Below are 115343 nucleotides of genomic sequence, written 5' to 3' on the forward strand. Positions count from 1 at the left end.
ATGTGCGGACGGGATAAGTGCTGAAAGCATCTAAGCATGAAGCCCCCCTCAAGATGAGATTTCCTTTTAGCATTAGCTAAGTAAGATCCCTGAAAGATGATCAGGTTGATAGGTCAGAGGTGGAAGCGCGGTGACGTGTGGAGCTGACTGATACTAATCGATCGAGGACTTAACCAAATTTGAAAAGCGAAGGCAACTGTTCAACTTCGACAGGCGTTGGAGAGCCGGCCATGCAAATCCCGATTTTGGATTTGTTTGGACGGATTGAAACGGCCGAGAAGTTAGGAGCCGTAGCTAGACAACGATACTCAATTTACTTTACTTCTTACAAACATTATCTAGTTTTGAGGGAACAAAGATTTTTGCGAAAGCAAAAGATCTCTCTTTAATTAAATAGTCTGGTGACGATGGCGAGAAGGTCACACCCGTTCCCATGCCGAACACGGAAGTTAAGCTTCTCAGCGCCGATGGTAGTTGGGGGATTCCCCCTGTGAGAGTAGGACGTCGCCGGGCAAACTAAAAGACAACCGTTACTGGTTGTCTTTTTTATGTTTGAGGTATATATAACTTCAGCTCATTATTGCCGCTTTGTGCATATCCCTTATGAGCTTTTAACCTGCCCCTCCGTATTCTGTCTTAAACCGGCATTGTTAAGGACAGTTTTGCTGTATGCGTCCCACACCTGAATTTAAAAAACAATCTTCTTTAGCATCCTTAATAATCTGTCCTAAGCTAGTAAGTAGCTTCCCTTAGTTTCTTAAAAAAATCCAACCTACCTCATTAAACAAATCATCTCCAAAGATGGATAAACCCTCAAGTAAATGTTACTGTGAGCCCTATTTTGATCAACCTCAATTTATGACCTTTTTGACCACTTAACTAGGACGGAGTACAAACCAATGGGTCTTTTACAATCCTCCAACAGATCTTACAAAAAACCCAACCACCTAGCGTTGTATTATTCAACTAATCCCACTCAGAAAAGACATTCAAGCATCATCCTTAAGTTTTAATCCTTTCCAAATAGGTTAAAGATAAGGATAGTGACAAATGAATCAATTGTTCAAGAATCCTTTACAAATCAATCAGTTTTTGTGAAGATTAGGGCACTGCAAATTTATGGGGAGGAACTAGAATGCTACAAAATGGTTTAGTAATGGTTGCTATCATTCTTGTTATCAACATTGTATATGTTTCGTTTTTTACAATTAGAATGATACTAACGTTAAAAGGTCAGAGATATATGGCAGCTGCAATTAGTACTGTTGAGGTTGTGATTTATGTCGTGGGACTTGGTTTAGTTCTTGATAATCTAGATCAAATTCAGAACTTAATTGCCTATGCACTTGGTTATGGAATTGGTGTTATTGTTGGAATGAAAATTGAAGATAAACTAGCACTAGGGTATATCACAGTCAATGTCATAACAAAAGAATATGACCGCGATCTACCTAAGGTTCTACGTAACCAAGGTTATGGGGTAACTAGCTGGGCTGCAAATGGACTTGAAGGCGAACGCATGGCATTGCAAATTCTTACACCGCGCAAATTCGAACTAAAATTGTACCAGCAAATAAAAGAGCAAGATCCAAAGGCTTTTATTATTGCTTATGAACCAAAGTCCATTCATGGTGGTTTCTGGGTGAAAAATGTAAGGAAAGGAAAGCTGTTTAGAAATGAAAAAAGCTAAAGGTAAAAAACAATTTGAAGTGATGGGTTTCGAAAGCATCAGTGATTGTCTAGATCGAATGAGCAAGGAAGGTTATATGCCGGTCCGCCGAACAGAGAAGCCTATTTTTAAAGAAGTCATCGTTAATGGTGAAGTGGATTACGAACCAGCTGGTCGACAAATTGTATTTGACGCGGTGCCAGTGGAAAAGGAATAGAAAAACTGGCATGATATTAAAATGGTTTGATAAACTAGAATATAGAAAAAACCGACTAAAAGACGGTCTAAAACACGAACATTAATAATAAAACCAAATTAAATGTTCGATAATCGGTTGACAAGAGCTAAAATTAGTTGTTAATATGTAGGTGGCTAATAAATCAAATACTTTATTTTTTCCTTCGTATAATAATGGGGATATGGCCCATGAGTTTCTACCCAATGACCGTAAATTATTGGACTATGAGGGAAAGTAGTTCCTTAAATGGTTAGGGAAAAGAAACGTACTAAGAATGGGTACTGTTTCTTTGTCATTCTGAGACCCGGACGACTACTTTCTCTTCATTAATAGAGAAATAGTTTGTCCGGGTCTTTCTTTTATAAAGGCTCTATTCTCAAACTTAATTTAAACATATGAAATGACTACGATTGCGTTAAAAATCGACTTTCGCATCTTAACAACAATCGTTACGAAAATAGGCTTATAAAAAATCTTGGGTTTATAAAGTTTAAATCGACTCTTTTCCACAATAGGAATAAAACAAAAAGAATCTATATAAAAAATGAACAGGGGATGGAACGATGAGACCTGTGGTTGGTGTAATTATGGGAAGCAAATCGGATTGGGAAACGATGAAACATACCTGTGAAGTACTTGAACAACTAGAAATTCCTTATTTAAAAAAAGTAGTATCCGCTCATCGGACTCCAGATTTGATGTTTGAGTTCGCTGAAAATGCGCGTAAAGAAGGCTTAAAGGTTATTATTGCTGGCGCTGGCGGGGCAGCTCACCTTCCTGGAATGGTAGCTGCTAAAACAACTTTACCTGTGATCGGTGTACCCGTAAAATCACGAGCTTTAAACGGATTAGATTCGTTATTATCCATTGTTCAAATGCCTGGAGGCGTTCCAGTTGCAACCGTTGCGATCGGAGAAGCTGGTGCGAAAAACGCAGGTTTACTTGCTGGCCAAATTTTATCAGCTTTTGATGAAGAACTTAGTGAAAGGCTGGGAAAGCTAAGGGAAGAAACGAAACAGGCTGTATTGGAAAGTAGTGATGACCTTGGCTAAAATAAACAGTATTTTACCAGGTCAGACCATTGGAATCATTGGTGGAGGTCAACTCGGGAAAATGATGACATTAGCAGCAAAGGCGATGGGCTTTTCTGTCGTTGTGCTTGATCCTGTGCCGAATTGTCCTTGTGGGCAAGTGACCGACGAGCAAATTGTTGGGGCCTATGATGACCTTCAAGCAATAAAACTCCTTGCTGAAAAAAGTGATGTTATCACCTATGAGTTTGAAAATATTGATGCGCCAACACTTGAGTGGTTAACCAAGAATGCTTATGTACCCCAAGGGACTCAAATTTTAAAAATAACTCAAGATCGAATCCAAGAAAAAACAGCAATTGAAGCAGCTGGTGTTGAAGTGGCACCATATAAGATTATTAAGAATGCAGAGGACCTTTCTTCAAGTCTTAACCAGATTGGAATGCCTGCCGTACTTAAAACAGCCCGGGGAGGGTACGACGGGAAGGGCCAGGTAGTGATTAAACATTCTGAAGAGAAAAGTGAAGCAAGGAAACTTCTCGATCACGGTCATTGTGTTTTAGAAAAATGGATTCCATTTCAAAAAGAAATTTCTGTGATTATTACAAGAAACTCAAATGGAGATACGGCTGTTTTTCCAGTAGCAGAAAACGAGCATCAAAACAATATCCTTCACCAGACCATCGTTCCGGCTAGAATTAGTCAACAGGTTGAACAAAAAGCAAATGAAGTAGCAATCCAGCTTGCAGAGGCTTTTAATCTAGTGGGGACACTGGCTGTTGAAATGTTTGTTACGAATGAGGATAAAATCTATATTAACGAGCTTGCCCCAAGGCCGCATAATTCAGGTCACTATTCCATCGAAGCTTGTGAAACTTCGCAGTTTGAGCAGCATATTCGTGCTGTAGCCAATTGGCCGCTCGCACGAACGGATTTGCTTAAGCCAGTGTTGATGGTGAATGTTTTAGGACAGCACCAAGAAATGCTACTCGAAAAAATTCCACAACTAAAGGATTGGAAAATTCACCTTTATGGGAAACATGAAGCAAAGCATAATCGCAAGATGGGGCATGTGACGCTCCTTCGTAACACAGTGGACGAAGCCATTGAAGAAGCAAAAGCGAGTGGCATTTGGACTCAAGCTGAAGCCAAGGTAGGAAGTTAAGAAAATAGCTGCAAATAGAACGGGGGACATATGAATGATTGATCGTTATACAAGACCAGAAATGGGTGCGATTTGGACAGAAGAAAATCGGTTTAAAGCATGGCTTGAGGTAGAAATCCTTGCGTGTGAGGCATGGTCTGAGCTTGGGGATATTCCAAAGGAAGATGTTCAAAAAATTAGAGAAAATGCTTCTTTTGATGTAGAGCGAATCAAAGAGATTGAAGAAGAAACAAGGCATGATGTGGTTGCTTTTACAAGAGCTGTGTCAGAAACATTGGGAGCGGAGCGGAAATGGGTTCATTACGGCCTAACCTCAACAGATGTGGTTGATACGGCATTATCTTACTTGTTAAAACAAGCGAACGGCATTTTATTAAAAGACATTGAAAACTTTGTTGCTATTCTCAAAGAAAAGGCACAAGAACATAAATACACAGTAATGATGGGCCGAACACATGGAGTTCATGCTGAGCCAACTACTTTTGGTTTGAAGCTAGCTCTTTGGTACGAAGAAATGAAACGGAATTTAGAACGCTTTAAGCAAGCAGCAGATGGAGTCGAATTTGGGAAAATCTCTGGTGCGGTTGGAACGTATGCCAATATCAATCCATTTGTTGAACAATATGTCTGTGAAAAGCTTGGCTTAAAGGCAGCACCTATTTCTACCCAAACTCTACAGCGTGATCGCCATGCCCACTATATGTCTACGCTAGCTTTGGTTGCTACAAGCATTGAAAAATTTGCGGTAGAAGTGCGTGGTTTGCAAAAGAGTGAAACACGAGAAGTGGAAGAGTTCTTTGCAAAAGGGCAAAAAGGTTCATCGGCCATGCCGCATAAACGGAACCCAATTGGATCAGAAAACATGACCGGTATGGCACGTGTTATTCGTGGTTACATGATGACCGCTTACGAAAATGTTCCATTATGGCATGAACGTGATATTTCACATTCATCTGCAGAACGGGTGATTTTACCTGATGCAACGATTGCGCTGAATTATATGTTAAACCGCTTCGGAAATATTATTAAGAACTTAACGGTTTATCCAGAGAACATGAAGCGCAATATGGATCGCACTCTTGGTCTTATTTATTCACAACGAGTTTTGCTAGCCTTAATTGAAAAAGGCATGTCTCGTGAGGAAGCTTATGATACAGTGCAGCCACGAGCAATGGAAGCATGGGAAAAACAAGTACCTTTCCGGAGCCTGGTTGAAAGTGATGAGAAAATTATCACGTTATTAAATACAGAGGAACTCGATGATTGCTTTGATTATAACTATCATTTAAAGCATGTTGATACAATCTTTGAACGCCTAGGACTTTAAAAAACAGAATCTGTAATAACGATAACAGGTTAAGTGTCACTCCAACAGCAGGAGCTGAACTCAGTTGGTTCTTTGTTGGAGTGACACCCAACATGCATGAAACACCGAATATTTTAAATCTTCTCTTTGAGGGAGCGGGAAAAATGGAGAAAAAAGATCTGTTATATGAGGGAAAAGCGAAGCGTGTTTATTTAACGGAAGATGAAAACATCGTTTGGATTCAATATAAAGATTCAGCAACGGCTTATAACGGGGAGAAAAAAGCGGAGATACTCGGCAAAGGTCGGTTGAATAACGAGATTACCAGTTTACTATTTTCAATGCTTCAGGAAAAAGGGGTTCCGTCGCATTTCATTAGAAAAGTTTCAGATACAGAACAGCTCGTCAAACGGGTCAACATCATTCCTCTTGAAGTGATTGTCCGTAACTATGCAGCTGGAAGTTTTTCTAAGCGTCTTGGCTTAGAGGAAGGTCAAAAGCTCAAATTTCCATTAGTGGAGTTTTGTTTAAAGAATGATGATCTTGGAGATCCACTTGTAACAGACGACCAAATTGATGTGCTTAATATTGCGACATCTGAAGAGATAGCAATCCTTAAAGAAAAGGCTCGAAAAATTAACTCCGTGTTAACAGACTTTTTTCAACAAGTGGGTGTTCGCCTGATTGATTTTAAACTTGAGTTTGGAAAAGAGGCAGACGGCTCCATTTTATTAGCGGATGAGGTTTCTCCAGATACTTGTCGCCTATGGGATATCGAAACAAACGAAAAGCTCGATAAAGATGTTTTTCGACGTGATTTAGGGAACTTAACAAATGCATATGAAACCATTTTAGGACGATTGGGAGGTCCAACACATGTATAAAGTGAAGGTGTATGTAACATTAAGAGAAAGCGTACTAGATCCACAAGGAACAGCGGTGAAAAAATCATTAGATACAATGGGCTATCCTAATGTTCAGGATGTTCGTATTGGAAAATATATGGAATTAACTCTTGAGAAAACCGAGCGAAAGATTGAAGAAGTGGTAGAGGAAATGTGCGAACGATTGCTTTCAAACCCAGTTATTGAAGATTACCGCTATGAGATTGAGGAGAGTGTTGTACTGTGAGGTTCGCGGTTATTGTTTTTCCTGGATCCAATTGCGATGTTGATATGTATCATGCGGCTAAAGATGAGCTTGGCGAAGAAGCGGAATACGTCTGGCATGATTCTACAAGTCTAGAAGACTTTGATGCTGTACTTCTTCCTGGAGGATTCTCATTTGGAGACTACTTACGTACAGGAGCAATAGCTCGCTTTAGCCCGATTATGAACGAAGTAGTGAAAGCCGCAGAAGCAGGGAAACCGGTTTTGGGCGTCTGCAATGGGTTTCAAGTGTTGCTTGAAGCTGGCTTGTTACCGGGTGCGATGCGCCGGAACGAAAGCTTAAAATTTATTTGTCGCCCTGTGCAATTAAAGGTCAAGAACAATGAAACGATGTTCACGTCTTCTTATCAAAAAGATGAAGTAATCCAAATCCCAATTGCTCATGGAGAAGGAAATTACTATTGTGATGAGCAAACGTTAGCGAATTTAAAAGCAAACAACCAAATTGTATTCACATACGATGGAACAAACCCAAATGGCAGTATTGAGGATATTGCGGGAATCATTAATGCCCAAGGAAATGTTCTAGGGATGATGCCGCATCCAGAGCGAGCAGTGGACCCACTTCTTGGTGGCGCTGACGGATTAAAACTGTTTAAATCAATCGTTAAACAATGGAGGGAAACCCATGCAGTTAAAGCTTGAGCCAAGTCCAGAACAAATTAAATCAGAAAAAATTTATCAAGAGATGGGCATCACTGATGACGAGTTCAAGCGCATCGAAGAGATTCTTGGGCGTTTACCCAATTATACGGAAACCGGTCTGTTTTCGGTTATGTGGTCAGAACACTGTAGTTATAAAAACTCAAAACCTGTTCTAAAAAAATTCCCGGTAACAGGAGAGCATGTGTTACAAGGTCCTGGAGAAGGTGCAGGGATTGTCGATATCGGCGACCAACAAGCTGTTGTCTTTAAAATTGAAAGTCATAACCACCCGTCAGCGATCGAACCTTATCAAGGGGCTGCAACAGGTGTAGGTGGTATTATCCGTGATGTGTTTTCAATGGGAGCAAGACCAATTGCTTTGTTGAACTCGTTAAGATTCGGCGAGTTAAAATCAGCTCGTGGAAAGTATTTGTTTGAAGAAGTTGTTGCTGGGATTGCTGGGTATGGGAACTGCATTGGAATCCCAACCGTTGGTGGCGAGATTCAGTTTGATCCTTGCTATGAAGGAAATCCGCTTGTCAATGCGATGTGTGTTGGTGTCATTGATCATAAAGACATTAAAAAAGGTCAGGCACATGGTGTTGGCAACACGGTGATGTATGTTGGCGCAAAAACGGGCCGTGATGGAATCCACGGGGCAACATTTGCGTCAGAGGAGTTAACAGAGCAGTCTGAGGAAAATCGCCCAGCTGTACAAGTGGGTGATCCATTTATGGAGAAGCTTTTAATTGAAGCATCTTTAGAAGTCATTCAATCGGATGCTTTAGTTGGGATTCAAGATATGGGGGCGGCTGGTCTTGCAAGTTCGTCAGCAGAAATGGCCAGCAAAGCAGGATCTGGGATCGAGATGAACCTTGACCTTGTGCCACAGCGTGAAACAGGAATGACCGCTTACGAAATGATGTTATCCGAATCACAAGAGCGCATGTTGCTGGTTATTCAAAAAGGCAGAGAAGAAGAGATTGCTAGTTTGTTTGAAAAGTACAATCTTGAGGCGGTAGCGGTCGGTCATGTAACAGATGACAAAATGCTTCGCTTGGTTCATCATGGCGAAGTGGTCGCGGAAGTTCCAGCGGATGCCCTTGCAGAAGATGCACCTGTTTATCATAAGCCATCAAGGGTGCCTGAATACTACGAGCAGTTTCAAGCGATGGAAAATAAAGTTCCTGTGGTAGAGAACGTTGAAGAAACGCTTATAGATTTATTGAAACAACCGACGATTGCCAGCAAAGAGTGGGTTTATGACCAGTATGATTATATGGTTCGTACCAATACCGTTGTGGCACCTGGTTCGGATGCAGCACTTGTTCGAATTCGCGGAACGGAAAAGGCATTAGCGATGACAACAGACTGCAATTCTCGCTACATCTATTTGGACCCTGAAACAGGTGGAAAAATTGCAGTAGCGGAAGCAGCGCGAAACATTGTTTGTTCTGGTGCAGAGCCATTAGCGATTACCGACGGCTTAAACTTTGGAAACCCAGAAAACCCAGAGATTTTCTGGCAGCTTGAAAAAGCAGCGGATGGGATCAGTGAAGCTTGCCGCCAGTTTAATTCACCAGTAATCAGTGGAAATGTCTCGTTATATAACGAAACAAATGGGACGGCTATATATCCAACACCGGTAATTGGTATGGTTGGTCTCGTACAAAACTTGAAAGATGCAACAACGCAAAACTTCAAGCAAGCTGGTAATCTTATCTATCTTTTAGGAGAAACAGAAGTGGAGTTTGGCGGAAGCGAATTACAAAAGTTCATTCATGGAGAGATTTTCGGAAAAGCTCCAGCAATTGATTTAGACAAAGAGAAAAGTTATCAAGACCAAGTGTTAACTGCAATTCGTGCCGGTGTGGTTGCTTCTGCGCATGATGTGGCTGAAGGTGGTATTTCAGTTGCGCTTGCAGAGTCTGTTATGGGTGCGGAAGGTCTAGGTGCAGAGGTTTCTCTTGAAGGTGATAAGGTAACAGCTTTATTTAGTGAATCACAATCTAGATTTATTCTTTCTGTAAAACCAGAGCAGCAAGAACAGTTTGAGAGATTGACAGATGCAGTGTTGATTGGAAAAGTGACGGACACACCAGTTTTGACGATTAAAGTGAATGGGGAACAGGCTGTTCAACTTGAGGTTGAGAAAATGAAAGAGGCCTGGAAAGGAGCTATTCCATGCTTGCTGAACTAAAAGGGTTAAACGAAGAGTGTGGACTGTTTGGGATTTGGGGCCATGAAAATGCAGCACAAATTACGTATTACGGACTACACAGTCTTCAACATCGCGGTCAAGAAGGAACGGGAATTGTCGTCAATGATGGTGGAAGCCTAAGGGTCTCTAAAGGTGAGGGATTAGTAACCGAGGTGTTTAACTCTAAAGTCATTCAAGAGTTACCGGGAACGAGTGCAATAGGTCATGTGCGTTACGCTACTGCCGGCGGTGGCGGGTATGAAAATGTTCAGCCACTTTTGTTCCGTTCCCAAAGTAGTAGTTTGGCTCTTGCTCATAATGGAAATCTAGTCAATGCAACTCCCCTTAAGCATCAGTTAGAGTCACAGGGTAGTATTTTTCAAACAAGTTCAGATACCGAAGTGTTAGCTCATTTGATTAAAAGAAGCGGTTTTCCACTATTAAAAGATCAAGTGAAAAATTCTTTGTCGATGCTAAAAGGCGCTTATGCTTTTCTGATTATGACGGAAACGGAAATGATGGTGGCGCTAGATCCCAATGGGTTAAGACCATTATCGCTTGGAATGTTGGGTGATTCTTATGTGGTTGCATCTGAAACATGTGCATTCGATATTGTCGGGGCAGAATATATTCGGGACGTAATGCCAGGGGAACTGTTGGTCATTAACGATGAGGGAATCCAATCAGAGATGTTTACACTAAGCACGAACATGTCCCTTTGTGCGATGGAATATGTGTATTTTTCCAGACCAGACAGCAATGTCAATGGCATTAATGTTCATACAGCCCGCAAAAACCTTGGGAAACAACTAGCTTTGGAAGCACCAATTGAGGCTGATGTTATAACGGGAGTGCCAGACTCAAGTATTTCGGCAGCGATAGGCTATGCAGAGGAAACAGGAATTCCTTATGAAATGGGTTTGATTAAAAACCGTTATGTCGGTCGGACGTTTATTCAACCTTCGCAGTCGTTACGGGAACAAGGGGTGAAGATGAAGCTTTCACCTGTTCGTGGAGTCGTCGAAGGGAAGCGAGTCGTGATGGTGGATGATTCGATTGTGCGTGGGACAACAAGTCGGAGAATCGTTTCCATGTTAAAAGATGCGGGGGCTACTGAAGTTCATGTTGTCATCAGTTCGCCAGCGATAAAAAACCCATGTTTTTACGGAATTGATACTTCCTCTCGCGAAGAATTGATCGCGGCGGATAAAAGTGTCGAGGAAATAAGAGACATCATCGGAGCGGATTCATTAACCTTTTTGAGTGTGGAAGGATTATTGTCCGCAATTGGCAGCAAGCATGAAGGGGAAACCCGTGGCCATTGTCTTGCTTGTTTTACAGGGAAATATCCTACTGAAATTTATCCTCAGGAACAGCCTGTCGGTGCAAAAATATAGTAGATTGGCTTTTACAAGGATTAGAGTTTAAGAGACAAGACAAAGAGGCGGAGGTATGGAGATGGCGAATGCCTATAAGCAAGCCGGAGTGGATATCGAAGCTGGCTATCAAGCCGTTGAGAAAATGAAAAAGCATGTCCAGCGTACGGTAAGACCGGGTGTCATTGGTGGCCTAGGCGGTTTTGGAGGCATGTTTGATTTATCAACTTTAGGCCTAAAAGAGCCTGTGCTTATTTCAGGAACGGATGGGGTTGGAACAAAACTTATCCTCAGCATGTTGATGGAAAAGCATGATAGTATTGGCATTGACGCTGTGGCCATGTGTGTGAACGATATTGTTGTTCAAGGAGCGGAACCAATTTATTTCCTTGATTATATTGCTTGCGGCAAGTCGGAACCGGAACGGATTGAAGCGATTGTAAAAGGAATTGCTGACGGCTGTGAGCAGGCGGGGTGTGCACTTGTCGGTGGTGAAACGGCAGAGATGCCTGGTATGTATGAGGAACACGAATATGATTTAGCGGGTTTTGCGGTTGGAGCATGTGAAAAGTCAGCTCTAATTACAGGCGAAACCATTAAAGCTGGAGATGTCTTGATTGGGCTTGCTTCGAGTGGAATTCACAGCAACGGGTATTCGCTCGTTCGAAAAGTACTTTTAGAAGAAGCGGGTTTAAAGCTGGATCAATATGTTGCTGATTTAGACAATACACTCGGAGATGAATTGCTTAAGCCAACAAAGATTTATGTTAAACCACTGCTTTCAGCGCTGAAGAAATTTCAGTTGAAAGGTATGGCCCATATCACTGGCGGAGGATTTATTGAAAATATTCCAAGAATGCTTCCAGATGGACTAGGTGCTATTATTGAAGAAGGCAGCTGGAGAATTCCTCCTATTTTTACGGTGTTAGAATCACTTGGTAAGCTAGATCGCCAGGAAATGTATAACATTTTCAACATGGGAATTGGAATGGTGGTGGCTATTTCACCAGAGGAAGCACCCGAAGTTCTGGCCCACTTTACTAGCTGTGGGGAAGAAGCTTCCGTCATTGGGAAGGTGAACACCGAACCAGGGGTGAGCATTCGTTTGAGTGGAGGATCACGATGAAAAAAATCGCCATTTTTGCTTCAGGAAATGGAAGTAATTTTCAAGCAATGGTTGAGAGTGTAAAGAACGGAACACTCCCAGTTGAAATTGGCTTGCTTGTTTGTGACCGCCCAGATGCTTATGCGATTAAACGTGCAAATCGTGAGGGAGTTCCTACTTATCATTTTAGTCCAAAAGACTTTAGTGGAAAACGAGAATATGAGACCCGCCTCCTTGCAATTTTACAAGAGTTTGGAATTGAATTTATCGTATTAGCGGGGTATATGCGTCTAATAGGTTCGACGCTTTTAGAAGCGTATGAGGGGAAGATTGTGAATATTCACCCTTCCTTGCTACCAGCATTTCCTGGCAAGGATGCAATTGGGCAGGCATTGGCCGCTGGGGTTGACTGTACAGGAGTAACCGTCCATTTTGTCGATGCGGGGATGGATACGGGGAAAGTGATTGCCCAGCAGGCCATTGATATTCTCCCAGGGGATACGAGTGAAACATTGCAAGAAAAGATTCAAATGGTTGAACATGTATTATATCCAGCTGTCGTAAAAAAGCTATTGAGCGAAAAGAAGGAGACCATACAATGACAAAAAAACGCGCACTAATATCAGTATCAGACAAAAATGGAATTGTTGAGTTTGCTCGAGAGCTGGTTGAGCTAGGGTTTGAAATTGTCTCGACAGGTGGGACAAAGAATGCTCTTGCGTCTGCAGGAGTGCCGGTGATCGGAATTAGCGAAGTAACAAACTTTCCGGAAATTTTAGAAGGACGCGTCAAAACACTTCATCCGAATATTCATGGAGGACTCCTCGCAAAGGTTGGCGAAGAAGGACACCGTCAGCAGTTGGAAGAGCATGGGATTACTCCAATTGAATTGGTTTGTGTCAATTTGTACCCGTTCCAACAGACAATTGCAAAACCAGATGTAACGGTAGAAGATGCAATTGAAAATATTGATATCGGTGGTCCAGCGATGCTGCGTGCTTCTGCTAAGAACCATGAGTACATTACGGTGGTTGTTGATCCAGTAGATTATCAAACGGTTCTTGATGAATATAAGCAAAATGGACGTACAGAGGCAGCTACACGCCGAAAGTTAGCCGCAAAAGTATTCCGCCACACAGCTGCTTATGACAGTATGATTGCGGAGTATATGACCAATCTTGCTGGTGAAGAAAATCCAGAAAAATTAACGGTTACATATGAGTTAAAGCAAAGTTTGCGTTACGGTGAAAACCCTCACCAAAAAGCAGCGTTTTACCGTAAGCCACTTGGATCCGCGTTTTCTGTTGCAAATGCCGAGCAGCTTCATGGAAAAGAGCTTTCTTACAACAATATCAATGATGCAGATGCGGCATTACAAATTGTAAAAGAGTTTTCTGAACCGGCTGCAGTAGCGGTTAAGCATATGAATCCTTGCGGTGTTGGGACCGGGAAGAATGTATATGATGCATTCACGAAAGCGTTCGAAGCAGATCCTGTTTCGATTTTCGGTGGAATTATCGCTTTCAACCGCGAAGTGGATGCGGAAACAGCTCGTAAGCTTTATGAAATTTTCTTAGAAATTATTATTGCTCCGTCCTTTACGGAAGAAGCAATGGATATTTTAACAGGCAAGAAAAACCTTCGTCTGTTAACTGTTCCTTTTAATCAAGATGGAAAAGCTGAAATGAAGCTCACTACAATTGAAGGTGGTTTGCTTGCACAAGAATTCGATCAGTATGGTTTTGATCAAGCAACAATTTCAGTTCCAACAAAGCGTGAACCAACAGAGGAAGAGTGGGAAGCACTTAAGCTTGGCTGGAGCATTGTAAAGCATGTGAAGTCGAATGCCATTGTTGTTTCAGGAAAAGACAAAACATTAGGAATTGGTGCTGGACAAATGAATCGTGTTGGCGCTGCGAAAATTGCCTTAGAACAGGCTGGCTCTCAAGCGGAAGGAGCAGCGTTAGCGTCAGATGCTTTCTTCCCAATGGATGATACAGTCGAAGTGGCAGCAAAAGCAGGAATCTCCGCTATCATTCAACCAGGTGGGTCAATCCGTGACCAGGATTCAATTAAAAAAGCGGATGAATATGGAATTGCGATGGTGTTTACAGGGGTTAGACATTTTAAACACTAAGGTAAGCATCGAGTTCTCGCTTCCTTTTAATTCCAATTGTAGAGTGATAGATGGTTTCTGTAGAGAAAACGTGCAAATTTGTAGAGTAAACCAGCGTTTTTATAGAGAAAATCCATAAATTCGTAGAGTAAACTATAAAAAACTTTGGGGGTGGACCATGAAGGTTCTTGTCGTTGGTCGTGGTGGCCGGGAGCATGCTATTTGCTATAAAGTGAGTGAAAGTGTCCTCGTTGATACCGTTTTTGTGGCTCCGGGGAATCCAGGAATGGAAGATTGTGCAGTTTGCGTGAATATATCTGAGAACAATCAGGAAGAATTGATTCAATTTGCGAAAAAAGAAGAAGTACAATTAGCGATTATCGGACCTGAGGTTCCACTTCTCGAAGGTTTAGCAGATCGTTTTCAAGAAGCAGGAATTAAGGTGTTCGGTCCCAATCAAGCTGCTGCGGAAATTGAAGGAAGCAAATCATTCGCGAAGGATTTAATGAAAAAGTATGAGATTCCAACTGGTGAGTTTGACGTGTTTCATGACTTTGAAGCTGCAAAAAAATATATTGAAACAAAAGGTGCACCGATTGTAATCAAGGCAGACGGACTTGCAGCTGGCAAAGGCGTGACGGTAGCGATGACGTATGAGGAAGCAATCGAGGCACTTGAAGCGATGCTTCTGGATGCTAAATTTGGCGAAGCTTCTTCAAGAGTGGTCATTGAAGAGTTTTTGGCAGGCGAAGAGTTTTCCTTGATGGCATTTGTGAATGGAGAAACCGTAATCCCACTTGAAATTGCCCAAGATCATAAACGTGCATTTGATGGCGATCAAGGACCAAATACAGGCGGAATGGGGGCTTATTCTCCGGTTCCTTTTATTGACGACGAGATGGTTACACATGCAGTCGAAACCGTAGTAAAACCAGCCGCTAAAGCACTTGTTAAAGAAGGCCGTTCTTTCACAGGAGTTCTTTATGCGGGTTTAATCCAAACGACTCAAGGCCCTAAGGTGATAGAATTTAACGCACGTTTCGGCGACCCAGAAACGCAAGTTGTATTACCACGATTGAAAAGTGATCTTGTTCAAGCTATTTTACAGCTACTGAATGGCGAAGAGCCTGTGCTTGAATGGGAGAAGGATGCTGTCCTTGGAGTCGTTCTTGCCTCGAAAGGCTATCCTGACGAGTATGAAAAAGGAAAGCCATTAACAGGGATTGAAAACTTGTCTGATGAAATGCATGTCTATCATGCAGGAACCGCAAAGAATAGTGACGGTAATTTAGTCACGAATGGTGGCCGAGTCTTGTTGGTGGCAGCAAAGGCAGAAACGCTTGAGCAAGCTCAAGAGCATGTTTACAAAGAACTTAGCAAACTCGGAAAAGAACATACTTTTTACCGAAACGATATTGGAAGCAGAGCGATCTCAACGGTAGTTCATTAAAATAAATGGTAATCAGTAGATACTTTTTTGATACTTAAGGGTCGTGTAAAGATTACTCCTGAACGGGTTCCACTTCCTATCATAAAAATTAAAATTGTAAGTCAAAATGAGTGTCAATTTGCATATGAAATTGACACTCATTTTTTAGTTGTGTAAAGCCATTTTGGTAGAAATAACATTAAAAATATTTGCAGGGAAAAATGATCCTTGATTGATAGCCAATTTAACTAAAAAATTTAAAAATAAGCGGAAGTTTTCCGGTTAGCCTGCAGAATAGAGCTCTCTGTTCGGGAAATATAAGCGGGTATTTTCCGCTTAAATAAAGAAAAATTACCTATTTTTACGTTTCTTGAGACAATAGTCGGAATCTATCCGTCTATTTAAGCAGTTTTGAATGCTCTTATCGGAGTAAGGGGAATTCTCCGCTTATCTATTAAACTTTCCGGACTCATCCCTCTTTTTTGAGTAGGGGCAGAATATTGAGGGGCGTTAGTAACGGGAACCAAAAAAATGGCGCAGTATAGTGAACTGAGCCATTTTTTTAATTAGGTTCTTTTCTCAAACTTTGTGCTTTTCACATTTATGAAAAAAGACCTTGCAAATTAAATTTAAACATACGAAATGGGGGCTTTCTTTTGTATCAATAGGGAGAACTTTACTACATAGTGGAATACTCTGTTGTCAAAGTAACACCAGCTAGGTTTATTTGCTATATTCGTTATCACTCTCTAAATTGGAGTTTGAATGATGAGTGTCGTGCGATTGGTTATGATCACCACTTATGCGTTCTTGTCCCTCTTGGTAAAGAGCAGTCAGTGGACAATAGCGAACGATTCCTTCAGCAATTTTCATCGCACTTAGAACGGCAACGACTAGATAGGAGCTTGTATTCCAAGGTCTTTTGACCATTTTAGCGGTTGCCCAACTAAGAAAAGTAAACCCACAAGTAATTCGAATCATGGCGTTCAGTATGCCAATATTCTGCTTCACGTCCATTTTTTGGCCTCCTATAAAAATATTACCAATTTTGCATTTCTTTACTGCGTTAAATTGTAAAATATGTTACGATTAAACTAACAATGAAAGGGCTTTCTTTTTTTCAGAAAGAAGCCTCTTTTAGAATATTTTAAAGAAATTAGGGCCAACCGAGGGCCAATAAAATAGAGATGGAGAGGGATACCGTATGGAACAGCGTTACCGATGGAAGAACAAACAGTTACGGGACCATGTAGCCGTTTTGGACGGCACCCTTTCACCGACAATATTATTGAAAAATGCTACTTATTTAAATCAAGCTTTTCGTAAGTGGATGACAGCTAATATTTGGATCTATAAAGATCGAATCGTCTATGTCGGTGATATGTTACCTAGCTGTACAGATCAATGTGAAATAATCGATTGTAGCGAAGGCTATATCGTACCAGGTTATATTGAGCCGCACGCTCATCCTTTCAAATTATATAATCCCCAAACCTTAGCGACGTATGCATCTCAGCACGGGACAACGACAATGATTAATGACAATATGGTGTTAGCATTGCAGTTGGATAAAAAGAAAGCCTTTTCATTTATCCGAGAAATGCAAAAACACCCTGTGACCACGTATTGGTGGTGTCGTTATGATAGCCAATCTGAGATTCATGACGAAGAAGTCATTTTCTCAAACAGCAATATTAAATCATGGCTTGAACAGGATTTTGTGGTACAAGGTGGCGAATTGACAGGTTGGCCGAAACTTCTTGATGGAGATGACATGATGCTCCACTGGATGCAGGAAACAAAAAGGCTTAATAAGAAAATTGAAGGTCATTTCCCAGGGGCTTCTGAAAAGACCTTAGCGAAAATGATGTTATTCGGGACAGACTGTGACCATGAAGCGATGACGGGGGAAGAAGTCAAACGTCGGCTGATGCAAGGGTATATGGTCTCACTTAGACATTCGTCTATCCGCCCAGATCTTCCACGTTTGTTAGATGAAATTCATGAGATGGACATTGCCGCTTATGATCGGATGATGCTTAACTCTGATGGGTCATCTTGTGCATGTTATGAGAATGGCGTTACAGATAAGCTAATTAAAATTGCGATTGAACACGGGGTTCCAGTTATTGATGCCTACAATATGGCGACCATTAATATTGCCCGTTATTACAATTTTGAAGATTTACACGGAACGATAGCAACTGGAAGGATTGCGAATCTTAATTTCCTTAAGGAGACAGATGAACCTACACCAGTTTCAGTGTTAGCCAAAGGTCAGTGGGTAAAGCGCAATGGCGAACAAATTAAAGATTCTATACCTGAATTGAACTGGGCAAAATTTGGTTTATCTCCACTAGAAATGGATTGGTCACTTGATAGTGACGATATGCAATTTTCAATGCCTTTTGGAATTCAAATGGAAAACTCGGTTATTACGAAGCCTTATTCCATTGCGATTGATGTTTCAGAGGATGAGCTGCCAAAAGAACATGACGAGTGCTTTTTTATGCTACTAGACCGTAATGGCAAGTGGCGCATTAATACGATAATCAAAGGGTTTGCCAAGCAACTAGATGGATTAGCTAGTACATTCTCGAGTACAGGCGACATCATTTTGATTGGAAAAAATAAAAACGATATGCAGTCTGCGTTTAATCGTATGAAAGAAATTGGCGGTGGGATTGTCATTTACGAAAACGGTCAGTCTGTTTATGAACTCCCACTTACCCTTACAGGCACGATGTCAGATCAGCCGATTGAAGAATTAATCACACTTGAGAGTAACTTATATCACTATTTGAAGGATAAAGGCTATCCGTTTATTGATCCGATTTATTCATTGATGTTCTTTTCCGCTACGCATCTTCCGTATATTCGTGTCACACAACATGGAATTTACGATGTTATGAACAAAACGGTACTCTTTCCGACGATAATGCGTTAAAATATAAAAGTAAAAGTTTGTGCAGCGGGAACTGTTTATTAGGGGTGTTTAGTGTGCTTAAGAAATGGCTTGTAACATCTGTTGCCGCGATTATGATGGTAACAGGATGCAGTCAGGATAAAGAACCTGTAGAAGAACAACCGGAGAAACAAGTTGACGAAGAGATTGTTAAGGATACGGAGCTTTCTTTTCAATATCCGTTATCGGGATTGAAAACGGAGGAAGAACCAGGTGATCGAGCTGTAGCCGTTGTTGTCAATAACCACCCAAAAGCGAGACCACAATCCGGACTGACTCAATCCGACATCGTTTATGAAGTCCTTGCTGAAGGAAATGTAACAAGATTTCTCGCAATTTTTGAAAGTGAGCACCCAGAAAAAATTGGACCGGTGCGGAGCGCACGTGACTATTTTATTGAAATAGCTAAAGGATATGATAGCTTATTTATTGCCCATGGTTATAGTCCTGAGGCAAAGGATATGCTGAGGAACGGAACAATTGACCATCTAAATGGCATTCAATACGATGGTTCATTATTTAAGCGCGTTGATTTCCGTCAAGCGCCACATAACTCCTATATTTCTTATGAGAATATCGAAAAAGGAGCGAAAAAGAGCGGTTATCTTTTAAATAAGGCACCAGAAGCATTAACTTTCTATAAGGAAGAGCAACTGGATCAGATCACTGGAGAGGAAACGATCGAAGCGAGCGTTTCTTATGGCAACTCAACGTTTGATATTCGATATGAGTATGACTCTGACGCAGAGAAGTATCACCGGTTCTCTGTTGGAGAAGATACAGTGGACTTAGATTCCGGAGAATCAATATTACTCGATAATGTATTCATTGTTGAAATGGATCATAAAGTGGCGGACAATCAAGGTCGCAAAGAGATTGACTTGATTTCGGGGGGACGTGGTTACCTTCTCCAAAAAGGGGTTAGGACCGAAGTCGAATGGAAAAATATAGATGGAAGAATTCTCCCGTTTGTAAATGGAGAAAGAGTAAAACTAGTTCCGGGAAAGACATGGATTAACATTGTTCCGAATATCGGTCAAGTCACATTTTAATTCAAGTTATGATTCTGAAAGGAATTATTGATTAAGGAGTAGGATGCATGCAAATTGATAAATTAAGAGGGAAAGAACTTGATCAGCTTTTTAAAGCGGTCTTATCCCTAAAAGATATGGAAGAATGTTACCGCTTTTTTGATGATCTTTGTACTGTAAACGAAATTCAATCACTAGCGCAGCGACTTGAAGTTGCTCGTATGTTACGTGAAAAAAACACGTATCACAAGATTGAGACTGAAACAGGAGCAAGTACAGCTACAATCTCACGTGTAAAACGTTGTTTAAATTACGGCAATGATGCGTATGAAATGGCACTTGAGCGCATTAAGGGGAACGAAGCAGAAGTAAGTCAGGAAACAAATGAATAGTACTTTTAGCGAATTAAAACTGGGGCGATGCTTCCAGTTTTTTGTTTTTTAAAGATCCCTTTAAATGTTCAGATAGTTTTTAATAGGCTGACCCTGGATGACTTTTTTAAAAGACGGAATTCCCCTTGAAGAGAAGAAAAATAGGATTACGGTTTGTTCAAAACCTTTGTTTTCAAAAAACGGTGTTGAGTTGCAATCTTTCCTTTGCTTTCCTTTTTGATTGAAACAAACAAATGCTATAATGGTTTAATGGAATTAGAGTGAATGGAGGAAACACTGGGATGTATGATATTCGCCAATGGCGGCATGTGTTTAAGCTTGACCCAAATAAAGAAATTTCAGACCGTGATTTAGAAAGAATCTGCGAATCGGGAACCGATGCAATAATTGTTGGTGGCAGTGACGGAGTGACCCTTGAAGGGGTGTTAGATTTGATGTCTCGTGTTCGTCGCTATACGGTTCCCTGCATCCTTGAGGTGTCTGAGGCTGAAGCAATCACCCCAGGTTTTGATTTGTATTTCATCCCAACTGTTTTAAATAGCAGTGATACAAAGTGGGTGACAGGGCTTCATCATGACGCCGTGAAGGAATATGGAGATATTATGGACTGGGATGAAATTTTAATTGAAGGCTATTGCATTTTAAATGGCGATTGTAAAGCTGCTAAGCTAACAAATGCGAAAACGAATTTAACCGTAGATGATGTAAGAGCCTATGCCATGATGGCAGAAAAAATGTTTCAGTTACCGATTTTCTATTTGGAATATAGTGGAATATATGGAGACCCTAAAGTAGTCGCAGAGGTCAAAAAGACACTAGAAAAAACGGTCCTCTTTTACGGGGGAGGCATTTATACAAGTGAGCAAGCAACTGAAATGGGAGAAGTCGCAGATGTCATTGTCGTCGGTAATGCATTATATGAAGATTTAGATGAGGCATTAAAGACAGTAAATGTTGTAAAGGCGAAATTGTAATCAGACTTCATAAAAGTAGCTTGTCTGAATTGATAAAGGACGGTAAAATAAGAACAAATGTTTGTATGGTGGTGAGCGGTAATAATGCAATTTTTAACAGATCGATTACTAAATGGATTAAATCCACAGCAGCAACTTGCAGTAAAAACTACCGATGGTCCGCTCTTACTTATGGCTGGTGCCGGGAGCGGAAAAACAAGGGTATTGACCCATCGAATTGGGTATTTAATGGTAGAAAAGCGTGTGAACCCATATAATATCCTCGCGATTACTTTTACTAATAAGGCGGCAAGGGAAATGCGCGACCGGATTCATGGCATAATGGGGGGCGCAGCAGATGAAATCTGGATTTCAACTTTCCACTCAATGTGTGTGCGAATTCTGCGACGCGACATTGACCGCTTAGGCTATAATCGGAACTTTACGATTCTTGATTCTGGGGATCAACAATCGGTTATCAAAAGAATTTTAAAAGAAAAGAACATCGATCCAAAGAAATTTGATCCGCGTGCGATACTTGGCGCGATTTCTTCGGCTAAGAATGAATTGATTGAGCCTGAAGAGTTTGCCAAAAACGCTGGGGACTATTATGCCAATGTCGTTGCTGATGTTTATAAAGAATATCAAAAACAGCTTCGTAAAAACCAAGCTCTAGATTTTGATGATCTTATAATGAAGACGATTGTGTTGTTTCAACAAGTACCAGAAGTGCTTGAATACTATCAACGTAAGTTCCAGTACATTCACGTGGATGAGTATCAGGATACAAACAGAGCACAGTACATGCTAGTAAAATTTTTAGCGGCTCGTTTTCAAAACTTGTGTGTTGTAGGGGATTCCGATCAGTCCATTTATCGCTGGCGTGGAGCGGATATTGCCAATATCCTTTCGTTTGAGAAGGATTATCCTCGTGCACAAGTCATTTTATTAGAACAAAACTATCGCTCGACAAAAAGAATTCTTTTGGCAGCCAATAAGGTTATTGAAAACAACCTTAACCGTAAAGCAAAAAACCTTTGGACCGAGAATGCGGAAGGTAATAAAATTGTTTATTTTCGGGCAGAGAGTGAGCAATCTGAGGCTCAGTTTGTTATTGGAAAGATACAAGAACTTGTTCAAGCTAGAAATCGCAAGCTTTCGGATATTGCGATTTTATATCGGACGAACGCGCAATCGCGTGTAATTGAGGAATCATTCTTAAAATCCAATCTTGAGTACACGATTGTCGGCGGTACAAAGTTCTATGATCGCAAAGAAATTAAAGATATCCTTGCTTATTTACGTTTGATTTCAAATCCAGACGATGACATTAGCTTGCAGCGCATCATTAATGTACCAAAGCGCGCGATTGGCTCTACTTCCATAGATAAAATAGCCAACTTTGCGCAGATACATGACATGTCGATGTATCAAGCGCTTGAAAGTGTTGAATTAATTGGGTTAAGCCCAAAAGCAACAAAGGCAGCAGCAGGTTTCCGTGATTTGATTGGGAATTATACGAATATGCAGGAATACCTTTCTGTGACTGAGTTAGTAGAAGAAATTCTTGATAAATCTGGCTATAGAGAGATGTTAAAAGCAGAGAAATCACTAGAGTCAGAAAGTCGCTTAGAAAACCTAGATGAATTTTTAACCGTAACAAATGCATTTGAGGAAAATAGTGAAGATAAAAGTTTAACAGGCTTTTTAACAGATTTAGCATTAGTCGCTGATATCGATAAGTTGGATGATGATAGTCAAAAGAGCAGTGATGCTGTTACATTGATGACTCTCCACTCTGCTAAGGGATTGGAGTTCCCGGTTGTGTTTTTAATTGGGGTGGAAGAAGGAGTTTTCCCACATAGCCGCTCGTTAATGGAAGAGGCTGAGATGGAGGAAGAGCGTCGTCTTGCTTATGTTGGGATTACGCGTGCTGAGGAGGAATTGTATATTACCAATGCACAAATGCGTACCCTTTTCGGACGAACTAATATGAACCCGGAATCACGCTTTATCAAAGAAATCCCAGGTGACTTGATTGAACAGGTTGTTCCAGGGAACCGTCAAAGCGCATCATCCGGAAGAATTGCTTCTCGGCCAGGAGCATCAGCTAGAGGAGCATTTGGTGGAACTTCTTCCGGACAAGCATTTGGAGGCAACAGACCGTCAAGAAGTGCAGTGACAAGACCAACCACAGCAACTGGTGGAGACCAAGCGGATTGGAAAGTTGGCGATAAAGCTCAACACGGAAAATGGGGAACGGGAACGGTCGTCAGTGTGAAAGGTTCTGGCGAAGGAACTGAGCTCGATATTGCGTTTCCAAGCCCAACCGGTGTAAAACGTTTGTTGGCGAAATTTGCTCCAATTACAAAAGTATAAATATGTGATTTTCGATACATGAAAGGGCTGAATGTATGGACTTTCAAACAGCAAAAACAAGAGCAGCTGAACTGCATAAGCTTCTCAACCAATATGGATATGAGTACTATGTCCTTGATCAACCAAGTGTACCGGATGCCGAATATGACCGGCTGTTGCATGAATTGATTGACATCGAAGCAGAGTTTACTGAACTCAAAACCGCGGATTCCCCGACACAACGGATTGGAGGAGACATATTAGAGATGTTCAACAAGGTTGAGCACTCCTCGCAAATGCTCAGCCTTGGAAATGCTTTTAATGAACAAGATTTACGTGACTTCGATCGTCGAGTTCGTCAAGCGGTTGGAGATGACGTATCCTATGTTTGCGAGTTGAAAATTGATGGTTTAGCTGTTTCCTTACGCTATGAAAATGGTTTGTTTTCCCTTGGAGCAACCCGTGGAGACGGCACCGTGGGGGAAGATATTACTTCAAACTTACGAACCATCCGCTCGATTCCGCTTCGCATCCAAGAACCATTAACGATGGAAGTGCGTGGAGAAGCGTACATGCCAAAGAGGTCATTTGAGGCATTAAATCAAGCGAAAGCTGAAAAAGGGGAAGAGCCGTTTGCGAACCCGCGGAATGCTGCAGCTGGTTCCTTGCGTCAGCTTGATCCTAAAATTGCTGCATCCAGAAATTTAGATGTCTTTTTATATGCGGTTGCCGATCCTGGCGAAACAGGTGTCACTTCACATAGTGAGGCTTTGGATTACCTAGATACATTAGGATTCAAAACAAATCCAGAACGACGCAAGGCTGCGGATATCGAAGAAGTGATTCAATTTATTGATGGGTGGGTAGAAAAGCGTCCATCTCTTCCGTATGAGATCGATGGAATTGTAATTAAAGTTGACTCCCTTGAACAACAGCGGAAGTTAGGCACAACTGCAAAGAGCCCGCGGTGGGCGATTGCATATAAGTTTCCTGCTGAAGAAGTGGTCACCACTCTTAAAAGCATTGAACTAAATGTCGGGCGTACGGGGGTTATCACGCCAACAGCCATTCTTGAACCAGTTCAAGTTGCTGGAACAACCGTACAACGGGCATCGCTTCATAATGAAGATCTAATTCGTGAGAAAGATATTAAAATCGGCGATCAAGTGGTCATTAAAAAGGCTGGAGATATTATCCCTGAAGTTGTCAATGTGTTGGCAGAACAACGGACTGGCGAAGAAGTCGAGTTTAATATGCCAACTCATTGTCCTGAGTGTGAAAGCGAGCTTGTTCGCATTGAAGGTGAAGTCGCGCTCCGTTGTATCAACCCAAAATGTCCAGCTCAGATTCGTGAAGGATTGATCCATTTCGTTTCGCGGACAGCAATGAACATTGATGGTCTTGGTGAAAAAGTGATTTCACAACTATTTGCTGAGAAATTGATTGAAGATGTGGCCGATTTATACAAGCTTACAAAAGAGCAGTTGCTAGGACTTGAGCGTATGGGTGAAAAATCTGTTAATAACTTGTTAACCGCAATAGAAGCGTCCAAAGAAAACTCGCTTGAAAAACTTTTATTTGGTTTAGGAATCCGTCATGTCGGGGCAAAAGCAGCGAAAACACTCGCTCAAGAATTTGACGCAATGGATAAATTAATGCTAGCGACAAAAGAAGATCTGGTCGCAATCAATGAAATCGGTGAAAAAATGGCTGATGCGGTCGTAACTTTCTTTGAAAGCGAAGAAGTACGGGAATTAATTGCAGAACTAAAAGCAGAAGGTCTTAATATGGACTACAAAGGTCCAAAGCCTGTTGCGCCTGAAGAATCAAATTCTTTCTTTGCTGGTAAAACGGTCGTATTGACAGGGAAGCTAGAACAGTTGAGCCGAAATGAAGCGAAAGAGCAAATTGAGGCTCTTGGTGGCAAAGTCGCAGGTAGTGTTAGTAAGAAAACGGATCTGGTCATCGCAGGGGAAGACGCAGGATCGAAGCTAGCTAAAGCAGAAAGCCTTGGCATCGAAGTTTGGGATGAGGCAAGAATGCTTGAAGAATTAACTCAAAACTAAAAATTCGTTTTGAAGTGTAGGGAAAAGCGAATAGAAATATAAATGCTTTTGCCCAATGGAATGAGGTGAAAACGGCATGAAGAAGCTTTTTATGGGAATCACGTTTTCTATCGTCTTATTTCTTGCAGCATGTGCTCCTAATTTTGAACAAGAGGACCAAATTGTTCATGAGAAAGAAGAAGAAACGAATGAAAAAGCGATTATCCCAAAATATAAAATTTCGGAAGACTATTACCGTACGTTTATGCCCTTTGAGCCTGGGGAAGCACGCGGGTTGGTCGTTAATAATCTAAATACGCGATACGATATCTATGAGTTTGAAACAGGGCTCATGCGCATCGCTAAAAATACGTTTGATACAAACAAATACGTTTTTCGTGAAGGACAGTATTTGGATAGCAGTACCGTCATCTCTTGGTTAAACCGTAAATATACGAAGGATCAACTAAAAGAGCGTGACATGGAAGAAGCAGAGAACCTTGGTTTAAACCCAGTTGACCCTGGTGGTGGGGACATTGATAAACGAAACGAAGAGAATCCGATTTATCTTGCTCACATCCTTGAACATAATTATCTTGAAGCAGTCGATGGGAAAGAAGGTACCTATAAACTAGGTGGAGTTGTCATCGGCTTGGCAATGAACTCGGTTCACTATTATCAAAAAGAAGCATACGGGGCAACGTATGAAACAAAGATCTCTCACTCTGAATTAGAACAAAAGGGAAAAGAAATCGCACAAGAAGTTGTCAACCGTCTACGGAAAATGGATGAATTGAAAAATGTGCCGATTACCATTGCTTTGTTTGAACAGAAGACGAAATCGTCGATTGTACCGGGGAACTTCTTTGCTTTTGCTGAAGTAGGAAAGGGAAGCAGTAAAATCAACGGTTGGGAAAAAGTAAATGAAGGTTATGTGTTATTCCCGTCCAATACTGCGGAAAACGATCACCGAGAAGACATGACATGGTTCCAAAACTTTAAACAAGATGTAGAAGAATACTTCCCTAACTTTAATGGAGTCGTTGGTACAGGATTTTACTTGGATGACCAGCTTCAAAGTTTAAGCATCGACATCCCGATCCAATTTTACGGAAAATCTGAAGCCATTGGCTTCACGCAATATGTAACGGGCTTAGTGATGGAACACTTCCCAGGGTACGTAGCGGTTGAAGTAAATGTTTCTTCCGTTTACGGACAAGAAGCACTCATCGTAAAAAATCCAAACCAAGACGAACCATTTGTACATGTTTATCAGTAATTTTATTTGTGGAGCCTGCGGGCTCTTTTTTTGTTGGCTTGGTGTTTTCATAAGTGGTGTGGTGAAAATAGGATAGAGTCTTGTGAAAATAGAACGTAGGAAAGTGAAAATAGCAGGGGTGTTTCTGAAAATAGAGGAGGAAAAAGTGAAAATAAAATCATGCGGTGAAAATAGAAAGAGGAATTGTGAAAATAGAACAGTGGAAAGTGAAAATAGGAAGGGTGTTTCTGAAAATAGAGAAGGTAAAAGTGAAAATAAAATCATGCGGTGAAAATAGAAAGAGAAATTATGATAATAGAACAAAGAAAAGTGAAAATAGAAAGGGTGTTTCTGAAAATAGAGGAGGTAAAAGTGAAAATAAAATCATGCGGTGAAAATAGAAAGAGGAATTGTGAAATTAGAACAAAGGAAAGTGAAAATAGAAAGGGTGTTTCTGAAAATAGAGGAGGAATTCTGAAAATAGAGCGTAGGAAAGTGAAAATAACAGGGGGATCTCTGATAATAGAACAAAGGAAAAAGAAAATAGCAGGGGTTTTTTAAAAATAATAGTAGAATTTATAGAAAGATCAGTCGAAGTAAGAAATAAAATGAAATAGACAAAATTTGTTCATAACTCTAAACAAATCCAGGCAGGTAACCGCCTCCAATAGTACGAATATCTTCTACGATAAAAAAGGAGGTTATACTAGTTGATTGTAAAACCTAGACAGGTCCCACTCACGATACGAAAATTACAAGCTTTGATGTACAGGCTATCAGCAACCCACCAATCTCGACTGGAAATAGAACGAGACTTTTCACGGCGTAAAGCAGGTTATAAAGGAGAGTTAGATGTCGATTACCATACCAACCTGCTGCCAGATGAGGATTATCTCATTTTCCATGCGCTACGCCTTCCATATAAAGCAACCTATTTTCAAATCGACACACTCCTTCTTTCTCCTCAATATGCACTGCTTATTGAAATAAAGAACCTCTTCGGGGAATTGTTTTTTGACCAACATTCCAAACAAGTATTCAAAATTGTAAATGGAAAAGAGGAGGCTATTTCAGATCCAATTGCTCAAGTGAAAAGACAAAAATACCAACTTAAGGGGTTGTTATCTAGTTTGTTACCAAACTCATTTCCATTAGAGCATCTAGTTGTAATCAGCAATCCCGCTACTATTCTCAGAACAAACCCGGGAGGAGAGTCGGTTTTTAAAGAAGTCATGAGTGCGAATAACCTCATTTTTCGTATTTCGGAAATGGAGACTACCTATAAAAAACAACTCTTAACTACAACACACTTAAATAGGGTAAAAGACTATTTGCTCCAGTGCCACCAACCGCTTAATCAAGATGTTTGTGAACAATATTCGATAGCCACTCAAGACATTTTTAAAGGCGTACGCTGTCCGAATTGCAATGATCTATCAATGAAATGGGAAAAAGCAAACTGGAACTGTAGGCAATGTACTCACCAATCAAAAACAGCTTATCTTGGCTCCATTCATGATTATATCCTTCTACATAATGTGCCTTTTAAAAATGCTCATATTCGTGAGTTTCTCCAGCTACCCTCGGTAATTTTTACTACAAGGCTCCTCAATAAAACTAATTTTCCCTCTAATGGTCACCGAAGACATCGGATTTATCACCCGAGTCTTTCGGACTAGTCCTCTACTCTTCTTTTAATAAACGAAAATAACGAGTATATCTTCGGGGTCTTTCAGACTAATCCTAATTCGTCTTTGAACTATAAATTTGTCCCATGCTACACTGAAAATCAGAAAGGAAACGCTTCTACTTTAACAGGAGGGGATTAAGTGGTTCAGCCTTATCATCATGAGCCTTTTACAGATTTCTCGGTTGAAAAGAATCAATTGGCCTACCAAGAAGGTTTGCGAACGGTCGAAGGGTATTTAGGTAGAGACTATGATCTTTTGATTGATGGCGAACAAGTAACGACGGATGAAAAGATTGTCTCCTATAATCCAGCGAATAAAAGTGAAATCATTGGACGCGTTTCAAAGGCAAATAAGGAATTGGCTGAAAAAGCAATGCAAGCCGCTTTAGAGGCATTTAAAACATGGAGAAAAACGAAACCTGAATTACGAGCGGATGTTTTATTTAAAGCAGCGGCTATTCTTCGGCGCCGGAAGCATGAGTTTTCTGCTTTGTTGACGAAAGAAGCTGGTAAACCGTGGCGAGAAGCGGACGCTGACACAGCTGAGGCGATTGATTTCCTCGAGTACTATGCGCGGCAAATGTTAGAACTTAAAAACGGCGTTCCAATCCAAAGTCGTCCAAACGAATTTAACCGATTTGAATATATTCCCCTCGGAGTTGGGGTAATTATCCCACCGTGGAATTTTCCGTTGGCCATTATGGCTGGAACAACCGTGGCAGCGATCGTTGCAGGAAATACAGCCTTATTAAAACCAGCTTCCAATACTGTCATTGTGGCAGCAAAGTTTGTGGAAGTTTTACAAGAGGCAGGATTGCCAAAAGGCGTACTCAATTATATCCCTGGTAGCGGATCGGAAATTGGTGATTACCTCGTTGATCACAAAGATACGCGTTTTATCTCGTTTACCGGATCCCGCGAAGTTGGCGTGCGGATTAACGAAAGAGCGGCAAGAGTGAATGAAGGTCAAATTTGGCTGAAGCGTGTGATTGCGGAAATGGGTGGCAAAGATACGATTGTTGTAGATGATGAGGCGGATTTAGAACTGGCGGCTCAGTCAATTGTTGCCTCGTCGTTTGGGTTTTCAGGGCAGAAATGCTCGGCATGTTCTAGGGCTATTGTCGTTGAAAGTGTGTATGATCAAGTTTTAGCTAGAGTTGTAGAATTAACGAAAGCATTGCAGGTAGGGGACCCAACAAACCGTGAGACGTTCATGGGACCAGTGATAGACCAAAGTGCTTTTAGCAAGATTTTGGATTATATCGAGATTGGAAAAAGCGAGGGACGCCTAGTTGCCGGTGGAACCGGGGATCAGTCGAAAGGTTACTTTATCCAGCCGACTGTATTTGCTGATGTCGATCCCGAGGCAAGAATCATGCAGGAAGAAATTTTCGGTCCAGTAGTTGGATTCTCCAAAGCGAAAAATTACGACGAAGCACTCCAATTCGCGAATCGAACTGAATACGGTTTAACCGGAGCGGTCATCACGAGAAATCGAGATAAAATTCAACAGGCGAGAGAAGATTTCCACGTGGGGAATCTCTATTTTAATCGTGGTTGTACCGGCGCGATTGTCGGTTACCAACCATTTGGAGGCTTTAACATGTCTGGAACGGATAGCAAAGCAGGCGGACCGGATTATTTACTCCTTCATTTACAGGCAAAAACCACTTCTGAATCGTATTAGTATAAAAGAAAGGAGGCTGTTGACAGTCTCCTTTTTGGCATTTTTATTAAGTAAGTTCATTTGCTTGTGATAATATTTTTTTTTTACAATAAAGTAACTCGCACTAAACGGATCATGACAATTTATTTTAGCTTATAGAATAGCTTTCAGACGTTACGGGGCAGTGCCTCGTTTAGATAAATCAACTCGTTTTTTGTTATAAGTTGAAGTCTGAAAGTTATTAAAATATTGAATCATCCGCTCAATTAAAATATAATAGACCTTATATAAAATTTTATGTCATAAAAAAACACATCGCAAGAATTTGAACTACAGCACTTGTTTATTACTAGATGACATAAGGCCAACATAGTTTCTTTTTTTCTAAAAGAACGGGAGTCTGCTTAAATTTCCCTCAAATCATTTCAGAAAATCTCCTATTTTAAAATGATATATTTGTAGAAAGGCGGAAGTATATGAAGAAGATTAATAAAGTATTAGTTGCTAACCGTGGAGAAATTGCGATACGGGTTTTTCGCGCATGTACAGAGCTACATATTCGCACAGTCGCGATTTATTCAAAAGAAGATTTAGGATCTTATCATCGTTACAAGGCGGATGAAGCATACCTTGTTGGTGAAGGCAAAAAGCCAATTGATGCCTATTTGGATATTGAGGACATTATTCGAGTTGCGAAACAAGCTGAAGTTGATGCGATTCACCCTGGTTACGGATTTCTTTCCGAAAATATTGGGTTTGCAAGAAGATGTGAGGAAGAAGGAATCATTTTCATTGGTCCGAAGTCAAAGCATTTAGATATGTTCGGTGACAAGGTGAAAGCAAGAACACAGGCACAACTTGCGAATATCCCTGTTATTCCAGGTACGGACGGACCTGTTTCTTCAGTCGAAGAAGTCATTTCGTTTGGAAAACAGTTTGGATTCCCAATTATCATCAAGGCCTCTCTTGGGGGCGGCGGCCGTGGTATGCGGATTGTTAACAAGCTAGAAGATGTAACAGAAGCATATGATCGTGCAAAATCCGAAGCGAAGGCAGCCTTTGGGAATGACGAAGTTTACGTAGAAAAGCTCGTGCAAAACCCTAAACACATTGAAGTGCAAATTCTCGGAGACCACGATGGAAATATTGTGCACCTCTATGAGCGTGATTGTTCTGTTCAACGACGTCATCAAAAAGTGGTTGAAGTTGCACCGTCCGTTTCCCTTACTGAAAAGTTACGGAACGATATTAATGATGCAGCAGTTCAGTTAATGAAAAATGTTGATTATTTAAACGCTGGGACGGTTGAGTTTTTAGTTTCAGGCGACGAGTTTTACTTTATTGAAGTAAATCCTCGTGTTCAAGTAGAGCATACCATCACTGAGATGGTCACAGGGATTGATATTGTTCAATCACAAATTTTGATTGCTCAAGGCCATGGTTTGCATAGTGAGAAAGTAGGTATTCCGGAACAAAAGGATATTTTTACGCATGGATATGCGATTCAATCGCGCGTAACAACTGAAGATCCACTAAACGACTTTATGCCAGATACAGGAAAGATTATGGCTTACCGTTCAGGTGGAGGTTTCGGAGTACGTTTGGATGCCGGTAATGGTTTCCAAGGGGCGGTCATTACACCGTATTACGATTCCCTCCTTGTAAAAGTATCGACACATGCAATGACTTTTGAACAAGCTGCTTCTAAAATGTTACGTAACTTAAAAGAGTTCCGGATTCGTGGAATTAAAACGAATATCCCATTTTTAGAAAATGTAATGCAACACGAGAAATTTATTACAGGAAAATATGACACGTCGTTCATTGATAGCACACCAGAATTATTTATTTTTCCGATCCGCAAAGACCGCGGAACGAAAATGCTTAATTACATTGGAAATGTCACGGTTAATGGTTTCCCAGGAATCGAAAAGAAGAAAAAGCCTGCATTTGACCACCCACCGGTTCCGAAAGTGGATCATTTAGCAGCAGCGCCAGCGGGTACAAAGCAAATTTTAGACGAGCAAGGTGCACGAGGTCTAGCGGAATGGGTGAAATCTCGTAAGGAAGTACTTTTAACAGATACAACCTTCCGTGATGCTCACCAATCGTTGCTCGCAACACGTATGCGGACAAATGATTTACTTCATATTGCTGAGCCGACTTCTAAATTATTACCAGACTTATTTTCACTTGAAATGTGGGGCGGGGCGACCTTTGATGTATCATACCGTTTCTTAAGTGAAGATCCATGGAAGCGCCTGATTCAGTTACGTCAGCAAGTTCCAAATGTATTGTTCCAAATGTTGCTTCGTGCTTCTAATGCCGTTGGATATAAAAATTATCCTGACAATGTGATTCAAGAGTTCGTTAAACAATCAGCAGATGCAGGTATTGATGTATTCCGTATCTTTGACAGTTTGAACTGGGTACAGGGAATGGAAACAGCGATTGCTGCTGTGCGCCAAACTGGGAAAATTGCTGAGGCTTCCATTTGTTATACAGGGGATATTGATGACTCGTCTCGTCCGAAATATAGTATTCAGTATTATAAAGACATGGCTAAAGAACTTGAGAATCAAGGCGCTCACATCCTAGGAATTAAGGACATGGCTGGTTTATTAAAGCCACAAGCTGCTTATCGTTTGATTTCTGAGTTGAAAGATACTGTTGATATTCCTATTCACTTGCACACGCATGATACAAGCGGTAATGGAATTTATACGTATGCAAAAGCTATTGACGCTGGCGTAGACATTGTTGATGTAGCCGCAAGCTCAATGGCTGGAATGACTTCACAACCGAGTGCAAATTCACTGTACTATGCATTAAAAGGAACTGAGCGTGAGCCATCCCTCAATATTGATTCATTGGAGCAAGTCACAAAATATTGGGAAGGTGTACGTCATTTTTATCAAGACTTTGAGAGTGGCTTAACAGCACCGCATCCTGAGGTATACCAGCACGAGATGCCTGGTGGCCAATATAGTAACCTGCAACAACAAGCAAAAGCAGTTGGACTTGGCGACCGTTGGGAGGAAGTAAAAGAAATGTATCGCCGTGTGAATTTAATGTTCGGTGATATTGTAAAAGTAACTCCTTCTTCTAAAGTCGTTGGAGACATGGCTTTATTTATGGTTCAGAATGATTTAACAGAACAAGAAGTTCTTGAAAAGGGAGATAAAATCGATTTCCCTGATTCGGTGATTGAACTGTTTGAAGGTTATTTAGGTCAGCCTGTTGGCGGTTTCCCACAGGAACTACAAAAGGTTATTTTAAAAGGGAAAGAACCAATTACAGTGCGACCAGGGGAGCTTTTAGAAGATGTGGACTTCCAAGCACTTCGTGACCAACTGTACAAGGAACTTGGTCGTCAAGTAACCGACCACGACGTCATCGCCTATGCATTGTATCCGAAAGTGTTCCTAGATTATGCGAAGAAAGTAGATCAGTTTGGCGATATTTCAAAACTTGATACACCAACCTTCTTCTATGGAATGAGAATTGGGGAAGAAGTGGAAGTAGAAATTGAAACAGGAAAAACATTGATTGTGAGACTTGTTTCGATTGGACAGGCGCATGCTGATGGAACGCGAACTATTTATTTCGAACTAAACGGTCAACAGCGTGAAGTCATCATTAAGGATGAAAGCGTGAAATCGGCGGTTACTTCAAAAGTAAAAGCAGATCCAAAAAATGAACAGCATATTGCGGGAACGATGCCTGGAACAGTCATTAAAGTCTTGGTTGAAAAAGGCGACAGCGTTTCGCAAGGAGACCATTTAATGATTACGGAAGCGATGAAGATGGAAACAACCATCCAAGCGCCATTCTCTGGTGTCGTAAAAGAAATCTACGTACAGAACGGAGACTCAATCGCTTCAGGTGATTTATTAATCGAGCTTGATAAACAAGAGCAAGCAGTAGCCTCTAAAGCTGAGGACGTTTTGACAATTTAAAAATATGGTGACGCGCAAGGGAAAATCCCTTGCGCGTTTTTTGTATTTATTGGGGAATCTTGATGTTACTGGGTATTATTTCTAGGTGTTATTGAACAGAAGGAGGCATATGGTTTAGTTGTAATGAATTGGAATGAGGCAAATTGCCGTACCGGAACGGTCTGTTGCCCGTCCGGAGAGAAAAAAGGCAGGAGCGGTCACGTAAGGGAGTTCTATGTGCCCGTCTGGAGAGAAAAAAGGCAGGAGCAGTCACGTAAGGGTGTTCTATGTGCCCGTCTGGAGAGAAAAAAGGCAGGAGCGGTCACGTAAGGGAGTTCTATGTGCCCGCCGAGAGAGAAACCAAGTCGGAGCGGTCACGTAAGGAAGTTCTATGCGCCCACCGAGAGAGAAACCAAGTCGGGGCGGACGCGTAAGGGAGTTCTACGTGCCCGTCGAGAGAGAAACCAAGTAGGACCGTTCACGTAAGGGAGTTCTACGTGCCCAATGAGAGAGAAACCAATCCGGAGCGGCCACATAGAGAAGTTCTATGTACCCGCTGAGAGGGAAACCAAGCAAGAAAGGACACATAAAGGAGTTCTGTCGGCCTATTTTGGAGAAAGAAAGTCGATTGCGCCAGCAGCGGTTATGCACGGCTGAATTGGGAATCACCTCGCTTATAAACCTTCACCATTAAATCCGCTTAAATGTTTGAAGCTTATTAGAATATAAGACAAATAGACTGAATTTTTTACCCAATGCAAATAATTGTCGAATGAATATTCAAAAAAGTTTATCAAAACGGTTGCAAATTCATTTAGCTGTTGTATAATACAAATAGTTAATGATTTACCTGTAGTATAACAACGAGAACGTGCTAGGTTGATTGGTTAGAAGAATATCTTTCTTTTAACCAAAAATTATAGATTGATATTTTGTTAGGAGGAATGGAAAATGACTGATTCAAGAGCAAAACAATTACAAGAAAGCTGGGAAATGGATTCTCGTTGGAAAGGAATTGAAAGACCGTATTCTGCTGAAGATGTCATCAAACTTCGTGGGTCGATTGACATTGAATATACGCTTGCATGCCGTGGCGCAGAGAAACTTTGGAAGCTTGTGAACGAAGAAGACTTTGTGAATGCACTAGGTGCACTGACAGGTAATCAGGCTGTACAACAAGTAAAAGCAGGTTTAAAAGCAATTTACTTAAGTGGTTGGCAAGTAGCAGCAGATGCAAACCTTTCTGGACATATGTATCCTGACCAAAGTTTATATCCAGCAAACAGTGTTCCATCTGTCGTAAAGCGCATTAATCAGGCTCTTCAACGTGCGGATCAAATTACACATTCTGAAGGTGATGACTCAATTGATTGGTATGCACCAATTGTTGCGGATGCGGAAGCAGGTTTTGGTGGTCAGTTGAATGTTTTTGAATTAATGAAAGGCATGATTGAAGCTGGAGCATCAGGCGTACACTTTGAAGATCAGCTGTCCTCTGAGAAGAAATGTGGACACTTAGGTGGAAAAGTATTACTTCCAACTCAAACAGCAGTACGTAATTTAATTTCTGCTCGTCTTGCAGCAGATGTAATGGGAACGCCGACGCTTGTTATTGCTCGTACAGATGCGAACGCAGCTGACCTGATCACAAGCGATGTTGATCCATACGATGCACCATTTATCACTGGTGATCGTACGCCGGAAGGCTTCTTCCGTACAAAAGCAGGCTTAGATCAAGCAATTGCTCGTGGTTTAGCATATGCTCCATACGCAGATTTAATCTGGTGTGAAACTTCTGAACCAAATCTTGAGGAAGCTAGACGTTTTGCTGAGGCTATCCATGAGAAATTCCCAGGTAAACTACTAGCTTACAACTGCTCTCCATCTTTCAACTGGAAGAAGAAGTTGGACGATGAAACCATCGAAAAGTTCCAAAGAGAACTTGGTAAGATGGGTTACAAGTTCCAATTCGTTACACTTGCAGGTTTCCATGCGTTGAACCACAGCATGTTCGAATTAGCTCGTGGTTACAAGGATCATGGTATGGCTGCTTACTCTAAGCTTCAACAAGCTGAATTTGATAGCGAGCAATATGGCTATACTGCAACAAGACATCAGCGTGAAGTTGGAACAGGCTACTTTGATGAAGTTTCAATGGTTATTACTGGCGGTACTTCTTCCACAACTGCACTTAAGGGTTCAACGGAAGAAGAGCAATTTAGCGCTTCTAAGTAATTATTAATTAGTTTTCACCGTCACCATGTTGTGATTTTTCACCTATATATCTCCTTTTTTCCTTCTCCCATTTTTGGGGGGAGGATTTTTTTTTACAGTTGAGGCAATTTTAAAATTATAGCCCCAAAAACGAACGAAAGTTAACAATAAAGCACAAGCGCTATGCGGTTTGCAGCCACGCTAAACAGCCGTTTTCGCATTTGTTCCTTATTTGGGTTAAAATTTAGAGAGATAATCGAGAATGTAGTGGCACTGTTTGACGTCTTCATCATACATAATAATGAAGGATATAGGGGGTGAACGAATGGTCAAGCAAAATGTGGATGATTACTTACAACAAGGTATTCACGGGGCAAAGGAAATAAAGCCAGATGAACGGCGCCGGTTTCTAGGAACTATACGTGAACGAGTTGTAGTTGTGCTAACAAAAGCAGAAGTCAGGAGAGAGCAGATTGAACCTGAGTTTATGCAGTTATTAAAGGATAACAGCTCTGCCCAGATTTTTCTGAATGGCAATATGAACTACACCTACTATTCAAAATATATTGCACTTGCAGAAAAGATGAACGTGGCATATAAAGTGGTCACCAATAAAGAGCATGATTCAGAGTATGGGCTTGTGCTCGCTTATGATTATGCAATTGATAAAGAAGACATTACTTTATCAAAACAGAATAAACCTATTTTCGAAGAAGCCCCCGCTGATAAAAACGGACTTTTTTCTTTTGTAAAAAACTTATTCCAGAAAAAATAAAAAGCAAAGAACCCTGACTTACGAAAAAAAGTCAGGGTTCTTTGTGAAAAGAACTTTTTTGCTTTTGAAAATAGATACACTGAATGACTAAATTGTACAAGATCATAGTTAGGGTCAAAGAGCTTACAAACCTCATTTAACCATACAAAATGGCTACTATTGCGTTAAAATCGGTTATAAGATTTTAACAATAATCTTTATAAACAGTCAGTTGAAAAATGGATTTTTCAACTGTCATTTCGTTTTGGACTTTTGTTAAGCGTATAGTGAGGTGGGTCATCGGGTAAAATGGCGTAAATCAAGGCGAGCGTATTGCTTTAGTGTGGAAAAGTCTGATATTATCAGTATTATTGCTTATTGTGCGAATTTTCGAGGAGGTGGCAATTTATGTCAAGAATCTCAACTGAACAGGTAAAGCATGTTGCCAATTTAGCAAGATTGGCTATCACTGAAGAGGAAGCAACTCGACTAACTCAACAGCTTGATAAAATCATTACCTATGCTGAACAATTGAACGAAATAGACACTGAAAATATTGAACCAACATCCCATGTCCTCGACTTGAAAAATGTCTTGCGTGAGGACATTGCAAAACCGGGGCTTCCAAATGAACAAGTACTAAAAAATGCTCCTGATCATCAGGACGGTCAAATTAAAGTACCACCGATTATTGAGTAAGGAGGAGAAGCCATGAGTTTATTTGATCATAAAGTATCAGATCTTCACGAACTTTTACATAAAAAAGAAATTAGCGTTACGGACTTAGTTGACACTTCTTTTAAACGAATTAACGAGGTGGAAGATCAAGTACAAGCTTTTCTTACATTAGATGAAGAAAGAGCACGTGCAAAAGCAAAAGCATTAGATGAAAAAATCGGACAAGCAGACAAGAAAGGTCTGTTATTTGGAATGCCAATCGGGATTAAGGACAATATCGTAACCAAAAATTTGCGCACGACTTGTGCGAGTAAAATTCTTGATAACTTTGACCCGATATATGATGCAACCGTGATGGGGAAACTTCACCAGGCTGAGACGGTGACAATTGGTAAGTTAAATATGGATGAGTTTGCGATGGGGTCCTCAACAGAGAACTCCGGTTTTAAAGAAACGCGGAATCCGTGGAATCTTGATCGAGTGCCAGGAGGATCTTCAGGGGGTTCAGCTGCTTCAGTTGCTGCGGGAGAAGTATTGTTCTCTTTAGGTTCTGATACAGGCGGGTCGATTCGCCAACCGGCTTCATTCTGTGGTGTTGTCGGCATGAAGCCAACTTATGGCCTTGTTTCACGTTTTGGATTGGTTGCCTTTGCTTCTTCCTTGGACCAAATTGGACCAGTGACCAGAACGGTAGAGGATAATGCCTATCTTTTAGAAGCCATTGCAGGTCATGATGAAATGGACTCAACGTCTGTAAACGTTCAAATCCCGAATTATGTGGGCGCCTTGAACGGGGATATTAAAGGGTTGAGAATTGCGGTTCCGAAGGAGTACCTCGGTGAAGGAGTGGACGAGGTCGTTCGCCAGTCTGTTTTTCATGCATTGAAAGAGTTAGAAAAACTTGGGGCAACTTGGGAAGAAGTATCGCTTCCACATTCAAAATACGCACTTGCTACCTATTACTTATTATCATCTTCAGAAGCATCTGCAAACCTTTCGCGTTTTGACGGTGTTCGTTATGGTTACCGTTCACCAGATGCACAAAACCTTTTGGACATGTATAAAAAGACACGTGCAGAAGGATTTGGCGATGAAGTGAAGCGTCGGATTATGCTCGGTACGTTTGCATTAAGCTCTGGATATTATGATGCTTACTATAAAAAAGCTCAAAAAGTTCGAACGTTAATTAAAAAAGACTTTGATGATATTTTCCAAAAATACGATGTCATTATTGGACCGACAACTCCTACACCAGCTTTTAAAATTGGTGAAAACCTTGCCGATCCAATGACGATGTACGTGAACGATATTCTAACGATTCCAGTTAACCTTGCAGGGGTACCAGGTATCTCTGTACCGTGCGGATTTGCAGATGGGTTGCCATTAGGATTGCAAATTATTGGCAAGCATTTTGATGAAAGTACCGTGTACAAGGTTGCTCATGCATTTGAGCAGTCAACGGATTTCCATAAACAAAAACCACAATTGTAAGGGGTGAGAGAAACAATGGAATTTGAAACCGTGATTGGACTTGAAGTCCATGTTGAACTAAAAACAGATTCAAAAATCTTTTCAAGCAGTCCAAATCATTTTGGGGCCGAGCCAAATACAAATACAACCGTCATCGACCTAGGCTATCCTGGCGTTTTACCTGTAATGAATAAAAAAGCGGTCGATTATGCGATGAAAGCGTGCATGGCTTTAAATTGTGAGGTTGCGACCGAAACAAAGTTTGATCGCAAAAACTACTTTTATCCAGACAATCCAAAGGCTTACCAAATTTCTCAGTTCGATAAGCCAATCGGTGAGCATGGATGGATTGAAATCGAAGTAAATGGAGAAAAGAAGAAAATTGGAATTACTCGGATTCACATGGAAGAAGACGCGGGTAAGTTAACGCATGGGAATGGGTATTCTTTAGTTGATTACAATCGTCAAGGAACACCGCTTGTGGAGATTGTTTCTGAGCCAGATATCCGTTCTCCTGAGGAAGCGTATGCCTACTTAGAAAAGTTAAAATCCATCATTCAATATACTGGTGTGTCTGACTGTAAAATGGAAGAGGGATCGCTCCGTTGCGATGCCAATATTTCTCTTCGTCCGGTTGGACAGAAAGAGTTTGGGACGAAAACAGAGTTGAAAAACCTCAACTCCTTTAACTTTGTTCGTAAAGGTCTAGAATATGAAGTGAAGCGTCAAGCAGAGATTTTACGTGAAGGTGGAAAAATCGAACAAGAAACACGCCGCTTTGATGAAGCAACTAGCACAACAGTTTTAATGCGTGTGAAAGAAGGATCGGATGATTATCGTTATTTTCCTGAGCCTGATTTAACCGACCTTTATATTGATGAAGAGTGGAAGGCAAGAGTACGTGCAGAAATTCCTGAACTACCTGACGCACGTAAAAAGCGTTATATTGAAGAGCTTGGTTTGCCTGCTTATGACGCAAATGTCCTGACAGTGACAAAGGAAATGTCTGATTTCTTTGAAGCAGTCGTTCAGGCTGGAGCGGAAGCCAAGCAAGCATCAAACTGGGTAATGGGCGATGTGTCTGGTTACTTAAATGCTGAAGGCAAAGAACTACATGATGTACCTTTAACACCTGAAGGGTTAGCGGGTATGATCAAGCTAATAGCAGATGGAACGATTTCTTCTAAAATCGCTAAAACAGTTTTCAAAGAATTGATTGAAAACGGCGGTGATGCCGAGACAATCGTGAAAGAAAAGGGTCTAGTTCAGATTTCGGATGAAGGCGAACTGGTAAAAATCATTAATGAAATCATTGATGCTAATCCGAAACCGTTAGAAGACTATAAAGGTGGAAACCAAAAAGCAAAAGGCTTCTTTGTTGGTCAAGTGATGAAAGCTACTAAAGGACAAGCAAATCCACCATTAGTAAACAAGTTATTAGTTGAAGAATTAAATAAAAGGTAAATAATTATAAGCTGACGGATGACTCCGTCGGCTTTTTTATTTTGGTTTTAAAAGTTTTTCAATGTTTAACGTATTATAAAGCTCTTAAATCAAACCATAACCTGATTTTAACGACAGAAAGAATTCTACAAGTCATTTGCTTAGAAGATGATTCTCCCTTTTCCGTAACGACTCGACAGAAATTTCCCAGGAAAAGAGAATTACCCGTTTGTTTCGACAAGTAGAATGACGAAACAGGATTAAGCTAACCGATAATGATTATCACTATCTATAATCATTACTAAATTATAATTATTATTGTTTATTTTTGTTGTATGTGATAAGATATATGTACAACAAAGACTTGTTTATGCATAAAATAATGAAATTTACAATAGAAAGAGAACCTAGTTAAGACTAATTCTCAATTGAATTTTGCCAATTGAGAATTAATATCAAAAGGAGGAAACTCAAATGCTCGCTGAAACGAAAACCTTACCTGAACCAGCATCTGTTGATCCAACACTTTTAGATAAAGTAAAACCACATCTTGAATTAATTGCAGCCCTTTTAAGTGGTGTGTTGATACTCACGGGGTGGTTATTGTCAAAAGAGGACTTTTCTACAGCTTCGGTCATCATCTATCTAGCTGCCTATATGATCGGGGGATATGCAAAAGCGAAAGAAGGCATTGAAGACACGATCGAGAATAAAGAATTAAACGTTGAGATGCTCATGATCCTTGCTGCCATAGGTTCTGCCATCATTGGCTACTGGACTGAAGGAGCGATTTTAATTTTTATCTTTGCTTTAAGTGGGGCTTTAGAGACTTATACAATGAATAAAAGTCATAAAGAAATATCCGCGTTAATGGATTTGCAACCTGAAAATGCTTTGCGAATAAAAAATGATGTTGAAGAAGTTGTCCCGGTTGCTGCTCTTTTAGTTGGGGACCGAATCTTGGTAAAGCCAGGGGAAAGAGTTCCTTCAGATGGAAGAATAATCGAGGGACAAACGAACTTAGACGAAGCCGCCATAACGGGTGAATCTATTCCTGTAAGCAAGAAAGAGGATGACGAGGTATATGCGGGAACCGTTAATCTACGCGGGTCGATTATCGTAGAAATGACAAAACCGCAAAGTGAAACTTTGTTTCAGAAAATTATCAAGCTTGTACAATCGGCTCAAAGCGAAAAATCACCATCTCAGCAATTTATCGAACGGTTTGAAGGAAAGTATGTAAAAACAGTATTAATCGTTGTCGGATTGATGTTGTTTGTCCCTCATTTTGCACTAGGGTGGAGTTGGCAGGAAACATTTTATCGAGCGATGATTCTTCTTGTTGTTGCTTCTCCTTGTGCTTTAGTTGCTAGCATCATGCCAGCGACCCTATCGGCAATCTCAAACGGAGCACGTCATGGCATACTTTTTAAAGGTGGCGTCCATCTAGAAAATCTCGGGAATCTTAAGGCAATTGCATTTGATAAAACTGGTACGTTAACAAAAGGACAACCGGAAGTGACGGATGTTGTTACACGAAATGGGTTGTCAGAAGAAGATTTACTTCAGCATGTAGCATCCATTGAGAAATTTTCCAATCACCCGCTAGCTGCAGCGATTGTTCACTTTGCTTTAGGGAAAGGAGCGGAACTCATCAAACCTGAAAAAATGGAGGATGTTCCCGGTTATGGTGTTCGAGCGGAAATCACAGGATCTGAATGGAAGGTTGGTAAGGCAGATTTTGTGGGGCGGCAGGAAGCAGAGAATTTTCATAATGGAGCGGCTTTCCTCCTAGCTGAACAAGGGAAAACAGTGGTATTTGTTAGAGACCAACATGGAATTGCAGGAGTTTTAGCTTTAAAAGATACGGTAAGAGACGAAACAATTAAAGCCATCCAAGAATTGAAAAAGGAAGGCATTCATACCATTATGTTGACTGGAGATAGTCAGAAAACAGCGACAGCGATTGCGGAAGAGAGTGGCATTGACGCTTATATTGCAGAGTGCTTACCAGAAACAAAAGTTGATGAGTTGAAAAAGTTGAAAGCACAGTATGGAACGGTCGCCATGGTTGGAGATGGAATTAATGATGCTCCAGCTCTCGCGACTGCCTCTGTTGGAATTGCGATGGGAGAAGGAACGGATGTGGCACTTGAAACTGCAGACATTGTTCTCATGAAAAATGACCTCCCAAGAATTGCTGAGGCAGTGAAACTATCGAAAAAAATGAACAAGATTATTAAACAAAATGTCGTGTTCTCGATTGCAGTCATTATGTTGCTGATCGTATCAAACTTTATGCAGTCACTAGCGCTCCCAATGGGGGTTATTGGCCATGAGGGAAGTACAATTTTGGTTATTTTAAATGGTTTGCGATTATTACGTTCCTAATATAGTAAGTGGCGGAGCACAACCGCCACTTGTTTTTAGTTTACCGAGGACTGAGTGTGAAGAAATACGAATGCTATAGGTTTCGTTTAATCAAACGTTTGATTAGGGGGAAATTTTGATGCGTTTGGGCTATAATAAGTACTCAACTTTTAAGAGTATGAAGACAGGGATAGTCAAGTTTTTTTGTACGAGGATTCATTTTCAAAATTGCTAATATAGCTGCTTTTAGGATATGATGATAAAGATGGATTTTTATTGAAAGACAACTCATTTTTAGGATGATGGAATATGAAAAGAGCAAGGATAATCTATAATCCTACATCAGGGCGGGAAGTATTTAAAAAAAACTTACCAGATGTATTAATGAAGTTAGAAGCAGCTGGTTATGAGACTTCTTGCCATGCAACTACAGGTGCAGGGGATGCAACATACGCAGCACGGGTAGCAGTGGAGAGACGTTATGATCTTGTCATTGCTGCTGGGGGAGACGGAACGATTAGCGAAGTGGTTAATGGAATCGCTGAACAAGAATATAGACCGAAAATCGGAATTATTCCAACTGGGACGACCAATGATTTTGCGCGGGCCCTTCATATCCCTCGGGATATTGATGCTGCGACAAATATCATTGTCAAAGGTGAAATGATCCCTGTTGATGTTGGTCGAATCAATGATAAATATTTTATTAATATTGCTGGAGGCGGACGTCTTACAGAGTTAACGTATGATGTTCCAATTAAGTTAAAAACAATGCTCGGGCAGCTTGCTTATTATTTAAAAGGAATAGAAATGCTACCTTCTTTAAAGGCGACTGAAGTACATATTGAATACGACGGAAAATTGTTCGAAGGAGAAGTAATGCTTTTCCTTATTGGATTAACGAACTCTGTCGGGGGATTTGAGAAGCTGGCTCCAAATGCATCCATAAATGATGGCATGTTTTCGCTGTTAATTTTAAGGAAAACAAATCTTGCTGATTTTATCCGAATTGCATCGCTAGCTCTTCGCGGAGAACATCTAAGTGACCCCAAATTGATTTATACAAAGGCGAACCGTATCCGTGTAAAATCGAAAGATCGTGTGCAATTAAATTTAGACGGTGAGTATGGCGGAGACACTCCTGCTGAGTTTGAGAACCTTTATCGTCACATTGAAGTCTTTGTTCCACTTGATAAGATACGGCCAGAAGACCGGCCAGAGGGCATTGCAAACGAAGAATAACATGCGAGTCGCTCCTACATTGGATGCGACTTTTTTAACAGCGTTCGTGGGTGCTTTTTGAGAGGTTGCAATTGAGTGTGGTTTGATGAATGGTCAGGGGAGAGGTAGAACTGGTCATGGGATGGGAAAGTGCACCATGAAGGGTTCATGCGACACAGAACTGTGGAGAATCAGGAAAAATGAGCACCATGAAAGGATCATGAAACAAAACGGGATGAGGCATGAAAATTTGTGTCCATGCAAGATGACCTAGGCTTAAATTAAAATCACATTAACAATATGAATACACTAATTTGCCGACTAGTTACGAATCAAAGAAAATAAGAGTAAAATGAGAATTAATTCAAAAACTAGCAATTAAGGATGGGAGTGGACTTTTGTGGCAAAGAAAACTTTAATCAATGTTGACTATACTGTTGATTTTGTTGCGGACAATGGAGCGTTAACCTGTGGAGAGCCTGGACAAGCGATTGAAAAGAAGCTTGTTGGGATAACTGAAGAGTTTATCCAAAATGGAGATTATGTTGTATTTGCTATTGATGTTCACGATGAGGGGGATCAATTTCATCCTGAAACAAGATTGTATCCACCACATAATATCCGTGGGACAAAGGGTCGCGATTTATACGGGAGTTTAGACGATTTGTATAAAAAGCATCGGCACCTTGACCATGTTTCCTATCTTGATAAGACACGCTATTCTGCCTTTGCGGGAACAGACTTAGAAATAAAGCTCCGTGAGCGAGGCATTACTGAAGTACATTTAGTTGGTGTGTGCACAGACATTTGTGTTTTACATACGGCAGTTGACGCGTATAACCGAGGATTTAACATTGTTGTATATGAAGAGGCTGTTGCTTCTTTTAATCAAGCAGGGCATGAATGGGCACTTGGTCATTTTAAGAGTGCAATGGGAGCAATTGTAAAATAAACCTTGTAACTGAATGAGTAGCTTAGCAAGGTGATGTGAATTTCGGAGGGAGTAGTATGGCAACTAAATATCGTGATGATAGCTTTTTAATTCATACTGATTTATATCAAATTAACATGGTCGAGACTTATTGGCGAGATGGCATGCATAATCGGAAGGCTGTCTTTGAGTTATTCTTTCGCAAGCTTCCTTTTGGGAACGGCTATGCTGTATTTGCAGGTCTAGAACGAATGATTGATATGGTAAAGGATTTTCAATTCACTGCAGATGATATTGAATACTTACGGAAGGAAGGCGGATATCAAGAGGACTTCCTTACATACTTAAAGGACTTGCGATTTACGGGGACAATCCGCTCAATGAAGGAAGGCGAGGTCGTCTTTGCGAGTGAACCACTAGTAAGAGTAGAGGCGCCTCTTGCGGAAGCTCAACTGATTGAAACGGTGTTGTTAAACATTATTAACTACCAAACGTTGATTGCAACTAAAGCTTCTAGAATCAAGCATGTCATTCCAGATGAGTCGGCACTGGAATTTGGTTCCCGCCGCGCTCAAGAATTGGATGCAGCAATTTGGGGAGCGCGTGCGGCATACCTTGCTGGTTTTGATGCAACAAGTAATGTCAGGGCTGGAAAACTGTTTGGAATTCCGATTTCAGGCACGCACGCCCATTCCATGGTTCAAGCTTATCGTGACGAATACACTGCCTTCCGAAAGTACGCAGAAACTCATAAAGACTGTGTGTTTTTAGTTGATACATATGATACCCTCCGCTCCGGTGTGCCGAATGCCATTCGGGTTGCTCGCGAATTTGGGGATAAAATTAATTTTATCGGCATTCGTTTGGACAGTGGGGATCTTGCTTATTTGTCTAAAGAAGCAAGAAGAATGTTAGATGAAGCTGGATTTACAGATGCCAAAGTGGTGGCATCAAGTGACTTGGATGAATATACAATCATGAACCTTAAAGCTCAAGGTGCTAAAATTGATACGTGGGGCATCGGGACCAAGCTAATCACAGCCTTTGAGCAGCCGGCCCTAGGAGCTGTCTATAAAGTGGTTTCCATTGAGGACGAGAACGGGAAAATGATGGATACGATTAAAATTTCCTCTAATCCAGAAAAGGTCACAACTCCTGGGGTGAAGCGAGTTTATCGGATCATCAACGGAACAAATGGCATGTCCGAAGGGGATTATATTGCGATGGAAGAGGAAAATCCGCAGAAAGAAGAGCGATTAAAGATGTTCCATCCAACGCATACGTATATAAGCAAATTTGTCACTGATTTTGAGGCAAGAGATTTGCACCATGATATCTTTGTGGACGGACAACTGGTGTATGAACAACCGCAACTTGAGGAGATTAGAGAGTATTCAAAAGCTTCCTTAGGATTGCTGTGGGACGAGTACCAGCGCTCACTTAACCCAGAAGAGTATCCAGTCGACTTGAGCGTAAAATGCTGGGATAACAAAATGCGGAACATTGAAGAAGTAAGACAAAAAGTAAAAGCGTTGAAAAATAATTAAGTTTTACCCTCACGACCTTGATCGTGGGGGTTTTTGTTTTGACGGGCGAAAATAGAATGGGGTTTTCTGAAAATAGAAGGTGCAAAACGGAAAATAGAGTACCTGTTTTTGAAAATAGAAAGAAGCAAATTGTAAATAGAAAGGTGAAGTGAAAATAGAACGGGGTTTTTTGAAAATAGAAGGTGCAAAACGGAAAATAGAGTTTCCATTCTTGAAAATAGAAAGAGGCAATTCGTAAATAGAAAGATGAAGTGAAAATAGAACGGGTTTTTTTGAAAATAGAAGGTGCAAAACGGAAAATAGAGTTTCCATTCTTGAAAATAGAAAGAGGCAAATCGTAAGTAGAAAGATGAAGTGAAAATAGAACGGGGTTTTCTGAAAATAGAAGGTGCAAAACGGAAAATAGAGGTGTTATTTTTGAAAATAGAATAGGATTTCCTGAAAATAGATGATGTAAAACCGAAAATAGAGGTACTGGTAGTGAAAATAGAAGTACCATTTTTGAAAACAGAAAAAGAAAATTACTAATGAAAAAGGTGGGATAAAACTAAAGAACATAATTGAGTAGTTAATCTCAACTCCTAATTAACTTCCTTACCTCTATATGTAACACCCGAGTTACGTGTTAAAATGAAACAGACCTAGAAAATCCTCACTAACATTCCTCAGAAAAGAAAGGAGCCCTCACGTTGTTAGAAAAAGCCCAAGAACTTTTAAAAACATATTTTGGATATTCTTCCTTTCGAAAAGGACAAGAGCAGGCCATTTCCTCTGTACTTGAAGGTAAGAATACGGTTTGTGTGATGCCAACTGGTGGTGGAAAATCGATTGTGTACCAAATTCCGGCACTGGCCCTTCCTGGTACCACATTGGTTATCTCACCGCTGATTTCTCTTATGAAAGATCAAGTTGATACGCTTCTTCAACTAGGAATTCCAGCTGCATATATTAATAGCTCGCTTAGTCCGCAAGAGGCTGAACAGACAATGGTAGAGGCGATGCATGGAGGCTATAAGTTATTGTATGTGGCACCAGAGCGGCTAGAATCTTATGACTTTCAGGAAATGCTTCAACATCTTCAAGTCCCGCTCGTGGCTGTTGATGAAGCGCACTGTATTTCCCAGTGGGGTCATGATTTTCGACCAAGCTACTTGCAGATTGCGAGACTCATGGACAAGCTTCAAGGAAATTCAGTCGTTCTCGCATTAACGGCAACGGCCACACCAAGAGTTCGCGAGGATATTTGTGCTACGCTTTCGATTGATCCGATCAACTCCGTCCTTACAGGGTTTGAACGGGAGAATTTATCGTTTTCTGTTGTCAAAGGGCAGGACCGCCATGCCTTTTTAAAAGATTATGTTAGAAAGAACAAGAGTGAAGCTGGCATCATTTATGCGGCAACGCGGAAAACAGTGGATCAGCTTTATGATTGGCTACAAAAGGAAGGCATTGATGCCTCCCGTTATCATGCTGGAATGAGTGACAATGAACGAGCGAATGAACAAGATCGGTTTCTGAAAGACCAAGCAGATGTAATGGTTGCGACCTCTGCTTTTGGAATGGGAATTGATAAGTCTAACATTCGCTATGTAGTTCATTATCAAATGCCTAAAAATATGGAGAGTTATTATCAAGAAGCTGGACGTGCTGGACGAGATGGACTCCCTAGTGAATGTACTGTCCTTTATTCGCCACAAGATGTCCAAATACAGCGATTTTTAATCGATCAGTCAGCTGAACAAGTACGAATGTCACAAGAACTAGAAAAACTGCAACAGATGGTTGATTATTGCCACACTGAGGGGTGTCTTCAAGCTTTCATTCTTGAATATTTCGGGGATCATGAAGCGGAACCATGCGGTCGTTGTGGCAACTGTACAGATACGCGTTCAAGTGTAGACGTAACAAAGGAAGCTCAAATGGTGTTAAGTTGCATTATTCGAATGGGACAAAAATTTGGGAAGTCAATCACGGCAAATGTCCTGACAGGATCAAGAAATAAAAAAGTGCTAGAGCTTGGCTTTGACAACCTTTCAACCTACGGAATTTTAAAAGAACAAAGTGCCAAACAGGTGACCGAATTAATCGAATTTCTCATTTCAGCTAACTTAATAGGAGTAGAACAAGGCACTTATCCGACCATCTATGTAGCGTCAGCTGGAAAAGACGTTCTAACTGGGAAACAACAGGTGTTTAGAAAAGAAGCTGTCCAAATTAAGCAAGTTGCCAATGATGACCCGCTGTTTGAAGAGTTACGTCAATTAAGGAAAACCGTTGCTGAAGGTGAACATGTTCCGCCATTCGTGATTTTCTCAGACTCTTCTTTAAAAGATATGTGTGCCCGATTGCCGCAGAATGAAGAAGAATTTTTACAAGTTAGTGGTGTAGGGCAGCACAAGTTAGAGAAATATGGAGAAGTATTTTTAAAAGCCATTCTTGAGTTTGCGGCAGCCAATCCTGAGAGGGAGAGAGTATTAACTTCATCAGTGCCTCCTAAAACTAAAACAAAACCAGCGAAAAAAGGAGTCAACGACTCGCATCTGGAGACCTATAAGCTGCATAAAGAGGGGTTAACGGTCCAGGAAATCGCCGCTAAGCGAGAATTGGCTGTTAGCACAATGGAAAACCATTTAATCCAGTGTATCCAAAATGGAATGGAAGTCGATTTTTCGAACCTCATTCCGGACAAGTTCTCGCCTGATTTAGAAAAGGCAGTTGCTGAGGCTGGACGAGAAAAGTTGAAGCCGATTAAAGAATTGCTGCCAGATGAAGTCAGTTATTTTATGATTAAAGTATTTTTGTACAAACTAAGAAAACAAGAAAAAGCTATTGTTGATTAACACCACATTTCGTAAATTTTCTACAGTGTGTTAAAATCTTCCGTAGCATTACACTGTAAAGGAAGATCTTATGAGCAAAACATTGCCAGTTCAAAAAAATGATTATATAGAGGTTGAATTTGAGGATTTAACCCATGATGGAGCAGGAGTCGCTAAAGTTGAAGGCTATCCAATCTTTGTACAAGGTGCCCTCCCTGGGGAGAAGGCAAGGGTCAAGGTAATAAAAGTGAACAAAGGTTATGCTGTTGGACGTTTGGTTGAGCTATTAGGGCGCAGTCCTTTTCGTGTCGATATACCAACAGAAGAGCAGCATAAATACGGTGGTTGCCAACTTCAACATCTCAGCTATGAAGGTCAATTGAAGTTCAAAGAAAACCAAGTGCGCCAAGTATTAACGCGAATTGGAAAATTGGCGGATGTCACTATCCATCCTGTTTTAGGCATGGAGCACCCTTGGAAATATCGGAACAAAGCGCAAGTGCCTGTTGGTGAAAAAGAAGGGAAGCTGATTTCGGGTTTCTTTAAACCACGCAGTCACGAAATCGTGGATACGAATGAAAGCTTAATTCAGCTGCCTGAAGTCAATGAAGCGATTCAAGTTGTAAAAGAAATTTGTAGTGAACTCGGAATCAGTGCCTACAATGAAGAAAATCATAAAGGCGATCTCCGTCACATTATGGCTCGATACGGGAAGCAATCTGAAGAGTTAATGGTCGTAATTATTACAAGAACGACGGAACTACCAGGGAAAAAGAAATTACTAGAAGAAGTCGTGTCGCGCTTACCTAAAGTAAAGTCGATCATCCATAATGTGAATTCAAAACGCACAAATGTAATTATGGGTGAGAAAACAAAGGTGATTTGGGGAAATGAAGTCATCTATGATTATATTGGCGACGTGAAGTTTGCGATCTCGGCAATGAGCTTTTATCAAGTGAATCCTGACCAAACCAAGGTGCTTTATGACAAAGCGCTAGAATATGCTGAGTTAAGTGGAACTGAAAATGTGATTGATGCTTATTGTGGAATCGGGACCATTTCGTTATTTTTAGCTCGAAAAGCCAAAAAGGTTTATGGTGTAGAAGTCGTGTCTCAAGCAATTGAGGATGCGAAACGGAATGCCGCTTTAAACGACATTGAAAATGTTGAGTTTGCTGTTGGAAAAGCCGAAGAGGTCATTCCGAATTGGTACAAGCAAGGTGTGAAAGCAGATGTTCTGGTCGTTGACCCGCCGCGTAAAGGTTGTGACGAGGCACTGCTAAACACGATTACCGAGATGAAGCCCCAAAAAGTTGTTTATGTTAGCTGTAATCCAGCGACCTTGGCAAGAGATCTTCGTATTCTTGAAGACGGTGGCTACAAAACATTAGAAGTTCAGCCGGTAGATATGTTCCCCCAAACGACACATGTAGAGTGCGTTGCTAAGCTTATTTTAAATTAAATGATTTCAAAATGGCCCAGTCCAAAACCTGGGCTATTTTGTATGTGTATTTAGAACGATACAAAACTAATTTGGCAAAAATAAACATAACCAATCAGTTTGATAAAAAGGGCTTAAGCATGGTATAAGTGTATAAGTGTAAAAGAAACAGGGATATCCTGCATTTAAATTTTGGGATAACAGATTGGCCTGGTATTCCATGATGAGAGGATTTGAATTTCATAATGACCGATAATTTTTGGCGTGAGTTACCACGACCTTTTTTTATACTAGCACCAATGGAAGATGTGACGGATGTTGTTTTTCGACATGTGGTGAGTGAAGCAGCTAGACCTGATGTGTTTTTTACAGAGTTTACAAACAGTGAGAGTTACTGTCATCCAGAGGGGATCAAAAGTGTGCGTGGGCGTTTGACTTTTACAGAGGATGAACAACCCATTGTAGCCCATATATGGGGGGACAAGCCTGAATACTTTCGGCAAATGAGTATTGGTATGGCGGAACTAGGCTTTCGGGGGATCGATATCAATATGGGCTGTCCTGTACCGAATGTGGCACAGCACGGGAAGGGAAGTGGCCTTATCCTTCGCCCAGAAGTTGCAGCAGATTTAATTCAAGCGGCTAAAGCAGGAGGCTTGCCTGTAAGTGTGAAAACGCGGCTTGGTTATACGGATGTAGACGAATGGCAGGACTGGTTAACACACATATTGAAACAAGATATTGCGAATCTATCCATTCATCTACGTACAAGGAAGGAAATGAGCAAAGTGGATGCTCATTGGGAGCTGATTCCGGAGATTAAGAAACTCCGTGATCAGGTGGCACCAGATACACTTTTGACGATCAATGGGGATATTCCTGACCGCCAAACTGGCTTGAAGCTTGTAGAACAATATGGTGTTGATGGTGTTATGATTGGGCGTGGTATTTTCAGTAATCCATTTGCCTTTGAAAAAGAGAAGAAGGACCATAGCAGTAAGGAATTGCTTGATCTCTTAAGATTTCATCTGGATCTCCATGATAAATATTCAGATTTGCAGTTACGTTCGTTCAAGGCTCTTCATCGCTTTTTTAAGATCTATGTTAAAGGCTTTCGAGGAGCGAGTGAGTTGAGAAATCAATTAATGAGCACAGAGTCATCAGATGATGTGCGTGAAATGCTTGATCACTTTGAGTCAAAGAATTTTGGTGTTATGAGTGAACAGTAGAAGTATCCTGATTTATGGTAAAAATGAAGTAGGGTGTTAAACTGTTTGGCTTAAAAAAGTTAAAGTTTAAACTAAGTAGTTAATTGGCTGGGGTGAAGGCGGTATTGAACCGGACTCATTCCAGCCATGTGTGTATGTGTCGCAACTAAATTTAAAAAAAAGGCAACTATCCCTCATCAGGGCGTTGCCTTTTTACGTTTCTTGTGAGGCTTAGCAAATTGGACATATGAGCAATAACATGAAGAGTACGTGTAATGGTACTTGTAATCAGCACGACTTGGGCGTTATGTATTATTTCGTATTTCTGAAAAAACAGAATATGCTATTTCCAATTGATAAGATTTGTCGTACAATGAATAGGACAAACTTATATTCGTTTCGCACTAGGGGAGCTGTAAGGCTGAGAAGCAGGTGAGATTCCTGCTGACCCTCATGACCAGAACTAGGTAATGCTAGCGTGGGGAAGTGCAAGTGACTTCATTATTTTACGTATATTCTTTATGACATTCACTGCATCTTCCTATTTGAAGATGCAGTTTTTGTGGTTTTTGGAGTATACACCCCAAACCTAAAAGGCGAAACGGACACAAAATGAATAATTAGGAGGAAGGTAGAATGCAAGGTTTAAGTTGTGGAACAAGTAGAATCGTAGGGTGTCGTTTTTCCATCTATCCGATGGCAGACAATTTTGTTGAGGTGATTTTAAAGGCGTTAGAAGAGGTTGATACTAGCAAGGTTTGGATGGAAACGGATGATGTAACAACATGTATTAGGGGACGTAGTGAACACGTTTTTGATGTAGCAAAGGCTATTTTTATTCACGCGGCTAAAACGGGTGTACACGTTGTTTTTAATGGAACATTTTCTGTCGGTTGTCCTGGAGATAGCGAAGGCGATAGTTATATGTCAGAGAATGATGAACGCTTAAATGAGGAAGCATCGAGCAAAGAAAAAGTTGAAGTGGCTACACAATTTGCTCTCTATCCGATGAACAATCCTGACTATATGCAGATTATTGCCGATCAGGTAGAGGTTGCAAAGGATCACGGAACTTTCACTAAGGGTGTTCATTATGCATCTCGGCTTGATGGGGATGCCAATGATGTTTTTAAAACTCTTGAGCAATCCTTTGTTAATGCGTCTAAAACACATGAACGTAGTCATGTGACAATGACTGTAGCAATCTCAGCGAACAGCCCATCAAAAAAAGATAACTAAACTTATAAAATCTGTAAAGACTAAGGAGTTCATCAAATGACAACTAAATGGAATTTACGTGAAATTGTTCTAATGGCGATACTGGGTGTTGTATTCGCGGTCATTTACCTATTCTTTTTTACAGTTGGAACGGGTCTTACCAACATCTTAACGCCATTTGGCTTAGGGCCTTTTGGGTATGAAGTGATATTTGGGATTTGGTTTATTGTTTCGATTATTACTGCCTACATCATTCGTAAGCCAGGAGCGGCACTCATTTCTGAAACAATTGCCGGGGGTGTCCAAGTGTTATTAGGTTCACCAGCGGGTCCGATGTTAATCGTGTCCGCTTTTATTCAAGGACTTGGTGCTGAGGCTGCTTTTGCCGCAACCAAATACCGAAATTTTTCGAAAAGTGTTCTGATGGCTGCGGGTGTTGGTGCAGCAGTTTTTAGCTTTATCTGGGGCTTGTATCATTCTGGATATATTGCTCTATCCTTCCCGCTACTTAGCTCGATGCTGATTGTTCGTGTGATTAGTGGGGCCTTGATTGCTGGTTTATTAGGGAAGTGGATTACTGAAAGATTAGCAGACACGGGTGTGTTGAGAAGCTATGCGCTAGGAAAGGAGTGGCAGACAAAACGTGAGCATAAAGCATCATAGGCCACTCCTCTCAGTAGAGAATTTCTCGTTTGGTTATGATCCCGATAAAGAGCCACTTTTAAAAGATCTGACATTGACGATTCATCAACAAGAAACCATTCTTTTTATCGGACCAAGCGGTTCCGGAAAAAGTTCTTTTTCTCTTTGTTTAAATGGCCTTTATCCTGAAGCTGTTGAAGGTTGGGCAAAAGGAGAAATGATTTATAACGGAAGATCTTTGAGTCATTTTAAAAAGGGAGAAATCAACAAAGAAATTGGGGTTGTTTTTCAGGATCCTGAAAGTCAATTTTGTATGGTTACGGTCGAAAATGAATTAGCGTTTACGTTAGAAAATATAAAAACACCACGGGAAGAAATGGCCGAAAAGATTGATGCTATTTTAAGTGCTGTTGGTCTTGCTGAAGAAAAGCATCGGCCAATCCATGAATTATCCGGTGGGAATAAGCAAAAGGTGGCTCTTGCTTCAGTTCTCCTTTTAAATCCAAAGTTATTGATCTTGGATGAACCAACAGCGAACCTAGACCCAGCTTCACGTTTTGAATTTATTCAATTAATCCATTCGTTAAAACAAGAGCGGGATTTTGCCTTGTTCATTATTGAACATCAATTAGATGATTGGCTTCCTATGGTGGATCGGGTAATAGCAATGAATAGGCATGGAAACATTCTGTTAGAAGGAAAACCAGAGGATGTGTTTTATAACCAAGTTGAAAAACTAAAAAAAGAGGGAATTCATCTCCCAAGAATTGTTGAAACCGTTCTTGAAGCCCATGAAGGAAAGGTCCTTGAAACAAACCGTCCCCTTTCCGAAGGGGACTTAGTACCCTGGATCAATTCCAACGACCATTTGATGAACCCTATCACTAGGGAAATTCAGGCATGCGATCTATGGGCGAATGAGAAGAGCGAGGTTTTATCAATAAAAAATGTCTCATTTTCGAGGGGAAAGAAGTCCATTTTGAAAGAAATAAATCTTTCACTATATTCAGGAGAACTAGTTGCCATAGTCGGGAAAAACGGGGCGGGAAAGTCGACGTTATTGCAATTAATTTCAGGAATATTATCGCCTAAGACAGGAAGTCGGTTGCTTTTAAATAAAAAGTATGAAGCATGGTCGGAGCATGATATGAGAAAAGTTATGGGATATGTGTTTCAAAACCCTGAACATCAATTTATTACAGATACTGTTTATGATGAAATTGCGTTTGGAATGAAGCTAAATGGTGTAAGTCAGGACAAAATAGAGCAAAACGTAAACCAACTGCTCGAGCGTTTTCATCTAACATCTCATAAATGGAGCAATCCCTTTGCCTTAAGCGGTGGACAAAAACGGCGCCTAAGTGTGGCGACAATGCTAGAGGACACACCAAGTGTTTTACTGTTCGATGAACCAACATTTGGTCAAGATGCACAAACAACAAAAGAATTAATGCAAATGATTCAAACTCTGCAAAGACAAGGGACCGCGATTGTATTTGTTACTCACGATATGGACTTAGTTGATACGTATTGTGAAAAAGTTTATGTCGTTAACGGTGGGGAAGTGAGCTTCAATGGAAAACCGGATGAACTATGGCAGAAACCAGAAATCCTTCATGAAGCGAAACTCAGACTCCCTTTTCGGGTAAGAATCAATCAGTTGCTTGAAAACCTCCACCAAAACAAGAAAAAACAGGGAGTTGTGCGGGCGCATGCTAACATCCATTAATCCAACCATGAAGGCTTTTGCTGTATTGATTCCAGCACTGCTCCTAGCGTTCACGTTCGATCCACTGACACCTTTTATCTATTTAGTATTTACGGTTGCAGTGACATTTTTCTTTAGCAAAGTGGCTTTCAAGCGCTGGATCTTAATTTTTTCGCCATTTCTTTTGTTAGCCGTAAGCTTTGCATGGATGACGATGCTCCATCCAAGCGATGCTTTTTCAGGGGGGGATGTTCTAATTTCCGTTTGGTCGTTCCAGGTCACTACAGAAAGCTTTTGGGCTGGAATTTCATTAGGTTTACGTTCCCTTTCGTTCGCAGCGTTATCCTTACTGTTTATATTAACGACCGACTCAACGAAGTTTATGTTAAGTTTGATGCAGCAATGTAAACTCCCACCAAAATTAACATTCGGAATCTTAGCAGGGTATCGATTCCTACCGACCTTTCGTTATGAGCTTCAAGTGTTAAGACAAGCCCACCGCATCCGAGGGGTGGGAAGAGCAAAAGGAGTGAAAGAGCGTTTGCATCAGTTTCGGCGCTATGCTATTCCACTTTTAGCTAATGCAATTCGGAAAGCAGAGCGGGTAGCTCTTGCTATGGAATCGAAAGGATTTACTGGAGAAACCGACCGAACACATTATCATGAAATGACCATTGATAAACGAGATTGGATATTTGTGAGTGTCTTTTTTGTCATGTTTTTTGTGAGTGTGTTTTTGTCCTATCAGCTTGGTTTTTTAAATATCTTTGGGAAGGATTTTTAAGGATTGAATCACAGCATGTAATCTAAGGATCAAGATAAAAGTGTAAATGAAAAAGGCGACAGCACTACCCGGAATCTCCCAAAATAGTACTAGCGCCTCATGTGTTGATAAAATTCAAACCAAAGACAAGCTCGTTTAATGAATGATAACGGGCTTGTCTAACTACATCCTATCTTATTCAAGTAATTCAAATGTGATGCATACTAGGAATAGGCTGACCCAGCAAGTTATTAAGATGACTTTCTGGGTCAGCTTATTTATGCTACGCTCAAGCTCTCGTTGTTCGAGAAGAGTACGGCTTCACTCAATAGGTTAATGTATAGTATAATTCTAAAAAATTTAAATAGTAGGGATGGTTGCATGGGACAGGTAAATATGAGGAAAGTGTTTGAGGAGAGGTTGAAAGATTTTAAGCTGATTGCTGCAATTAAAGAACCTAAGTCGATTGAGAAAGCAATAAAGTACAAGGAAAATATTAGTGCGGTCATTTTAATGACTGGGAATGTTTTAACGGTAAAAGAATATGTAGATGTATTGCAAAAGGAAGGGCTTCCCGTGATTTTGCATGTCGAGAAAATTGGAGGCTTAGGGTTAGATGATTATGGGATTGAGTTTATAAAAAAATATATCAAGCCCTTTGGAATTGTAACCACAAAATCTAGCATTATTAAAAAGGCAAAGTCAAAAGGGATGTTTGTCATTCAACGGGTATTCCTTATTGATACAGAAGTCTATGATCATCTAGTAGACAATATTGACTATCTTCAATCTGACATCATAGAAATCATGCCAAGTCGGGCACCTGATTTTTTACATAAGCTGGTCGAGAGGTCTACAATTCCAATTATAACAGGCGGCTTACTAACCAATATTTGCGATACAAAAGAGGCGTTAGCACAAGGAGTCTCTGCAGTAACAACCTCAAATACCGATTTGTGGAAGTTGAATATAACAAATCCAAATCCTTTACAGTAAATTTATGAACCATTAATTCTCTATTAATATAATAGATTTATAGTAAGTGGTATAAAGTAAATAGTTTCATTAGGCGCAATTAGAGAGGCTGCAAATACTAGTGTATGAAACATACACGGTTTATTTGCAGTCTTTTTGTTGTTTTAAAGAGGGGGGCTTATCTAGGGATAATATATTGGAACTTAGCTTGAATGAGGGTACGAACACGAACAAAAAAATGATCGAACTGGAGGAATCATTATGAAGAAAAAACGCGTGTTGCCATTGATCTTAACTGCAATGATTTCATTAACAGCGTGCTCTAGCGGACAAGGAGCCGAACAAACGGCGGGTGAAACAGAAGCGGGAGAAGAAAAAGTTGAATTAACCTATTGGTATGCATGGGGCGACAAAATTGGTGAAAACAATGAAAATCTCGTTCAACAATTCAATGAGTCCCAAGATAAGGTCCATGTTACAGCAGAATTCCAAGGTACCTACGATGAATTGCATGCAAAAACGCAAGCAGCTGTTGCCGCCAAAAATCCACCTGAAGTGACAATGAATGAGATTTCTGCGATTGAAACATTTGCTAAAGCTGGGATGACCCAAGATTTAACACCTTTTGTAGAAGCGGATTCGGAAGTTAATCTGGATGATTTCAATCCAGGATTAATGGGGAATTCGTATGTGGATGAGAAATTATATGGTCTGCCGTATTTACGAAGTACGCCAATCATGTATGTGAATAAAACCATCTTTGAAGAAGCTGGTATTGATTTGAAAAACATTGTTACCTGGGAAGATTTTGCGAGTGTAGCAAAGCAATTAACGACGGAAGAACGTGTTGGAATTTCAATGCCTATTGATATTTGGTTCTATGAAGCGTTTGTTGCGCAGGCTGGCGGACAGATGACCAATGAAGAAGGAACAGAGGTAACGTTTAATGATGCACCTGGTGTAGAAGCATTGTCATTATGGAAAAGCATGCATGAGGAAGGAACATTGCGAATTCCTGGTGGAGAGCCAAAAGCAGCTGCCGACCAAGCTAGACAGGATTTCGTTAACGGTAAATCAGCCATGTTCTTCTCTTCTACTGCAGACCTTTCATTAATGCTGCAGCTAGCAGAAGAAAACGGCTTTGAATTGGATACAGCGATGATGCCAAAACATAAAGAGCAAAAAGTACCAACAGGTGGAGCGAACTTAGTGATGATGGCTGGATTAGATGAGGAAAAGCAGCAAGCGGCTTGGGAGTTTATTAAATTTATGACGGCAACTGAACAGACGGCATACGCAAGTGAATATACAGGATATTTGCCAAGCCGTATTTCAGCCCAAGAAACGGAGAAAATTCAAAAGCTTTATCAGGAAAAACCTCAGTTTGAAGTAGCTGTTGAACAATTACAATATGGTAATGCCCGTCCAATGGTTGAAGGGTATCCGGAAGTAGTAAAAATCTTGGTTGAAGAAATTCAAAAAATGATATTAGACCCTGCGATTGAGCCAAAAGAAGCACTGGATGCCGCTTCTGAACGTGCCAATGCTGTTATAAAGTAACACCAAATCTAAAACGTCCATGAGGCGTGATGTAACAGCACATTCTCATGGACGTTGATGACAAACATTTAAGGAGTTTAACATGAATTGGATAAAAGAAATTAAAGCAATCATTTTTGATATGGATGGAACTCTATATCAAGAAGATACCTTTTTAGGAAGATATTTGACTTATCTGTTGGAAGATAGCTGCAGTGAAAGGGAGATCGAAAGTGTGATCAAAGCGGCTTACAAAATCTTAAATGGTGAACATTTCGTTTCTTTGGGCCACTTTTACGATCTTAATAGAAACCATTTTTGTACACATAAAGATTTAGTCCCGGGCCATGCTTTTAGTTGGGAAGGTCAACGATTGCAACAAAGGGATTTAAAAGATTCCGATTTGTTTTATATTGGGGACCCCTGGTGCATCGCGCTTGTCTTTGCAAAAAAGTATGGAGTCAGTGTTGAAGTGGGAATGAATGCTTTTAAACGTGTAAGAGCGGAAATGTTAACCTCTGAATTTGCTATTCCAAGAAATGAACGGCTCATCCAAGCATTGAAGTACCTGGACGTAGATACCAAAATTCTAATTACCAATTCTCCTTTTGAGTCAGGAGAGGTATTTTTAGAATATTTAGACGTTCTGCCTTACTTCAATCAAACGATTTATGATGGAAAAAAGCCAAAAGGTATCGAAACAATAATGAATGACTTAATAGAAAAGGGATATCAACCGGAGGAAATCCTTTCAATTGGTGATAACCCATTTAATGATTTACACCCTGCCCGTAAAAGAGGGGCGAGGACGGTTTTGATTTCAGATTATCACCGTGCAGATACAACCCCTTGGGATTATCAGGTTCGAAATATTGACGAATTGGCTTCGTTTTTACTCGAGTTCGGAAAAGCAGCGATAAACGAATAGGAGGTCATTTAAAGTGGCGAGCATTACTTTAAAAGGTGTTTCTAAAGTATATGACAACGAGAAAAAAGTAGTCGAAAAGATGGATTTGCATATTCAAGATGGCTCCTTTACTGTACTGGTCGGTCCTTCTGGGTGCGGAAAATCAACAACGTTACGAATGATCGCAGGTTTTGAAAAACCTACGGAAGGAGAAATATGGATTGGCAATCAACTGGTGAATGATTTAGTACCTGGTAAACGTGATATTTCGATGGTTTTTCAAAATTACGCCTTGTACCCGACAATGACTGTCCGCGGAAATATTGAATTTTCGTTAGAAAATATAAAAATTCCAAAACGAAAAAGAAAAGAAATGGTTGAGGAAATTGCCGAAGTTGTTGGGTTAACAGAATACTTGGAAAAGAAACCACAGCATCTATCAGGGGGACAGCGGCAGCGGGTAGCGTTGGCCCGTGCGATGGTAAAAAAGCCGGAAGTATTTATTTTAGATGAGCCGCTATCAAACTTAGATGCGAAGCTTCGTGGACAAATGAGGACAGAGTTAATTCAGCTTCATAAACGCCTTGGAACAACATTTATTTATGTGACACATGATCAAGTCGAAGCAATGTCGATGGCAGATGAAATCGTCATTTTAAATAAGGGGAAAATTATGCAGCAAGCTGCTCCAATGGCCTTATACAATAATCCGAAAAATACATTTGTAGCCGAATTCATCGGCACACCAGCTATGAATGTGCTGCCTTTTGAAGAGATTAGAGTGGATCTAAACATTGAAAACAACCCGGCAATTACCCATTTTGGCTTTAGACCAGAACATGGCAGGTTAGTCCATTCAGAAGATCCTCAAATATTTACGCTTCGATACCCTAGTAAAATCATCACTCGGGAAACGTTGGGGTCGGAAACCATTTATTTAATTGAGAACAAATTAGGGAGACAACATATTAAAAGTACAGAGCCCCCTTTATCAGAAGATGCTGACCTGGCTTTATGCATCCCGGTTGAAAAAATCTATTATTTTGATCGCCAGGGAAATCGAGTTGAAAAGGAAAACGAAGCATTTCCATACACCTTGCAAAACCATGAAAAGGGTGGGGTCAAGATATGAGCCAGGACTTGCTATCTCACCTTCCTGACAATCAGCCTGTCGCCGTAACAACTCGTCGGTCGGTGAGCAGGGATTTCCTTCGTCCGTATATCATGATTGCTCCTGCACTTATTGTATTTCTTTTGTTTTTTCTATTTCCGATTGGATACATGATTTATTTGAGTTTTCATGAATGGAACTTTATCAGTCCAGAAAAAACCTATGTTGGACTGGAAAATTTCAAAAGACTTGTTGCAGATCCGCTGTTTTTAGAGGTCATTCGAAATTCTCTTGTCTATACGTTTTTATCGGTCTTTCTCACCATCACGATTTCACTGGCCTTGTCGCTTTGGCTGAATAAAAAAGGCTGGATCTATAGCTTTATTCAAGGGGCTGTTTTTAGCCCGCATATTATTTCACTCGTGTCGGTGTCTATGCTTTGGATGTGGATGATGGATGCTGATTATGGTTTGTTAAACTGGTTTGTTGAAAAGCTAGGGTTTGAAAAGGTGCCTTGGTTAACAGACCCCAAATTTGCACTTATTTCACTGGTTATTGTTTCCGTATGGAAAAGCGTTGGATATTACACCCTTATTTTTATTGCTGGTTTGCAAAGCATTCCTAAAAATTTGTATGAGGCAGCTTCTTTGGATAAAACCCCAAAATGGAGAGTCCTGACGAAAATTACGTTGCCCATGCTTTCACCCACACTTTTCTTTCTGACGATCATCGGGTTAATCAACTCGATTCAAGTGTTTGAAACCATCAACATCATGACGGGTGGAGGACCTGTTAACTCTACGAAAACATTAGTCTATTATATCTATGAAAATGGCTTTGTCTTCTTTAAATTAGGAAATGCCTCTGCAGCAGGTGTTATTCTATTAATCATTTTAACCATCTTAACGTTGATTTATTTTAAGGTGTTAAGCAAAAAAGTGCATTATCAATAAAAAATAAGGAGAATGAACATGCCTAAGGTCCAAAAATTTTTGAATGGCATATGCTTAGCCTTTGTTGTTGTTATTTTTGCTTTGCCTTTTGTATGGATGATTTCCACTAGTTTGAAGACCCTTGGGGAAACCCTTGTTTTTCCACCGCAGTGGTTGCCAGAAAATTTAGTATGGCAAAACTTTCTGGATGCTTGGAACTCTGGTCCGTTTTTAAAGTACTTTTTGAATAGTGTAATCGTGGCGGTGGGCATTTTAATTTTTCAATTTGCAACCGTGATTCCAGCTGCTTATGCCTTTGCCCGCTACAACTTTCCATTGAAAAACTTCTTTTTTGCCATAACGATGGTGACATTAATGATTCCAGCTCAACTGATCTTTTTACCTGTATTTTTAAATTTAAGTAGCTGGGGATTACTAGACACGCTTTGGGGTTTGATTTTGCCATTTGCAACCAGTGCCTTCGGAATTTTTCTGTTAAGACAAACTTTTAAGCAAGTCCCGGAAGAAGTCATCGAAGCCGCTAGGTTAGATAACGCCTCTGAGTGGAAGATCATGCGAAGAATTATGGTGCCGATGGCCAAACCGACATTAGTGACTTTTGGGTTGTTTAGTTTTATTACGCATTGGAATGATTATTTCTGGCCGCTGGTGATGACAACGACTGATCAATCTAGAACTTTACCACTCGGGATTGCTCAATTGCGCCAAGTCGAAGGCGGAGCTTCATGGAATATTTTAATGGCTGGAAATATGATCCTCGTGATTCCAATTTTAATCATTTTCTTTATTGCGCAACGGCAAATTATTCGTGCCTTTGTCTATACAGGCGTTAAATAGGAGTAGGATGAATGTGATTGGTTTATTGAGGTTGGCCTGGTAGGACTATTCCCCAAGAAAATCCGATTACTCTGATAAACGTATTTGTGTATAAAAATACCAATTATTTACCACCGAGCTAATCTGTCGAATCCATTGCTAAATAAAATTAATTATAGAGGAGTGTATCGAAATGAAGATAGCAGTTATTGGTGATTTACATTATCCAAGTTCAAAAGGTTTAGATGAAAATGCTGTAGGAAGTCGAGATCAATTTTTTTCAACCTATATGGATTACTTTCTCAACATGGAAGCAGCTTATCATATCTCTGTTGGCGATTTAACCAATTTTGGCACAAAAGATGAATTAAATGAAATTTATGGCTATATACACCCATATCAAAGGTCATTTATCCATACTTTAGGGAATCACGATTTATATAGCCAAACCCGGGAAGAGGTGCTAAACCAAGTGGGGATGAAAGGTAATCATTCCATTGAAAGTGATGAAGTTCATTTAGTTTTCTTAGAAACCGCTCGTGAGCAGGATTTTGATCGTTGGGATGGTTGGATAAGCGAAGAACAGCAAATCTGGTTGGCATCCGAAATCGAAAAATCAGGGGATAAATTAATGGTCGTCTTTGCCCATCATCCGGTTTATGATACTACATTGCGTTCAAACATGCGTATGCTTTCAATCGAGCCAAGCATCGATATATGGTCTATATTAAGTAAGAAAAAAGGGAAAGGGATATATGTAAATGGTCACAATCATATGGATTCAATTGTTCATAAGGAGAACTGGACGTTTATGCAAATTGCTTCTGTGCTAGATGATCAAAGTGTAAGAATGCTAGAAATCAAGGATGACAATTGTCAGATTACAACCGTTTATGTAGGAACGGAACAGTCAAGGCAACAGGCTTCAATTATTGGCCATGCGATTGATCACTTTCAACCTTTTCCGGAGGGGGTAGGAACCACGCTTGAACGGAACGTTATCATTCCATTAAAGGTTGTACAGACTGTTGAATAATCCTCATCTTTGTACTAAGCCACAAGACTCGCCAAATTGGTGAGTTTTTTCTTTAAGGCTCTTTTCTAAACTTTGTAGCTTTTGAACAAAAAGTACGGCTGTATCAGCTAGGTTTTAAATAAAATAGCTTCACTTAGGAGAAAAGAGCTTGAAAACTATATTCAAACATAAGAACTGGCTACAATTGCGTTAAAATCGGCTGTAGGATTTAACAACAAACTTTACGAAACCAGCCTTCTTTAAAAAGATTTTTCCTAACTTCTCCAATCAGGATCTTTTTATTATCGAATTCTAATCTTCTATTCATGTTACTCTCATTCATTTTTCATAAAGCATCAGTAAATTAAGTATTAACAAAACAAAATGAATTTTCGGAGGATCATAGATATGAAGATTGTGATTGTACCATCTGGTTTTAAAGAATGTTTAGGTGCCGAAGAAGTAGCACAAGCGATAGAGCGAGGTGTAAAACGATTTGACCCATCGATATGTATGGAAGCAATTCCGATGATTGATGGTGGAGAAGGTTTTGCAAAAACAATTACCAATATTAAAAAAGGAACATTGATTTCTAAAAAGGTTACAGGACCAGTTGGCAACAAGGTTAATAGCCATTTTGGTATTTTTGAAGAAAAAGGGAAACGAACAGCGGTTATTGAAATGGCAGCTGTAGCTGGTTTGAAGTTAGTTCCTCGTGATCAGAGAAATCCTTTGAAAACAACAACTTATGGGGTGGGGGAGTTAATTCTGTCCGCACTAGATGAAGGGGTTGACAACATCTTAATCGGATGTGGTGATTCAGGAACGTCTGATGGTGGTGCAGGTATGGCCCAAGCAATGGGGGTACGTTTTTTCGATAATCAACATCGTGAAGTGAACATTAAGGGTGGAGTAGACCTTCTAAATGTGTCTTCTATAGATACTGCTCTTTTAGACAAACGGTTAAGCACAGTAAAAATTGACGTGGCATGTAACTGGCATAATGTCTTATGTGGGGGAAAAGGCGTTGCCCGTGTGTTTGGGCCACAAAAAGGTGCAACTCCGAACCAAGTGGAACAATTATCAGCAGCGCTTGAACAATACGCCAATCTAATTTATGAAACAATTGGGACCGATGTTCGTTTACTGCCAGGAAGTGGGGCTTCAGGTGGATTAGGAGCTGGGCTAATTGCCTTTACTAATGCTATTTTACACCCGCGTTTTGACATTATTATGAACTATATCGATATCGAAGAAAAAATTTCAACAGCAGACCTCGTATTTACTGCGGAAGGCAGTTTGGACTTTCAAACTCCTAATGGGAAGATTCCTTCTGAAGTTGCTCGAATTGCTAAAAAGAAGAACATTCCAGTAGTTGCCATCACGGGGACGATTGGTAAAGGGGCAGATTTGAACTATTACACAGGGATCGATGCATTTTGCAGTATTATTCAAAAACCTACTTCCTTGGAAAAAGCAATGAAAAAAGCACCTGAATGGATTGAAGAAAGCACTGAGTCTATTTTAAGACAAATCTCGATAGGGTCGGCAATTGCTCAAAGGAAACTGAATAATGAGAGTGTATATCTAAAATGATTACAACAACTCGTATAGAAAAGTACCATGAAAAAAATCGTCCTTTAAGACCGTGGATCAATCATTTTTCGAAGAAGTTTATCATCATTACTTGTATCATTGTCTTTTTATTATTAGCAATTTTCTGGAATGATGCATTGGACTATCGTGGGAAAATCTCATTATTTGCCTTCGTATCTGCCATGATTTTATGGGTGGGCACAAAAATCCCTGCGGGGCTTATTGCCCTTTCTTTATTATTGTTTATTATCATTTTGAAGGCGGCTAGTCCAGACTTGTTGTATAGTTCCTTGTCCGAAGAAGTGGTGTGGTTAATGTTAGGGGCTTTTATCATTGGTGAAGCGGTGAAACAGTCGGGGTTGGCTGAACGATTAATTTTCACATTAGTAAGGAAATCAAACAAAAAAGGTCAGCTATTAAATGGGCTAGGTTCGATCGTATTCGCACTAACATTCTTCATACCTTCCACTTCTGGAAGAGCAGCATTATCGATGCCGATTATACAGCAACTGGGGAAAACATTCTCCCATAAAGAAAAAAATGGCTTAGCGATCCTAACGCCGATCATCATCTTGATGAGTACATCGGCAACTTTAATTGGTGCAGGTTCACATATTATAGGGGTTAGTTTGCTTGAAAGCACGATGGGGCAGTCCATTTCATATTTCGAATGGTTTATTTGGGGAGTCCCGTTTGCTATGGTCATTACACTACTTTCGTTTTTTATTATAAAGGGATTTTTCTGGTCGAAAGAGGAATCTAAACCACTTACTCTTTCTCAACTAGATGATGAAAAATCGTTAAAAAACAGCCCATTGAGTAATAAGGAAAAAGCCACTCTAGCTTTGATTTTTATCCTTGTAGGAGGATGGGTAACAGAAAGTATACACGGTTACGATATTGCTTTTGTTACCATGATTGGAGCGACAATCGTCATGATGCCTACTTATGGAATCATTAGCTGGAAACAAGGTATGAAGTCAGTTTCTTGGAACTTGATTATATTTGTAGCTACAGCCACAGCATTGGGGAGCGTGTTAGTTGATACAGGAGTAGTAGCATGGATTGAAAAAGAATTAAGCCAGTTTCTCCATTTATTTAAAGGTGCCCCTGACTGGCTGATTGTCTTAACCGTGTTACTGATTACGGTAACAAGTCATTTATATATTACTTCCCATACAACTCGTGCCCTGGTCTTTATTCCAAGTTTACTCATATTTAGTGAATCCATTGGAATAAATCCATCTACAGTCACTTTTTTAAGTTTAATAGGAATGAATTATTGTGTGACCTTCCCTGTTAGTTCAAAAGCGTTACTCTTATTTTATGAGGAAGGAGATCTATCCTATGATGCAAAACAGCTATTAAAAATTAGTATCATTTTGATGCCTGTCTATATCCTCACTATGATGATCTTCTATTTCACTTTTTGGCGGTGGACGGGGATGCAATTATAAATCCATTCTGAATTCGAAACGCATATCACATCGAGTGCGTAATAAAACTGATAAACTTTAAGTAGCGGTATCCAATAAGGCAAATCTGCGACTGTTGGATACTCTTTTTTATGCTAAAATATGTTGTATCAACATTCTTGCTATTCAAAAATTGGTCATAAAAAAAGAGCCTTTTATAAAGATTCATTCAGTTCATTCGTTATTCATTAGGTAATAGGACGAATAGAAAAACGAACTGAATAAATGCTCCATGGTAGTATTATTGTTGAAAAGTATATAGAATGGATGAGGAAAAAAGATTCTACTTAATTCTTAACTCAAACTTTGCACCATTTTCAAGGTAACTCAAAGACACTTTTAATCTTATTGGGTTAACGTCGTGTGAAGTTCGTGTGATTGGAATAGTGATTCTATAATAAGAATGAAGAAAATAGAAACGAGGGAAGAGAGTAATGAGTAATCAGATTAAAGTAGGAATTGTCGGCTATGGGAACCTTGGCCGAGGTACGATTGAAGCGATTAAACAAAGTTCAGATATGGAACTTGTCGCTATTTTTACAAGAAGAGCACCTGAAAGTCTTTCAATTAATGAACCAAATGTAGAAGTATTACATATTTCAAGTGCAGAAGAATATAAAGATAAAATTGATGTAATGATTCTTTGTGGAGGCTCAGCAACAGATCTTCCAGATCAAGCCCCTCACTTTGCTAGAATGTTTAACACAATCGACAGCTATGATACACACGCAAAGATTCCTGAATTCTTTAGTGTGGTTGATGAAGCGGCTAAGGAAAGTGGAAAGACTAGCATTATTTCTGTTGGGTGGGATCCAGGTTTATTCTCATTGAACCGTTTAATGGCAGAAGCGATTTTACCGAAGGGTGAAACTTATACTTTCTGGGGAAAAGGACTTAGCCAAGGACATTCAGACGCTGTTCGTAGAGTGGAAGGTGTAGCAGCTGGTGTTCAGTATACTGAACCGATTGAAGAGGCGATTGAGAAAGTAAAGAGTGGAGTAAATCCTGAATTATCTACACGTGAAAAACACCGACGCGTTTGCTATGTGGTAGCAGAAGAAGGTTATGATCAAGCAAAAATCGAACAGGACATTAAAACAATGCCTAACTACTTTGCTGATTATGAGACAGAAGTAAACTTTATTACCGCAGAAGAACTAAAAGAAAACCATTCGAAACTGCCACATGGTGGATTTGTTATTCGAAGCGGGAAGACAGCAGAAGATAATAACCAAATTATCGAATTCTCGCTTAACTTAGAGAGCAATCCAGAATTTACAGCTAGTGTTTTAGTTGCGTACGCAAGAGCAGCTTATCGGTTGAATAAAGAAGGACAAGTTGGTGCAAAAACGATCTTTGATGTTGCACCTGGTTATTTATCACCAAGATCTGCGGAAGACTTGAGAAAAGACCTATTGTAATAGAGAAGTTCCTGCCCCCTATTAAGTCATCGGGGGTCAGGAACTTTTTTATGTTTGGTTTTTAGATGAGGACGGAATGAATATGAATGGACAATGTTGGTGTTAAAAACAGTTAATTATGGGGAAAAGGTTGGTTAAAATCCCATTGCGAGAAAATGACCCTTGTTTTGTTATGAAAAATGTTTTTTTACTGTCGCTTTGAAGTCCTCTTTCTTATCCTCAAATTGTCTTTTGCGGTGACCGTTTGCCCCAGATGGATGCGGAAAATTATATAGGATGGTTTGATGACGGATCTTGCCTTCAGCGACTAAATAGTGGAGCACTTCAGAAACAGCTTTCCCAGCTGGGATGATAATCGCATTTGGTACTTTGTTCACCTCTGGTACAAATAAATCTTGAATCATTTTTAAAAGGAAAGGACGCTTAAGCATCGAAGGGCTAGAGCCTGTATAGTTCTTCTTGTTGATAAACACTGGATATCGAAGTGTTGAAGTAGAATGTAGAAAATGGTTCTTTTCATCATACAACTCGGCGCAAGTTTTAATATGTAGAGCTTCATTAAGTTCAATCCCATCAAGCATTTCAATTAGATTCTTTCTAATCCCTTTTCCACCGAAGCTTGCCTGCTTTTTAGCATTTATTAAAACCTTCTCCCTGTTTTCTGCGTCAATGTGTTTTCGAACGTACTGAAAAGCTAATTGCATTTGTGTCCAACCTGGGGTAATACCAACTATCATCACTTTTGCCTCGGTATTTAGATACTCAAATGGAGCCCAAAAAACCTCAACATTGTTGTCCTTAGCAAAGAGGAAACTGTCTGTCATTAAATCTTCCTTTTGAAAATTGTCTTTCATTGGCAATTGCTTAAGATGAAGCTCATAATCCTCAAAATAGAACATTGACTTCCTCCTGCCTTGCGAAAATGGGATTATGCTCATTATCTGCAGGTGAACAAATAAAATGCAAATTAAAAGATAAATTAGGGGAGAAAAGAGAAGGAGCGATGTGACGGAATTTAGTGAGATTCCGTCACATCCCTCTTTTTTGTTAAGGCTCTTTTCTTAAACATTGTTGCTTTTTAAAGAAAATATAGAATGATTAGCTTTGATTCCATTTCCAAATTCGTTTTCTCGTTAAAATCGGCTTTAGGCTTTTAACAACAAACTTTACGAAAACAGCCCTTGTTAATTTAATCGGGCATCAAACCAACCAATTAAATGCTCTAAACGTTCGATTCGGTGTTTCGGTTTACCAGAACGTGAAAGTTCATGGGTTTCATCTGGAAAGCGGACTAGCTTTGTTTCAACACCTAAACGCTTTAGAGCAATATACCATTGTTCGGCTTGCTCCATCGGGCAGCGTAAATCTTCTTCGCTGTGAAGGATCAGTGTTGGTGTTTTTACATTCCGGGCATAGTGAAGCGGTGAAAGTTTTAATAACGTTTCTGCATCGTCCCAGAGGTCCGCATGACCATGTTGCCATTCGGTAAAATAAAATCCTATGTCGCTTGTCCCGTAAAAGCTATGCCAGTTACAAATACTACGCTGAGTTACGGCAGCTTTGAAGCGGTCTGTGCGAGTAACGATGACATTGGTCATGTATCCACCGTAACTTCCACCCGTTACAAATAATTGGCTTTGGTCAATATAAGAGTAGTTTGCTAATGCATAATCGACACCCGCGATAATATCTTCATAATCCATGCCACCATAATCGCCTATAACGGCATTAACAAAGTCATGTCCATATCCCTGGCTGCCCCTTGGATTGGTGTAAAGAACCACATAACCTTTTGCAGCCATAACTTGCATTTCATGGTGTAGGCCATTTCCATAAGCTGTTGCCGGTCCACCATGGATTTGAAGAATCATCGGGTACTTTTCACCTTCTTCATAGCCAAAGGGCTTTAACACCCAACCTTCGATCTCCAAACCGTCTGTACTTTTATAATGGAAATTTTCAGGGGTACTCAAATGAACGTCCTGATATAGATCCTGGTTCCAATTAGTTATTTTACTAAAGCTAGCTGGATTGGATAGGTCTTGAACAGTGAGATCACCAGTCGAATGCGGATTGGCTAACACAAGCACCGCTTTATCATCGTTAACCAAGTCAAAAGAAGTGATCGTAGCAACTGCGGGAGAAAGGGCTCCTGAAATCTTGCCGTCTAGCGTGACCTTAAATAACTGACAATCGCCACCAACGGTTGCACTAAAATAGAGGTGTGAACTAGTTTCATCCCAAATGAGACGTGGTTCCGCTGGGTCATATTTTGCGTCAACTCCAACGAGATTTCCTACTGTATAATCATAGCCTTCCGTTAGATTGGTTAAATTCCCAGTAGCTATTGAAAGAAGGAGTACATCTGTATTCCCTTGGCTACGTTCACCACGTGTATGGCCAGCAACGGCGAGCCATTTCCCATCTGGGGAGATGGAAAGTGCGCTTAGATAACTTTCTGCCTGATAAAAAAGAGATTCTACTTTTGAATCTAAATTATACTTCCAAATAGCAGGGAGGTAGCCCCATTCTTGATCTTCTGCCTTTGTGGCAATGTAGAAAAGGTTTCTTCCATTCGGGGAAAACCGAGGTTGTGAAAAATGATGATCTCCACCAGTTACCTTTGTATAAGAATGTGATTCTAAGTCAAATAAGTAGATATGTTTGTAGTCATCGTTATAAATCCCTACTCCATCCCCTTTGTAACGAAGTCGAGAAATGACCTTCACATCACTTTTTTCTTCTTTTGGCTCTTCATTCTTATCTGAGGAAAGTGCCAAATCTCCGGTAATGGTAAGAGCAAGCTGTTTTCCGTCAGGAGACCATTCAAATTCCCCAACTCCTTGCTTTATATCTGTTAATTGAATGGCCTCGCCACCATTAGAAGGGAGGAGCCAAACTTGGTTTTTCCCTGTTCGATTTGAGCGGAAGGCAAGGAAGTTTCCGTCTGGCGACCATTTTGGAGAAGTATCCTTTACTAAGCGCTCATTTGAATAATAGTTTGTAAATTGCTGTCCTTCATTCTTTAAATTGGTGACACAAAGAGAAGAATAGTAGCCATCCTTCTCTTTATCTACTTGAGTAAGAACATAAGCAACTTTGTCTTTAGTTGGGGAAACTTGCGGATCTCCTACGAACTTAAACTTATATAAATCTTCTACTGTGATTGGACGCTTGAGCATGTTTTTTTCCTCCATGGATAATTTTAAGTCTATCTTAACATTTCGATAATCGAAATGAATGATTAATTTTTAATATTGGCAATTTTAATGTTACTACAACCTGTACTTCCTTCACACAATTGTTACTTGCAGAAGACTTGTCTGCATAAAGAGAATCCTAGATTCTATTCTTTAATGATGAATGGTATCTGAGGAGATTGCCCTTTATTAAAAGGAACTTACAGCTAGATGTCTTTTTTTACAGATTTTTCTACATAAAATTACAATTCCATTACAATATCGACTGATTCATTGTTAATAGACCGTTAGAATTATAAACTAGTAGAAGGTTGGAATATAAATACTTAGTAAGTAACAAGAGGAGATTTTGTAATGATTAGGAAATTAATTAAAGTTACAGTATCAGCCGTTATTTTAGCGACAGTACTTCAAGCAACACCTACCTTTGCAACTCCATCAGAATCGACAGTGACACAAGGGCAAATTGATGCAACGAGAGAACAAATCCAAGACACTGAAACGAAGATTCAACAACTAGATAACCGAATTATTGAAGCGATAGATAAAAGCGAACAACTTAATGAAAAAATTCAAAACCATGAGAAAAAAATTGCTGAATCAGAAGTAGAAATTGAAAAAGCTAAAAAAGATTTAGTCGCACACCAAGATATTCTTTCTGAACGTCTAGTGAGTCTACAATTAGATGGAAAAACAGCTGTTCTTACTTATGCAGAAGTTTTGCTATCATCAGAGAATTTTTCAGAGTTCTTCTCACGTTTTTCAGCCATTTCACAAATTCTTAAAAGCGATACAGATTTAATTGATGGGTTAACGGAAAAACAACAAGTATTAGTAGAAGCAGAGGAAACATTAAAGCAAGAATTTGAAGAGTTAAAAACGAGCCAAGAACAATTGGCTACGGAGCAAAAAGCAATCGAAGAAGATAAGAAAAAGGTTGAGCAGGCTTTAGCGGCTTTAGAAAACAAGTTGAAAAGTCAAGAAGCGCAATTAGCTCAACAGCAAGAAGCAGAGCGTCAGGCTGAATTAGCGCGTCAAGCTGCAGAGGCGGAACAAGCCCAAGCGGAACCTCAAGCATCATCAGATGAGAGTGGAGAGAGTCAACAGTCACAGCAAACTGTTCAACAAGCGTCCCAACAAACTTCACAGCAATCTGCAGTGAAAAAAGCTTCAAAGCCAGCACCGGTCAAAAAAGCAGCTAAACCAGCAAATGCTGGGTCAGCTAGTCAGGTCATTGCAACGGCAAAACAATACTTAGGGGTTCCTTACGTTTGGGGCGGGACAAGCCCTAGTGGATTTGATTGTTCAGGTTTCGTTCAATATGTGTACCGCTCCGCTGGCGTCAGTCTTCCGCGCGTATCACGAGATCAACAGAATGCAGGAACAAGAATCTCTCCAAGCCAAGTACAGCCAGGAGATCTAGTATTTAACGGTTCCCCTGCATACCATGTTGGAATTTATATTGGAAACGGACAATACATCCATGCTCCACAAACAGGAGACGTCGTAAAAATTGCTCCATACAACCCAGCTAAATTTACTAGTGCAGCAAGAGTACTATAAGAAGAACTTGACCCAGTTAACCCTAACTGGGCTTTTTCTTTGCGTAGAAAACCGTCGCCTTTAATCGACAAAATCCGGGGCGTCACTGTGACTTTTCGACAAACTCTGCTGCTAATTTCCAGTCGTCTAGGAAAAGGGGCCATAGGTTTGGGCGGCGTCTGACGGCTAGTGGGTGGTAGGCGGTGGTTGTGTTGTAGCCTTGGACGTTATGGATTTGGCCTCTTAATGTTTTGACGTCTGTATCTGGGTTTTGGAAGAAGGATTGGACGGCTATATTTCCTAAGCAGAGAATCAGTTTTGGGTGTTTTGTCTTTAATTGTTGGTAAAGGTGATTCATACAAATTTCTCTCGTTCGTTCTTTATCATATGCACGTATAGGTCGTCTCTTTAAGATGTAAGTAACATACAAATCTTTAGTTGTTAGGCCCACTTCATAAGCAGCCTGCTGTAGTGTTTGTCGTGTACCGCAGACAAATGGTTGATTCTCGCGATCCTCTCGTGCCCCTGGATTATCGAGAAGAACAAGAATGGGTGCTGCTGGATTCCCTTCTCCCCAAACCATCCTTGTCCCATGCTGATCAAGTCCGCAATCACTGCAATGTTTATGGTTTTCCGGTGTAGGTTCCTCAGGCCAAAGTGAAGCGCAAAAATCAGACAATGTGATTCCTCCTAGTTCTATTGAGTTAATCCTATTATTCCCTTTAGCTTTGAACTTAGATAAAGAATTACTCTGCGTCTAAGTGGAAATAGAATTTTAAAGCCTAAAATTTAAGAGGAATGGTGGCAGTGATTAATATGGAGGGGCATAGACGAACACATACTTTTTCAAAGGCCTTCCTTATTCGGTGTTAAGTGTTTATTGAACTGTTAATATCTACTAGAAATGTATTGATTTATTATTGGGGAATTCTGTTTTATACTTGTATAATGTGTGTTGGGCTTAATTAATGGCCATAATGTTAAATTGAATTGAGATTTTTTGGATTTTATATTTTATAGATGAGTGGTTTAAATTGAAGGAGGATATAAATTGACGATTACTAGAGGAGAGACAATGGTTGCGGAAATCCGCCGCATGGATGAAAAAGGTTCGGGTCAGGCGGTTATTTGGCGTGACACGGAACATGGCAATCAGAAGAAACTAAGATTGACGATTCCACAAACGCTTCTTGGGGAAAAAGTGCGTGTTACAGTTGATAAGCCTGAACGTAGAAGAAGAAAAGCATTGGTTGAAGAAATCCTTGAGGCAAACCCTGAAAGAACGGCACCACCATGTCCACATTTTGAAAAATGTGGCGGTTGTGTATGGCAACACTGGGATTACAAAGGACAGTTGAAGCATAAGACAGCTCATGTAAGAGAAGCAATTGAGGCTCAAGGTTTTAACCCTGAGTTAGTTTTAGATACGATTGGCATGGAGGACCCATGGCACTATCGTAATAAAATGGAGTTCACGTTCTCACCTGATGGTTCGCTAGGTTTACATGAGCAAGGAAATTTCCGTAAAATCATTTCACTTGAAACATGTTTAATTGCTGGGAAAGAAATGGTAGAAGCGGCTTTAGAAGTAGCGAAGTGGGTAAAAGACCACGAGCTAACTGGCTACAACAAGAATCTTCATGAAGGTCTACTTCGTCATTTGATGGTTAGACAATCATTTGCTACAGGCGAAATTATGTTAGCATTATTTGCAACCGAAGGACCTGAGGGTCATCTTCAAAATGCAGCCGATGATTTAGTAAACCGAATTACAGAAAAGTTTCCACAAGTGAAAAGCTTAATGTGGCTTGAAAATACCGACTGGGCAGACCGTACGCAATCAGAGAAGAGTCATACTTTAGCGGGCAGAGACTTTATCTATGATGAAATGGATGGATACCGTTTCCGTCTGTGGTTTGATACATTCTTCCAAACTAATCCAACTCAAGCTCAAAAACTAGTGGATTTAGCGGTAGAAATGGGGAAACCAGTAAAAACAGAAAAAATGATTGATCTTTTCTGTGGTGTAGGTACATTCTCACTTCCATTTGCCAATCGTGTAGGAAAGCTAGCAGGAATTGAAATTGTTGAAACTTCCATTGAGTCAGCAAAACGGAACGCGAAAGATAATGGCATCGACAACACTTATTTCTTAGCAAAAGACGCAAGAAAAGGAATTGATGAGGTTCTAGAAACATTCGGAACGCCAGAATTATTATTACTAGATCCTCCACGCTCAGGAGCAGGCGGAAAAGTAATGAGAAGAATTGGACGCTCCCAACCAGAACGCATCGTCTATGTATCTTGTAACCCAGACACATTCGCAACTGACATCAAAGAACTAGAACCATTCGGATATACATTAGAAAAAGTCCAACCCGTGGACCTATTCCCACACACATTCCATGTTGAGTGTGTTGCGTTGCTTGTTAAAAAGTCACAGTGACGCCCCGAAAAAACTCGAAATTTGTCAACAAATAACCAATTAAAAAAGAGCTTCTCCAGAACCGCATATAGCGACCGCTGGAAAGCTCTTTTTGTTTAGAAAACTTCTCTTAGTTCAGCGTATTCTTCAGATGTGAATACTCGGGAGCGGGTGATGAAGTGCTTGTCCTCAATGCTATCAAGAGAGAATTCAGGTCCATTTCCGGTGAGGACATCGATTATCAGTTGTGTATGCTTCCAATATTCATACTGACTTTTATGGATATAGAAAGGCACTTCCCCGATGGAACCAAGGTACACATCCGAGTCTCCTAGTCGAAAATCTCCTGCACGGTAGCACATCGGTGCTGACCCATCACAGCAACCCCCGGATTGATAAAACATGATAGAACCATGTCTTTGTTTGAGTGTTGCTATGAATTGAAGCGCCTCATCCGTTGCGACAACTCGTTCTACCATGTTCATCACCAATCCTTTCGATTTAGAAGAATCCTTGAGGTTTTTTATCATAGCTTACAAGTAAGCATTTTGTTTGTTGATAGTGTTCAAGCATCATCGCGTGGTTTTCACGGCCGATACCAGATAGTTTGTAGCCGCCAAAAGCTGCACCAGCTGGATATTGATGATAAGTGTTTGTCCAAACACGGCCAGCTTGGATTGCACGGCCAGCGCGATAAGCTGTATCGCCACTACGTGACCATACACCGGCACCTAAGCCGTATAATGTATCATTTGCAATTTCCATTGCTTCATCAAAATCTTTGAATGTAGTCACAGCAAGGACTGGTCCAAAAATCTCTTCTTGGAAGATACGCATTTTATTGTTGCCTTTAAAAACAGTTGGTTGGATATAGTTTCCGTTTTCGAAGCCTACTAGTTGGTTTTCTTCGCCACCAATTAATAGTTCAGCGCCTTCTTCTTTTCCAAGTTGGATATAAGAAAGAATCTTGTCTTTTTGTTGTGAAGAAGCTTGAGCTCCCATCATTACTTCCGTATCAAGAGGATTTCCAACTTTGATTTGTTTTACGCGCTCAAGTGCACGTTCCATGAACTTGTCATAGATGGATTCTTGAATCAGTGCACGAGATGGGCAAGTACAAATTTCTCCAGAGTTTAGCGCGAACATAACAAAGCCTTCGACTGCTTTATCAAGGTACTCATCATCTTTGTCCATCACATCTTCAAAGAAGACGTTTGGTGATTTACCACCAAGTTCAAGCGTAACCGGAATAATGTTTTCGGTCGCATATTGCATGATTTGACGACCCACTGCAGTGGAACCAGTGAAAGCAATTTTTGCGATACGTGGGTTTGTTGCAAGAGGTTTCCCAACCTCAATACCATAACCATTAACGATATTTAATACACCGGCAGGTAAGATGTCTTCAATTAACTCTACTAAAACCAAGATCGAAGCTGGAGTTTGTTCAGCTGGTTTTAACACAATGCAGTTCCCAGCAGCTAAAGCCGGGGCAATTTTCCAAGCTGCCATAAGAATCGGGAAGTTCCACGGAATGATTTGTCCAACTACACCGAGTGGCTCGTGGAAATGATAGGCAACTGTGTCATTGTCAAGTTGAGTTGTACGACCTTCTTGAGCACGGATCGTACTGGCAAAATAACGGAAGTGATCAATTGCTAGTGGAATATCCGCATTTAATGTTTCGCGAACGGCTTTCCCGTTATCCCATGTTTCCGCTACAGCCAATAGTTCTAAGTTTTCTTCTAAACGGTCAGCGATTTTATTTAAAATTCGAGCACGCTCTGTTGTAGATGTTTTCCCCCAAGCATCTTTTGCTGCGTGCGCTGCATCTAAAGCTAGTTCCATATCCTCAACTGAAGAACGAGCAGCTTTTGTGAAAATTCCCCCTGTCACTGGAGTCGTAACATCAAAATATTCACCTTTAACTGGAGCAACCCATTTTCCGCCAATAAAGTTATCATATTTTTCTTTGAATTGAATAACGGAGCCTTCTGTATTTGGATTTGCATAGATCATGAAGAATTTCATCCCCTTTGTTATAATCCTAACGAAAACGCTTACTTGGTAGCGTTTGCATTTAGGTGTTAACACTAAATTCATAGTGTCTATAATTATAATAAGATAATAAATTTATTAAATCAAATAAAATGTATTTTGCCATAATTTAAGAATAGTAAATTTAATAGATTTAGAAGAAAAATATACACTATGATCTAAGCGAGGTTATTAAAGGTTTGATTCCGTCCGACGATCCTGTGACATCACACTGTTTTCTAATCAGTAGAGAGCTATGATTGGAATATTGTTCATGATTTTATGCTGCAAAAGTAAATTGGCTTGTCCTAAATCGTCGGAATTATTTTAGGACGCATTTTCTCATATTTATTTTTCTAGGCTCTTTTCTCAAACTACAAAAGATAACTAGGTTATAAAAAATAGATACAGTCTATGAGAAAAGAGTTTGCAAACTTCATTTAACCATACAAAATGACTACTATTTCGTTAAAATCGACTTTAAGATTTTAACAACAATCTTTACGAAAACAGCCTTTTTCTATTATATAGGTCGAATTTTATCAATGTTTGTGGTAACTTAACTATATGATGTCACATTAGCATCTGCGTAAAGTCTTTCCATAGTGGAAAAGACTTTTTTTATTGGAGTATTTGTTTAGAAAGCAATGGAACCTGATAAAATAATCGTAATGATCATACTGGTCTTTTGGTGCCTTTATTTCAGCTGGTCAATGGGTTAAACAAATGACGCACCATAAGGATGTAGCACTTGGGAGGATTTGAAAAATGGAAAATAACGATATATTGATTCGCTTAAGATATGCGCTTGATTTAAAAAATACAGAAGTGGTTGAGATTTTTAAATTGGGCGGCCTCGAGTTCACAAAGGAAGAAGTTATTCGGATTCTAACTAAGTCCAATGACGACTTCGATTATGAAGGGGAGACTGATGAGAGTGAAGGGCAATTAAAAATTAACAATCGAACTTTGGAATCCTTTTTAAATGGCTTAATTGTATTAAAAAGGGGCAGGCAAGAACCAAAGCCAGGGCAACCGGAGAGGCCAGAGTTCTCAAAAGAGAGTGTGAATAACATCCTCCTAAAAAAATTAAAGATTGCTTTATCACTAACGAGTGAAGAGATGATTGATATTTTTGATATGGCAGGGATTAGGGTCACTAAAGGAGAGTTAGGTGCACTATTGCGAAAAGTAGGGCATAAAAATTACAAAGAATGCGGAGATAAATTTACGCGAAATTTCTTAAAGGGATTAGCGATTAAATATCGAGGTTAAATGCTAACTTGTAATGGACAACTGTATTTTCAGTTAAGTGTTTGACAACTGGAAGTACAGTTTTTTTCTTCTATATGAAGTGTGGATTCAGTTATAACACGGTTCTGAGCGTAAACAGCCACTAAATGGCTTTTTATAAATACCTTATTTTCGCAGAGATTGAAAATCCAAAGGCTGATTTTAACGCGAAGTAAGCTTTTTTTCTGAGTTATTACTTAGTTTGGTAAGCTCTCTTTTCTCTCATAGCTAAACAGTCTATATTTACTCTAAAAAGGAACCAAGTTTGAGAAAAGAGCCTATAAATTAACTAAAACGCTCATTTAAAAGTTTTATAACTTCTAAATGTTTTAAATCACAGATTCTTATTGAAAAATAATAGTAGCAGTAGTATTATAGCAATAATTCTTTTGAAAATTCATTAATTATAAATATTCGAAAAAACAGGCTGAAATGAGTTAGAGGGAAGCTTTGGATTCACTATAGTTAAGGTTATTGGAATATAAGGTAAACTTAATTTTCCTTTGTGAAGGGTTATACAATTTAGGATGATTCGGCATATACTGCCTCTCTCGTCAATAACATAAGTAAAGTTTAATAAGTTTTTAACCTGTTTAAATTCATTCAATGAACGGACAAAGAACTGAGAACAACCATGATATTCGCTTAAAATCGAACGGTTTTGGGGGAATAACCATAAATTACACTATTCAGTTTTTAAATGAGGTGAAGATTGTGCCGAAACAAATGATGACCCCTACGGCTTATAAATCAAAGTTGGGGTTAATTGAGACAGAAGTTGCACTAAAAAAAGTGAAAGATTATTTTGAGGCTCGATTATCTGAGGTTTTACAATTAGTTCGTGTATCTGCTCCGTTATTCATTAAATCTGGAAGAGGGCTAAATGATAATCTGAATGGGATAGAGCGGGTGGTATCCTTCGATGCTTTGGATGTAAAAGATGAGCATGTAGAGATTGTCCAATCTCTTTCAAAATGGAAAAGAAGCGCATTGGCTAAATATCAATTCCCTTTGGGAACGGGGCTTTATACGGATATGAAGGCCATTCGGCGTGACGAAGAACTTGACAATCTCCATTCAATCTATGTGGATCAGTGGGATTGGGAAAAGGTGATTTCAAGGCAACAACGTAATTTGGTCACTCTAGAGGAAGAAGTAAAAAAAATCTATTCTGCTATTAAAGATACAGAAGAGTTTGTGCACGACTTGTATCCTGCTATCCAACCTTGCCTGCCAAAGAGTATTTATTTTATCACTACACAAGAGTTGGAAACGATGTATCCGGCACTTTCACCTAAAGAAAGAGAAGAAGCAATTGCGAAGAAACATGGCGCAGTGTTTATTATGCAAATTGGTGGTAAGTTGCGTTCTGGAGAAAAACATGATGGACGTTCTCCAGATTATGATGATTGGTCCTTAAATGGAGATATTATTGTTTGGTACCCAACACTAGAAAGTGCGGTGGAGCTTTCATCAATGGGGATTCGAGTTGACAAAAATGCTCTACTTCGACAGCTTCAAGCAGCTGATTGCGAGGATCGAGTAGGATTGGCTTATCATCAAGCTATTTTAAAGGAAGAACTTCCATTTAGCATTGGAGGCGGCATTGGCCAGTCAAGATTATGTATGTTCTTCTTGCAAAAAGCTCATATTGGTGAAGTTCAAGTATCGGTATGGAATGATGAGGTCCTTAAAGAGTGTGAGGAAAACAACATCCCGCTCCTATAGGAAGGATCATCCTTTACCACGAAGACTTATATTATGGAATAACTCTTTGCATTTCAGTTTACTTTGTTAAACTGAAGCGTAAAGAGTTATTTGTATTTAAAAGTCTTATTTTTGTACAGATAGTTATTAAGTCCTAAAGCCGATTTTAACGCGAAATAGTGTTTTTTTAGCGTTTTTAATTAGTCCGCACGCTAATTTTTATATAACCAAGCTCATTCAGTCATATTTTCTGTTCAAAAGCAACGAAGTTCGAGGAAAGAACCATTTAAAAAACGTTTTTTAAAAAATGGCTAAATCCTTAATTTCTATCCAGCCACCTAAGAGTTATCGTTAACAAACGGTCATCATACCAAGGTATAATAAGGAATGGAAAGAAGAAACTAACGATATTTACATGGACTAGGACTATACCTGAAATGAACTAAGCTTATTAGCTTGGAACAAGACAGATAAGCAAAGGAGTACCAATGACAAATAATCAAAAAGTAGGTTGGAAGTTAGATAATAGTTATGCCCGCTTGCCAGAAACACTTTTTACTGATGTGATGCCGTCTTCTGTTCGTTCCCCTAGGTTGGTGATTCTTAACCAGGATGTTGCAGAATCTTTAGGATTGAGTGTTGAGGCTCTACAGAGTGATGACGGAATTGCAGTGCTTTCAGGGAATAAAGTTCCTGAAGATGCTACCCCGCTTGCCCAAGCATATGCCGGGCACCAATTTGGTCACTTTACAATGCTAGGTGACGGTCGAGCTGTCCTTCTTGGAGAGCAGATTACTCCTGCAGGAGAGCGTGTTGATATCCAACTAAAGGGAGCTGGTCGTACACCTTATTCTCGTGGTGGCGATGGTCGTGCAGCGCTAGGCCCGATGTTACGCGAATATATTATAAGTGAAGGTATGCATGGGTTAGGGATTCCGACAACGAGAAGTTTAGCAGTTGTTTCAACAGGAGAGCCAATTATTCGTGAAACGGAGTTACCGGGCGCCGTGTTGACACGTGTAGCAGCGAGTCATATTAGGGTCGGTACGTTCCAATATGTAGCAAAGTGGTGTGGTGTAGAGGAGCTAAAAATATTGGCCGATTATACAATCACCCGGCATTATCCAGAGGTTAAACAATCGGCAACTCCTTATCTTACTCTCCTTCAAGAAGTGATTAAACGACAGGCATACCTAATTGCCAAGTGGCAGTTGGTTGGCTTTATCCATGGAGTTATGAATACAGATAACATGACGATTAGTGGGGAAACAATCGATTATGGGCCATGTGCTTTTATGGATACGTATGATCAAGCAACAGTTTTCAGTTCTATTGATACCCAAGGTCGCTATGCATACGGCAACCAGCCCTATATGGGAGTATGGAATCTTGCACGGTTCGCAGAAACGCTTATCCCGTTGCTAGATGAGGATGATGAAAAGGCCCTGAAGTTAGCACAGGAAGAGATTTCGAAATTTGCTGATCTTTATCAAGCAAATTGGCTTACTGGGATGAGAGCTAAACTCGGATTGTTTCATCATGAGGAGCAGGACGAAACGATCATTAAAAGACTGTTAGAAATGATGGGCAAGTATAAAGCCGATTATACCAATACTTTCCGTGCACTAACAATTGAGAACTTTAATGATGAATCAGCCTTGTTGAGCTCAGAAGAATTTATGGATTGGAAAACAGAGTGGGAACAGCGGCTCAGCAGACAAGAGGAATCGAAAGGCTCTTCTCAACAACTGATGAAACAATCAAATCCATCAGTAATTCCGCGAAATCATCGAGTTGAAGAGGCGTTAAAGGCTGCTGAAGACGGAGACTTTACTGTGATGGAACGGCTCCTTAAGATCCTTGCCGACCCGTATGCTTACTCACCGGACCAGGAAGAATATTGTAAACGACCGACAACGAAAATTCCGTACCGTACGTTCTGTGGAACTTAAGCTGATAAGAAAGAAATAAAACACTTGAGGAGAACTTTGCATCGAAGTTCTCCTCTTTTCTCAATCTTTGTTCCCTTTCATGTAAAAATAATGTCGTTGTTTATGTTTATTGGAACGTTATGTTATATAAGTCAGTAAAAAGTTAAATAGGCAAATGAAGTGATCTAGATTAGGCTAACTGCTCTTTCACTTTTGAAACAACTTCCCCTGGACTAAATGGTTTGGCAATGAATCCGTCTGCTCCTAATTCTACAAATCGCTTTTGATCCTTCTCACTACTTTGAGCGGACAACATGATAACAGGTGTCTTTTGCTCCTTTCTCAATGCCTTGAGGACAGCGAAACCGTCCATCCCAGGGAGAAATACGTCTAACAAAATTAAATCGTACTGCTGCTGAAGAGCTTTCGTTAATCCATCATTTCCATTATGGGCCACATCAACATCGAAGGCTTCTCTCTTTAAATACATACTCAGTAAGTGACTTATTCTCGTTTCATCCTCTACAATAAGAATTCTCAAACACCTTTACCCCCGATAACATAAATGTTCAAAAGCAAAATGATTCAACTAAGTAATCCCTATAACTGTGTTAATTATAGTGGAATCTACATAAGATTGCACCCGGTTTTGTCATACTCTTACAATATAGGGCCCAACAAAAATCAAACTATAAAAGAAAATGAATGCTTTTAAAAATTACAGTAATCATGTAAATGACGTTTTTTTCAAAATAAATGGAATAAGCTTGAAAAAGTAGCCAACATAAGGTTATTATTAATATTGGAAAGGGAGACTTAAAGCTCTTATTCTATTAAACAATGAAAAAACCTTATAAATGACTTGGAAAAGGGTTTTCAGTTCATATAGTGCTGAGGATTAAAGCCAAAATAGGAGGAAGGAATTCCTCTTATTTTGGCTTTTTTATTTTGGCTCTTTCCTCCTCAAACTTGGTTGCTTTTGAAGAAAAAATACGACTGAACAAGTTATGTAAACCTGAAAAATAGCTTGAAAACAGCCTTTATTATATTTTGAAGGGAGGGCTTTATCTATGGCAAAGCCTCAAGATCATTTGTTAAAGTGCTATATAGAGTCACATCTAGATAGGGATTTTGTTGGCCGCGCCCAAAATAAAGCTTTTTTTATTATAGGCTTACAGGGGAATGTGGCATACGCGAGTAAGGTAACTAGAGAGTTGTTTGGAATTTCAGAGAATCTGTTACTATCGATGAATCTTGCAGACCTTTTTTTCTCTGAAAATTTGAATGCAGAACAAAGTTTTTTTAAAGATAAAGATCCAGAGACATTAACTACTTTTGATACCTTACTCAAACAGGGAGTGAAGGGAAAAGTAACTTATTTTCCAATCTATTTTCAGGGCCTGTATGTAGGGAATTTTATTGGAGTGAAACGAATCTGAAGCGAACAACAGTAGATAAGAATTGTTGCTGTTTAGTCTTAATCATGGTAAGATGTTTCTGTCTAATGTCTAGCTGTCATTAGATTTTTAGAAATGGCATCAAAAATGAACAATATTGCATAATTTTATACATACATTTAATTGTTTGGTAAATGGAAGAAACTATATCGAAATAGTCGTCTTAACCGTGGCCTAACTTCTTTTTGAAGTTAGGCTTTTTTATTTTTCTTGAAGGAGGATGAGAATGGGAAGTACAATTCAGGATGGAATGCTATATCTTAGTAGTAAGTTTAGCAAAACCCTAAAAAGTAGATTCGGGAAGGGGCCCGAGACATGCTATGTAACCTTCGTTGAAAACAAGCTTTTTATTTATATTAACCATTTTATGACACCGGCAGAAGAGGTGTTAGTTGAAAATCATCAAGGAGAGTTGGCGAATCGCTTTCGTAGGTCGGTAATGGATGTGATTTGTAAAGAGTTTATTCATGATGCGTCAAATCTGGTTAATGTGGAACTCCAATATGCTCTTCATGACTGGAATTATGATACCAATAAAGGAATCGTTATCATGGAAAGTGCTGGTGTGTCGTCAAAAGAATTTGGGTATTCTTCTTTTGAAAATAAATTATCCAAGTTATTCGCGCAAATTGCTTCAAGAGTACATAAAGTGCCAGACGAAATGAAGATTGTTAAAATCAATCAAAATGTTTGTGTATTTGAATGTACAGGGGTGATGCTTTCCTTAGATCGCTACCTTTACGAGAATGGACAGACGAACCTTCTTCACGATCACACTCATGAATTGAAAAAGGCATTATCCGAATACAAACCGCATTTTGAGGCTATTTTTACAAGAGAACTCGAGGACTTCTTCATTATTTGGGAATATGAAAAAGATAAAAGTTATGTGATCTTTAACTTTCTTTAAATAATTCTTCCTATATCTAGAGGGATTTGGTCCATACTAAAAAAATAAAAAGAAATAATTTTTCTTATCATTTTACATAAATCCCGATGAAGGAATGAATAGCATGGTTTCTCAAGATCAGTTAAATAATATCAGTAGCTATATTAGTAAACGGCTAAGAAAGAGTTTTGGAAAAGGGCCACAAACATGTCAGACAACTCTTCATCGAAAATATTTAGTCACTTACATCAATGGATTTTTGTCTCCTATGGAGGAAGTATTGTTAAACGAGGACCAGCACAAGACGGTGGACCATACTCGAAATATGATTATCAGTTATATTATGGAGGAAATAAAAGGGGTTATTCAAGTTACAATAGGCATGGACATAATGGAGACCTTTCATGATTGGAACTTTCCAAATAACTCTGGAATCATGATTTTTGAATTAGAGTCAGAGGTAATAGGAGAAGAATTAAATGATTCCATTCCTCTTTCACCTTTGGAAAAAGAGGTCTCCAGAATAAGTGAAATTATTCAGAAAGTCCCCGATTACATCCACATAACCCCAATCACTCCATATATTTATTTAGTTGAGCGGAAAGGTATTTTAATACTAATTGAAAAGGCGTTGATTGCTAAGGGGGTTCAAGAGGAACTCCATTATACAAAGGATCAATTAGAAAAAGAGTACTTTCACCGCTATGGGCGGTTTGACGAGATTTTTAATCGCTCTGTAAAGGATATTTTTATCGGTTGGAATTTTAAGGAAGATAAATCGATAATGGCGTTTATATTGGATAATAGGAAAAAATAACCTATGGTAATGGGGTATTCAATAAATAGTAAAATCAACCGGTTTTCCTCCTTAAAGAACGGAACCTTGAATTCGGATCGTAGGATAGCAACAGCTCAGTCACTTAAACAAGGACTGGGCTGTTGCTGTATACCTAACGTCTCTAGGGGAGACTTTTCTATTCATCAAGGATGAATCGTAACTGGAGTACCAATCGGAATTATCTTGGATAATGCTTCAACATCATGGTTGTACATGCGAATACATCCTTTTGATACGGCTTTTCCGATGCTACTTGGATCATTTGTGCCATGGATGCCATAATGTTCTTTTGATAAACTCATCCACATGGTTCCAAAAGGCCCACCAGGATTCGGTGCTTTGTTGATAATAATGAAGTTGCCTGTTGGTGTTTGATAGAGCATTCTACCAACCGCAATAGGATACTGTTTTTGAACTACCCCATTTCTAGATAATGTAAGTCTTCGACCGCTAATGTAAACGTCAATTTTATAGGGAATGGTGTGAACAGGAGGAAACCCAGGGATGACAATGGTTTGACCGGGATAAATTCTATTTGGATTAATGGAAGGATTCGCTCGAATAATAGTTGCTACCGGTTTTCGATAATCTTTTGCAATCTGATTTAGGGTTTCACCTGGCATTACTGTATGAAACAGTGGGACCACCTCCATAGAGTCAGTTAACAGTTTAGTCTATGTTGGGAAGTCATTATTTGTGGCACCTGAAGGAAATAGGAAATGGAGGGGATAAAAAAAGAAAAACCTTTTAGTTAAACTTAAGGTTTTTCTTTTAGGAGCTTTTTCAAACCTTGTTGCTTTTTAAAGAAAATATAGAATGACTCACCTGTGATTCCATTCCAAATTCATTTATAAGAGGAGAAAAGAGCTTGAAAACTAAGTAGTATCGCAGAGAAAAGTTTATTTTGGTTAAAATCGGCATTAGGATTTTTACAGCAAACTTTACGAAAACAGCCTTCTTATAAAAAGGATTAGGTTCCGTTAAAGGGTGCGTAGAATGCTATCCACATCTTGGTAGCTGTGTGCATCTTTCTTATTTGGATCGTCTGGTTCTGCAACCCATTCGTGGTTTAAGGCAGCCAATTCACCATGTTCATTAAGTTGATATGGTGTGTGGATGTGGTAAGTCTTTCCGTTCTTTTTAACTGTGTAGCCAACATGATATTGCTGATTTTCCCCTTGTTCCTCAAATAGCCCGATGTCATCGAGGTTATACTTTTCAATATAGCTGGTAAAAGACTGCTGTAATTCTGAGAGTACTTCTTCACGTGGTGAAAAATCCATTTACAAAACGCTCCTTTCAATACTGAAACTACTTTTAATATGTCTTTCTTTTATTTGTATTAACCATGTTAAGCTCCTTTTGATTAGGTTTTCCTAAATGATTTAAAATAAGGGAGGACTTGCACAGGGCGACAGGCATAAGTCGATCCGGCCAGAAGGCTGCTGATTAACCTTTTAGCGGGAATGACCACATGATTCCGAGCTTTTTAGCTGCAGTCGCTGGAATTAAAGAGCTTGAAAGGGGGGGCTGAGGATGAAATTGAGTGTATTAGATCAATCAGCAATTAGTAAGGGGAATGATGCAAGAGTTGCGCTCCAAAATACGGTGAGACTGGCGCAAGTAACGGAAGAGCTTGGATACACACGCTTTTGGGTGGCGGAACATCATAACACCATTGGGGTGGCGGGATCTTCACCTGAAGTTTTGATTTCTCATCTTGCCTCAAGGACAAGAAAAATTCGTGTCGGTTCTGGTGGGGTTTTACTCCCACAGTATAGCCCGTATAAAGTTGCTGAGAATTTCAAGTTGTTGGCGACTTTATTTCCGAATCGGATTGATTTAGGAGTTGGTCGCTCTCCTGGGGGCTCACTCGAAACTAGAATGGCGTTAACAGATGGAGTGAGGAAAAGTTTAAATGAGTTTCCTCGTCAGGTAGAGGATTTACAAGGTTATTTGACCAATCAGTTGCCTGAAAATCATTCTTATCACGGGGTGAATGCTTATCCTCACCCGACGGTATTACCAGAGATCTGGCATTTAGGGATCTCGCCTCGAGGGGCGAGAGTTGCTGCTAAAAATGGAACGGCTTTTACATATGGACATTTTATTACGCCTGAAAATGGAAAAGAGGCCATTGAGGAATATTTTCACCGGTTTCAACCGTCGCCCTTGCTTGCAAAACCGAAAGTGAATGTCTGTGTATTTGTTGTATGTGCTCCGACCAAAGAGCAGGCTGAAGAGCGCGTATTAAGCCTTGACCAGTGGTTACTAGCGGTCGAAAAAGGGCTCGATACACATATTCCTTCAATTGAAGAAGCGAAAACAATGCCTGTTACAAATGAAGATAGAATGAAAATCATGAAAAACCGTAAGCGAATGGTGATTGGCACGCCGAAACATGTAAAGGCAGAATTGCAAAGACTGAGCGAAATTTACCAAAGTGATGAAATGATGATTATTTCAAATATTCATCGTTTTGATGATAAGTTAGAATCCTATACTTTACTGGCTGAAGCAATTTTATAATATGAAATCCTCAAGCTCCCTTCTGAGAAAGATGTTATCCTTGTGGTAAAATAAGCTTAGGAAAATGGCGGCAAAGGGGTAGAAGTAGGATGGAAATAAAAAATGTCAGTATCATTGGGTTAGGTGCGCTCGGAGTCATGTATGGCCAACATTTATCAAAAAGAATGCCAAAAGCGAATTTAAGAATCATTGCCGACAAAGAACGGATTGAGAAGTATCAAAAAAATGGTGTTTATTGTAATGGTGAGCGTTGTGATTTTACCTATAAGCAACCGGATGAAAAGGTGGAACCAGCTGATTTGCTGCTGTTTTCGGTGAAAAATGATGGTTTAGATGCAGCAATTGAGTCAGTAAAAAATCATGTGGGAGAAAACACGATTATATTATCAGCGTTAAACGGGATTACCAGTGAAGCCATTATTGGAAATACATATGGAATGGATAAACTATTGTATTGTGTTGCTCAAGGCATGGATGCTGTTAAAGTAAACAATAAACTGACCTATGATCATATGGGATATTTATGTTTTGGGGAAAAGGAAGGGAATGAGGACTCTGAGAAGATAAAGGCCGTTTCTGACTTTTTTACGCAAAAAGAAGTTCCTTATGAGATTGTGCCAGATATGTATAAACGATTGTGGAGCAAATTTATGTTGAATGTCGGCGTGAATCAAACCGTTGCTGTATTTGGAAGCAATTATGGAGCTATCCAACAAAACGGAGAGGCTCGTGACATGATGATTGCAGCTATGCGAGAAGTTATGGTCCTTTCTAGAAAAGAAGGGATTCAATTAACCGAAAACGATATTGAGTATTGGTTGACGGTTTTAAGTAAATTAAGTCCAGACGGAAAGCCTTCCATGGCCCAGGACCTCGAGGCGAAGCGCTTTAGTGAAGTGGAGCTGTTTTCTGGAACAGTTTTGAAATTAGGGAAAAAGCATGGCATCCCAACACCAATTAATGATGAACTATATAAGCGAATCAAAGGCATTGAAAGTGAATACGTGTTACAAGTGTAGGTAAATTCAGTTCAGGATACTATAGTAACTAAATGACCAATTCCTTATAAAGTGGGAATTGGTCATTTTTTATAGGAATTTAGAGGTGTTTAAGGGTAAGGAAAGTCATGCTATATACCTAAGAGATTTATGGTTTGTAAGATGGAATAAGGGGTATATAGGAGTATTATGGATGATAAGTAAGGATTTACTAGCTATTTTAGACAGGTAGAAATTGAGACTAATAGAAACAATATTATCCCGAATTTTCCGATTTGTTTAGTAAAGTATGAACAGGTAAAATAGAACTTATGTGAACAATTGAACATTATTTACATAGTTCTTTTTTCTTATATAAAACGGAGGTGAAAAGATGAGCCAGGCAAAAATTGAAGTCCGGAATGTGACGAAGGTTTTTGGGAAGTCCCCTCAGCAAGGCATAAAAATGCTCAATGAAGGGTTGACCAAGAAACAAATCTTGGAGAAGAGTGGGATGACCGTAGGGGTCAACAAAGCAAACTTCGAGATCAAGGCGGGCGAAATCTTTGTCATCATGGGTCTATCTGGAAGTGGGAAATCCACACTGGTCCGGATGTTTAATCGGTTAATTGACCCCACTGATGGTCAAGTCTTAATCGATGGCCAAGACATCGTTAAAATGAAGCCCGAACAGCTGCGCGAAATTCGACGCACCAAATTAAGTATGGTGTTTCAGCGATTTGCCTTATTTCCTCATCGAACGGTATTAAGTAATACCGAATACGGATTAGAAATAAAAGGGGCAGATAAGCTAGAGCGGAAACAAAAAGCGATGGAGGCTTTGGAACTTGTTGGTCTAAAGGGTTATGAAAATAGCTATCCAAGTGAATTGAGTGGTGGAATGCAGCAGCGTGTTGGTTTGGCGCGTGCTTTGGCCAATAATCCCGATATCTTGTTAATGGACGAAGCGTTTAGTGCGCTTGATCCACTAATTCGAAAAGATATGCAAAATGAGCTGCTTGAGCTTCAAGAAAAAATGGAAAAAACGATCATTTTTATCACACATGATTTGGATGAAGCCCTCCGACTTGGGGACCGAATTGCGTTGATGAAAGATGGTTCCATTGTTCAGGTTGGTACGCCGGAAGAAATCCTCACGAACCCAGCAAATGATTATGTAGAACGTTTCGTTGAAGACGTTGATCTTTCGAAAGTATTGACGGCTTCACATGTAATGAAACGTCCTGAGAAAATCTTGCTAGACCGAGGACCAAGGGTCGCATTGCAGATTATGAAAGACGTAGGAATATCGAGTGTGTATATCGTCGATAAAAAACAAAAACTGTTAGGTGCGGTTACGGCACAAGATGCAGCTGATGCGGTGAAAAATAGCAAAACACTAGAAGAAGTCATGACTCATGACGTTGAAACCATTGCCCCAGATACGTTAATTGCTGATATGTTTGAACGAGTTGCTAATGCTACATTACCTCTAGCGGTTATCGATGAAAATCACCGTCTGTTAGGAATCATTGTTCGCGGTGCAGTCCTTGCAGCACTTGCGGGAGATGAAATTCAGTTGAACGGAAATGGGGTGAACTAATTGATACCAAAAATACCTCTTGCGGATTGGGTTGATACATTTGTTGACTTTCTGACAGACAAATTAGAGCCGTTTTTTGATCTAATTTCTGAAGGGATTGGAAACTTTGTTGATTTTCTTGTCTTCATTTTAACTTCTATTCCACCTATTTTACTCATTCTTATTTTTGCTGGGATTGCATTATGGTTGACTCGTTGGACGAATGCCCTTTTTACCGGTGTTGGTCTTTGGTTAATTTATAACTTGGATTATTGGGAAGCAACGCTTGATACGTTGGCACTGGTTTTAACTGCTGTTGTCATTAGCATCATTATTGGGATTCCAATCGGGATTTGGATGTCACAAAGCGATCGAGCAAGAAACATTATTTTACCGGTTCTTGATTTCATGCAAACCATGCCGGCCTTTGTTTATCTGATCCCAGCGATATTATTCTTTGGGATTGGGATGGTTCCAGGGATTATTGCTTCTGTAATCTTTGCGATGCCGCCAACCATACGTTTGACAAATCTAGGAATTCGTCAAGTACCGGAGGATTTAATCGAAGCGGCAAATGCATTTGGTTCTAGTACAAAGCAAAGATTGTTAAAAGTACAATTGCCACTTGCGACTCCGACAATTATGGCAGGGATCAACCAAAGTGTCATGCTGTCCTTGTCGATGGTTGTAATCTCCTCTTTAGTAGGAGCACCAGGGCTTGGTGCGGATGTTTACCGAGCGGTATCACAAGTAAAAGTTGGGATTGGGTTTGAAGCCGGTCTTGCGATTGTTATTTTAGCAATTGTCCTTGATCGACTTTCACAAAATATAGGTAAGCAAAAACAAAACTAAGGGGGAATTATTCATGTTTAAGAAAAAGTTGATACTTTCAATTGCCTTGTTAATGACCATGTTTTTTTTAGCAGCATGTGGTGGTTCTGAGGAGAGTTCAGGGGATGCTTCATCTGAAGATTCGCTTGGAGAACAAGTAGATTATAAGATTATCGGAATTGAACCGGGTGCAGGAATCATGCAAGCAACGGAAAATGCTTTAGAAGAATATGAAAATCTAGCTGATTGGGATTTAGTTGAATCTTCATCTGCAGCAATGGCATCTGAACTTCAAAAGGCTTATGAAAAAGAAGAGCCAATTATTGTAACGGGTTGGACACCACATTGGAAATTTGCCAAATTTGATTTGAAATATCTTGAAGATCCTAAGGGCATTTATGGAGAAGCGGAAACAATTGATACTTATGTACGTAAAGGTTTAAAAGAAGACCAGCCAAGTGCGTATACTGTATTGGACCAGTTCGTATGGACTCCAGATGATATGGCTGCGGTAATGGTGGAGATCCAAGAAGGTGCAGACCCAGCGGATGCAGCAGCAAACTGGGTCGAAGAAAATAGCGATAAAGTGGCTGAGTGGACAAACGGTGCAGAAGAAGTAGACGGTGAAAAGGTTTCGCTAGCGTATGTAGCATGGGATTCAGAGATTGCTAGTACAAACGTTGTTGGCCATGTCCTAGAAAGCATTGGTTATGAAGTGGAACTTGTTCAACTTGAAGCAGGTCCAATGTTTGCGGCTGTAGCAAGTGGAGATGCAGATGCATTGGTAGCAGCATGGTTACCATTAACACATGCTGACTATGTAGAAGAATACAGTGAAGACATGGAAAGCCTAGGAACAAACCTTGAAGGCGCCAAAACAGGTCTAGTCGTACCATCATACATAGAAGTCGACTCAATCGAAGACCTACAATAATAATTATTCCCAAAAAAAGAGGCATCTGCTTAGTAGCAGGTGCCTTATTAAATGAGGGGGAATACATTTATATGATGGACAAGAGTTACAAGGTTTATACATAGTAATAAAAATATTTTGCTAATCTTTCATTTAGATATTTAGACACTATAAATTTTTTATCAATTTTTTCTAGTTTAAGGGTATAAAAGATTTGAAGTGGGGAAAGATAGAACTAAGAAGAAAAGTAAACAGGGGGTAAGAACATGCGAGAAACTAAAAGGTTAATAGACTTTGTGAATCATAAACAGTTTGAACTGCAATCATACCTAGAATATCTATTGGAAGTACAAAAACTAGAGTCAAGGATTCAAACACATAAGGAGAACATCATCTAACTTGGATGGATGTTCTTTTTTTGTTTTATTGAGGGGATTTTAAGTGAAAGAGATGGAAGATGTGATTTGGTGGGCAACAAGAAGGCGCCTATGTGACCGTGAGAGGAGAAAAAGGAGCGCGTCAGTCACGTAAAAAGGATTTTAAGTGACCCCTAGAAGAGAAAACGTTGTACACCGGTCACATAATCAAGACCTGATCCAAGCGAACCACATTCACCTAGTAAACCGAACTTTTTTCTCCTAACATTTTCGTGTATTCTGGTATAAGAAACTGGTACTGTGCTAGGAGAGCGACAACAATGAAAGAATACTACTATGAAAAATTGCTGAACATCAAAACGCAGGAAGGCAAGAAGGGCATTCATAAGTCGATTCATTATCATCCTTACGAGCCGACGCCTTACAGCGCGCTAGAAGAGCTTTTCGAGCAGTATAAAGTCACAAAATATGATCGAATTGTTGATTTTGGGAGTGGAAAGGGACGATTAAACTTTTTTATCCATCATTTATTTGGTGCTCATGTGACAGGAATTGAAATGAACGAGTTTTTTTATCGAGACTCTTTAGCCAATCTTGAGCGCTATTTAGTAAAGCATAAAAATAGCAAAAATAAGATACAATTTTTTCACTGCTTGGCGGAAGATTATCCAATCCATCCTGAGGATAACCGCTTTTACTTTTTTAATCCGTTTTCGATCCATATCTTTAAAAAGATACTGTCCAATATCATGCTGTCGATGGAACAACATCCACGTGAAGTAGAGCTGGTTTTTTATTACCCTGCTGAAGACTATATTTATTTTTTGGAGAACCAAACTCCTTTTGAACTAAAACAAGAATTCCGTCTGAGTTTCCTTTATGAACATAATTCAAACGAGCGCTTTTTGGTCTACAGGTATCCATTCTTTTAAAATAAGGCTCTTTTCGTTTGAAATCCCAAAGACGATTTTAATGCAGGATACACCATTTTTGCGTTCATACTAAATTAACTGGCTCTTTTTCCTGATATAAAGTTGCTGTCCAGTGAGAACATAGCTATTTCTTTTCTCTTTATATCTAAATAAAAAGGCATCCCCACGTACTAAGCTCATGGGATGCCTTCCTTATTAAACCTCACGTAATTTTTGATTCAGTACAGCTAGTTGATTTTCAATCTCTGCAATCTGTTTTTCCAGGGGAGAGAGATTTCCTTTCACATACTCTAGTTTTTCCAAATCATTTTGCAGACGCACATACTCTGTTTTTAGTTCGAGGATTTGGTACTCAATTTCCTTCTTCGTCATCCTTATACCTCATTTCTATGCCTTAAACTGTAAAACCATTATATCACTCTATTGAACAACTTTTTAAAAATTCGCGCAGCGACCGCTCATCAATAACAAACGCCAGCTTCAATACAAAAGCTGGCGTAATTAGTAATCTATTTCATAATTATTCAATGCTAATGGCCTTGCGATGTGATATCGTTGGGTTCACTTTCTCAAACGTGATTTTCAAAACACCATCATTGTATTTAGCAGTTGATGTTTCAGTCCGTACTTCGGTTGGGAGAGGGATGGTTCGCTCAATGCTGCCAAATTGCCGCTCGCGCTTGAAATATTTCTCACCGCGCTGTTCCAGTTCGGTACTCCGGGTTGCTTTGATGGTTAAGGCATAATCATCTATTTCTAGGTGAATATCTTCTTTGTTGAAGCCAGGCAGATCCGCTTCAATGGTGATTAATTTCTCTGTTTCTTTCACATCAACATCAAAAACTTTGTTCCAAGACCAGGAGTTTTCAAAGAAATCCTCTAAATCATAGCTTTTTCTGTTCCATATCTTAGGTAGCAAATCGTGAAGGACTGGCATGTTCATCAACCTCCTATATTAGATTTACCACACTTTAATTTTAACACGGTAAAAAGAGATTAGCTTTTCCATATAAATTAGTTCAAATATTTGTTTGAATTCTGTGTAGAAAAGTAAAAGTAGTTAGAAATTGTAAAATCCCCCAACACCTCCAGTGTATCTAATCTACATAAAGAACCTCATTTACTTGAAGACTACACCCAATAAACGCTGATTTAGTAAGCCGAATTTAATCAAACGTTTGATTAGGCTCATTTCTTAAACATTGTTGCTTTTTAAAGAAAATATAGAATGATTTAGCTTTGATTCCATTCCATATTCGTTAATAAGAGGAGAAAGAGCTTACCAACTAAGTAGTGTCACAGAGACCCCTTATTTCTCGTTAAAATCGCTTTAGGATTTTAACAACAAACTTTACGAAAATAGCCTTTGATTAAAATAAAAAATCCCCATGCATGAGTGCTGGGAATTTTGGTTATCTGATAGCTGGAATTTTAATCTTTAAGGTAAATTCTTCATCTTTATGGATAAAATCTAAGAACCCCATATGTTCTTCCACGATATCTTTGATCACTTTTGTACCTAAGCCTTCATGGTGGCCAGATTTTGTTGTGCGCCCATAGGAGTGGAATAACTGATCCACTATATGGCTCGGTAATGGCAGACTGTTATTCTTACAAATTAATAGAAACAGTCCACTTCTTTTATAGAATTGTAGCGTCAGTTGCGCAGGACGCTGATGTTGTTCTTGCCATTCCTCACAAGCATCAATGCTATTAGAAAGTAAGTTCCCAACGAGGTCTACAATTTTTTTATCATTTAAAGGCATGCTCGAAATAGGAAGGTCGGTATCATAAACAATCTCAATTCCCGCATTTTTCGCACGTCGATACATTTGGTGGAGGACCCCTGCGACCACTCCATGCTCGCCTTTAATAGAAAGATTGGTTTGCTCATAGGTACCAACTAACTGATTTAAGTAAGTTCTTGCTTCATCGTATTGTTCATTTTCGAGCATAAATTGTATCGACGACACATGCTTTAAAAAGTCATGCCGCTCACTGCGAACAATGCGAAATGTTTCATTAAAATGCTCACGTTGCTCGGCAAACTCAGTAAGGTCTTTTTCCAACATTGCTACCTTTTGATTGATAAATATACGAGCTGTTTCAATGCCTATAAACATCAATATAGCAACTGTTGAAACCCAAACAGGTGGATTCCCAAACTGAAGAGCAAGTGTTGGAATTTGTAGAGCCATGAGCAAGTATTCATAACGCTTCCCGGCAACCTGCACAGAAAAAACGGTTTTTCTAGATAAGAAATAGACAGGCAAAGCCGCTAAGAACAATGCTAGAAAAATTGAAATCCTCCAAGCAAAAAAATCGGTCAATAGAAACTGTAGGTGGACAAATCCCAGTCCTGCTAGAAATACCCAATAGATTCGTTTATTCATGAAAATAGCAGCCACCTTTTAAAAGTAATATTGTTGGAGAAAATCGACTTTTTCTTTGGTAATCATCGCTTGACCGTCTGTTGCCTCAAAGCTAACCACATAGGAATTTTTAGCGTATAAGGAGAAGTTTTTTACATAATGAATGTTAATAATGAACGAACGATGAGACCGGATAAAATCTCGCTCGCGCAGTTCACCTTCTAATTCATTTAAAGTCTGATAGGTTTTAATTGGACCTGACTTTGTATGAATAGTCGTTGATCTTCCGGAACGCTCAATAAAAATGATATCCTTTTTTTGAATAATGTGGATATCATTTTTTTGCTTCAAATAGAGTCTGCCAGCGATCTCTGATGACTTCGTTTTTTCAATAAGTCGCTCAACTGATTTAATCAAGCGCTCTTTCGGATAAGGCTTCATGATGTAGTCATGGACATTTAATTCAAATGCATGGACGGCATATCCGCTGTTTCCAGTTACGAAAATGACAGCGATATTGAGTGCATGCGAATGAATGATATCGGCCAACTCGTAACCTGATAGATTGGGCATTTCAATATCCGCAATCAACAAGTCAATGGCCTCTTTTTTAATTTGCTCATAAGCCTCTTCAGCCGAAGTGGTTGAAAAAACAATTTCCACTTTTTCGATACCGGACACGATTGCTTGTAATTTATCTAAATCAATCGGACGGTCATCGACTAACCCAACCTTCATCTTTCCTCATCCCTCATATCCTTTGTCTCTTTCGCACACGGAACTGTTCTCCTTATTTTACCATCAATAAATGCAAATTTGGCACTTTTGTGACATCAAATGGACTTTTCACGACATCTTCGCAGACGGAAGAAAAAATTGTTTGTAAGATAAAGACATGAAAACAAGCAAATGAGGTGAACGGAATGATTGAGATTAACGAAGTTACGAAACAGTTTAAAGATAAAAAGAAATTTATTACAGCATTAAAACATGTATCCTTTTCCGTAAATAAGGGAGAAGTCGTTGGCTTACTTGGAGAAAATGGAGCAGGGAAAACCACATTGCTTCGGTCGGTTGCTACATTGCTCACTCCGACAGACGGAGAGATTACGGTAGCTGGTTACAACACGCAACAGAATCCAAACGAAATTAAAAAACATATTGGTGTTTTATTTGGAGGAGAAACGGGGCTTTATGACCGACTAACAGCTAGAGAAAACTTAGCTTATTTCGCTACATTATATGGGATGGGCAAACACGAGACGAAGGTTCGGATTGAAGAGTTAGCGAAAATGTTTGGAATGAGGGATTATTTAGATCGGAAAGTTGGCGGCTTTTCAAAGGGGATGCGTCAGAAAGTTGCGATTGCCCGCACGCTCATCCACAATCCAGATATCATTTTATTTGATGAGCCAACAACAGGTCTTGATATTACATCTTCCAATGTGTTTAGACAGCTTGTTCATCAGTTGAAAAGAGAAGGGAAAACAATTTTGTTCTCAAGTCACATCATGGAAGAGGTCTCCATGCTTTGTGACACGGTGGCAATGATGCATAAAGGGGAATTGGTTTATCATGGCAAGCTTGAGGAGCTATACCGGTCCGAAGGCAGTCGCGACTTGAATTATATTTTTATGAGCAAGCTTGTGAGGGGGAATGAAGATTATGCTTCTTAAAATTTATTTAAAAGAGATGAAAGATTGTTTCCGGGATCGAAGAACACTTTTGTTGACCGTTTTACTGCCAATCATTATGATGACAGGGCTAACCTTCTTTTATGAAAGTTTGATTTCCGAAGGGGAAGGCGAAACATACTCGCTGGCAGTAGAAAAGTCGTTTGGGGCGAAGGAAGCTGAGTTGTTCTCAGGCATGGAAAATATTGAGTTTGTACAGTCCGCGAACCCTGAAGAAACACTAACTGAAGGAGAAGCGGTTGCTGCCCTTGTACTAAGTCCCGATTTTCTTACTAGCATCGAAAAAGGGGAGGAAGCTTCCGTTACGTTGATTGGCGATTCTTTTAGCCAAAACTCTACGAATTTAATGAATCTCGTTACTACTACGTTAACAGCCTTTGAAAAATCCGTCACAGCGACACGTTTACAATCACAAGGGACAGATTTATCAGTGATTCAACCGTTTACCATTGATCAAAAAGAAATCAGCGAGGACAACCCAAATGTGAATCTGCTAGCCATGCTAATTCCTTTAATGTTATCTTTGGCGATTGGGGTGGGCGCTAGTCCATCGGCTTCTGATTTATTCGCTGGCGAAAAAGAGCGCAAGACAATGGAAGCTTTGTTGATGACACCTGTGAATCGTTCTACATTGTTGTTTGCCAAATGGATGACGATTGCATCAGTAGGAACCATTACTGGATTGACTACTTTGGGTGTAGTAGCTGCAGAAATCACGTTTTTAACTGAAAACCTGAAGCAAGCCGTTTCCTTTGGAGATAATGCATGGTTAATCATTGGTTTAGCTCTAGTCATGACCATCTTATTTTCGATGTTTAATGCATCGTTGCTTATGATTACGAGCATCATGGGAAAAACGGTAAAAGAATCACAAAGTTACAGCACACCAGTTATGATGTTAACGATCCTGCCAACAATGATTATTACAGGTATTGGAATCAATGAACTTACCTTTGAACATTTTGCTATTCCGATTATGAATTTGTTTAGTTTGTTAAAAGAACTCCTTTTCGGCGTCATCAACTATGAGCATATTGTTATCACACTTGGCAGCAATATTGTATTTATGGTTCTCTTCTTCATTATCGGTCGGATTATGTTTATGAAAGATAAGTGGGTAATGAATTAAGACAGCGAAGAAAGAGCGTCCCAGACTTTGTTCTGGGACGTTTTTGGTGTTGGAGGTGGGCCATTGTTAAAAAGCCTGATAGAGTTTCTAGCTTTTTTCTGAGATCAGGGTTGAATCGTGTTGGGAAACGCAAGGTTTTCTAACGTTCCCAAAATCAGTAATGAAACGAGAAAAGGGAATGTAAGGAATCTCCCGTTACCAAAAACAGTGTTGAGACGATAAAAAGGAAGCGCAAGAAAAAAGAGGTTTCACAAAACCAAGTGTTCACGCTTAAGGGAAACCATTCCGATAAATACCTGACCAATACTCTCTGCAATGAATCTTTAACAAATTTTCACCATCATATCCTCCAATTATTGCCTATAATGAAAATATCAGAAAGTTTGGCTGGAGGGATGATGATGATTGTAGCTGGGCAAAAGGAAATGCAGCAACTGGATCGGTATACGATGGAGATATTAGGTTTGCCGGGAGTAGTTCTGATGGAGAATGCTGGCGCGCGAGTAGTCGAGGAAATCATAGCTAGCCACTCACAAAATTCCGATAATAATGTTGTGATTTTAGCTGGTGGTGGAAATAATGGAGGAGATGGGTTCGTGGTTGCCCGCAAACTAGTGGATTTAGGCTGGAGTCCTAAACTATGGTTGCTCACGGATCTAGAAAAAATTACTGGTGATGCAAAATGTCATTTGGATGTTTATTTAAAACGTGGACTTCCGCTGTTTACCTTAAAAGAGATGGATGTTCTGCCTACTCACCTTGAGCAAGCGGATATTATTGTTGATGCAATGCTTGGGACCGGTGTAAAAGGCGCTGTTCGAGAGCCAATGAAAACAGTCATTCATATGGTGAATAACCGAAGAAATCAAGCGAGTGTCCTATCGGTTGATATTCCTACAGGTGTAAACAGCGATGATGGAAGAGTGGTTGACGAAGCCATTAAAGCAACAAAAACGATTACGTTTGTTTGTCCGAAAAGAGGGTTCTTTTTACAAGAAGGACCGAACTATGTTGGGGAGTGGAAAGCGGTTGATATTTCAGTTCCTCCTTCGATTGCGCAAACTCTTCATTTTAAGCTCCCGCAAGTCATAACCGAATCGCTCATCACAGAGTGCATTCCATCAAGACCGAGAAATGGTCATAAGGGAACTTTTGGACATGCTTTAGTGATAGGGGGCTCACAAGCCTATGTAGGAGCGCCTGTTTTTACAGCTAAAGCGGTTTTACATAGCGGCGCAGGGTTGGTCACGCTGGCGATACCGGAAAGTCTGTATCATACCGAAGCAAATTTGTTTCCAGAAGCGTTGTTTATCCCATTATCTGAAACAGACGGGCATTTCTCAGTAAGAGCCATTCACGAATTAAACCCAAAGTTACCTACTTTTCGAAGCGTTGCGGTGGGGCCAGGGATGAGTCGGTTTCAAGAAGGAGAAAGTTGGATAAAGGAGCTATTTACAGCTCTAACGAATCAGCCAATTGTCATTGATGCGGATGGCCTCTATTTGCTTCGCAATCAATTAGAACTTCTCCAACAGCATCAAGGCCCGGTTATCTTGACGCCGCATCCAGGGGAAATGGCAACTTTAGTTTGTAAATCCGTACAAGAAGTAGAGGGAAATAGACTAGAAATTGCTCAAGAATTTGCTGTGAAGTACGGGGTCTTGTTACTATTGAAAGGGCATCGCTCAGTTGTGGCTACACCGGACGGAGAGTTGTACATCAACCCGCTTGGCCATGATGCACTCGGAAAAGGCGGTAGCGGTGATGTTCTTACGGGATTGATCACTTCTTTTCTTGCCCAAGGGGCCTTACCAAAAGATGCGCTTCTCGCAGCAAGCTATCTCCATGCAAAATCTGGTGAAGAACAAGCAGAAATTCTGTCTCATTTTGGAGTCATGCCAGAGGATATATTACCGGAGTGAAACAGCTGCTAATGCGATACACTAACCGCTAAAAAAAGGAGTTTGATTTAAAATCTTATGATAAATCCTAAATTTCGTACCAAGTTATTAGAAATTGTTGATCATCAATTACAAGAGAACAATCATGCAGAAACAAACGAAACTTTAAAACGATTAATAGAGGCTGGTTATAAAGAAGAGGAATCAAAAATGCTCATTGCAGGAATATTATTAGAGGAAATGTCTGATATGATGAACAACCAAGTTCCTTTTAATGAAAAACGCTATGTTGAAAAATTAGCTAGTTTATCTTAGATTTCTAGATATTTACACTTGAAAAAGCCGATATCATGATCTTTGTTTTTGAAAAATGTTGCAAGCTGTCACAATTGATTTATCACAGTTTAGTCTGTAAAATTAATTGTGTATAAATTCTTTTTTTACGGAGTGTGAGTTTTTTTGGCTGAAGTGCCCATAGGTTTAATCATTTTTCTAATTGTATTAATTTTATTATCTGCTTTCTTTTCGTCAGCAGAAACTGCTTTCTCAAGTGTGAATAAAATCAGACTAAGAAATTATGTCAGTGAGAACAAACCAGGTAGTAAAAAGGCATTGCATATTACCGATAACTTTGACAATGCTTTATCGACTATTCTAGTTGGAAACAACATCGTAAATATTGCAGCATCAAGTATCGCTGCGAGCGTCTTTACTGGTTTATTTGGAGCTGGAACAGGACTAGTCATTAGCACATTCGGAATGACCGTTCTGATTTTGATTTTTGGTGAGATTTTACCGAAGTCAATTGCTAAGGAAAATGCAGAAGCATATTCATTAAAAATATCTGGAATTCTCTTTTTACTCATAAAATTATTAACACCAATTAACTTTGTGTTTGCTAAACTTAAGGAATTTGTTTCACGAAAGTTCTCTAAGAATGAAGCAACTCCTTCGATTACAGAGGAAGAAATCAAGGTAATGGTTGATATTAGTGAGGAAGAAGGAGTTATTGATAAAGAAGAGAAGGAACTTGTTCATCGCTCGCTAGAGTTTAATGATGTCATTGTCGGCGAGGTTTTAACACACCGAATGGATATGATTGCGGTGGAATTGAATCAACCGATTGAGGAAATTAAAGAAATCTTCCTGACTGAGCGTTTTTCACGTGTTCCAGTTTATAAAGATAATATTGATAACATTATCGGAATCTTATCGGAACGGGAATTTTTGTCCGAGTTAATCCAACATAATGATGTAAATATAGAGTCGCTTTTACGGAAACCGGTCTTTGTCGTAAAATCAATGAAGGTTGCAACTTTATTACCAGAATTACAACGTTTAAAAAGCCATATGGCGATTGTCGTTGATGAGTTTGGGGGTACTTCAGGTTTAATTACACTTGAGGATATTCTTGAAGAATTAGTGGGCGAAATTTGGGATGAACATGATGAAAAAATTAATATCATGACCAAACTTAGCGAAACGATGTACGAATTTGATGCACAATTCCAATTAGATGACTTTTCAGAGCTCTTGCATGTACCAATGCCAGAAAGTTCAAGCCATAGCTTAGGAGGATGGATTTTTGAAACATTGGAGCGAATTCCAACAGAAGGAGAAGGCTTCGATTACGAGAATCTTTCAATCACTGTGGAAGAAGTCGACAACCACCGAATCCGCAAAGTAAAAGTTGAAATTTTGCCGGAAGAGCAAACGGAAGAAGAATTCGAAGAAAGCAATTAAGATAAAAAAATGGCATCTGCCCTTGGGCAGATGCTTTTTCAATAAAGGGGGAATACACTAACAGCATAGACATTATCCTGAGATTCTAAACCTACTCTAAAGATATTTATTCTTCTACCCCTTCATATTTTTTGACTTTTCAACACTGGCTGAAACGGCTTGGATAACGCTTGACCGGAAACCAGATTCCTCTAAACGAGCCACAGCTTCAATTGTTGCGCCACCTGGGGAACAAACTTGATCCTTTAATTCTCCTGGATGAAGATCAGTTTCTAAAACCATCTTGGAAGCACCTAACAAAGCTTGTGCCGCGAAAGTATAGGCTTGCTTTCTTGGGATTCCTTGTAAAACAGCTCCGTCAGCAAGTGCTTCAATGAACATATATGCGTAAGCTGGAGAAGCCCCACTCACGCCACTAACAGCGTCCATTAAACGTTCTTCCACAAATTCCACTTTTCCAAAGCATTCAAAGATAGTCTGAATTTCTTGTTTTTCATCTTCTGTAACTAAGTCATTGATACTAACGCCAGTCATACCTTCGCCAACTAAAACAGGTGTGTTTGGCATCGTACGAACCATTTTCATGCGGCGTCCAAAACGCTGTTCGTTTTGCTCAATGGTTTGTCCAGCTGCAATCATGATGATGATCGCGTCTTCATGAACAACTTCTTTAATTTGTTCAATGACTGTAGCGTACTGATAGGGCTTAACAGCGAGAAAAATTAGATCGCAATTTTGGGCCACTTCCACATTGTCTTGTGTGGTGTGAACTTCATATTTCCGTTTTACTTCCTCCAAGCTCGGCAAACTCCGATTGGAAACAAAAATTTCATTCGGGCTCATATATCCTGAGTTAACAATCCCACCAATGATGGCCTTTGACATGTTGCCACAGCCAATAAATCCAACTTTACGATTCATTTTATTTTCCCTTTCTTAATGAAATTTTGACAATGATAAATGATTATAACATTGTAAAATGCTAAACCTATAATAAATCCATCATTTAATTTGAAGGTTTTATATTTGGCATGTTACATAGTTCGTGTTAGAATTAAATTAAGTAACATTAATTTTGGAGGGGAGATACGTGGAGTACGTTGAACCCATAAAAGATGTTGAAAAGATACGAGAAATGAAAAGGTTACTAAGGAAGCAATCACAAAGAGATCTTCTTCTTTTTGTATTAGGGATTAATACAGGGATACGGGTGAGTGATTTATTATCACTAAAAGTAGAGGATGTTTTGAAAGATGGTTCTTTTAAGGAATTTCTCTATATCTACGAACCAAAGCATCAGAAAGAAAAAGCATATTACTTAAATACAAGTGTGAATAAAGAACTGAGGGCGTATTTAGCTGACCATGAATTTAAGAATACTGATTATCTTTTTAAATCAAAAAAAAATCAGTTACCAATTACACGTCAGCAGGCTTACCGCATTATTAATCATGCGGCGAAAGAGGTAGGAATTCCGGGGAAGATTGGGACACATACACTTCGTAAAACCTTTGGGTACCACGCATACCGAAAAGGGATTGCGATTTCAATTATTAAAGAGATTTATGGGCATCATACACCTAATGAAACTTTACGATATTTAGGGATAGAAAAAGGTGGACAACTGCCGATAAAAGTGGATGTAAATCTTTAGTTGTTTAATGAAAAAATAAAAACCCTCCACACTAAGTGGAGGGTAGGCATATATTTCGATTATTTATTATCTTCGTCCATCGGTTCAATAATATTGACGTTGCAAGTAAGATCTGTAACGTAATCCTCAGTTATATTTACATGGACCGTTTCTTTATTTTTCATAAATTTAAAAACACCATTATTAAAGTCGGTTCCTATATCTTTGAAGAAAATTCCTTCGTATTCAACATCTTTCATATGTTTAAAGATGATACGATACTTTTCTCCTTCTTTAATGAGATAGGCACGTACTCCTTTTTCAAACTGACCTTCTTGGTCTCTCAATCCGCGTGATACAGACACGATATGAAGGTCTACAAATGGAATTTCTCTTAGAAGGGAATTAATAATGGATCCTTTTGCTATTTGTTCCCAGCGACTTTGGGCGGTTTGGCCTAGGATGATTTGTGTGATTCTTTTCTCTCTAGCAACCTCAGCGATAACCTTCGAAACAGGGCGTTTTTCATTATCTCTTAAGATAAAGGCGTCGGCACTGTGGAGTTCAGCAATTTCTTTCCATCTTCTAATATAATCAGATTTTTCCGCATCCAATTCATCGAAAGGTTTTGCATCAATGGTCAGGATATAAAGTGGACAATCCATCATATTAGCCATTTTACAACCACGCTGTATGAGCCGTTCACCATTTGGACCATAATACACACAGACGAGGATGCTTTCATCCATCCGTCCTTTCATTCTTTTCAATTTATGTCACCTCAAATTAGCTGGGTTTATTACCCTGTACTCTTAAGCTATGTATGACTATAGCTCATGGTTCAGTTATAGTCAATCACAATTTACAAAATAAAGGAATTGGAAAAATTCCCACTTAAAAGGAGGCGTTATATTGGTTTGGTCTTGGTTTCATGTTCTCATTTTATTTCCATTTCTATTTGCCATTATTGTTCCATTTTTAGATAGATTTTTCAAAACAAGGATTCATACAGGATGGTTTGTGTTATTTGTCCCAGTTATTTTATTTATATCCTTGTTACGCTATATCCCTGTGGTATCAAATGGGGAGACGATTTTGCTAACAATACCATGGGTACCTTCATTAGGCATTAATTTCACCACTTATATTGATGGTTTATCCTTAATATTTGCGCTTTTGATTAGTGGTGTTGGAGCTTTGGTTGTTCTTTATTCTATTTATTATATGTCTAAGGAACGTGAAGCGCTGCACAATTTTTATGTTTATATTTTGCTATTTATGGGCGCAATGCTTGGGGTTGTGTTCTCAGATAATCTATTTGTTTTGTATGTATTCTGGGAGTTAACCAGTATTTCTTCATTTTTATTAATTGCCTATTGGTATGAGCGAAAAAGATCTCGATATGGTGCACAAAAGTCGATGCTGATTACAATTTTTGGTGGGCTTTCGATGCTCGCTGGTTTTGTTATGCTTTCGATGATAACTGATACTTATAGTATTAGGGAAATGATCAATCAGCGGGAAGTCATTGCTGGGCATGCATTATTTTTACCTGCGATGATTTTATTACTTTTAGGAGCTTTTACAAAATCAGCTCAATTCCCATTTAGTATTTGGTTGCCTGATGCGATGGAAGCACCGACACCAATTAGCGCTTATTTGCATTCAGCTACTATGGTGAAAGCAGGCATTTATTTAGTAGCTCGATTCACTCCTGTTTTTGGGGGGAGTGCAGAGTGGTTCTGGATCGTTTCTAGTGTCGGAATCGTTACTTTATTATATGGTTCTGTGACGGCGGTTCGACAAATTGATTTAAAGGCATTACTAGCTTATTCAACAATTAGTCAATTAGGGCTGATTATGAGTTTGCTTGGGCTTGGTTCTGCCGCTGTTTATTATGGGAACGGTGATGAGTCTGCGTTTTTTGCTGTAGCTGTTTTAGCGGCTATCTTCCACTTAGTTAATCACTCTACTTTTAAGGGGAGTTTATTCATGGTTGTGGGCATTATCGACCATGAAACAGGGACGCGGAATATTCGGAGATTAGGCGGCTTGTTAAGTCTTATGCCGATATCTTTTACCGTCGCACTTATTGGAAGCTTTTCGATGGCGGGACTGCCACCATTCAACGGCTTTTTGAGTAAGGAGATGTTTTTTACTGGCGTTTTAAATTCAATGAGCTTGCCGATTTTTGGAATGGAGAAGTTTGGGGTTATTTTCCCTGTTATTGCTTGGATTGCCAGTGTCTTTACCTTTATATATAGCATGATTCTTTTATTCAAGACGTTTGCTGGTCAATATTATCCTGAGAGATTAGAAAAAGAAGCACATGAGGCACCAATTGGGATGTTAATTTCTCCTGTCATTCTGGCCTCTCTAGTCATTGTCATATTCTTTTTCCCAAATGTCCTATCAGACTATGTCCTTCAACCTGCATTAGTCTCGATCTTGCCGGCACTTGCTGATTCAGGCGGGATTGATGTGCAGATTACGGCATGGCATGGCTTAACAACGGAATTGTTTATGACCATTGGAGTTGTAGTGCTCGGAACACTAATGTACCTTACACTTAGAAAATGGAAGGGAATCTATAGCTTTTTCTCTACAGAAGGTAGATTAAACATTCTCTATGACCAAGGAATTGAGAAAATGGAGAGCTTCTCATATGGGTTAACAAACCGGTATATGACTGGATCCGTTCGAGATTATTTGGTCTATATTTTCGGCTTTATGATCTTGATTGTGGGAGGTAGCCTACTACTACTAGACGGTCTAGCATTTAATTTCGCAACTGATGTGCCAATTACGACTTATGAAATCGGAATCGTTATTGGGATTGTTTTATCAGGTCTGATTGTTATCTTTGCAAAATCAAGATTAACCGCAATTATTGCACTTGGAGCGCTTGGATATTTTGTTTCGATCCTATTCGTTCTATTTAGGGCTCCGGATTTAGCGTTAACACAGCTTGTGGTGGAAACGGCAACAGTTGCTCTGTTTTTATTATGTTTCTATCATTTGCCGGAGTTTAAAAAGCGAGGAAAAGGAGTAGGATTTAAACTTACCAATTTAATCATTTCACTTGGAGTCGGCATCTTGTTCACAGCGATTGCTTTATCTGCTGATGCGAATCGTTTGTTCGAACCGATATCTGGATTTTTTGAACAATCATATGAACTTGCAGGGGCTAAAAATATTGTGAATGCAATCCTGGTTGATTTCCGAGGATTTGATACGATGCTTGAGATTGTCGTGTTAATGATCGCTGCACTTGGAGTATTTACGTTGATAAAGTTAAGGCTAGATAGGAGGGATGGAGAAGAATGAAACGACCGAATGATTTATTACTAAGAGCTGTTAGTAAAGTTGCTGTATTAATCATTTTGACCTTTTCCATCAACCTCTTCTATTCAGGTCACCATAACCCTGGTGGAGGATTTATTGGCGGACTAGGAGTAACTGCTGCGTTGATCCTCCTTTTTCTTACCTATGATATTGAAACGGTCACAGATAACCTTCCGGTGGATTTTAAAAAGGTAGCTGCAATCGGTGTTCTAATTGCAGTAGGCACAGGGGCAGGCTCGTTTTTCTTTGATGCAGCGTTTTTAAGTCAAACATTTGGTTATTTTGATATTCCGGTATTTGGAAAGACAGAGTTGGCAACAGCTGTTTTGTTTGACCTAGGTGTAGCCTTAGCGGTTATTGGCTCCGCTGTCACGATCATACAAACCATAAGTGAGGATGAATAGGATGGAGACATTAATGGCTGTCACGGTAGGATTCCTCTTTACCATTGGCACCTATCTGGTTTTGACAAAAAGTCTTATAAGGATTATTTTGGGGACTTCGATTATTGGGCATGGTGTGAACCTGCTTATCCTTACAATGGGAGGGCTTAAAACAGGTGGTCCACCATTGCTTGGTGCGGATGGACTTTCCTTTACAGATGCACTTCCACAAGCGCTTATTCTAACAGCAATTGTTATTAACTTTGCGGTCACGGCGCTGTTTTTGGTACTAGGGTATCGCGCTTATAAAACATTAAGGAGTGATGATATGGAACAATTGAGGGGTATCGAGGATGAATAATGCGCTTATCTTGCCGATCATTATCCCGTTAATTACCGGAGCGATTTTGGTCGCTTTCCGTAAAAATATACAGTTTCATCGCTGGGCCAGTGCAATTGCGCTCATCGCGACAGGTCTAGTGTCGATGTTCTTAATGAATCAAATTACATTACATGGAATTCAAACACTGCAACTGGGAGGATGGGAGGCACCATTCGGAATCTCTTTAGTGGCTGATATGTTTTCTAGCTTGCTCATTCTGACATCAAGTATCGTTGCGTTTGCATGTGTTGTGTATGCATTTCGTTCCATTGGGAAAGACCGAGAAAAGAATTACTTTTATCCACTCTTTCTATTTTTAATCACAGGGGTTAATGGTTCATTTTTAACAGGAGACTTATTTAATCTGTTTGTATGTTTTGAGGTTATGCTGATTTCCTCATATGTTCTTTTATCTTTAGGTGGGACGAAGATTCAACTTAGTGAATCAATAAAATACATTTTAATCAATGTTCTCTCTTCCTCTTTGTTCCTAGTTGGGATTGCTTACTTGTACGCCATTACTGGTACCTTAAATATGGCGCATCTTTCTGTCCGGATTGCAGATTCAGGGCAAGATGGCCTTACTACAACTGTATCTTTGTTGTTTATCGTTGTATTTGGCCTTAAAGCAGCCCTGTTCTTATTCTATTGGCTGCCAGGCTCTTACAGTGCGCCGCCAACGGCAATCTCGGCGATTTTTGCTGCGTTATTAACAAAGGTAGGAATATATGCTTTATTTCGTATGTTCACGCTTATCTTTTATCACGAGCCGCAAATTACTCATTTGCTTTTAGGAATTATGGGGGCTGGCACGATGCTATTAGGGGCCTTTGGCGCCGTGGCATTTTCTGATATTAAGAAAATATTAACCTACAATGTCATTGTGTCCGTAGGATTAATCATTGCAGGCTTGGCATCCGCTAGCTTCATGGGCATGACCGGTTCAATTAACTACCTAATCCATGACATTGTGATTAAAGCTTTGCTTTTCCTCATTGGCGGGACAATTATCAGCCTAACTGGAACGAGTAGGCTGGATGAAGTAAGTGGTCTTATTCGGACTCACCCATATTTAGGATGGATGTTCTTTGTAGCAGTACTATCAGTATCTGGGATTCCGCCTTTGAGCGGTTTTATAGGAAAGGTGCTGATTACTAGAGGTACCTTCGAAGCTAGTTATTTTTGGTTAGGAGGAATTGGCCTAATCACCAGTTTACTTGTACTGTATTCCGTTATGAAAATTTTCATGAATGTCTTTTGGGGCGAAACAAATTTAAGCGTAGAAATGGAAAAAGGCACAACAAATGGGGTTATGTTCCCGATTGTTCTCCTTACTGCATTAACGGTTGCTCTTGGGTTAGGTGTAGAGGGAATCCAGCCATATGTTAACCTAGCTGCCGAGAGCCTAATGAATCCTCGATTCTATATCGAAGCTGTTTTAGGCAGCAATGCAGCATTTTAAAGAAGGCTCTTTTCTCAAAACTTTATTGCTTTCAACAGAAAATACGTCGAATATGCTAGGTTATTCAAAAAATCACCAAATAATATGAGAAATATAAAATGCTACTAAATCGTTAAATTCGGCTTAGCGATCTTAACAACAATTTTGATGAAAATAGCCTTAAACAAATTCAAGAGTATGGACTACTAATAAAATCAAAGGGGTGGATTTAAATTGCCCATCCAAGTGCTATTAAATATATTGATTGCCTTTTTATGGATGTTTCTTCAAGAGCAATGGAGTGCATTATCCTTTATTGGTGGTTATATCGTCGGCTTTATTATTCTATTCATGATTCGTCGGTTTTTACCAACCTCCTTTTATGGAAAAAAGCTCGTTGCCATTATCAGTCTGCTGCTTGTTTTTATTCGTGAGTTAGTGTTATCGAGTATCACTGTGACTAAACAAATCCTGCAACCAAAAATAAAAGTGACCCCGGGGATTTTTACAATTAAAACAGAGTTAGAGGGTGAGCTAGAGGTGACATTGCTATCCTTGCTCATATGCTTAACGCCAGGGTCTGTGGTTGTTGAAATAGCTCCTGATAGTAAAACCCTTTTTGTTCATGCAATGGATATACCTGAATCTAGTGAAAGTGTAATCAAATCACAAAAGATATTTGAAAAAGCGATTAAAGAGGTGACTAGATGATGTTTGAATTTCTTATGAGCGGTTCGTTAATTCTGCTGGTGTTATCGATCTTTGCTTGTCTTTATCGAGTTTGGAAAGGTCCATCCATGCCTGACCGAATCCAGGCATTAGATACGATAGGGATAACGCTTGTTGGGGGAGTCGCCATATTTTCCGTCCTTCTCGGAACACACGCCTTTCTCGAAGTCATCTTAATCGTTGGAATTCTCTCGTTTATTGGTACGATTGCTTTTGCTAGGTCACTCGAAAGAGGTGTTGTCATTGAGCGCAAGAGAGTTGATTGAGTTGATTGGTCCCCTATTTATTTTTATCGGAACAATCTTTACGTTTTTAAGTGCAATTGGCTTGATTCGATTGCCGGATGTTTATACGAGGTCACACGCCGCTTCAAAAAGCACCACTCTTGGCGTTCTTTGTACCCTTTTTGGGGCGTTTCTTTTCTTTGTCATTACAGAAGAGTTTGTTAGCATTCGGTTGTTGTTAGGAATTTTCTTCGTCTTCCTCACTGCACCTATTGCAGCCCATATGATTTGTCGCGCTGCTTATCGGAGTAATGTGGTATTGGCGGAACAAAGTGTTCAAGATGATTTAAAACCTTTTCTAAAGGAAGAAGGCATGAAGGATTAGGTTTGATTAGTATTTTTAGTATCTAGGCATCACAATGAAAAATTGTGATGCCTGTTTTTTATAGACTTTATTCCGGTTAAGCAAAGCAAAATTACCATTTTTCGCGCGTTTTGGAGTCTTTAGTCGGAATACTTCCGTCTATTTAGTCTATTCTTAGTGCTTTTTATCCAGTTAAGGGAAATTTCTCCGCTTATTGATTAAACCAGGCTGATTCCCTCATCTGGGTCCGTGAGGGTTCGTCTTTTTATTGGGAAGTAGAATATTAAGGGGCATTATTCAGGAGGCTCCATAAATGGATCAGTAATGAACCGAGCCATTTAATTTTTTTTCTAAAATGGCGTTGCAAATTGGCTATATTTTTGCGTTTGCACTGATCATGTATTGTTACGCTTGAGTGTGTTATTTTCATTGGTGTAATCAAGTCCCGTCATGTACTTAGTACTTTTGGTCCTAACAATTAAATAATGCAAGATATTATGGGACAAAGTTAAGAAAATTAGCTAAAATAGGAATATGTGCATAATGGGGGTGAGAGGATGCAGAGTATTACACTTAGTTCACTTTTAGATGTCATTGGGGAAGTCTTTTCAGATGAAATCTCGATTGCCGTTTCGAACACAAAGGAGTATATTTACTATCGTCCCAGTAAGCGAATCGATTTGAAAATAAAACCTGGGGATCTTTTAAAAGAAGGGACAATCGCGTACAAAGCGGTCGTAACTCAGCAAAAGGTCTCTGAGTTTATTAACCGCGATATCTTTGGGGTTCCATACCATGGCATGGCCGTCCCGTTTTTACATAACGGGAAAATTGAGGGATGTGTAACAGCGATTTCTCCTGCTTTAACGGAAGGGAAGTCGGTTGTAACGGTGAAAAACTCCGACGGATGGATTCCGATTCCTTTTGCCAACGTGGTGTTTTTAGAAGCGAAGGATAAAAAGACCCATGTTTTTACAGATACTTATTCAGGTACGCATAAGTACTCGTTACAGGAATTTGAATATATTTTACCGAGAGACATGTTTATTCGCTGTCACCGGTCATTTATTGTCAATGTCAATCACATCAAAGAGATTTTTCCTGATTCTCATTCTACATTTTTATTGGCGATGGACAACGGTGAACGAGTTCCAGTGAGTCAATCTTATTCAAGTTATTTTCGAAAGTTATTAGGTTTTTAGTTTCCCAGAATACTAGCTATGGTCTCGTTCATCCCTAAAGTAGCTGGATTTTTCCGAATTTTTCTGTTTTATACGTTTCTAATGCTGTTTTATCAAGAAAAATAGTATTGTATTCCGAAAATTAAGTATACTCACTTTCCTTGGGTAAAATAAAAGTAAAACTATACAAGGAGAGGAAATGGGATGACAGAGAATAAATTAGAGCGAATTCGTAATGAGCATTTGCGTGAACGTGTCGTAACCCCTGAGGAAGCAGCATCATGGATTGAAGACGGAATGACATTGGGACTAAGCGGTTTCACACGTGCCGGTGACGTGAAAGCGGTCCCATTCGCCTTGGTGGATCGAGCGAAAAATGAATCTTTTAAGGTAAATGTTTATACAGGGGCTTCTCTAGGTTCCGATGTTGATAAGTTGTTTGCTGAAGCAGGAATTTTAGGAAAGAGATTGCCGTTCCAAGCCGATCCAACGATGAGAAAAGGCATCAATAACGGAGACTTTCTGTTTGTGGATCAACATTTATCGCATACAGCTGAATTGGTAAGAGCGAATGTGATCGACCCTGTTGATTACGCAATTCTGGAAGCGGTTTCGATTACGGAAGATGGCATGATTATTCCAACAACTTCAATTGGAAACTCACTAACTTTTGCGCAGCATGCGAACTCCATTATTGTCGAGATTAACATGTCTCAATCTACGAATCTTGAAGGACTGCATGATTTATATGCTCCAGGAAAGCAAGGGGAAAGAGATCCAATTCCATTGACAAAAGCGGATGATCGAATTGGAGAACTTGGGATTAAAGTAGACCCTGAAAAGATTAAAGGAATTGTATTCACAGATCAAAAAGATTCTCCATCTACAATTGTTCCACCAGATGAGGAAACTAAGATCATGGCTGATCATCTGTTATCGTTCCTTCGCAAGGAAATTGAGTATGGTCGCTTAACTGAGCGTCTAGCACCACTTCAGTCTGGAATCGGTTCGGTAGCAAATGCGGTTTTACATGGAATGATAGATTCAGAGTTTGAAGATTTAGAGGTTTATTCTGAGGTTCTTCAAGATGCGGTCTTCGATTTGATGGATGCTGGAAAGGTTCGTTTCGCTTCTTGCTGTTCGATTACTTTGTCTGAATCAAAAATGAATGAGGTATTTGGAAATTTTGAGAAATACCGTGATCGTTTAATTATGCGTCCACAAGAAATTTCCAACCACCCAGAAATTATTCGTCGACTCGGATTGATTTCAATCAATACAGCTCTTGAGCTTGATATTTATGGAAACGTGAACTCTACTCATGTGCTTGGAACGAAAATGATGAATGGTATTGGTGGTTCAGGTGACTTTGCACGAAATGCTCGTTTAGCCATCTTTGTGACAAAGTCAATTGCGAAGGATGGAAAAATCTCTAGTATTGTTCCATTTGTTTCACATGTTGACCATACCGAGCATGATGTCGATGTAATCGTCACTGAGCAAGGATATGCAGATTTACGCGGCTTGGCTCCACGTGAACGAGTTGAATTAATTATTGAAAACTGTGCGCATCCTTCTTATAAAAAGCAACTTTGGGATTATTACCAAGAAGCTTTAACGAGAGGCGGTCAAACTCCTCATGTACTTGAAAAAGCTTTCTCATGGCATACCAATTTTGCTAAAAATGGTACAATGAAAGACCTTTCCTTAGTGGAAACTGAGTAAATATTATTTGACAATACTCCATTTCTATCCTAAAGATAGTAGTAAAGAAAATGGGAGTGGGAGAAATGGGGTTACTAAACGATGAATACCAACAGGATGTAGCTGTGAACTCAGGACTACTCCGTGGTTTTAATAGTCAAAATATCTCAGCGGGGCTCATCGCAAGTATTCTGGTGATGACGGGCCCCGCCCTTATTGTTTTACAAGCAGCCGAAGCGGGTGGGTTCACTAATGAACAAACCATCAATTGGATGTTTGCGATTTACTTTTTTGGTGGGTTGTTTTCCATCATCATGCCGCTTTATTTCCGAATTCCGATTACGGGAGGTCACTCGATTACCGGTGCCGCTTTTTTAGTCGCCGTGACGTCTCAATTTACATACGCTCAGTTAATCGGTGGCTATGTGATGTCCGGGCTTGTGATTTTATTAGTAGGTGTGAGTGGCCTTTTCACGAAAATCATTCAATGGGTCCCGAAAGAAGTCATTTCAGCGATGCTTGGAGGCTTAGTCACGGGATATGTCGTCCAAATTGTTCCGTCCGTAAAGGAAATGCCTATAGTGGGGATTGCGGCTGTTGTTAGTTTCTATCTCGGTACAAGATATGTGAAAAAGTTACCGCCAGTGGTGATTACGATTGCAGTGGCATTTCTTGTGCTATTTTTAACAGAAGGGTTGGTCATAGGAGCGGAACAAATTCCGTTTACCTTGCCAAGTCTACAGATGCCAGAATTCACCTTAATGGGATTGTTGACGATTGCGCTTCCTTTAGCGATGCTGATTTTAAGCAACGATGCCGCACCAGGGATTGGCGCATTAGAGAGCGCAGATTATAAACCCCATATTCGGAAAATCGTGTCTTCAAGTGGTGGTTTTTCAATGATTGCCGGTTTTTTCGGTGGACAATGTGCTAATATTGCTGGGATGATGACCGCGATTTGTTCGGGAGCTGATGCTGGAAAACGAGACAAGCGTTATCTAGGTGCTGTAGTATCTGGCATTGTCACGCTCTTGTTTGGAATCTTTGCATGGAAAATTGTCCCGTTCATTCAGTCCCTACCAAGTGCATTTGTGGCAATGGTTGCAGGTTTCTCCCTTATTACAGTTCTTTATAGTAGTTTGCAAAAGGGATTTGCCGGAGAGCGGTATCGATTGAGTGCCTTAACAGCTTTTATTGTCACCTTATCGGATATTCAATTCTTTCATATCAGTGCGCCAGTCTGGGCGTTAATTCTAGGAGCGTTAGTCGCACATACAATCGAAAAAGAAAACTGACACAAAGTTTTAAAGGTTTTTACTTAGGAGTAGTTTTATAATAGAAATAGATGAGGACAATGAGACCCAGCCTAAATGAATAAAGAGTTTAGGTTGGGTCTATTTTGTGTGTTTGACCAGATTCTTAGCGACCAATCATTAAGGAGGCAATACGGATGAAGGTTTTAATAGCTTATTGCTCCTCGCATGGCACGACAACCAAGGCAGCTTTATTGCTAAAGAAAAAGTTAGTCGGGGACGTTGTTGTGGTGAATTTGAATACAACAAAGCTTCAATCGGACCTAGAGTTATTCGATGCAGTGATTATTGGCGGCTCCATCCATGTAGGTGGAATTCAAGGTAAAGTCAAAAAGTTTATGAAAGAAAACGATACTGTGCTGCGG

101 protein-coding genes, 2 rRNA genes and 2 riboswitches (1 of these 105 running past the window's edge) are annotated in these 115343 nt (G+C 39.8%); of the genes, 88 read left to right on the forward strand and 15 right to left on the reverse strand.

Features of this window, described 5'->3' with window-relative positions:
• The 17 genes from M3182_RS06470 to purD all read left to right on the forward strand — a co-directional run.
• Window positions 1-177, forward strand: a 23S ribosomal RNA gene (locus M3182_RS06470); the annotation flags it as partial.
• Window positions 178-230: 53 nt separating this feature from the next.
• Entirely contained in the window at window positions 231-389 is a 159-nt protein-coding gene (locus M3182_RS06475; RefSeq protein WP_251557458.1) for a hypothetical protein, read from the forward strand.
• 8 nt (window positions 390-397) lie between these two features.
• Window positions 398-513, forward strand: a 5S ribosomal RNA gene (rrf, locus tag M3182_RS06480).
• Window positions 514-1135: 622 nt separating this feature from the next.
• Window positions 1136-1690 carry a DUF2179 domain-containing protein gene (locus M3182_RS06485; RefSeq protein WP_251430561.1) on the forward strand — a complete coding sequence of 185 codons (555 nt, stop codon included), beginning with the start codon at window positions 1136-1138 and terminating at the stop codon, window positions 1688-1690.
• A complete protein-coding gene (locus tag M3182_RS06490) occupies window positions 1677-1886 on the forward strand; it encodes an NETI motif-containing protein (RefSeq protein ID WP_251430563.1) in 210 nt (69 codons plus the stop codon). The genes M3182_RS06485 and M3182_RS06490 overlap by 14 nt, the downstream gene beginning before the upstream one ends.
• A 164-nt stretch (window positions 1887-2050) precedes the next feature.
• Window positions 2051-2152, forward strand: a riboswitch (purine riboswitch).
• Window positions 2153-2470: 318 nt separating this feature from the next.
• A complete protein-coding gene (gene purE, locus M3182_RS06495; RefSeq protein WP_251557459.1) occupies window positions 2471-2959 on the forward strand; it encodes a 5-(carboxyamino)imidazole ribonucleotide mutase in 489 nt (162 codons plus the stop codon).
• Entirely contained in the window at window positions 2946-4103 is a 1158-nt protein-coding gene (gene purK, locus M3182_RS06500; protein ID WP_251557460.1) for a 5-(carboxyamino)imidazole ribonucleotide synthase, read from the forward strand. Before purE ends, purK begins: the two co-directional genes overlap by 14 nt.
• A 34-nt stretch (window positions 4104-4137) precedes the next feature.
• Window positions 4138-5430, forward strand: a complete 1293-nt coding sequence (gene purB, locus M3182_RS06505; protein ID WP_251557461.1) for an adenylosuccinate lyase — start codon at window positions 4138-4140, stop codon at window positions 5428-5430.
• Between the two features lie 143 nt (window positions 5431-5573).
• Window positions 5574-6293, forward strand: coding sequence for a phosphoribosylaminoimidazolesuccinocarboxamide synthase (gene purC / locus M3182_RS06510; protein ID WP_251430571.1), 720 nt, complete (start codon window positions 5574-5576; stop codon window positions 6291-6293).
• The gene (purS, locus tag M3182_RS06515; RefSeq protein WP_251430573.1) at window positions 6286-6540 is read left to right on the forward strand and encodes a phosphoribosylformylglycinamidine synthase subunit PurS; all 255 of its coding nucleotides are present in this window, start codon (window positions 6286-6288) and stop codon (window positions 6538-6540) included. The genes purC and purS overlap by 8 nt, the downstream gene beginning before the upstream one ends.
• Window positions 6537-7223 carry a phosphoribosylformylglycinamidine synthase subunit PurQ gene (gene purQ, locus M3182_RS06520; protein WP_251430575.1) on the forward strand — a complete coding sequence of 229 codons (687 nt, stop codon included), beginning with the start codon at window positions 6537-6539 and terminating at the stop codon, window positions 7221-7223. The genes purS and purQ overlap by 4 nt, the downstream gene beginning before the upstream one ends.
• Window positions 7207-9423, forward strand: coding sequence for a phosphoribosylformylglycinamidine synthase subunit PurL (gene purL / locus M3182_RS06525; protein WP_251557462.1), 2217 nt, complete (start codon window positions 7207-7209; stop codon window positions 9421-9423). Before purQ ends, purL begins: the two co-directional genes overlap by 17 nt.
• Window positions 9408-10820: an amidophosphoribosyltransferase gene (gene purF, locus M3182_RS06530; protein WP_251430580.1), complete on the forward strand. Its 1413-nt coding sequence runs from the start codon at window positions 9408-9410 to the stop codon at window positions 10818-10820. The genes purL and purF overlap by 16 nt, the downstream gene beginning before the upstream one ends.
• A gap of 61 nt (window positions 10821-10881) precedes the next feature.
• Window positions 10882-11925, forward strand: a complete 1044-nt coding sequence (gene purM / locus M3182_RS06535) for a phosphoribosylformylglycinamidine cyclo-ligase (RefSeq protein WP_251557603.1) — start codon at window positions 10882-10884, stop codon at window positions 11923-11925.
• Window positions 11922-12506, forward strand: coding sequence for a phosphoribosylglycinamide formyltransferase (purN, locus tag M3182_RS06540; RefSeq protein WP_251430582.1), 585 nt, complete (start codon window positions 11922-11924; stop codon window positions 12504-12506). The genes purM and purN overlap by 4 nt, the downstream gene beginning before the upstream one ends.
• Window positions 12503-14041, forward strand: a complete 1539-nt coding sequence (purH, locus tag M3182_RS06545) for a bifunctional phosphoribosylaminoimidazolecarboxamide formyltransferase/IMP cyclohydrolase (RefSeq protein ID WP_251557463.1) — start codon at window positions 12503-12505, stop codon at window positions 14039-14041. The genes purN and purH overlap by 4 nt, the downstream gene beginning before the upstream one ends.
• A gap of 157 nt (window positions 14042-14198) precedes the next feature.
• Complete coding sequence (purD, locus tag M3182_RS06550) at window positions 14199-15470, forward strand: phosphoribosylamine--glycine ligase (RefSeq protein ID WP_251430589.1); 1272 nt, start codon at window positions 14199-14201, stop codon at window positions 15468-15470.
• A 702-nt stretch (window positions 15471-16172) separates the two neighbouring features.
• Here the strand turns inward: purD and M3182_RS06555 are convergent.
• Window positions 16173-16466 (reverse strand): YgaP family membrane protein, encoded by a 294-nt coding sequence (locus M3182_RS06555; RefSeq protein ID WP_251430592.1) that lies wholly within the window; start codon window positions 16464-16466, stop codon window positions 16173-16175.
• A 187-nt stretch (window positions 16467-16653) separates the two neighbouring features.
• Here M3182_RS06555 and M3182_RS06560 point away from each other — a divergent pair, with 187 nt between their 5' ends.
• From M3182_RS06560 to M3182_RS06750, 39 genes are all read left to right on the forward strand, one after another.
• Entirely contained in the window at window positions 16654-18396 is a 1743-nt protein-coding gene (locus M3182_RS06560; protein WP_251557464.1) for an adenine deaminase C-terminal domain-containing protein, read from the forward strand.
• A 53-nt stretch (window positions 18397-18449) separates the two neighbouring features.
• Window positions 18450-19466, forward strand: coding sequence for a DUF3048 domain-containing protein (locus M3182_RS06565; protein ID WP_251557465.1), 1017 nt, complete (start codon window positions 18450-18452; stop codon window positions 19464-19466).
• A 47-nt stretch (window positions 19467-19513) separates the two neighbouring features.
• Window positions 19514-19837, forward strand: coding sequence for a YerC/YecD family TrpR-related protein (locus M3182_RS06570; RefSeq protein ID WP_251430600.1), 324 nt, complete (start codon window positions 19514-19516; stop codon window positions 19835-19837).
• Between the two features lie 281 nt (window positions 19838-20118).
• On the forward strand, window positions 20119-20811 hold the full coding sequence (pcrB, locus tag M3182_RS06575; RefSeq protein WP_251430603.1) for a heptaprenylglyceryl phosphate synthase: 693 nt from the start codon (window positions 20119-20121) through the stop codon (window positions 20809-20811).
• An 84-nt stretch (window positions 20812-20895) separates the two neighbouring features.
• The gene (gene pcrA, locus M3182_RS06580) at window positions 20896-23169 is read left to right on the forward strand and encodes a DNA helicase PcrA (protein WP_251430606.1); all 2274 of its coding nucleotides are present in this window, start codon (window positions 20896-20898) and stop codon (window positions 23167-23169) included.
• Window positions 23170-23204: 35 nt separating this feature from the next.
• Complete coding sequence (gene ligA, locus M3182_RS06585; protein WP_251557466.1) at window positions 23205-25214, forward strand: NAD-dependent DNA ligase LigA; 2010 nt, start codon at window positions 23205-23207, stop codon at window positions 25212-25214.
• Between the two features lie 76 nt (window positions 25215-25290).
• Window positions 25291-26472 (forward strand): CamS family sex pheromone protein, encoded by a 1182-nt coding sequence (locus tag M3182_RS06590; RefSeq protein ID WP_251557467.1) that lies wholly within the window; start codon window positions 25291-25293, stop codon window positions 26470-26472.
• Between the two features lie 82 nt (window positions 26473-26554).
• Complete coding sequence (locus tag M3182_RS06595; protein WP_251557468.1) at window positions 26555-26743, forward strand: hypothetical protein; 189 nt, start codon at window positions 26555-26557, stop codon at window positions 26741-26743.
• Window positions 26744-26760: 17 nt separating this feature from the next.
• Window positions 26761-27012, forward strand: coding sequence for a hypothetical protein (locus tag M3182_RS06600; RefSeq protein WP_251557469.1), 252 nt, complete (start codon window positions 26761-26763; stop codon window positions 27010-27012).
• 149 nt (window positions 27013-27161) lie between these two features.
• Window positions 27162-28130, forward strand: a complete 969-nt coding sequence (locus M3182_RS06605) for a nuclease-related domain-containing protein (RefSeq protein ID WP_251557470.1) — start codon at window positions 27162-27164, stop codon at window positions 28128-28130.
• Window positions 28131-28280: 150 nt separating this feature from the next.
• Window positions 28281-29828 (forward strand): L-glutamate gamma-semialdehyde dehydrogenase, encoded by a 1548-nt coding sequence (gene pruA / locus M3182_RS06610; RefSeq protein ID WP_251557471.1) that lies wholly within the window; start codon window positions 28281-28283, stop codon window positions 29826-29828.
• 455 nt (window positions 29829-30283) lie between these two features.
• Window positions 30284-33766 (forward strand): pyruvate carboxylase, encoded by a 3483-nt coding sequence (pyc, locus tag M3182_RS06615; RefSeq protein ID WP_251430627.1) that lies wholly within the window; start codon window positions 30284-30286, stop codon window positions 33764-33766.
• 483 nt (window positions 33767-34249) lie between these two features.
• Window positions 34250-34402, forward strand: coding sequence for a hypothetical protein (locus tag M3182_RS06620; RefSeq protein WP_251557472.1), 153 nt, complete (start codon window positions 34250-34252; stop codon window positions 34400-34402).
• A gap of 294 nt (window positions 34403-34696) precedes the next feature.
• A complete protein-coding gene (aceA, locus tag M3182_RS06625; RefSeq protein WP_251557473.1) occupies window positions 34697-35980 on the forward strand; it encodes an isocitrate lyase in 1284 nt (427 codons plus the stop codon).
• A 304-nt stretch (window positions 35981-36284) separates the two neighbouring features.
• Window positions 36285-36734 (forward strand): YueI family protein, encoded by a 450-nt coding sequence (locus tag M3182_RS06630; protein WP_251557474.1) that lies wholly within the window; start codon window positions 36285-36287, stop codon window positions 36732-36734.
• A gap of 387 nt (window positions 36735-37121) precedes the next feature.
• Window positions 37122-37412 (forward strand): Asp-tRNA(Asn)/Glu-tRNA(Gln) amidotransferase subunit GatC, encoded by a 291-nt coding sequence (gatC, locus tag M3182_RS06635; RefSeq protein ID WP_251430636.1) that lies wholly within the window; start codon window positions 37122-37124, stop codon window positions 37410-37412.
• A gap of 12 nt (window positions 37413-37424) precedes the next feature.
• Window positions 37425-38882: an Asp-tRNA(Asn)/Glu-tRNA(Gln) amidotransferase subunit GatA gene (gatA, locus tag M3182_RS06640; protein ID WP_251430639.1), complete on the forward strand. Its 1458-nt coding sequence runs from the start codon at window positions 37425-37427 to the stop codon at window positions 38880-38882.
• A gap of 15 nt (window positions 38883-38897) precedes the next feature.
• The gene (gatB, locus tag M3182_RS06645) at window positions 38898-40325 is read left to right on the forward strand and encodes an Asp-tRNA(Asn)/Glu-tRNA(Gln) amidotransferase subunit GatB (RefSeq protein ID WP_251430642.1); all 1428 of its coding nucleotides are present in this window, start codon (window positions 38898-38900) and stop codon (window positions 40323-40325) included.
• 453 nt (window positions 40326-40778) lie between these two features.
• On the forward strand, window positions 40779-42695 hold the full coding sequence (locus M3182_RS06650) for a heavy metal translocating P-type ATPase (RefSeq protein WP_251557475.1): 1917 nt from the start codon (window positions 40779-40781) through the stop codon (window positions 42693-42695).
• Window positions 42696-42983: 288 nt separating this feature from the next.
• Window positions 42984-43916 carry a diacylglycerol kinase gene (locus M3182_RS06655; protein ID WP_251557476.1) on the forward strand — a complete coding sequence of 311 codons (933 nt, stop codon included), beginning with the start codon at window positions 42984-42986 and terminating at the stop codon, window positions 43914-43916.
• 379 nt (window positions 43917-44295) lie between these two features.
• Complete coding sequence (locus tag M3182_RS06660; RefSeq protein ID WP_251557477.1) at window positions 44296-44847, forward strand: cysteine hydrolase family protein; 552 nt, start codon at window positions 44296-44298, stop codon at window positions 44845-44847.
• A 56-nt stretch (window positions 44848-44903) separates the two neighbouring features.
• Complete coding sequence (locus M3182_RS06665; protein ID WP_251430653.1) at window positions 44904-46373, forward strand: nicotinate phosphoribosyltransferase; 1470 nt, start codon at window positions 44904-44906, stop codon at window positions 46371-46373.
• Between the two features lie 689 nt (window positions 46374-47062).
• Window positions 47063-49213, forward strand: a complete 2151-nt coding sequence (gene recQ, locus M3182_RS06670) for a DNA helicase RecQ (RefSeq protein WP_251557478.1) — start codon at window positions 47063-47065, stop codon at window positions 49211-49213.
• A 70-nt stretch (window positions 49214-49283) separates the two neighbouring features.
• Window positions 49284-50654 (forward strand): 23S rRNA (uracil(1939)-C(5))-methyltransferase RlmD, encoded by a 1371-nt coding sequence (gene rlmD / locus M3182_RS06675; protein ID WP_251557479.1) that lies wholly within the window; start codon window positions 49284-49286, stop codon window positions 50652-50654.
• Window positions 50655-50878: 224 nt separating this feature from the next.
• Complete coding sequence (locus M3182_RS06680; protein WP_251557480.1) at window positions 50879-51862, forward strand: tRNA dihydrouridine synthase; 984 nt, start codon at window positions 50879-50881, stop codon at window positions 51860-51862.
• Between the two features lie 375 nt (window positions 51863-52237).
• Window positions 52238-52343: riboswitch (TPP riboswitch) on the forward strand.
• A 134-nt stretch (window positions 52344-52477) separates the two neighbouring features.
• On the forward strand, window positions 52478-53080 hold the full coding sequence (locus M3182_RS06685) for a YkoF family thiamine/hydroxymethylpyrimidine-binding protein (RefSeq protein ID WP_251430665.1): 603 nt from the start codon (window positions 52478-52480) through the stop codon (window positions 53078-53080).
• Window positions 53081-53116: 36 nt separating this feature from the next.
• The gene (locus M3182_RS06690; protein ID WP_251430668.1) at window positions 53117-53722 is read left to right on the forward strand and encodes an ECF transporter S component; all 606 of its coding nucleotides are present in this window, start codon (window positions 53117-53119) and stop codon (window positions 53720-53722) included.
• Window positions 53703-55430, forward strand: a complete 1728-nt coding sequence (locus M3182_RS26360; protein ID WP_251557481.1) for an ABC transporter ATP-binding protein — start codon at window positions 53703-53705, stop codon at window positions 55428-55430. The genes M3182_RS06690 and M3182_RS26360 overlap by 20 nt, the downstream gene beginning before the upstream one ends.
• Window positions 55414-56193: an energy-coupling factor transporter transmembrane component T family protein gene (locus tag M3182_RS06700; protein WP_251430673.1), complete on the forward strand. Its 780-nt coding sequence runs from the start codon at window positions 55414-55416 to the stop codon at window positions 56191-56193. The genes M3182_RS26360 and M3182_RS06700 overlap by 17 nt, the downstream gene beginning before the upstream one ends.
• 360 nt (window positions 56194-56553) lie before the next feature.
• Complete coding sequence (locus tag M3182_RS06705) at window positions 56554-57168, forward strand: glycerol-3-phosphate responsive antiterminator (RefSeq protein ID WP_251557482.1); 615 nt, start codon at window positions 56554-56556, stop codon at window positions 57166-57168.
• Window positions 57169-57408: 240 nt separating this feature from the next.
• On the forward strand, window positions 57409-58707 hold the full coding sequence (locus M3182_RS06710) for an ABC transporter substrate-binding protein (protein ID WP_251557483.1): 1299 nt from the start codon (window positions 57409-57411) through the stop codon (window positions 58705-58707).
• 82 nt (window positions 58708-58789) lie between these two features.
• Entirely contained in the window at window positions 58790-59614 is an 825-nt protein-coding gene (locus M3182_RS06715) for an HAD family hydrolase (protein ID WP_251557484.1), read from the forward strand.
• A 13-nt stretch (window positions 59615-59627) separates the two neighbouring features.
• Entirely contained in the window at window positions 59628-60725 is a 1098-nt protein-coding gene (locus M3182_RS06720) for an ABC transporter ATP-binding protein (protein WP_251557485.1), read from the forward strand.
• The gene (locus tag M3182_RS06725; protein ID WP_251557486.1) at window positions 60722-61657 is read left to right on the forward strand and encodes a carbohydrate ABC transporter permease; all 936 of its coding nucleotides are present in this window, start codon (window positions 60722-60724) and stop codon (window positions 61655-61657) included. The genes M3182_RS06720 and M3182_RS06725 overlap by 4 nt, the downstream gene beginning before the upstream one ends.
• Before the next feature lie 18 nt (window positions 61658-61675).
• A complete protein-coding gene (locus M3182_RS06730; protein WP_251557487.1) occupies window positions 61676-62494 on the forward strand; it encodes a carbohydrate ABC transporter permease in 819 nt (272 codons plus the stop codon).
• A 172-nt stretch (window positions 62495-62666) separates the two neighbouring features.
• A complete protein-coding gene (locus M3182_RS06735; RefSeq protein WP_251557488.1) occupies window positions 62667-63509 on the forward strand; it encodes a metallophosphoesterase family protein in 843 nt (280 codons plus the stop codon).
• 387 nt (window positions 63510-63896) lie between these two features.
• Entirely contained in the window at window positions 63897-65084 is a 1188-nt protein-coding gene (locus M3182_RS06740; RefSeq protein WP_251557489.1) for a glycerate kinase family protein, read from the forward strand.
• Entirely contained in the window at window positions 65081-66541 is a 1461-nt protein-coding gene (locus M3182_RS06745) for an SLC13 family permease (RefSeq protein ID WP_251557490.1), read from the forward strand. The genes M3182_RS06740 and M3182_RS06745 overlap by 4 nt, the downstream gene beginning before the upstream one ends.
• 452 nt (window positions 66542-66993) lie before the next feature.
• A complete protein-coding gene (locus M3182_RS06750; protein ID WP_251430704.1) occupies window positions 66994-67980 on the forward strand; it encodes a diaminopimelate dehydrogenase in 987 nt (328 codons plus the stop codon).
• Window positions 67981-68150: 170 nt separating this feature from the next.
• Here the strand turns inward: M3182_RS06750 and M3182_RS06755 are convergent, their stop codons facing one another.
• Together M3182_RS06755 and M3182_RS06760 are read right to left on the reverse strand one after the other, a co-directional pair.
• On the reverse strand, window positions 68151-68879 hold the full coding sequence (locus M3182_RS06755; RefSeq protein WP_251557491.1) for a hypothetical protein: 729 nt from the start codon (window positions 68877-68879) through the stop codon (window positions 68151-68153).
• Between the two features lie 285 nt (window positions 68880-69164).
• Window positions 69165-71162: a S9 family peptidase gene (locus M3182_RS06760; RefSeq protein WP_251557492.1), complete on the reverse strand. Its 1998-nt coding sequence runs from the start codon at window positions 71160-71162 to the stop codon at window positions 69165-69167.
• A gap of 372 nt (window positions 71163-71534) precedes the next feature.
• On the opposite strand from M3182_RS06760, the gene M3182_RS06765 reads away from it, so the two are divergent.
• Window positions 71535-72743 (forward strand): C40 family peptidase, encoded by a 1209-nt coding sequence (locus tag M3182_RS06765; protein ID WP_251557493.1) that lies wholly within the window; start codon window positions 71535-71537, stop codon window positions 72741-72743.
• A gap of 82 nt (window positions 72744-72825) precedes the next feature.
• On the opposite strand, the gene M3182_RS06770 is transcribed toward M3182_RS06765, so the two are convergent.
• Window positions 72826-73401 carry a uracil-DNA glycosylase gene (locus tag M3182_RS06770; RefSeq protein WP_251430714.1) on the reverse strand — a complete coding sequence of 192 codons (576 nt, stop codon included), beginning with the start codon at window positions 73399-73401 and terminating at the stop codon, window positions 72826-72828.
• A gap of 396 nt (window positions 73402-73797) precedes the next feature.
• Between M3182_RS06770 and rlmD (M3182_RS06775) the strand changes: the two genes are divergently transcribed.
• Entirely contained in the window at window positions 73798-75168 is a 1371-nt protein-coding gene (rlmD, locus tag M3182_RS06775; protein WP_432806692.1) for a 23S rRNA (uracil(1939)-C(5))-methyltransferase RlmD, read from the forward strand.
• Between the two features lie 95 nt (window positions 75169-75263).
• Here rlmD (M3182_RS06775) and M3182_RS06780 read toward each other — a convergent pair whose 3' ends face one another.
• A complete protein-coding gene (locus M3182_RS06780) occupies window positions 75264-75626 on the reverse strand; it encodes a DUF779 domain-containing protein (RefSeq protein WP_251430718.1) in 363 nt (120 codons plus the stop codon).
• 22 nt (window positions 75627-75648) lie between these two features.
• Entirely contained in the window at window positions 75649-77166 is a 1518-nt protein-coding gene (gene exaC / locus M3182_RS06785) for an acetaldehyde dehydrogenase ExaC (RefSeq protein ID WP_251557495.1), read from the reverse strand.
• Between the two features lie 786 nt (window positions 77167-77952).
• Here exaC and M3182_RS06790 point away from each other — a divergent pair.
• The 3 genes from M3182_RS06790 to M3182_RS06800 all read left to right on the forward strand — a co-directional run bounded on the left by M3182_RS06790 (window position 77953) and on the right by M3182_RS06800 (window position 82136).
• The gene (locus tag M3182_RS06790; RefSeq protein WP_251557496.1) at window positions 77953-78459 is read left to right on the forward strand and encodes a YehS family protein; all 507 of its coding nucleotides are present in this window, start codon (window positions 77953-77955) and stop codon (window positions 78457-78459) included.
• A 747-nt stretch (window positions 78460-79206) separates the two neighbouring features.
• The gene (gene asnA, locus M3182_RS06795) at window positions 79207-80205 is read left to right on the forward strand and encodes an aspartate--ammonia ligase (RefSeq protein WP_251431039.1); all 999 of its coding nucleotides are present in this window, start codon (window positions 79207-79209) and stop codon (window positions 80203-80205) included.
• A gap of 467 nt (window positions 80206-80672) precedes the next feature.
• Window positions 80673-82136 carry a protein adenylyltransferase SelO gene (locus M3182_RS06800; protein WP_251557497.1) on the forward strand — a complete coding sequence of 488 codons (1464 nt, stop codon included), beginning with the start codon at window positions 80673-80675 and terminating at the stop codon, window positions 82134-82136.
• A gap of 169 nt (window positions 82137-82305) precedes the next feature.
• Here M3182_RS06800 and M3182_RS06805 read toward each other — a convergent pair whose 3' ends face one another.
• Window positions 82306-82656, reverse strand: coding sequence for a response regulator transcription factor (locus M3182_RS06805; protein WP_251557498.1), 351 nt, complete (start codon window positions 82654-82656; stop codon window positions 82306-82308).
• Window positions 82657-83185: 529 nt separating this feature from the next.
• On the opposite strand from M3182_RS06805, the gene M3182_RS06810 reads away from it, so the two are divergent.
• The 3 genes from M3182_RS06810 (at window position 83186) to M3182_RS06820 (ending at window position 85278) form a co-directional block, all read left to right on the forward strand.
• Window positions 83186-83554: a PAS domain-containing protein gene (locus tag M3182_RS06810; protein ID WP_251430726.1), complete on the forward strand. Its 369-nt coding sequence runs from the start codon at window positions 83186-83188 to the stop codon at window positions 83552-83554.
• 244 nt (window positions 83555-83798) lie between these two features.
• Window positions 83799-84482 carry a Na-translocating system protein MpsC family protein gene (locus M3182_RS06815; RefSeq protein ID WP_251557499.1) on the forward strand — a complete coding sequence of 228 codons (684 nt, stop codon included), beginning with the start codon at window positions 83799-83801 and terminating at the stop codon, window positions 84480-84482.
• A 103-nt stretch (window positions 84483-84585) separates the two neighbouring features.
• A complete protein-coding gene (locus M3182_RS06820) occupies window positions 84586-85278 on the forward strand; it encodes a Na-translocating system protein MpsC family protein (RefSeq protein ID WP_251430730.1) in 693 nt (230 codons plus the stop codon).
• Window positions 85279-85442: 164 nt separating this feature from the next.
• On the opposite strand, the gene M3182_RS06825 is transcribed toward M3182_RS06820, so the two are convergent.
• Both M3182_RS06825 and M3182_RS06830 read right to left on the reverse strand, forming a co-directional pair.
• Window positions 85443-85952, reverse strand: a complete 510-nt coding sequence (locus M3182_RS06825) for a L,D-transpeptidase family protein (RefSeq protein WP_251430732.1) — start codon at window positions 85950-85952, stop codon at window positions 85443-85445.
• Window positions 85953-86279: 327 nt separating this feature from the next.
• Window positions 86280-86582 (reverse strand): DUF5634 family protein, encoded by a 303-nt coding sequence (locus M3182_RS06830; RefSeq protein ID WP_251430735.1) that lies wholly within the window; start codon window positions 86580-86582, stop codon window positions 86280-86282.
• Between the two features lie 253 nt (window positions 86583-86835).
• Between M3182_RS06830 and M3182_RS06835 the strand changes: the two genes are divergently transcribed.
• The 7 genes from M3182_RS06835 to M3182_RS06860 all read left to right on the forward strand — a co-directional run bounded on the left by M3182_RS06835 (window position 86836) and on the right by M3182_RS06860 (window position 93440).
• Entirely contained in the window at window positions 86836-87828 is a 993-nt protein-coding gene (locus tag M3182_RS06835) for an LLM class flavin-dependent oxidoreductase (RefSeq protein ID WP_251430738.1), read from the forward strand.
• An 89-nt stretch (window positions 87829-87917) separates the two neighbouring features.
• The gene (locus tag M3182_RS06840; protein WP_251557500.1) at window positions 87918-88847 is read left to right on the forward strand and encodes a ketopantoate reductase family protein; all 930 of its coding nucleotides are present in this window, start codon (window positions 87918-87920) and stop codon (window positions 88845-88847) included.
• Window positions 88848-89199: 352 nt separating this feature from the next.
• Window positions 89200-90408, forward strand: coding sequence for a glycine betaine/L-proline ABC transporter ATP-binding protein ProV (gene proV / locus M3182_RS06845; protein WP_251430745.1), 1209 nt, complete (start codon window positions 89200-89202; stop codon window positions 90406-90408).
• The gene (locus M3182_RS06850; RefSeq protein ID WP_251430748.1) at window positions 90409-91239 is read left to right on the forward strand and encodes an ABC transporter permease; all 831 of its coding nucleotides are present in this window, start codon (window positions 90409-90411) and stop codon (window positions 91237-91239) included.
• 13 nt (window positions 91240-91252) lie between these two features.
• A complete protein-coding gene (locus tag M3182_RS06855; RefSeq protein WP_251557501.1) occupies window positions 91253-92152 on the forward strand; it encodes a glycine betaine ABC transporter substrate-binding protein in 900 nt (299 codons plus the stop codon).
• Window positions 92153-92397: 245 nt separating this feature from the next.
• Window positions 92398-92529 carry a hypothetical protein gene (locus tag M3182_RS26120; RefSeq protein WP_285867311.1) on the forward strand — a complete coding sequence of 44 codons (132 nt, stop codon included), beginning with the start codon at window positions 92398-92400 and terminating at the stop codon, window positions 92527-92529.
• A 299-nt stretch (window positions 92530-92828) separates the two neighbouring features.
• Entirely contained in the window at window positions 92829-93440 is a 612-nt protein-coding gene (locus M3182_RS06860) for a class I SAM-dependent methyltransferase (protein WP_251557502.1), read from the forward strand.
• 195 nt (window positions 93441-93635) lie between these two features.
• Here M3182_RS06860 and M3182_RS06865 read toward each other — a convergent pair whose 3' ends face one another.
• The 4 genes from M3182_RS06865 to M3182_RS06880 all read right to left on the reverse strand — a co-directional run bounded on the left by M3182_RS06865 (window position 93636) and on the right by M3182_RS06880 (window position 96550).
• Window positions 93636-93812 carry an SE1832 family protein gene (locus M3182_RS06865; protein WP_251430755.1) on the reverse strand — a complete coding sequence of 59 codons (177 nt, stop codon included), beginning with the start codon at window positions 93810-93812 and terminating at the stop codon, window positions 93636-93638.
• A 148-nt stretch (window positions 93813-93960) separates the two neighbouring features.
• Entirely contained in the window at window positions 93961-94377 is a 417-nt protein-coding gene (locus M3182_RS06870; protein WP_251557503.1) for an Hsp20/alpha crystallin family protein, read from the reverse strand.
• Between the two features lie 475 nt (window positions 94378-94852).
• Window positions 94853-95833, reverse strand: coding sequence for a sensor histidine kinase (locus M3182_RS06875; RefSeq protein ID WP_251430761.1), 981 nt, complete (start codon window positions 95831-95833; stop codon window positions 94853-94855).
• 18 nt (window positions 95834-95851) lie between these two features.
• Complete coding sequence (locus tag M3182_RS06880) at window positions 95852-96550, reverse strand: LytR/AlgR family response regulator transcription factor (RefSeq protein ID WP_251430764.1); 699 nt, start codon at window positions 96548-96550, stop codon at window positions 95852-95854.
• Window positions 96551-96735: 185 nt separating this feature from the next.
• On the opposite strand from M3182_RS06880, the gene M3182_RS06885 reads away from it, so the two are divergent.
• The 5 genes from M3182_RS06885 to M3182_RS06905 all read left to right on the forward strand — a co-directional run bounded on the left by M3182_RS06885 (window position 96736) and on the right by M3182_RS06905 (window position 102279).
• On the forward strand, window positions 96736-97488 hold the full coding sequence (locus M3182_RS06885) for an ABC transporter ATP-binding protein (protein ID WP_251430767.1): 753 nt from the start codon (window positions 96736-96738) through the stop codon (window positions 97486-97488).
• Window positions 97478-98635, forward strand: coding sequence for an ABC transporter permease (locus tag M3182_RS06890; protein ID WP_251557504.1), 1158 nt, complete (start codon window positions 97478-97480; stop codon window positions 98633-98635). The genes M3182_RS06885 and M3182_RS06890 overlap by 11 nt, the downstream gene beginning before the upstream one ends.
• 395 nt (window positions 98636-99030) lie before the next feature.
• Complete coding sequence (locus tag M3182_RS06895) at window positions 99031-100557, forward strand: NAD(P)H-hydrate dehydratase (RefSeq protein ID WP_251557505.1); 1527 nt, start codon at window positions 99031-99033, stop codon at window positions 100555-100557.
• Window positions 100558-100614: 57 nt separating this feature from the next.
• A complete protein-coding gene (locus tag M3182_RS06900; RefSeq protein ID WP_251430773.1) occupies window positions 100615-100851 on the forward strand; it encodes a hypothetical protein in 237 nt (78 codons plus the stop codon).
• Window positions 100852-100995: 144 nt separating this feature from the next.
• Window positions 100996-102279 (forward strand): hemolysin family protein, encoded by a 1284-nt coding sequence (locus tag M3182_RS06905; RefSeq protein WP_251430775.1) that lies wholly within the window; start codon window positions 100996-100998, stop codon window positions 102277-102279.
• Window positions 102280-102393: 114 nt separating this feature from the next.
• Here the strand turns inward: M3182_RS06905 and proC are convergent, their stop codons facing one another.
• Window positions 102394-103200: a pyrroline-5-carboxylate reductase gene (proC, locus tag M3182_RS06910; protein WP_251430777.1), complete on the reverse strand. Its 807-nt coding sequence runs from the start codon at window positions 103198-103200 to the stop codon at window positions 102394-102396.
• Window positions 103201-103369: 169 nt separating this feature from the next.
• On the opposite strand from proC, the gene M3182_RS06915 reads away from it, so the two are divergent.
• Complete coding sequence (locus M3182_RS06915; RefSeq protein WP_251557506.1) at window positions 103370-103933, forward strand: tyrosine-type recombinase/integrase; 564 nt, start codon at window positions 103370-103372, stop codon at window positions 103931-103933.
• Between the two features lie 59 nt (window positions 103934-103992).
• Here the strand turns inward: M3182_RS06915 and M3182_RS06920 are convergent, their stop codons facing one another.
• Window positions 103993-104673, reverse strand: coding sequence for a universal stress protein (locus M3182_RS06920; protein WP_432806607.1), 681 nt, complete (start codon window positions 104671-104673; stop codon window positions 103993-103995).
• A gap of 151 nt (window positions 104674-104824) precedes the next feature.
• On the opposite strand from M3182_RS06920, the gene M3182_RS06925 reads away from it, so the two are divergent.
• The 11 genes from M3182_RS06925 to M3182_RS06975 form a co-directional block, all read left to right on the forward strand.
• Window positions 104825-107239, forward strand: coding sequence for a Na+/H+ antiporter subunit A (locus tag M3182_RS06925; RefSeq protein WP_251557507.1), 2415 nt, complete (start codon window positions 104825-104827; stop codon window positions 107237-107239).
• The gene (locus M3182_RS06930) at window positions 107236-107661 is read left to right on the forward strand and encodes a Na(+)/H(+) antiporter subunit B (protein ID WP_251430786.1); all 426 of its coding nucleotides are present in this window, start codon (window positions 107236-107238) and stop codon (window positions 107659-107661) included. Before M3182_RS06925 ends, M3182_RS06930 begins: the two co-directional genes overlap by 4 nt.
• A 1-nt stretch (window position 107662) precedes the next feature.
• Window positions 107663-108001, forward strand: coding sequence for a Na(+)/H(+) antiporter subunit C (locus M3182_RS06935; protein ID WP_251430789.1), 339 nt, complete (start codon window positions 107663-107665; stop codon window positions 107999-108001).
• Complete coding sequence (locus tag M3182_RS06940) at window positions 107994-109484, forward strand: Na+/H+ antiporter subunit D (RefSeq protein ID WP_251557508.1); 1491 nt, start codon at window positions 107994-107996, stop codon at window positions 109482-109484. The genes M3182_RS06935 and M3182_RS06940 overlap by 8 nt, the downstream gene beginning before the upstream one ends.
• 213 nt (window positions 109485-109697) lie before the next feature.
• Window positions 109698-110174 (forward strand): Na+/H+ antiporter subunit E, encoded by a 477-nt coding sequence (locus M3182_RS06945; RefSeq protein ID WP_251557509.1) that lies wholly within the window; start codon window positions 109698-109700, stop codon window positions 110172-110174.
• Complete coding sequence (locus M3182_RS06950) at window positions 110174-110458, forward strand: Na(+)/H(+) antiporter subunit F1 (RefSeq protein WP_251557604.1); 285 nt, start codon at window positions 110174-110176, stop codon at window positions 110456-110458. Before M3182_RS06945 ends, M3182_RS06950 begins: the two co-directional genes overlap by 1 nt.
• Window positions 110436-110801 (forward strand): monovalent cation/H(+) antiporter subunit G, encoded by a 366-nt coding sequence (mnhG, locus tag M3182_RS06955; RefSeq protein WP_251557510.1) that lies wholly within the window; start codon window positions 110436-110438, stop codon window positions 110799-110801. Before M3182_RS06950 ends, mnhG begins: the two co-directional genes overlap by 23 nt.
• A gap of 536 nt (window positions 110802-111337) precedes the next feature.
• Window positions 111338-111982 carry a LytTR family DNA-binding domain-containing protein gene (locus M3182_RS06960; protein WP_251557511.1) on the forward strand — a complete coding sequence of 215 codons (645 nt, stop codon included), beginning with the start codon at window positions 111338-111340 and terminating at the stop codon, window positions 111980-111982.
• Window positions 111983-112165: 183 nt separating this feature from the next.
• Window positions 112166-113686, forward strand: coding sequence for a succinyl-CoA:acetate CoA-transferase ScpC (gene scpC / locus M3182_RS06965; protein WP_251557512.1), 1521 nt, complete (start codon window positions 112166-112168; stop codon window positions 113684-113686).
• 65 nt (window positions 113687-113751) lie between these two features.
• Complete coding sequence (locus M3182_RS06970; protein WP_251557513.1) at window positions 113752-114960, forward strand: benzoate/H(+) symporter BenE family transporter; 1209 nt, start codon at window positions 113752-113754, stop codon at window positions 114958-114960.
• Between the two features lie 155 nt (window positions 114961-115115).
• Window positions 115116-115343, forward strand: the 5' portion of a protein-coding gene (locus tag M3182_RS06975; RefSeq protein WP_251557514.1) for a flavodoxin domain-containing protein. It continues 270 nt past the right edge of the window; only the first 228 of its 498 coding nucleotides appear in the window; its start codon is at window positions 115116-115118; its stop codon lies beyond the right edge, outside the window.

The sequence above is a fragment of the Mesobacillus maritimus genome, assembly GCF_023715205.1.
Classification (GTDB): domain Bacteria; phylum Bacillota; class Bacilli; order Bacillales; family Cytobacillaceae; genus Mesobacillus_B; species Mesobacillus_B maritimus_C.

Coding starts and splice junctions, on each gene's coding strand:
- M3182_RS06705 (WP_251557482.1), top strand. CDS start 56,554: ATGGGACAGGTAAATATGAGGAAAGTGTTTGAGGAGAGGTTGAAAGAT.
- purN (WP_251430582.1), top strand. CDS start 11,922: ATGAAAAAAATCGCCATTTTTGCTTCAGGAAATGGAAGTAATTTTCAA.
- gatA (WP_251430639.1), top strand. CDS start 37,425: ATGAGTTTATTTGATCATAAAGTATCAGATCTTCACGAACTTTTACAT.
- M3182_RS06725 (WP_251557486.1), top strand. CDS start 60,722: ATGAGCCAGGACTTGCTATCTCACCTTCCTGACAATCAGCCTGTCGCC.
- gatC (WP_251430636.1), top strand. CDS start 37,122: ATGTCAAGAATCTCAACTGAACAGGTAAAGCATGTTGCCAATTTAGCA.
- M3182_RS06755 (WP_251557491.1), bottom strand. CDS start 68,879: ATGTTCTATTTTGAGGATTATGAGCTTCATCTTAAGCAATTGCCAATG.
- M3182_RS06700 (WP_251430673.1), top strand. CDS start 55,414: ATGCTAACATCCATTAATCCAACCATGAAGGCTTTTGCTGTATTGATT.
- purH (WP_251557463.1), top strand. CDS start 12,503: ATGACAAAAAAACGCGCACTAATATCAGTATCAGACAAAAATGGAATT.
- M3182_RS06655 (WP_251557476.1), top strand. CDS start 42,984: ATGAAAAGAGCAAGGATAATCTATAATCCTACATCAGGGCGGGAAGTA.
- M3182_RS06745 (WP_251557490.1), top strand. CDS start 65,081: ATGATTACAACAACTCGTATAGAAAAGTACCATGAAAAAAATCGTCCT.
- M3182_RS06730 (WP_251557487.1), top strand. CDS start 61,676: ATGCCTAAGGTCCAAAAATTTTTGAATGGCATATGCTTAGCCTTTGTT.
- M3182_RS06665 (WP_251430653.1), top strand. CDS start 44,904: ATGGCAACTAAATATCGTGATGATAGCTTTTTAATTCATACTGATTTA.
- M3182_RS06690 (WP_251430668.1), top strand. CDS start 53,117: ATGACAACTAAATGGAATTTACGTGAAATTGTTCTAATGGCGATACTG.
- M3182_RS06835 (WP_251430738.1), top strand. CDS start 86,836: ATGAAATTGAGTGTATTAGATCAATCAGCAATTAGTAAGGGGAATGAT.
- M3182_RS06555 (WP_251430592.1), bottom strand. CDS start 16,466: ATGGACGTGAAGCAGAATATTGGCATACTGAACGCCATGATTCGAATT.
- ligA (WP_251557466.1), top strand. CDS start 23,205: ATGGACTTTCAAACAGCAAAAACAAGAGCAGCTGAACTGCATAAGCTT.
- M3182_RS06950 (WP_251557604.1), top strand. CDS start 110,174: ATGTTTGAATTTCTTATGAGCGGTTCGTTAATTCTGCTGGTGTTATCG.
- pcrB (WP_251430603.1), top strand. CDS start 20,119: ATGTATGATATTCGCCAATGGCGGCATGTGTTTAAGCTTGACCCAAAT.
- exaC (WP_251557495.1), bottom strand. CDS start 77,166: ATGATCTATGCAAATCCAAATACAGAAGGCTCCGTTATTCAATTCAAA.
- purF (WP_251430580.1), top strand. CDS start 9,408: ATGCTTGCTGAACTAAAAGGGTTAAACGAAGAGTGTGGACTGTTTGGG.
- M3182_RS06970 (WP_251557513.1), top strand. CDS start 113,752: ATGGGGTTACTAAACGATGAATACCAACAGGATGTAGCTGTGAACTCA.
- proC (WP_251430777.1), bottom strand. CDS start 103,200: ATGAATCGTAAAGTTGGATTTATTGGCTGTGGCAACATGTCAAAGGCC.
- M3182_RS06815 (WP_251557499.1), top strand. CDS start 83,799: ATGGGAAGTACAATTCAGGATGGAATGCTATATCTTAGTAGTAAGTTT.
- M3182_RS06790 (WP_251557496.1), top strand. CDS start 77,953: ATGGAAAATAACGATATATTGATTCGCTTAAGATATGCGCTTGATTTA.
- M3182_RS06855 (WP_251557501.1), top strand. CDS start 91,253: ATGTTTAAGAAAAAGTTGATACTTTCAATTGCCTTGTTAATGACCATG.
- M3182_RS06600 (WP_251557469.1), top strand. CDS start 26,761: ATGATAATAGAACAAAGAAAAGTGAAAATAGAAAGGGTGTTTCTGAAA.
- M3182_RS06650 (WP_251557475.1), top strand. CDS start 40,779: ATGCTCGCTGAAACGAAAACCTTACCTGAACCAGCATCTGTTGATCCA.
- M3182_RS06895 (WP_251557505.1), top strand. CDS start 99,031: ATGATGATGATTGTAGCTGGGCAAAAGGAAATGCAGCAACTGGATCGG.
- purK (WP_251557460.1), top strand. CDS start 2,946: ATGACCTTGGCTAAAATAAACAGTATTTTACCAGGTCAGACCATTGGA.
- M3182_RS06760 (WP_251557492.1), bottom strand. CDS start 71,162: ATGCTCAAGCGTCCAATCACAGTAGAAGATTTATATAAGTTTAAGTTC.
- M3182_RS06620 (WP_251557472.1), top strand. CDS start 34,250: ATGAGAGAGAAACCAATCCGGAGCGGCCACATAGAGAAGTTCTATGTA.
- M3182_RS06865 (WP_251430755.1), bottom strand. CDS start 93,812: ATGACGAAGAAGGAAATTGAGTACCAAATCCTCGAACTAAAAACAGAG.
- M3182_RS06935 (WP_251430789.1), top strand. CDS start 107,663: ATGGAGACATTAATGGCTGTCACGGTAGGATTCCTCTTTACCATTGGC.
- M3182_RS06680 (WP_251557480.1), top strand. CDS start 50,879: ATGACCGATAATTTTTGGCGTGAGTTACCACGACCTTTTTTTATACTA.
- M3182_RS06930 (WP_251430786.1), top strand. CDS start 107,236: ATGAAACGACCGAATGATTTATTACTAAGAGCTGTTAGTAAAGTTGCT.
- gatB (WP_251430642.1), top strand. CDS start 38,898: ATGGAATTTGAAACCGTGATTGGACTTGAAGTCCATGTTGAACTAAAA.
- purL (WP_251557462.1), top strand. CDS start 7,207: ATGCAGTTAAAGCTTGAGCCAAGTCCAGAACAAATTAAATCAGAAAAA.
- scpC (WP_251557512.1), top strand. CDS start 112,166: ATGACAGAGAATAAATTAGAGCGAATTCGTAATGAGCATTTGCGTGAA.
- M3182_RS06825 (WP_251430732.1), bottom strand. CDS start 85,952: ATGGAGGTGGTCCCACTGTTTCATACAGTAATGCCAGGTGAAACCCTA.
- purB (WP_251557461.1), top strand. CDS start 4,138: ATGATTGATCGTTATACAAGACCAGAAATGGGTGCGATTTGGACAGAA.
- M3182_RS06920 (WP_432806607.1), bottom strand. CDS start 104,673: ATGAAAGGACGGATGGATGAAAGCATCCTCGTCTGTGTGTATTATGGT.
- purC (WP_251430571.1), top strand. CDS start 5,574: ATGGAGAAAAAAGATCTGTTATATGAGGGAAAAGCGAAGCGTGTTTAT.
- M3182_RS06490 (WP_251430563.1), top strand. CDS start 1,677: ATGAAAAAAGCTAAAGGTAAAAAACAATTTGAAGTGATGGGTTTCGAA.
- M3182_RS06860 (WP_251557502.1), top strand. CDS start 92,829: ATGAAAGAATACTACTATGAAAAATTGCTGAACATCAAAACGCAGGAA.
- pcrA (WP_251430606.1), top strand. CDS start 20,896: ATGCAATTTTTAACAGATCGATTACTAAATGGATTAAATCCACAGCAG.
- M3182_RS06875 (WP_251430761.1), bottom strand. CDS start 95,833: ATGAATAAACGAATCTATTGGGTATTTCTAGCAGGACTGGGATTTGTC.
- M3182_RS06840 (WP_251557500.1), top strand. CDS start 87,918: ATGGAAATAAAAAATGTCAGTATCATTGGGTTAGGTGCGCTCGGAGTC.
- M3182_RS06765 (WP_251557493.1), top strand. CDS start 71,535: ATGATTAGGAAATTAATTAAAGTTACAGTATCAGCCGTTATTTTAGCG.
- M3182_RS06830 (WP_251430735.1), bottom strand. CDS start 86,582: ATGGATTTTTCACCACGTGAAGAAGTACTCTCAGAATTACAGCAGTCT.
- M3182_RS06890 (WP_251557504.1), top strand. CDS start 97,478: ATGCTTCTTAAAATTTATTTAAAAGAGATGAAAGATTGTTTCCGGGAT.
- purM (WP_251557603.1), top strand. CDS start 10,882: ATGGCGAATGCCTATAAGCAAGCCGGAGTGGATATCGAAGCTGGCTAT.
- M3182_RS06800 (WP_251557497.1), top strand. CDS start 80,673: ATGACAAATAATCAAAAAGTAGGTTGGAAGTTAGATAATAGTTATGCC.
- M3182_RS06710 (WP_251557483.1), top strand. CDS start 57,409: ATGAAGAAAAAACGCGTGTTGCCATTGATCTTAACTGCAATGATTTCA.
- aceA (WP_251557473.1), top strand. CDS start 34,697: ATGACTGATTCAAGAGCAAAACAATTACAAGAAAGCTGGGAAATGGAT.
- asnA (WP_251431039.1), top strand. CDS start 79,207: ATGACCCCTACGGCTTATAAATCAAAGTTGGGGTTAATTGAGACAGAA.
- M3182_RS06485 (WP_251430561.1), top strand. CDS start 1,136: ATGCTACAAAATGGTTTAGTAATGGTTGCTATCATTCTTGTTATCAAC.
- M3182_RS06880 (WP_251430764.1), bottom strand. CDS start 96,550: ATGAAGGTTGGGTTAGTCGATGACCGTCCGATTGATTTAGATAAATTA.
- M3182_RS06960 (WP_251557511.1), top strand. CDS start 111,338: ATGCAGAGTATTACACTTAGTTCACTTTTAGATGTCATTGGGGAAGTC.
- M3182_RS06820 (WP_251430730.1), top strand. CDS start 84,586: ATGGTTTCTCAAGATCAGTTAAATAATATCAGTAGCTATATTAGTAAA.
- M3182_RS26120 (WP_285867311.1), top strand. CDS start 92,398: ATGCGAGAAACTAAAAGGTTAATAGACTTTGTGAATCATAAACAGTTT.
- M3182_RS06590 (WP_251557467.1), top strand. CDS start 25,291: ATGAAGAAGCTTTTTATGGGAATCACGTTTTCTATCGTCTTATTTCTT.
- M3182_RS06870 (WP_251557503.1), bottom strand. CDS start 94,377: ATGCCAGTCCTTCACGATTTGCTACCTAAGATATGGAACAGAAAAAGC.
- M3182_RS06630 (WP_251557474.1), top strand. CDS start 36,285: ATGGTCAAGCAAAATGTGGATGATTACTTACAACAAGGTATTCACGGG.
- M3182_RS06750 (WP_251430704.1), top strand. CDS start 66,994: ATGAGTAATCAGATTAAAGTAGGAATTGTCGGCTATGGGAACCTTGGC.
- M3182_RS06735 (WP_251557488.1), top strand. CDS start 62,667: ATGAAGATAGCAGTTATTGGTGATTTACATTATCCAAGTTCAAAAGGT.
- M3182_RS06715 (WP_251557484.1), top strand. CDS start 58,790: ATGAATTGGATAAAAGAAATTAAAGCAATCATTTTTGATATGGATGGA.
- purD (WP_251430589.1), top strand. CDS start 14,199: ATGAAGGTTCTTGTCGTTGGTCGTGGTGGCCGGGAGCATGCTATTTGC.
- rlmD (WP_432806692.1), top strand. CDS start 73,798: ATGGTTGCGGAAATCCGCCGCATGGATGAAAAAGGTTCGGGTCAGGCG.
- purE (WP_251557459.1), top strand. CDS start 2,471: ATGAGACCTGTGGTTGGTGTAATTATGGGAAGCAAATCGGATTGGGAA.
- M3182_RS06570 (WP_251430600.1), top strand. CDS start 19,514: ATGCAAATTGATAAATTAAGAGGGAAAGAACTTGATCAGCTTTTTAAA.
- M3182_RS06685 (WP_251430665.1), top strand. CDS start 52,478: ATGCAAGGTTTAAGTTGTGGAACAAGTAGAATCGTAGGGTGTCGTTTT.
- M3182_RS06900 (WP_251430773.1), top strand. CDS start 100,615: ATGATAAATCCTAAATTTCGTACCAAGTTATTAGAAATTGTTGATCAT.
- M3182_RS06475 (WP_251557458.1), top strand. CDS start 231: ATGCAAATCCCGATTTTGGATTTGTTTGGACGGATTGAAACGGCCGAG.
- proV (WP_251430745.1), top strand. CDS start 89,200: ATGAGCCAGGCAAAAATTGAAGTCCGGAATGTGACGAAGGTTTTTGGG.
- M3182_RS06940 (WP_251557508.1), top strand. CDS start 107,994: ATGAATAATGCGCTTATCTTGCCGATCATTATCCCGTTAATTACCGGA.
- rlmD (WP_251557479.1), top strand. CDS start 49,284: ATGAGCAAAACATTGCCAGTTCAAAAAAATGATTATATAGAGGTTGAA.
- M3182_RS06740 (WP_251557489.1), top strand. CDS start 63,897: ATGAAGATTGTGATTGTACCATCTGGTTTTAAAGAATGTTTAGGTGCC.
- purS (WP_251430573.1), top strand. CDS start 6,286: ATGTATAAAGTGAAGGTGTATGTAACATTAAGAGAAAGCGTACTAGAT.
- M3182_RS06780 (WP_251430718.1), bottom strand. CDS start 75,626: ATGGTAGAACGAGTTGTCGCAACGGATGAGGCGCTTCAATTCATAGCA.
- M3182_RS06810 (WP_251430726.1), top strand. CDS start 83,186: ATGGCAAAGCCTCAAGATCATTTGTTAAAGTGCTATATAGAGTCACAT.
- M3182_RS06885 (WP_251430767.1), top strand. CDS start 96,736: ATGATTGAGATTAACGAAGTTACGAAACAGTTTAAAGATAAAAAGAAA.
- M3182_RS06560 (WP_251557464.1), top strand. CDS start 16,654: ATGGAACAGCGTTACCGATGGAAGAACAAACAGTTACGGGACCATGTA.
- pyc (WP_251430627.1), top strand. CDS start 30,284: ATGAAGAAGATTAATAAAGTATTAGTTGCTAACCGTGGAGAAATTGCG.